The sequence below is a fragment of the Streptomyces sp. NPDC001339 genome, assembly GCF_042895955.1.
Taxonomy (GTDB): domain Bacteria; phylum Actinomycetota; class Actinomycetes; order Streptomycetales; family Streptomycetaceae; genus Streptomyces.
Genome location: NZ_JBIAWT010000001.1, coordinates 175,305 through 290,647 on the forward strand (window position 1 = coordinate 175,305; position 115,343 = coordinate 290,647).

Genomic DNA, 115,343 nt, shown 5'->3' on the forward strand with positions numbered 1-115,343 from the left:
GCTTCTACGAGCTGCGCCTTGTTCACGTCTTCCCCTTCGGAGACATTGCTGGAACGAAAGTTTCCAAGCTTTTTCGCACGTTAGGCAGATATATACCGCAAATCAAACACGAAACGGGCTAATCACCCTTGTGCCGCAACGGACTCGACCTTCACGGAGTTCCGTCGGCGTGCACATCTTCGGGGTATCGACCTTCGTCGAGGTCTTCCATGAAGCCCTCCAGACGCCTTGCCGCGTCTGCAAGATCGTGTTTAGCCGCGGCCGTGATGACGAGCAGCTTCCGGGTCAGCGCCATCCGTACGCCCTCCGGGACTTGCAGTGTCCGCACTCTTGCGTGTGCGGCCTTGAGTCGGTCGGCGACGAAACCGTAGAGCTCGAGTTGGTCGTCGCGTTCCATGCGCTAATTGTGCCATCTGCGGCGAGTTGTCGCTTCACGGGGCCTCAACCAGCGCCCCCAGACACGGATGCGCCCCCTGCCAACTGCACAGGGGGCGCATCGTACGCAATAAGGCTTTGAGCCATAAAACCCGAGGTCAGACCTCGATGGTACGCGGTTTGAACGAAGGCCTGTTCGCCTCGTACGCGGCGATGGCCGACTCCTCCCGAAGGGTGAGGCTGATGTCGTCCAGTCCCTCCATCAGGCGCCAACGGGCGTTCTCGTCCAGTTCGAAGTCCGCGGCCACCTCCGTTCCGTCGGGTCCCTCGGCCCGGACCCGCCGGCCGACCAGGTCGACGGTCACCTCTGCGGTGGGGTCGGCCTCCACCAGCTTCTGCAGCCGGTCCACGGTCTCCTGCGGCAGGACCACCGTCAGCAACCCGTTCTTGAGGGAGTTGCCGCGGAAGATGTCCGCGAACCGCGAGGAGATGACGGCCTGGAAGCCGTAGTTCTGCAGCGCCCAGACGGCGTGCTCACGCGAGGAGCCGGTACCGAAGTCGGGCCCGGCGACCAGCACCGTGGCGCCCTGGTACCGCTCCTGGTTGAGCACGAACTCCGGGTCCTTGCGCCAGGCCTCGAACAGCCCGTCCTCGAAACCGTCCCGGGTGACCTTCTTCAGCCAGTGCGCCGGGATGATCTGGTCGGTGTCGACGTTGCTGCGGCGCAGTGGAACGGCCCGGCCGGTGTGGGTGGTGAAAGCTTCCATGTTTCAGACTCCCGCGGGCGTGGTGACGTCGGACTGGCCGGCCGTTGCGGCCAGGTCGGCGGGTGAGGCCAGATGGCCGAGAACCGCCGTTGCGGCGGCGACCTGCGGCGAGACCAGGTGGGTGCGACCGCCCTTGCCCTGGCGGCCCTCGAAGTTGCGGTTGGAGGTGGACGCGGAGCGCTCACCGGGCGCCAGCTGGTCAGGGTTCATGCCCAGGCACATCGAGCAGCCCGCGTGCCGCCATTCGGCACCCGCCGCGGTGAAGACCTTGTCCAGACCCTCGGCCACCGCCTGCAGCGAGACCCGCACCGAGCCGGGGACGATCAGCATCCGTACGCCGTCGGCGACCTGACGGCCCTGAAGGACCGACGCCGCCGCCCGCAGGTCCTCGATCCGGCCGTTGGTGCACGAACCTACGAAGACGGTGTCCACGGCGATCTCGCGCAGCGGCCGGCCCGCCGTCAACCCCATGTACTCCAGGGCCTTTTCGGCGGCCAGGCGCTCCGAGGCGTCCTCGTACGAAGCCGGGTCGGGGACGTGCGCCGAAAGCGGCGCGCCCTGGCCGGGGTTGGTGCCCCAGGTGACGAACGGCGACAGCGCGGCGGCGTCGATGTGCACCTCGGCGTCGAAGACCGCGTCGTCGTCGGTGCGCAGCGTCTGCCAGTAGGCGACCGCGGCGTCCCAGTCCTCGCCCCGGGGCGCGTGGTCGCGGCCGCGGAGGTAGTCGAAGGTGGTCCGGTCGGGGGCGATCATGCCGGCTCGGGCGCCCGCCTCGATGGACATGTTGCAGATGGTCATCCGGGCTTCCATCGACAGCTTCTCGATGGCCGGGCCGCGGTACTCGATGACGTAGCCCTGGCCGCCGCCGGTGCCGATCCTGGCGATGATCGCCAGGATCAGGTCCTTGGCGGTGACGCCCTCCGGCAGTTCACCGTCCACGGTGATGGCCATGGTCTTGAACGGGGCCAGCGGCAGCGTCTGGGTGGCCAGAACGTGCTCGACCTGGCTGGTGCCGATGCCGAACGCCAGGGCACCGAAAGCCCCGTGGGTGGAGGTGTGGCTGTCGCCGCAGACCACGGTGGTGCCGGGCTGGGTCAGTCCCAACTGCGGTCCCACCACATGGACAACGCCCTGCTCGACATCGCCCAGCGGGTGCAGCCGGACCCCGAACTCGGCGCAGTTCTTGCGCAGCGTCTCCAGCTGGGTGCGCGAGACCGGGTCGGCGATCGGCTTGTCGATGTCGAGGGTCGGGGTGTTGTGGTCCTCGGTGGCGATGGTGAGATCCGTACGGCGCACCCGGCGGCCGGCCTTGCGCAGCCCGTCGAACGCCTGCGGGCTGGTGACCTCGTGCAGCAGATGCAGATCGATGAAGAGCAGGTCGGGCTCGCCTTCCGCGCGCCGGACGACATGGTCGTCCCAGACCTTCTCCGCGAGTGTCCGTCCCATCGCTTTCCCTCCGGCCGGCCGCTTGCCGGCCTTGCTCGTCCATGCGCGGTCGCCTGCAGTCGTGCCCCTGCCGGGCCGTGCGCCGGGCCCCGGTCGAGAGCCCCGTCTACAGACTGACGACTTCCCCGGAAAATTGAACTTGCGTTTCATACTGTGAGACGCGAGTATCGTTGCATGGACAACTCTAGCGGTGTCGGCGTTCTCGACAAGGCGGCTCTGGTTCTGAGCGCCCTGGAGTCCGGTCCGGCCACCCTCGCCGGACTGGTCGCGGCGACCGGGCTCGCACGGCCCACGGCCCACCGGCTGGCCGTGGCCCTGGAACACCACCGGATGGTGGCGAGGGACATGCAGGGCCGGTTCATCCTGGGCCCGCGGCTCGCCGAGCTGGCCGCGGCGGCCGGCGAGGACCGCCTGCTGGCCACGGCGGGACCGGTGCTCACCCACCTGCGCGATGTGACGGGCGAAAGCGCCCAGCTCTATCGCCGCCAGGGCGATATGCGGATCTGCGTGGCGGCGGCGGAACGGCTGTCCGGACTCCGGGACACGGTCCCGGTCGGCTCCACGCTCCCCATGAAGGCCGGCTCGGCCGCCCAGATCCTGATGGCCTGGGAGGAGCCCGAGCGGCTGCACCGCGGCCTCCAGGGCGCGCGCTTCACGGCCACCGCGCTGTCCGGCGTACGGCGCCGCGGCTGGGCCCAGTCGATCGGCGAGCGGGAGCCGGGCGTGGCATCGGTCTCCGCCCCCGTACGCGGCCCCTCCAACCGCGTAGTGGCCGCCGTCTCGGTCTCCGGGCCGATCGAACGGCTGACCCGCCACCCGGGCCGGATGCACGCCCAGGCGGTCGTCGACGCGGCAGCCCGCCTCTCCGAGGGCCTGCGCCGCAACAGCTGACACGGCCCTCGGACACCGAACACGACAGCGCCCGGCCCGCACGGACCCCTCCGTACGGGCCGGGCGCCGCCATGAGCGCTCCCGCAGGCCAGCGGGCTAGGGCCCTTCTGACGGATCTCCGTGGGAGAAGGAGCGGCGTCTGGTGCGTGCTCTCGGCGTGCCGCGCGGAAGTCCGCGTAGCGGCGCTACGTGGGCTTTCGCGCGGTGCGGCGAGAGTGCGTGCCGGGCGTCGTGACGCCGCGGAGATCCGTCAGAAGGGCCCTAGGCGGCCAGCCGCTCCGCCGCCCGCTCTCCGCGCCGGCCGACCGGTACCACTCCCCGGGCCGCCCCCAGTCCGCTCGGCGGCATGTCGACATAGACGTTCTCGTACGCGCCCTCCCGCACCACGAACGTCTCGTGCCAGATCCCGACGCCGCCGCGCCCCTCCCGGGCCCGCCGGTTGAAGGCGGCCCAGGCCGGCCGGTGCGCGCCGCCCTGGTCACTGGCGTAGGCCAGCAGCTTCTCCTTGGACTCCCAGTACTGCAGGACCCCGAAGTTCCGCACCCCCGCCAGGCTCCGGTAGCCGAGCATCCCCCACTCCCGGTTCCGCCCCAGCTCCTTCATCATCGGGACCATCGCCCGGAGCGTCGGCAGCCAACTGCGCACCGCCCACCAGTTGTTGATCCGCATCCCGACGAGGAAGACCACCACCTCCCCCGCACCGTCCGCGGTCATCCGCCCCTGCACCGGCTTGCCCTTCATGACAGCCCCCTTCCTCACGTACGCACATTGGATAGCACCGCTATCCATGATTGGATAGTGTCACTCTCCAACGAAGGGTGCAAGCCGATATGCGACTGGCAGAGCTCAGCGAACGCAGCGGGGTCTCCACCGCCACGATCAAGTACTACCTGCGCGAACAGCTGCTGCCGCCGGGCCGGCGGATCACCGCCACCCGGTCCGAGTACGGGGAGGAGCACCTGCGGCGGCTCCGGCTGGTGCGCGCCCTGATCCAGATCGGCCGGGTACCCGTGAGTACCGCCCGCGAAGTGGTGACCGCCGTCGAGGACGACGCCCGCGACCAGCTCACCCGCCTCGGAACGGCCGTCGAGGCGCTGCCGTACGGCCCGGAGCCCGACGCGCACGACCCGTCGGTGGACGTCGCCCGGCGCACCGCCACCGAGCTGCTGGAGCGTATGGACTGGCGCTTCAGCCTGGAGCGCACGGACTCCCCCCGGGCCTTCGACATGCTCGTCGCCGCCATCGCCGCGCTGCACCGCCTCGGCTACGCGTGCGAACCCGCACATCTGCTCCGGTACGCCCGCCAGGCGTCCGAGCTGGCCGTCGCCGACCTGGATCTCATCGAGGAGTACGGGACGCCGGCGGAGCGGGTGGAGGCGGCGGTGGCCCTGACCGTGCTCTACGAGCCGGTGCTGCTGAGCCTGCGCCGGCTGGCGGAGGCGGAGGAGTCCAACAAGCGCTTCGGAACAGGGAGTTGACCCGCTCCGGAAACAGGCCGGGCGCAGGCCGGAAGAGGACTGGAACAAGCCCAAAAAGGCCGGGCACACCCCGGGAAGAGATCCGGCACGGAACATCACCGAAGGCGATCGTCACAGACCGTCAACTACAGAGAAGGCCCCCCGCGCACTCGCGGAGGGCCTTCTCTTCCGTACCCCCGACCGGATTCGAACCGGCGCTACCGCCTTGAGAGGGCGGCGTGCTAGGCCGCTACACAACGGGGGCAAGTTTTCTTGCAGTTCAGTATGCCACCAGGGACACACTGCGCTGGGCTACCAGGACTCGAACCTAGACTAAATGAACCAGAATCACTCGTGCTGCCAATTACACCATAGCCCATGGTGGTTTAGACCAGTACCCCCGACCGGATTCGAACCGGCGCTACCGCCTTGAGAGGGCGGCGTGCTAGGCCGCTACACAACGGGGGCCCTAGCGATCCTGCGTGAGAGACAGTGGGTGCGACCCGGCTGTCTCCCCGGGAAGGATCTGTACCCCCGACCGGATTCGAACCGGCGCTACTGCCTTGAGAGGGCAGCGTGCTAGGCCGCTACACAACGGGGGCTTTGCAGATGAGCTCTGCGAGCTGGCCTACCTGGACTCGAACCAAGACTAACTGAACCAGAATCAGTCGTGCTGCCAATTACACCATAGGCCATCAAATCGCAACCCCCTGGTGTGGGGGTCTCTCTTTGATCTACGCTTCCCGGCCGGGCCTTTCGGCCCTCTCGGGCGGCGCAGGAAGAACATTACCCGATCGTGGTCGGGGCTCCAAAACCGATAACTCCGTGCAACAGCCCGGGGAGCTCCACCAGGCTCCCGATCCGCCGCACCCCCGCCGGCAGCCCGTCCCTGGCGTCCGCCCGGGCGCCCGCACGATCCAGCCATACGGCCGTCAGACCCGCGTCCCGGGCGCCCAGCCCGTCGATGTCCAGCCGGTCGCCGACGTAGACCACCTCCGCCGGCGGAAGCCCCAGCGCCCCACAGGCCGCCTCGAACGCCTCCGGGGCGGGCTTGGCATGCCCCACCTCGTCGGAGCACAGCACCGCCTCGAAGTAGTCACGGATCCCCAGGGCGCTCAGCTTGCGCTCCTGATTGGCGGTCCCGGAATTGGACAGCACCGCCTGCCGCACCAGCGGCGCCAGCGCCTCCAGGGCCGGCTCGGAGTCCGGGAAGAGCGCCCAGGCCGCTTCGTAATGCGCTACGTACCGCCCGAACCAGGCGTCCGCCTCGTCATCGCTCAGCGCGGCCCCCAGAAACGTCCGGACCCGCTCCCGGCGGTGCTCGTGAAACCCCAGCTCACCGGCGAGGAAGCGGGCGAACGCATCCTCCATGGCCTCCTGCCACCGCGCCAGGGCCACCTCCTCCCCGCCGTACACCGCCATCAGCCCTTCCGCGTCGAGGTGCCGCAGCACCCCGGCCCGGTCCGACCCGGTGTAGTCGAAGAGGGTGTCGTCGATGTCCCAGAGGACGGCGTGGAGGGGCATGAGGATCAGCGCACCCAGTCCTTGAGGGGCTCGGTGTCGAGTTCGATGCCGACCGGGTCGGGGAGGGTCACCGGCTTGCCGAAGGACACGGTCAAGGTCTTCCCGTACCTCTCGCCTTCAGGCTCGGAATAGACGGTGACCTCGCAGGTGTCCCGGTCGATCAGCAGATAGACCGGGATGCCGGTCTGAGCGTAGGCGCGGGGCTTCTCCCGCCGATCACGCCGATCCGTGTCGGAGTCGTACGAGGTGACCTCGACAACCATCAGGACGGCCTCGGGGGCGGCCCACTCCCCCACACCGACAAAGGCATCGCTGGAAGCGAGGGCGCCATCGGACCGCGCACGACCGTCGCGGTACGTCTTGATCTCCAGTCCCTGGTCCGGATGGAGCCAGAGCTCAGGCCTTACCTGCATACAGATGCGCGTCAGCCACTGGATGATCCTGCCGTGGTCCCCGTCCGGCACTGCCTTTACCCCAAGCCTTCCATTGATGAATTCCAGACGCAGCCCCTCGGCGGTGCGGGCAGCGATACGAGCCAGTTCCTCGAATTCGCTCAGCAGCATCTGCGGCCGGTCGGCGAGCGCAGCCATGGTCAGCACCCCTCTTGCCTCTGCTCGTGTCTCTGCCTCTATCACGGTCATTGTCCCCACCTTCCAGGTCGTAGTCCGGTCCTGGATACACCGCGGGCCCGGAAGCCGTATCGGCTTCCGGGCCCGGGTCACTCGTACGAGAATCAGACCGCCAGCTTCGCCAGCGCCGCGTCGATGCGCGCCAGGGTGCGGTCCTTGCCCAGGACCTCCAGGGACTCGAAGAGGGGGAGGCCGACCGTGCGGCCGGTGACGGCCACCCGGACCGGGGCCTGGGCCTTGCCGAGCTTGAGGCCGTGCTCCTCGCCGGCGGCGAGGACGGCGGCCTTGAGGGGCTCGGGGCCGGCGGACCAGTCGGCGGCGTCCAGCTTGGCGCGGGCGGTGGTGAGGAGGGCCACCGGGTCGCCCTTGCCCATGGCCTTGGTCCAGGAGGCCTCGTCCTCGACCGGCTCCTTGAGGAAGAGGAAGTCGACATTGGCGGTGATGTCGGAGAGGACGGTGAGGCGGGTCTGCGCGTGCGGGGCGATGGCCCGCCAGGCGGCCTCGTCGAAGTCCTCGGGGGCCCAGTTGGCGTGCGGGGCCTTCAGCCAGGGCTCACAGGCCCGGATGAAGGCGTCCACGTCCAGCTGCCGGATGTGGTCGGCGTTGATCGCCTCGGCCTTCTTCAGGTCGAAGCGGGCCGGGTTGGCGTTGACGTCCGCGATGTCGAACTTCTCGATCAGTTCGGCGACGGAGAAGATGTCCTGGTCGGCGGAGAAGGACCAGCCGAGCAGGGCCAGGTAGTTGAGCAGGCCCTCGGGGAGGAAGCCGCGGTCGCGGTAGAGGTTGAGGGAGGCCTGCGGGTCGCGCTTGGAGAGCTTCTTGTTGCCCTCGCCCATGACGTAGGGGAGGTGGCCGAACTCGGGGATCGAGGAGGTGACGCCGAGCTCGATCAGGGCCCGGTAGAGCGCGATCTGGCGGGGGGTGGAGGAGAGCAGGTCCTCGCCGCGCAGGACGTGGGTGATGCCCATCAGGGCGTCGTCGACCGGGTTGACCAGGGTGTAGAGGGGTGCCCCGCTGGCGCGGACGATGCCGTAGTCGGGGACGTTCTCCGGGGTGAAGGTCAGCTCGCCGCGGACGAGGTCGGTGAAGGTGATCGGCTCGTCGGGCATCCGGAAGCGGACGATGGAGCTGCGGCCCTCGGCCTCGTACGCCGCGGCCTGCTCGGGCGTCACGGTGCGGCACGTGCCGTCGTAGCCGGAGGGCTTGCCGGCCTTGCGGGCGGCGTCGCGGCGCTCGTCGAGCTCTTCGGTGGTGCAGTAGCAGTGGTACGCGTACCCGGCGGCGAGGAGCTTGTCCGCGATGTCCTTGTAGAGGTCCATCCGCTGGGACTGACGGTAGGGCGCGTGCGGGCCGCCGACCTCGGGGCCCTCGTCCCAGTCGAAGCCGAGCCAGTGGAACGAGTCCAGCAGCTGCTGGTAGGACTCCTCGGAGTCTCGGGCCGCGTCGGTGTCCTCGATGCGGAAGACCAGGGTGCCCTTGTTGTGCCGGGCGTACGCCCAGTTGAACAGGGCGGTACGGATCAGGCCGACATGGGGGTTACCGGTCGGGGAGGGACAGAACCGTACGCGGACGGGGGTCGCGTTAGCCACGCTTGATCACCTTGTTGGTGAGAGTGCCGATGCCTTCGATGGTGACGGCGACCTCGTCGCCGACGTTGAGGGGGCCGACCCCGGCCGGGGTGCCCGTGAGGATGACGTCGCCGGGGAGCAGGGTCATCGCCTCGGTGATGTGGACGATCAGGTCCTCGACGGGGCGGACCATGTCACTCGTGCGGCCGAGCTGGCGCTGTTCGCCGTTGACGGTGCACTGGACGGCGAGGCCCGCGGCGATGTCCTCGGTGCTCAGGCCGGTCTCGACCCAGGGACCGAGCGGGCAGGAGCTGTCGAAGCCCTTGGCCCGGGCCCACTGCTTCTCGCGCTGCTGGACGTCGCGCGCGGTGATGTCGTTGGCGCAGGTGTAGCCGAGGATGACGTCCTTGGCGCGCTCGCGCGGCACCTCACGGCACATCCGGCCGATGACGACGGCGAGCTCCGCCTCGTGGTGCACCTCCTGGGAGAAGGAGGGGTACGCGATGGGGTCGCCGGGGCCGATCACCGAGGTGGACGGCTTGAAGAAGGTGACCGGCACGTCCGGGACGGCGTTGCCCAGCTCGGCGGCGTGCTCGGCGTAGTTGCGGCCGATCGCCACCACCTTGTTGGGCAGGACGGGCGGCAGGAGCCGGACCTTGCCGAGGGGGACCTTCTGGCCCGAGCGCTCGAATTCCGCGAAGGGATGTCCCTTGATGACGTCGAGTTCGTCGCCGTCGAGGACGCCGAAGCCGACGTTGCCGTCGATGGAGAATCTGGCGATGCGCACGGGTTGCCGCTGCCCCTCATTGATCACTGGCCGGGAGTTGACACTCCAGGCTATCGCGGGGGCCCGGCCGCCCTGCCGACCCTTGAGGCGGTGACGTCCGCCGTCTCAGGCGGAGACGTTCTGCTGCGGCTTCTCCGCCGGCTTCTCCATCAGGACGGTGCGGCGGGGGTTGGCCGTCCGGGTGGGCAGTTCGACGGTGTGCTCCGGCGTCTCGGGGGCCTGGGCGCCGAGCTCGTCGGCGTCGGTCAGGTGCGCCAGGGTGGTGCGCCGCGGGTTGGCTATGTTGCGGAACATCATCGTCGTCTTCACTGCTGCATGCCTCGCATGGTCAGGTGTCGAAAGCTGTCGGAAGCCGCGGACGGCAAAAGGCGTTGCCGGTACGACGCCTTGTCGTCACCGGCAACTGTGTAAAGCGTCAGGCTATGCGCGCTATTCCCTGCGAACTCCAAGGAATGTCAACGATCTGCTTGTGAGTTTCCTCACGAGGTGTGTGACAAATGCCGCATTTCTCATGATCGCCCCCCCTGGGCGAATCGGACAATGGCGGATTGAACCGCACGTTCCGCTCCCGATCACCGCAGCTGGGACAGCCCTCGGCAGTGAGGGTTTCGAAGGCAAAAGTCCGTTATCTGCCGTAGCAGTTTGTACAAGTCGTAATGTCGTCCACACATGGAGTCACCCATGTCACAGCAGGGGGATCCGCTCTTGTTGGAGATCCGGCACTGTGCTGGAATTCCACGGACCGCCGCACGTTTCAGCCGGCGCGCAGGGCGCAAAGTGGCGCCGCGCGCGGTGGTGCGGCTCTCTCGGCCAGAGGGGGCGGCCCGCCGGTCACCTAACGACCGCCATGGGGGGAGTTCGCGGTCCCCATACGAACTCGACACCGTCCCGCCGAGGTGGGACGCCTGGTCCAGAGGTTGCGACGCTAGTGCAGGGACGTTTCAAGAGGGAAGGCACCGCTGCGGCGGACCCGGAGCTGCGCGACGGGACCGACCGCGCCGCCTCGACCCAGCGCGACCGGAGCAAGGGTTCCGCCGCGGGTGCGCTGCCCGCCGACGGCGGCAGCCAGGCCCCGGCCGGTGATGCCGCGGACGGCGGTGCCAAGGCGGCGAGCGACGGTGCCACCGGCCCCGGCTCGCGAATAGCGCTGCGCAACTGGCGCATCAGCACCCGCCTGGTCTCCCTGCTCGCGCTCCCCGTCATCGCCGCGACGGCGCTGGGCGGTCTGCGTATCGGGTACGAGCTGGAGAACATCGACCAGCTGGACAAGATGCAGCTGCTCACCGACATGACGCGGAAGGCCACCGAACTGGCCGACGCGCTCCAGGAGGAGCGGGACAAGTCGGCCGGTCCGCTGGCGGGCAGCGGCAACACCAAGGACGACGCCAACGTCGTCGCGCCGCGTGAGGCGACCGACAACGCCAAGCTGAAGTTCAACCAGGCCACGGACGACATCCGGGGCCAGGACACCACCATGTCAGGTGTCCGGGCGACCATCCTGGAGATCACCCGCCAGCTCAACACCCTCAACGAGATCCGCGCCAACGCCTACAAGGACGACAACAACGCCGCGCGGACGATCTCGGCCTACGACCAGCTGATCAACTCCCTGCTGTCGCTCTCCCAGGACATGGCCCAGGCGACCAGCAACCCGGACATGATCCGCTCGACGCGTGCGCTGGCGGCGTTCTCGTCGGCCAAGGAGTACGCGTCGATCCAGCGTGCCCTCGTCAGCGCCGGCCTCGCCCACAACGGCGGCCCCGCGCTGTCCCCCAACGACCGGCAGGCCGGCCGTAACTCCGAGGACAGCGAGAAGGCGGCCCGCGCCCGCTTCCAGCAGATCTACGCCGGCGACGCCAACAAGCTCACCAAGGGCCTGGACGGCAACAACGACGAGATCAAGGCCGCGGTCGCCTTCGCGCACCGCGCCTTCGCCAGCGACACCGGCATCCGCAGCCAGGACTACCGCTACCTCGACTGGTACGACGCGGACACCGTCAAGATCGTCGAGATGTCGCGCATCGAGGCCGCGCTGCTCGACGAGATGGAGCAGGCCTCCCGCGAGCTGCGCAACGACGCCACCCAGGGCGCGATCATCAACGGTGCGGTGATCCTGCTCGTCCTCGGCGTCTCGCTGGTCGGCGCGTTCGTCGTGGCACGGTCCATGGTCCGCTCGCTGCGCCGGCTGCAGGACACCGCGCAGAAGGTCGCCCAGGACCGGCTGCCCGAGCTGGTCAAGCAGCTCTCCGAGTCCGACCCGCAGGACGTGGACACCTCCGTGGAGTCGGTCGGTGTGCACAGCCGGGACGAGATCGGCCGGGTGGCCGCGGCCTTCGACGACGTGCACCGCGAGGCGGTCCGGCTCGCCTCCGAGCAGGCGCTGCTGCGGGGCAACGTCAACGCGATGTTCACCAACCTCTCGCGCCGCAGCCAGGGCCTGATCCAGCGTCAGCTCTCGCTGATCTCCGAACTGGAGTCCCGCGAGGCCGACCCGGACCAGCTGTCCTCGCTCTTCAAGCTCGACCACCTCGCCACCCGTATGCGCCGGAACGGCGAGAACCTCCTCGTCCTCGCGGGCGAGGAGCCCGGACGCCGGTGGACCCGGCCGGTCCCGCTGGTCGACGTGCTCCGTGCCGCCGCCTCCGAGGTGGAGCAGTACGAGCGCATCGAGCTCAACGCGGTGCCGCAGACCGAGGTCGCGGGCCGGGTCGTCAACGACCTGGTGCACCTGCTCGCCGAGCTGCTGGAGAACGCCACCTCGTTCTCCTCGCCGCAGACCAAGGTCAAGGTCACCGGCCACGCCCTGCCCGACGGCCGGGTCCTGGTCGAGATCCACGACACCGGTATCGGCCTGTCCCCCGAGGACCTGGCGGCGATCAACGAGCGGCTGGCCAGCCCGCCGACCGTGGATGTCTCGGTGTCCCGCCGGATGGGTCTGTTCGTGGTCGGCCGGCTGTCCCTGCGGCACGGCATCCGGATCCAGCTGCGGCCCTCCGACTCCGGCGGCACCACCGCACTCGTCATGCTGCCGGTCGACCTCGCCCAGGGCGGCAAGAAGCCGGCGCCCGCCAACGCCAAGGGCGGTGCCGGCGACCGCGGCGGCGCACCGACCAGCCGGCTCGCGGGGCTCCAGCCGCGCGGCCAGGTCGGCTCGGGCCCGGGGACCGGCGCGCGTCCCGCGCTGCCCGGCCGCGGCGGTCCCGACGGTGGCGCAGCCGGTGCGTTCGGCTCCGCGCCGCAGGGCGGGCGTACCGCGCCTCCCGGCGCGAACGCTCCCGGTGCGGGCTCCCCGGCGGCGCCCGCTCCCTCGTCCGGACGTCCCTCGCTGCCCGTCCGCGGTGCGGACAACGGCCCGGCGGGCACGGTGGCTCCGCCCACCGGCGCGCCGCGGCGTGACGAGCCCGCGCAGCTGCCGAAGCGCGGTGCCGCGGGCGAGCTGCCCGGCGGCCCGGCGGCCGGTGGCCCGTCGGCCGGTGGCCAGGACGGCCCCCGTGGCGGTCGTCCGCAGGGCGGTACGAGCTGGGGCGCGCGCCGTGAGCGCGGCGGCTCCGACGACTGGCCGCTGACGCCGCACGAGGCGCAGGACCAGCCGCGTGGCCACGAGGAGCCGGAGAGCAGCAGCACGGGCAGCTTCGAGCGCCCCGCGCCGAGCAACAGCAGCACCGGCAGCTTCGAGCGCCCCTTGCCGGGCGGCGGCCCCGGTGACACCGCGGCGTTCGCCCGTCCCGACTTCAACGGCCCGCCCCCGGGCGCGGACGGTTCCGCGGGGGGCACGGCCGAGGACACCGGCCGGTTCGCCCGTCCGGACCGCGACACCGGGCAGTTCGAGACGGACCGCTTCCCGCGGCCCGCGGCCGACCCGTACCAGACCGGGCAGTTCGAGACCGGGCAGTTCGAGACGGGGCAGTTCGACACCCAGCAGGCTCAGACCGGGCAGGCCGACCCGTACGCGACCGGCCAGCACGACGCCCGCCAGCTGCGGCAGCCGGACGCCGAGCGCGCCCCGTACGCCGAGGACTCCCAGAGCACCGGCCAGTTCCCGGCGCCGCACTCGCAGCAGCACACCCAGCAGCCGCAGCAGCCGCAGGAACACCGCGCGCCGGAGGCCGATGTGCTCGGCGGCGGCGACGCGGGTCCCGGGGACGGCCGTACGCCGATCTTCGACACCGTCGAATCCACCTGGTTCAACACCCCGGCGGCCGCCGCGGCCGGTGTGCCGCCGCAGGACGGCACCGACCAGGCCTCGGCACCGCCGCGGCTGCCGCGCCGCGGATCCGCGCAGAACGCCGCGCAGAACGGCGCCGCGCAGACCGGTGCCGGGCAGACCGGTGCCGGGCAGAACAGCGCCGCGCAGACCGGCGCCGGGCAGAACAGCGCCGCACGCGCCGAGGCCCCGGCCGGCGGTGCGCCCGAGGGCGGCACGCCGGCCGAGACGACCGGGCAGTGGCGCACCTCGCCCAACGACGAGACGTGGCGGCAGGCGGAGCAGGTCCGCCAGCCGGCCTCGGGCGGGGTCACCACCTCCGGGCTGCCCCGCCGGGTCCCGCGTGCGAATCTCGTGGCGGGCACGGCGCAACAGCAGCAGTCCACCCAGAGCGGTCCACAGGTCTCGCGTGCGCCCAGCGATGTGCGCGGGCGGCTGACCAATCTCCGTCGGGGTATCCAGCAGGGCCGGCAGGCCGGTTCGTCGAACACCGGCAACCACGGCATTGTCGATCCCACTCACCAGCAGGAGCGTTAGTTGAGTCCGATGAGCCAGGCGGCGCAGAATCTGAACTGGTTGATCACCAACTTCGTGGACAACACCCCCGGGGTGTCACACACGGTGGTGGTCTCCGCGGACGGTCTCCTCCTCGCCATGTCCGAGGGCTTCCCCCGCGACCGTGCCGACCAGTTGGCGGCGGTGGCCTCCGGGCTGACCTCGCTGACCTCCGGCGCCTCCCGCATCTTCGAGGGCGGGAGCGTCAACCAGACCGTGGTGGAGATGGAGCGCGGCTTCCTCTTCATCATGTCCGTCTCGGACGGATCGTCACTGGCCGTGCTCGCGCACCCGGAGTGCGACATCGGCCTCGTCGGTTACGAGATGGCCCTGCTGGTCGACCGCGCGGGCACGGTACTCACCCCCGACCTGCGCGCCGAACTGCAGGGCAGCCTGCTGAACTGAGGCGCCCGTAGCGCCGCAGCACGAGCAACGGCGGAACCCAGGCGCCCGCAGCGCCGTACGGCTCCGCTCCCGTCCATCCATCCGTCCGCCGCCACCCCCACCGGCACAACCCGACGACAGTGCTTCCTGTCCCGTCCGGAGGACCCATGACCCCGCCACCTGCCACTTCCGGCCCGTACGGTGCCGCCTACGACCAGGCGCCGTACGGGGACGAAGGTGACCAGCCGCTGGTGCGCCCGTACGCCATGACCGGAGGCCGGACCCGGCCGCGCTACCAGCTCGCCATCGAGGCGCTGGTCAGCACGACCGCCGACCCCGCCCAGCTGCCCGGGCTGCTGCCCGAGCACCAGCGGATCTGCCACCTGTGCCGTGAGGTGAAGTCGGTCGCCGAGGTCTCGGCCCTGCTGCACATCCCGCTGGGTGTGGCGCGGATCCTCGTCGCGGACCTGGCGGAAGCCGGAATGGTGGCGATCCACCAGCCCGGCGGCGGTGGCGAGGCCGGCGGCACGCCGGATGTGACCTTGCTGGAGAGGGTGCTCAGTGGACTTCGCAAGCTCTGACAGCGGCCTCGACGAGGCCGGAGCCCGCGCCACGACGTCCGCGAAGATCGTGGTGGCGGGCGGCTTCGGCGTGGGCAAGACCACGTTCGTCGGCGCCGTTTCGGAGATCAATCCGCTGCGTACGGAGGCCGTGATGACCTCCGCGTCGGCGGGGATCGACGACCTCAGCCACGTCCAGGACAAGACCACGACCACCGTGGCGATGGACTTCGGCCGGATCACCCTGGACCAGGACCTGATCCTCTACCTCTTCGGTACGCCCGGCCAGGACCGCTTCTGGTTCATGTGGGACGACCTGGTCCGCGGTGCCATCGGCGCCGTCGTCCTGGTCGACACCCGCCGCCTGGCCGACTGTTTCCCGGCCGTGGACTACTTCGAGAACAGCGGTCTGCCGTTCGTCGTCGCCCTCAACGGCTTCGAAGGGCAGCAGCCCTACACCCCGGACGAGGTCCGGGAGGCGCTCCAGATCGGCCCCGGCACGCCGATCATCACCACCGACGCACGGCACCGCAACGAGGCCAAGAGCGCACTCATCACGCTGGTCGAGCACGCACTGATGGCCCGCCTGCGCTAGACCGTGTCTGCTCCGGTCCCCGCAGATCGGAGCAGACACGGCCCAGTACGACCGGCGGCCCCGCCGGGTCATCTGGCATGGGCCGTACGGAAGTTGGCGCGGCCGTGCGGAAGGTGTCTTCCACGCCCCTGCTCCTGCCCGGGCCCGGTTCCCGTCATGCACAAGTCGATCTGTGTCCTTCGACACGACCACGAATAGGCTTCATAACGTTTCGACGTTGAATCAGCTGAGTTTCACCACGCCGTGCGCATGCCCGGTTTCGCTGTGCGCACGATGCGCCCGTCTTTTGACGCCTCTCGCCCTTAACGCCCCTTTTATCTGAGGCGTTTTCAAGCCTCCTCCCGCTTTCTCCAGTGTTTGGAACGCACCGCCCTGACGTGCTGAAATTCGCTGAACTCCGGAGTAGGAACGCCCAGAAGAAACGGCACAGCGCACAGTGCCGGCGCCGAGAGGTTGTTGGTCGAGTGAGGCGAAGCACGTCGAGCCCCGAGCCGCAGGAACCACCGCGGCGGGGCAACTTCACCCCGCCACCCAAAGGTGGCGTTCCGGCTTCCGACACGTCCGAGAACCCGGTCGCGAAGCCTCCGGTCAGCGGTGGCAAGTTCTCGCCGCGCAACTGGCGGGTGGCCACCCGCCTGAACGCCATTCTGCTGATCCCCGTACTGATCGCCCTGGTCTTCGGCGGCCTGCGGGTGAACAGCTCGCTGGACACCTGGCAGGAGGCGCGGGACGCGGAGAGCACCGCCAAGCTGGTGCGCGCCGCGCTCTCCTACAGCAACGCCCTGATCGACGAGCGGGACCGCACCACCGCACCGCTGCTCCAGGGCAAGAAGGACGACCCGGTCGTCCAGCAGTCACGGGACGCCACCGACGCCGCCGCCGAGAAGTTCCACGAGGCCGCCAAGGCCGTCCCGGACACCCCGGGCCTCAAGCGCCGGCTCGCCGCGTTCGAGAAGTCCGAGCCCAAGCTCCAGGAGCTGCGCCAGGCCGCCTACACCGCCAAGCTGCCCGGGGTGAAGACCGAAGAAGGCTATGTCGAGGTCCAGCACCCGCTGATGGAGTTCGCCAACGAACTCGGCCTGGGCACCGGCAACATCACCTCCTACGGCCGCACCGTCTACGCGATCGCGCTGGCCAAGGCCGCCGAGTCGCTGGAGCGGTCCATCGGCACCCACCTCCTGATCGACCCGGCGTCCCCGCAGGGCGGCAAGGAGCACAAGAAGCAGCTGACCGCCTTCGCCTCGTACCGCTACCTGGAGAGCATCGCCGCCAACGAGTACACCTCCGGCGGCACCCCCGAGGACGTCGAGCGGCTGCGGAAGGACACCGACGGACTCAAGCGGGCCGCCGAGGAGCGGATCGCGCAGGCGAAGCAGCAGGCGGAGGCCGCCGGCCGGACGTTCCGCGCCCCGCCGTCCATGGACCAGATGATCGCCCTGATCGCCAGTGGCGCGGCTCCGGAGACGCTGAGCCCGAAGGGCGTCACCTCCGACAGCTTCTTCACGGCCGCGACCGCCGTGTTCGACATGTACCGGTCCATCGAGAAGGACCTGGCGGACAAGGCCGTGAACGAGGCCGCGCAGATCTCCGACGACGCCCAGCGGTCCGTCTACGTCGACTCCGGCATCGTGGTCGCCGCGCTGATCATCGCGTTCGTGGTGGCCGGCCTGATGGCCCGCCGGATGAGCCGCAACATGCGCCAGCTGCGCAACGCCGCCTTCGACGTGGCCGAGCAGCGGCTGCCGATGCTGGTCGACCAGCTCTCGCGGACCGACCCGGGCCGGGTCGACACCCGGGTGACGCCCATCCCGATCGGCACCACCGACGAGATCGGCGAGGTCGCCCGCGCCTTCGACCAGGTGCACCGCGAAGCCGTCCGGCTCGCCGCCGAGCAGGCACTGCTGCGGGGCAACGTCAACGCGATCTTCACCAACCTCTCCAGCCGCAACCAGGGTCTGATCGAGCGTCAGCTGGAGCTGATCACCGACCTGGAGAACAACGAGGCGGACCCGGACCAGCTGGAGAGCCTCTTCCGGCTCGACCACCTCGCCACGCGTATGCGCCGTAACGGCGAGAACCTCCTCATCCTCGCGGGCGAGGAGCCGGGTCGCCGCTGGAACCAGCCGGTGCCGCTGGTCGACGTCCTGCGCGCGGCGATCAGCGAGGTCGAGTCGTACGAGCGAATAGACCTCTCCGGTGTCCCCGAGAGCGAGATCCACGGCAACGCCGTGACCGACCTCGTGCACCTGCTGTCCGAGCTGCTGGAGAACGCCACCACGTTCTCCTCCCCGCAGACCAAGGTGCGGGTGACGGCGACCCGGCTGCCCGACGGCCGGGTGATGACCGAGATCCACGACAAGGGCATCGGGCTGACCCCCGAGGACTTCGCGGACATCAACCACAAGCTGGCCAATCCGCCGAGTGTGGACGCCGCGATCTCCCAGCGCATGGGCCTGTTCGTGGTCGGCCGGCTGGCCGACCGGCACGGGATCCGGGTGCAGCTGCGCCCCTCCGGCGAGCAGGCGGGCACCACGTCGCTGGTCATGCTGCCCGAGGCGATCACCCACGGCGGTGGCGGCGACGACGAGCAGTTCGACGACGCCTTCACGGTGTCGCGGATCGTCCCCGAGCATCAGCAGGGCGGGCACGAGGACGGTCGGCACACCGCCGCGGAGCTGGGCTTCGACGACAGCCGCTACGGCCGTACGGACGGCGCGGACCTGGACATGATGGGCCGCTCGCTGATGCGCGGGGAGCGCCGGGCCGCCCTGGAGGCCCAGGCGGCGGCCGCCGGTCAGCCCGGCACCGGACCGCACGGCATGGATCAGCACGGCGCGGGTCAGCACGGCGCGGGTCACCACGGCAGCACCGCTCAGCACGAGAACACCGGTCAGCACCTCGCGAATCCGCTCTTCCGGGAGCAGATTCCGGCCACCGACGAGCACCAGGACTTCCCCGCCCAGGACTTCCCAGCACAGGGCTTCCCCGCGCAGGACTTCCCCGCCCCGGGGTACCCGGACAGTGCCGCCCAGGGCTTTCCCGGAAGCCACGCCCAGGCGTATCCGGAAGGCGAACAGCCGCTCTACGACGACCGGTCGCACGGCGGCCGGGCATTCGGAGAACCGCACCCCGCGGAGACCACCGGCCGGCAGCCCTTCGCCCCGCACGAACCGGCACAGACGGGCGAATGGGCCGAACACCCCGCATTCGAGGGCTACTTCGGCACAGAAGCGGAATCTGACCGGAATGCACCTCCCGCTCCCACGGAAGCGTCCGAGCGCGTACCATTCGAGCGTCCGGGCCCCACACCGAGCGACGCTCCCTCGCTGACGGACGCCGGCCTTCCGCGCCGCGGAGGCCGCGACCAGCAGGCACCTCAGGTTCAGCAGCGGGGCACGCCGGAGACCGGCCAGGACGGCTCCGAATGGCGCAGCTCCAACGATGAGCGCTGGGAGCGGGCGGAGCGGGTGCGCCGGCCGTCGGCGGGCGGGGTCACCTCTTCCGGCCTCCCCCGGCGGGTGCCCAAGGCCAACCTGGTCGAGGGCACCGCGGAGCAGACCCCGCAGGGCGGCCCCCAGGTCTCCCGCGCCCCGGAGGACGTCCGCGGCAGGCTGAGCAACTTGCGCCGCGGCGTCCAGCAGGGACGCAGTGTCGGCACGGACCCCTCCGGGGTCCCCCAGAATGACCAACAGGGCTTCGGCCCCGGCAGCACCTACGATCAGGAGCGTTAGTGTGAGCCCGATGAGCCAGGCGGCGCAGAATCTGAACTGGTTGATCACCAACTTCGTGGACAACACCCCCGGGGTGTCCCACACGGTCGTGGTCTCCGCGGACGGTCTCCTCCTCGCCATGTCCGAGGGTTTCCCCCGGGACAGAGCGGACCAGTTGGCGGCGGTGGCCTCCGGGCTGACCTCGCTGACCTCCGGCGCCTCCCGCATCTTCGAGGGCGGGAGCGTCAACCAGACCGTGGTGGAGATGGAGCGCGGCTTCCTCTTCATCATGTCCGTCTCGGACGGATCGTCACTGGCCGTGCTCGCGCACCCGGAGTGCGACATCGGCCTCGTCGGTTACGAGATGGCCCTGCTGGTCGACCGCGCGGGCACGGTACTCACCCCCGACCTGCGCGCCGAACTGCAGGGCAGCCTTCTCAACTAACGTACAGGCAGTGCGTTTCCCGCCACCTGGCCTTAGGGTTCGGTGGCGCGACCGGCGTCAGACAGGCAAGTTGGAGGAGGAGACGTGGCAACGCCCCCGAGCGGATACCCGTACGGTTCCGGGCAGGAGCCCGGACCTGTGGGCGAGACCCATCACAACCGCTTCAACTTCCCGTCTGCGCCGAGCCACCGGCCGCAGCGGCACCTGCCGCCGCAGCCACAGCCCCGGCGGCAGCAACCCCGGCCGTACGGCTCCCAGCCGTACGAGCCGTCGGTGTACGACGAGCCGCAGGCGCCGCGCATCCAGCCGGTGCAGCCGCAGCGGAAGGCCCCCGAGCCCGCACCCGCCGCGCACAACCCGCTCGTCCGCCCGTACGCCATGACCGGGGGCCGGACCCGGCCGCGCTACCAGCTCGCCATCGAGGCGCTGGTCAGCACGACCGCCGACCCGATGAAGCTGCACGGCCAGCTGCCGGAGCACCAGCGCATCTGCCACCTCTGCCGCGAGATCAAGTCCGTTGCCGAGATCTCCGCGCTACTCTCCATCCCCCTCGGCGTCGCCCGGATCCTCGTCGCCGACCTGGCGGAGGCCGGACTCGTCGCCATCCATCAGCCCGGCGGGGACGAGACCGCCGGTGGACAGCCAGATGTGACACTGCTCGAAAGGGTGCTCAGTGGACTTCGCAAGCTCTAGCGGTGCAGCCCGCTCCACCACCTCCGCGAAGATCGTGGTGGCGGGCGGCTTCGGCGTGGGCAAGACCACGTTCGTCGGGGCCGTCTCAGAGATCAATCCGCTGCGTACCGAAGCCGTGATGACCTCCGCGTCGGCGGGCATCGACGACCTCACCCACGCGCCGGACAAGACCACGACCACCGTGGCCATGGACTTCGGCCGGATCACCCTGGACCAGGACCTGATCCTCTACCTCTTCGGTACGCCCGGCCAGGACCGCTTCTGGTTCATGTGGGACGACCTGGTCCGCGGTGCCATCGGCGCCGTCGTCCTGGTCGACACCCGCCGCCTGGCCGACTGTTTCCCGGCGGTCGACTACTTCGAGAACTCCGGCCTCCCGTTCGTCATCGCCCTCAACGGCTTCGACGGACACCAGCCCTACACCCCCGACGAGGTGCGGGAAGCGCTGCAGATCGGCCCCGACGCGCCGATCATCACCACCGACGCACGGCACCGCAGCGAGGCCAAGAGCGCGCTCATCACGCTGGTCGAGCACGCACTGATGGCCCGCCTGCGGTAGCGCCTGACGGCACGGTTCCCCGACAGCGGCGAAGGCCCCCACACACCTGCCAGGTGTGGGGGCCTTCGGCGTGCGGAGCTCTGTGCCCGGCCGTCTCAGCCGTCCACGAAGTGGCCGCCTGACGACTTGCGCCCTCCTGCCGCCGAGCGGACGGCAGGAGGGCGCGTACAGGGCCGGCTACTTACGGGCCGGGCACTCCTTCCACGCGAAGTGGTAGAGGGTGTTGATGCTGCCGTCGGTGGAGTCCATGGCCATGTAGCTGGTGGCCTTGGGGTCCGACGAGCCGCGGTCCACCCTCAGTTCGGTGTTGATGTTGAAGTAGCGCTCCTCGCCGCAGGGTGCGTAGACCAGCGCGTCGAGGTCGGTCTCGTCCGAGGTCTGCCAGTTGCTGTCGTAGGGACCGGTGAACGTGTGGCTCTTGCGGGCCGTCTCCGGCTGGCCCTGGAAGTAGTAGTTCGCCTGTTCCAGGCCCTTGGCGCCCGGGGCCAGCGAGCCGTAACCGCGGTAGTCGGCCCGGGCGATGGCGTAGGTGAAACCCTGCGGGACGTGGACGCTCAGGGCGATCTGACAGTTCTTGCGGGAGTCGGTCGGCTTGCTGCCGCCGCCCGCCTGGGCGAGGTACTCGCTGTACGTGACGGTGAAGGCGGTGTTGTCGGGGGCGACGGCCACGGCGGCACTGCCGGGTCTGCAGCCCGATCCGTTGACCGTGGCGACGGTTATGGTGATCTTGCCGGTGGGCGGGTCGTCACCGAACCGCACGGGTGTGGTGGGGGCTGCCGATCCGAGGAGCAGGGATGCCGCTGCGGCACCAGCACCGAGCGTGCTGAGCATGGGCTCTTCCTTCCGGTCGTCCTGGACCCGCGGCGCGGGCACGCCAGGAGTGGGATGACGAGCGCATGTCAGCACGTGGATCTTGGCTTGAACAGTCCTTCCGCCGCGCTTTGGCCGAACTCCGTCGCATTGGCCGTTTTCCCACGTTTTTGGCATTCCTGGAAAAACGACCGGTGGGGGTGTACGCAAGGGACCACGCGCACGCGCGGACCCCTGACGTACACCCCCACCGAGGGCCGTGGGGAGGTCAGCTGGCGGTCTGCCAGCTGGTCGCCCCGTGGAAGCCCGTCTGGCGCTCCAGGCGCCGCCAGCGGGCGGCGGTCGTGCGCGGGTGGGCAGAGGTGGCGGTGGCCGGGCCGTGGGCGGCGCGGGCCAGGAGGACGGCGGTCAGGGCGGCCAGCTCTTCCTCGCTGGCCTGGCCCTTCTCCACGCGGATGGAGGTGTTGCGCAGGGCGGTGTTCACGGTCACGGTCTCTTGTCTCCGTCTTCGCGGTGGCGTCGGTGCCTGGTGCGGGTGCGGGATGGGGCTACTGGGGCGGGTTGCCGTGCTTGCGGGCCGGCAGGTCCGCGTGCTTGGTGCGCAGCATGTCGAGGGCGCGGATGAGCGTGTGACGGGTTTCGGCGGGGTCGATGACGTCGTCGACCAGGCCGCGCTCGGCCGCGTAGTACGGGTGCATCAGCTCGGACTTGTACTCCTTGACCATGCGGGTGCGCATGGCCTCGGAGTCGTCCGCCTCGGCGATCTGCTTGCGGAAGATGACGTTGGCGGCGCCCTCGGCACCCATCACCGCGATCTCGTTGGTCGGCCAGGCGTAGGTCAGGTCGGCGCCGATGGACTGCGAGTCCATGACGATGTAGGCGCCGCCGTAGGCCTTGCGCAGCACGATGGAGATCCGCGGCACGGTGGCGTTGCAGTAGGCGTAGAGCAGCTTGGCGCCGTGGCGGATGATGCCGCCGTGCTCCTGGTCCACGCCGGGCAGGAAGCCGGGGACGTCGAGGAGGGTGACGAGGGGGATGTTGAAGGCGTCGCACATCTGGACGAAGCGGGCGGCCTTCTCCGAGGCCTCGATGTCCAGGACGCCGGCCAGGGACTGCGGCTGGTTGGCGATGATGCCGACCACCTTGCCGTCGAGGCGGGTCAGCGCGCAGATGATGTTGGTCGCCCAGCGCTCGTGGACCTCCAGGTACTCGCCGTCGTCGACGATCTCCTCGATGACCTTGCGCATGTCGTACGGGCGGTTGCCGTCGGCCGGGACCAGGTCCAGCAGCACGTCACCGGAGCGGTCCGCGGGGTCCTCGCAGGCCACCACCGGCGGGTTCTCCCGGTTGTTGGCCGGCAGCAGCGACAGCAGGTAGCGGACCTCTTCGAGGCAGGTCGCCTCGTCGTCGTAGGCGAAGTGGCACACCCCGGAGGTCTCGGCGTGCACATCGGCGCCGCCCAGGCCGTTCTGGGTGATCTCCTCGCCGGTGACCGCGCGGACCACGTCCGGGCCGGTGATGAACATCTGCGAGGTCTCGCGGACCATGAAGACGAAGTCGGTCAGGGCGGGGCTGTAGGCCGCGCCGCCCGCGCACGGGCCGAGCATGACCGAGATCTGCGGGATGACCCCGCTCGCCTTGGTGTTGCGCTGGAAGATCCCGCCGTAGCCGGCCAGCGCGGAGACGCCCTCCTGGATACGGGCACCGGCGCCGTCGTTGAGCGAGACCAGCGGGGCACCGGCCTGGATGGCCATGTCCATGATCTTGTGGATCTTGGTGGCGTGCGCCTCGCCGAGCGCACCGCCGAAGATCCGGAAGTCGTGTGCGTAGACGAAGACCGTCCGGCCGTGGACGGTGCCCCAGCCGGTGATCACTCCATCGGTGTAGGGCTTCTTGGCCTCCAGGCCGAAGCCCGTCGCCCGGTGCCGCCGCAGCGGCTCGACCTCGTTGAACGAATCCTCGTCCAGCAGCAGCTCGATCCGCTCGCGCGCCGTCAGCTTGCCCTTGGCACGCTGCGCTTCGGTCGCCCGCTCGCTGGGTCCGCGCCGGACCTGCTCGCGGATGGCGTGCAGCTCGGCGACGCGCCCGCGGGCGTCGTTGGCGCCGGCGGGCAGATCTTCGACAGTGGTCATGTATCGACGGTACGTGTGCGGGGCGCCGTGCACCGATGTCGGTTTCGTACAACGTCCCAAGCCATTTCGTGGGCAGGCAGTACAGAACCACCTGGACGGAGCGCCCGCCACGGCGTCCGTTCGGGTGACGGGGCCATGCCCGATCTGTAGGGGGACGACAATCGCCGGGGTGCCGCCGATCATGCCCGACCTGCCCCCGGGGGCGGCATCGGTCCAGGTCAGAGCGGCCGGATCGTACAGCGGTGAGTGGCACAGGTGGTGCCGGGGCGGATCCGGAGCCGCAGCCCCCGGCCGGCGGCCAGCACCTCGATCGCGGGATCGTGGCCGAGCACCGCGCGCACCGGACGCGACCACGTGATCTCCACCATATCCCCGGACCGGTCCGGGGCGGCGACGCACAGTTGTACGGTCCGGCCATGTGCCGCGCCCGGACGGCCGTCCTGCCGTTCGCGCACCAGCACGCTCGCCGGGCCGCTGCTGCACAGCTCGCCCGCACGGCCCGCCCGCCAGAAGTTGGCGGCCGTTACGCCGAGCGGGTGAACCGCGATCGCCTGCCGGCCGGCGTCGTTGGCGAGCACGGTCAGCCAGTGCCGGTCGGCGGCGCGCTCGGCGAGGGCGCCGGCGGTGGCGCCCGGCATCAGGAGGTAGGCGTAGCGGGCACCGTCCGGGTCGGTGCCGTGATCGTGCCACAGGGTGAGGTAGCGGCGGGTGAACTCCTCCGGGGAAGAGCTGGAGTTGATGTCGTGCCAGGAACCGGTACGGGCCTCGCGCCGCACCTTCAGGGCGGCTCCGCCGGGGCATCCGGGGAAGACCCAGCCGCCGTGCCCGGCGAGGTGGGCCCAGCGGGCGCACGGGAAGCAGGTGGTGAGGCCGAGCGTGCCGGGCTGCCGTACGCCGTCGACGGTGAGCGCGGGGGTGCCGTACTCCCCCAGGCAGCGGTTGTCGACGACGGTCTCGGCCGGCACCCCGTCGCGGGCGGTGATGCCGGCGCCCAGGCAGACGACGCAGTCGGCGAGCGCGAACCAGGACTTCCGGGCGGTGAGGGTGGAGGCGAGACCGCGCAGGTGCTGCCCGATCGCGGCGAACTCGCCGTCCGTGGTGCCGCCGACCCAGCGCACGGCGGGCCGGGGCTCGCCCCAGCCGCCGCCCTCGTTGTCCGCGAGCCGTTGGGTGGAGACGGTCGTGCCGGGCAGCCGGTAGGGGTCGACGGTCGGCCAGAAGGCATCCGTGTACTGGTCGCCGCCGAAGTCCGCGCCCCACCAGTAGAGCATTCCGGCCCCGGTGTGCCAGCCGCGCGGGTTCTCGCCGTTGCCGTTCTCGTAGTACGTGATCCGGTCGGAGGCCATGGCGAGCCCGGCGGCCCAGCCGGGGCGCCGGTGCACGGCCCGGTCCATGGCCGGGAAGAGCCGGTGGCCGACGGACTCGGGCGCGGCGGGCACCGGGCCGTCGGCGATCTTCCGCAGCCGGACGAGGTCGGCCACGCCGTACTGCCGGTCGGTGAGCACCGGCAGCGTACGGTCCCGGGCCGTCCAACCCTTGATCATGCCGTGCCAGCGCCTCCGCTCGGCGGGGGCGGCGGCCTCGGCCAGCAGGGCGACGGCGGCGATCAGCGCGTGCCCGTGGTAGTGGTCGCTGCGCAGGATCCGGCGGTCGTCGTGACGGAGGTAACCGCGGCTGATGGCACGCCCGTTGACGCTGTCCATCATCAGCCCGTTGTAGAGCAGCGGGGCGTACGCCCGCTCCACGCTGTCGAAGATGATCTGCCGCGCCGGATCGGTCACCTCCCACGCCGATCCGCCGAGCAGGGTGAACAGCCGCCCCAGGCCGTCCAGCAGGACGAAGCCGTAGGTGCCGGAGTAGGCGACCCGGGTGTGCTGGACGAACGACCCGTCGGCGTAGAGCCCGTCCCCCTGGGCGACGTACGGGAACACCGGCGAGAGGGCGTCCCGGGCGAGCGCGATCTTTCCCGGCGCCCGGCCGAGGATGCCGCGCAGGGCGAGTACACGGCACAGGTCGACGCGGTTGGCACCGGTACTGGTCCCGGTGTAGTCGCCGAGCATCGCCTCCGGGACGAAGTGGTCCACGGCGGCGAGGCAGCGCTCCCGGAGGTCCTCGGGCAGACCGCCGCCCGGCAGCAGCTCGTCGAGGACCGCCATGGTGTCGAGCAGGAGTCTGGGGCTGCCGATCTGCCACTCCCACCAGTTGCCGTAGCGGGTGGCGCCGGCGTGGTAGACGGTGGCCTCCAGATGGCCGAGCCCCGCGCGGAGCGCCTCGGCGAGCCCGGGATCGCCGGTGTGCCCGGTGCCCGGCTGGGCGTAGGCCTGGGCCATGGTCCACAGCCGGCCGTAGCTCTGGGTGATGCCGGACGGCGGATCGTACGGACAGTCCGGCCACAGCGAACGGTCCTCCGGCCGCATGCCCGCCTGGTGACGGCCCGCGAGGTCACCCGTCTCCCGGAGGACGGCGGCGTACGGGGGCGTCTCCGGGTCGAAGCCGGTACCGAGCGCTGACGCGCACCAGCGGGCTCGGAGGGTCCGGTACGGGTCCGCCCCGTCGGCCCGGCGGTCGGCGAGGCGCAGAACGCCTCCGGCGGAGGCCGCGAGAAACCCCCTGCGCGTGTATGGCTGCCCTCCCACGTTTCCGGCCTTCCCGCCGCGACGCCTGGCGGCGAGCTGAGTGCCGCTGCGCGGGGCTGTACGTCACGGGTCCGGCCCTCCGGACTGGCGTCCTGCGGTCCGGCCCCTCCCGTGGATGGTGGGTGATTCCGTCGCTCCTGCCGCCGTCCATGCTGCCGGACCCGCACCGCCGTGGCCAGGCACCATTGCGGCAGAAAAGGACCGGCACCCGGCCGGAGGACAACCACTCGCATCCGCCCCCACCGGCCTGTTCCCCTCCCCCTCACGGGAGGGGCCGCTCCGCAGGACGAAGTCCGGAGGAGCGGACCCGCACCCGACAAACCCACGCCCGCCGCAGGCGCAACGGCGAAACGGAGGTACGGCGCCGCAGCCGACAACGTGGGAAGCCAGCCAAGCGCAGCGGAACGTGGGTGGTCACCCCTGGGGCGTGACTCCGGCCCGCAAGAGGCCATACGCATAGGCGTCGTCCAGCGCCTGCCAGCTCGCCGCGATGACGTTCTCGGCGACGCCGACCGTGGACCATTCGCTGCGGCCGTCGCTGGTGGAGACCAGGACGCGGGTGATCGAGCCGGTGCCCAGGGCGCCTTCGAGGATGCGGACCTTGTAGTCGACCAGCTCCATGGTGGCCAGCTGCGGGTAGATCCGCTCCAGGGCGCTGCGCAGCGCCCGGTCCAGTGCGTTGACCGGGCCGTTGCCCTCGGCGGTGGTGACGATCCGTTCGCCCTTCGCCCACAGCTTCACCGTCGCCTCGTTGGCGTGGGTGCCGTCGGGGCGGTCCTCGACGATCGCCCGCCAGGACTCGACGGTGAAGTAGCGCAGCGGCTCGCCCTGGACCTCCTCGCGCAGCAGGAGTTCGAAGGAGGCGTCGGCGGCTTCGTAGGTGTAGCCCGCGAGTTCGCGTTCCTTGACGCGGTCGACGACCCGGCCGACCAGTTCGCGGTCGCCGCTCAGGTCGAAGCCCAGCTCCTTGCCCTTGAGTTCGATGGAGGCCCGCCCGGCCATGTCGGAGACCAGCATCCGCATGGTGTTGCCGACCAGTGCCGGGTCGATGTGCTGGTAGAGGTCCGGGTCGACCTTGATCGCGGAGGCGTGCAGACCGGCCTTGTGCGCGAAGGCGGAGACGCCCACGTAGGGCTCGTGGGTGGAGGGGGTGAGGTTGACGACCTCGGCGATGGCGTGCGAGATCCGGGTGGTCTCGGCGAGTGTGCCCTCGGGCAGGACCGGACGGCCGTACTTGAGCTCCAGGGCGGCGACGACCGGGAAGAGGTTGGCGTTGCCGACCCGCTCGCCGTAGCCGTTGGCGGTGCACTGGACGTGGGTGGCGCCGCCGTCCACGGCGGCGAGCGTGTTGGCGACGGCGCAGCCGGTGTCGTCCTGGGCGTGGATGCCCAGCCGCGCGCCGGTGTCCGCGAGGACGGTCCGGACGACGGCGGTGATCTGGGCGGGGAGCATCCCGCCGTTGGTGTCGCAGAGGATGACCACGTCCGCGCCGGCCTCGCTCGCGGTGCGGACGACCTGCTTGGCGTAGTCCGGGTCGAGGGCGTAGCCGTCGAAGAAGTGCTCGCAGTCGAGGAAGACCCGGCGGCCCTGGGCGCGGAGGTGGGCGATGGTGTCCGCGATCATCGCGAGGTTCTCGTCGGGGGTGGTGCGCAGCGCCAGCTTCACATGGCCGGTGTGGGACTTGGCGACCAGGGTGATGACCGGGGCCCCCGAGTCCAGCAGGGCGGCGACCTGGGGGTCGTCCTCGACGCGGACACCGGCCTTGCGGGTGGCGCCGAACGCGACCAGCTGGGCGTGCCGGAAGTCGATCTCCTCGCGGGCGCGCTGGAAGAACTCGGTGTCCCGCGGGTTGGCACCGGGCCAGCCGCCCTCGATGAAGCCCACTCCGAAGTCGTCGAGGTGCCGGGCGATGGTCAGCTTGTCGGCGACGGTGAGGTTGATGCCCTCACGCTGGGCGCCGTCGCGGAGGGTGGTGTCGAAGACATGGAAGTCGTCGGACACCGCGCCGGCCGGACGGGCGTCGGAGGGGTCGGTATGGGGTGCGGCCGTCATGCTGGTCTGGCTCCTGTCGGGATCTCGGTCTACCGGAAAACCGGTTCCACCGTCCCTCCATGCTCCCTCGCGCTCCGCTTCCGGCGGGGTGTGGGCCGGGAACGAAAAAACCTCTCGCGGGTGCGAGAGGTCTGCGCGCGGGTCTGGGACGACGGTGGCCACGCCGTACTCGGTTCGTACGGGGTGGTCACTGCGGACCGGCGCGCCTGCTGCCAATAATCATGGCGGACAAGGGCACGGTCCGCAGTCTGCCACAACCTTGGATGGCGGGCGCAACGATCTCACCATACGGTCGGGCCGTCCGCCGGTGACGCCCGGCGGCGGCCCGGCGACGGCGTTCAGTCGGTGACGGGCTCGCGGCCCGGTGCCGGGGCGGCGTCCGGGCGCTCCCCCGCGCCGACCCGGTGCAGATCGATGGTCCGGGTCTCCCGCATGGCGAGGTAGACGATCAGGGAGACCGCGGCGCACCCGGAGACGTACCAGTAGTAGCCGGACTCGGCACCGCTGTTCTTGAACCACAGGGCGACGTACTCCGCGGTACCGCCGAACATCGCGTTGGCGAGGGCGTACGGCAGGGCGACGCCGAGCGCTCGGATGCCGGTGGGGAACAGCTCGGCCTTCACACAGGCGTTGATCGAGGTGTAGCCGGTGACGACGAGCAGCGCGAGGAGGGAGAGGCCGAGAGCCGGCCAGAAGGACCCGGCGTGCTTGAGCAGCGTCATGATCGGCACGGTCAGGAAGGTCGAGCCGATCGCGAACGTGATCAGGAGCGGGCGGCGGCCGATCCGGTCCGAGAGCCGGCCGGCCAGCGGCTGGAGGCACATGAAGAGGAAGAGGGCGCAGAAGCTGACCAGGGAGGCGGTCGGCTTGTCCATCCCCACGCTGCCCGAGAGGTACTTGGTGAGGTAGGTCGTGTACGTGTAGTACGCGACGGTGCCGCCCATGGTGAGCGCGATGACCAGCAGCGCCTCGCGCTTGTGCTTCAGCAGCGCCTTGAGGGTGCCGCGCGCCGGGTCGGCGTGGGCGTCCTCGTCCGCGGCGTAGACCTCGGTCTCCAGCATGGTGCGGCGCAGGTAGAAGACCACCCCGGCGCCCAGCGCACCGACGATGAACGGAATCCGCCAGGCCCAGCTGTGCAGCGTGTCCTCGGAGAGGGTGCGCTGCAGCACGATCTGCAGGCCGAGGCCGAGCAGTTGCCCCGCCGTCATCGACACGTACTGGAAGCTGGAGGCGAAGCCGCGCCGCCCGGGAGCGGATGCCTCGGTGAGGTAGGTGGCGCTGGCCGCGTACTCACCGCCGACCGAGAGCCCTTGCAGCATCCGGGCGAGGAGCAGTACGGCGACACCGCCGTAACCGGCGACGTCGTACGTAGGCGCGATCGCGATCAGGACCGCCGAGGCGGACATCAGGGTGACGGTCAGGGTGAGGGCGGCCTTGCGGCCCTGGCGGTCGCCGACCCGGCCGAGCAGCCAGCCGCCGACCGGGCGCAGGAAGAACCCGACGGCGAAGATTCCCATGGTGTTCATGAGCTTCGCGGTCTCGTTCCCCTCGGGGAAGAAGGAGTCCGCGAAGTAGACCGCGAAGCTGGCGTAGACGAACCAGTCGAACCACTCGACCATGTTGCCGGCGGAACCGACCCAGATCTTCTTCCAGTGCTCTCGTCCCATAGCCGATCACGGTCGCGGACCGGCGGGCGGTCGGCAAGAGCCGGGGCGGCAACGATCGCGCGTACTTTCGTGCGTTGCGGTCGTGCGGGCGGTGCTGCCGGGCGCCGTCGGCTCATGACGATGGCCGCCTCCGGTTCGCGGCCGGGGCGGCCATGGTCATCAGGGGGAGAGCGCCCGGGTCAGCCCAGCGGGTGCATCCAGCCATGGGTGTCCGCGGCGACGCCCCGCTGGATGTCGAGGAGCGCCTCGCGCAGCTTCACCGTGACCGTGCCGGGTTCGCCGTCGGACTGGGTCCACTCGCCGCCCGCGGTCTTGACCGAACCGACCGGGGTGATCACCGCGGCGGTACCGCAGGCGAAGACCTCGGTGAGGGTGCCGTTCTCGGTGTCGGCCTTCCACTGGTCGAGGGAGACCCGGGCCTCCTCCGCCTTGTACCCCAGGTCGCGGGCGACGGACAGCAGGGAGTCACGGGTGACGCCGGCGAGCAGCGAACCGGTGAGGGTCGGCGTGACGATGACCGGCTTCTCGTTGTCCGCACCGCCGTACACGAAGTACAGGTTCATCCCGCCGAGCTCCTCGACCCACTTGTGCTCCACGGCGTCGAGGTAGGCGACCTGGTCGCAGCCCCGCTGGGCGGCCTCGGCCTGGGCGAGCAGCGACGCGGCGTAGTTGCCGCCGGTCTTGGCGTCGCCCATCCCGCCGGGGACGGCGCGGACCCGGTCCTCGGAGATCCAGATGGAGACCGGCTTGACGCCGCCGGGGAAGTACGCGCCGGCGGGCGAGGCGATGACGACGAAGAGGTACTCGTTGGCGGGCTTCACGCCCAAGCCGACCTCCGTCGCGATCATGAAGGGGCGCAGGTAGAGCGACTCCTCGCCGCCGTGCGCGGGCACCCAGTCCTTGTCCTGCCGGACGAGTGCGTCGCACGCCTCGATGAAGGTCTCGACCGGCAGTTCCGGCATGGCCAGCCGGCGGGCGGAGGCCTGGAAGCGGCGGGCGTTGGCGTCGGGGCGGAAGGTGGCGACGGAGCCGTCGGGCCGGCGGTAGGCCTTGAGGCCCTCGAAGATCTCCTGGGCGTAGTGCAGGACATTGGTCGCCGGGTCGAGGGAGAGCGGCCCGTAGGGCACGAGCTGTCCGTCGTGCCAGCCGCGGCCCTCGGTCCACTTGATCGTCACCATGTGGTCGGTGAAGTGGCGGCCGAAGCCGGGAGCCGCCAGGATCCGCTCCCGCTCCGCGTCGGAGAGCGGATGCGGGGAGGGCTTGAGCTCGATCGTGGGCGTCGTCATATATGCGTGTCCTTCACTGCGTGTTCCGATACCTGGGTTACCTCCCAGCCGGCCGCGCTCACCAGGGCTCTTGAACGTACCGGTCGTTACTGGGACGTCCGAGTTTCCGCACCGACGGCGATGCCACGTCCGATTATCGCTCGTGGGTGTGCGCCGCTGGAACCGGTCTGCGCGGTCCGGCTCCGATGGTCGCATCCGGTCGCCGCACGCGACAGCGCCGGGCGAGGACGAGGAGTCCCGGCCCGGCGCTGTCCGTGAGCTGCTGGTCAGCCGCCGATCTCGACTGGCGCGGGCCTCAGCCCGCTACGCGTGCGGCGAGCGCGTCGCCGATCTCGTCCGTGCTGCGGGCGCCGCCGTCGCGGGCCTCCAGGTCGGCCGCGACGGCCTCCTCGATACGGGCGGCCTGCGGTGCGTAGCCGAGGTGGCGCAGGAGCAGGGCGACGGAGAGGATCGTGGCCGTGGGGTCGGCCTTGCCGGTGCCCGCGATGTCCGGGGCGGAGCCGTGCACCGGCTCGAACATCGACGGGAACTCGCCGGTCGGGTTGATGTTCCCGGAGGCGGCCAGGCCGATACCGCCGGTGACGGCCGCGGCGAGGTCGGTGAGGATGTCGCCGAAGAGGTTGTCGGTGACGATCACGTCGAACCGCTCGGGCTGGGTGACGAAGAAGATGGTCGCCGCGTCGACGTGCAGGTAGTCGGTGGTGACCTCGGGGTACTCCGCACCGACCCGGTCGAAGATGTTCTTCCACAGGTGGCCCGCGTAGACCAGGACGTTGTTCTTGTGCACCAGCGTCAGCTTCTTGCGGGGGCGGGCGTCGGCCCGCTCGTACGCGTCCCGGACGACCCGCTCGACACCGTAGGCGGTGTTCACGCTGACCTCGGTGGCGACCTCGGCGGGGGTGCCGGTGCGCAGCGAGCCGCCGTTGCCCGTGTACGGGCCCTCGGTGCCCTCACGGACCACCACGAAGTCGATGTCCGGCCGCCCGGCCAGCGGGGTGGCGGTGTTCGGGAAGAGCTTCGACGGACGCAGGTTGACGAAGTGGTCGAAGGCGAAGCGGAGCTTGAGCAGCAGCCCGCGCTCCAGCACTCCGGACGGTACGGACGGGTCGCCGATCGCGCCGAGCAGGATCGCGTCGTGCCGCTTGAGGGACTCCAGTTCGGCGTCCGGGAGGGTCTCGCCGGTCGCGTGCCAGCGCTTGGCACCAAGGTCGTACTCCTTGGTTTCCAGCTTGACGTCCTGCGGGAGGACCGCGGTCAGGACCTTGAGGCCTTGGGCGACGACCTCCTGGCCGATGCCGTCACCGGGGATCACTGCGAGGCGAATGCTGCGAGACATGCTGGGACCCTACTCGCCGTCCCATTGATTGACACGCAGCGTCCGCCATATGGACATGCGCGGCGATGAGCGATCAGTGACCGGTCGAGCCGCCGTTGTCCCGGCGGTCAAGGGCTCGCTGGAGGGCCGCCGCGGCGTTCCTGCGGTCGGCTTCGCTGGTCGTACGGACGGAGTGACGGGTTCTGCGGACGGCGGTCTCGGCCATGATGCACGTCTCCAATGCCAGAGCCACGGGAACAGACGGGGAGCGTCGGTCAGAAGCGGCCGGAAGGGGCGGGGGCCTCGGCGCGGCAGGGGTCACCTGCCCTCGTGTACCGGGCCGCACCCGCTCTCGCTCGATGGAGCGCTGGGTTCGGCTTCTACAAAGTTAGGACAGCCGCGCCGTGATGTCTGCACAATTACTTGGCCTTCCTACTATCTGAGACGGAAGCTACCCGTGGTCCGGCAACGCCGCCTGCCATGGCGGCGGCCCGGCACCCCGAACGGCGGGGTGCCGGGCCGTCGTCGTCCGCGCGGGCGTCAGCCCGTCCGCGGGTATCAGCCCATGTGCGGGTATCAGCCCATGTGCGGGTAGCGGTAGTCGGTCGGCGGGACCAGGGTCTCCTTGATGGAGCGGGTGGAGGTCCAGCGCATCAGGTTCTGCTTGGCGCCGGCCTTGTCGTTGGTACCGGACGCGCGGCCGCCGCCGAAGGGCTGCTGGCCGACGACGGCACCGGTCGGCTTGTCGTTGATGTAGAAGTTGCCGGCCGCGAAGCGCAGCTTCTCGCAGGTGACGGCGGCCGCCGCGCGGTCCTGGGCGATGACGCAGCCGGTCAGGCCGTAGGCCGAGGCGGACTCCATCTGGGTGAGCATGGCGTCGTAGTCGGCGTCGTCGTAGACGTACACACCCAGGATCGGGCCGAAGTACTCGTCCTTGAAGATCTCGTTCTCCGGGTCGGTGGAGACCAGGACCGTCGGGCGGACGAAGTAGCCCTCGCTGTCGTCGTAGGTGCCGCCGGCCACGACCTCGACGGTCGGGTCGGCCTTGGCGCGGTCGATCGCCGCCTTGTTCTTGGCGAAGGCCCGGTCGTCGATGACGGCACCCATGAAGTTCGCGAGGTCGGTGACGTCACCCATCGTGAGCGACTCGACCTCGGCGGCGAACTCCTCCTTGAAGCCGGAGTTCCAGAGGGAGGCCGGGACGTAGGCGCGGGAGGCCGCGGAACACTTCTGGCCCTGGAACTCGAAGGCGCCACGGGTCATGGCGGTCTTCAGCACGGCGCGGTCGGCCGTGGGGTGGGCGACGATGAAGTCCTTGCCGCCGGTCTCGCCCACCAGCCGCGGGTAGGTCTTGAACTTCTCGATGTTGCTGCCGACGGTCTTCCACAGGTACTGGAAGGTCCTGGTCGAACCGGTGAAGTGGATGCCCGCCAGGTCGGGGTGGTTCAGCGCCACCTCGGAGACGTCCTTGCCGTCACCGGTGACCAGGTTGATCACGCCCTTGGGCAGCCCGGCCTCCTCCAGCAGCTGCATGAGCAGGACCGCGGCGAAGGTCTGGGTCGGCGACGGCTTCCAGACGACCACGTTGCCCATCAGGGCAGGGGCGGTCGGCAGGTTGCCGGCGATCGCGGTGAAGTTGAACGGCGTGATCGCGTAGACGAAGCCCTCCAGCGGGCGGTGGTCCGAGCGGTTCCAGACGCCCGGGGAGTTCACCGGGGGCTGCTCGGCCAGGATCTGGCGCGCGAAGTGCACGTTGAAGCGCCAGAAGTCGATCAGCTCGCAGGGGGTGTCGATCTCCGCCTGCTGGGCGGTCTTGGACTGGCCGAGCATGGTCGCGGCGGCCATCGTCTCCCGCCAGGGACCGGAGAGCAGGTCGGCGGCCTTGAGGATGATCGCGGCGCGGTCGTCGAAGGACAGCGCGCGCCAGGCCGGGGCGGCGGCCAGCGCGGCGTCCACGGCGTCCTGGGCGTCCTGGACGGTCGCGTTGGCGTACGTGCCGAGCCGGGCCGCGTGGTGGTGGGGCTGCACGACGTCGAAGCGCTCGCCGCCACCCATCCGCCGCTCCCCGCCGATGGTCATCGGCAGGTCGATCGGGTTGCCGGCCAGCTCCTTGAGCTTGGCCTCCAGACGGGAACGCTCCGGGCTGCCGGGGGCGTAGGTGTGGACCGGCTCGTTGGCCGGCACGGGGACCTGGGTTACGGCGTCCATCGTGGCCGTCTCCTTCGATCGTCGGTTCGTACGTACAGGGGGCGTTGGGGGCGGGGCCGAAGCCCGAGGCCCGGGGCTCAGGGCAGGAGCCGCTTGCTCATCACTGTCATCCTCGGGTCGCGAGCGACCGCAGGAAGAACCCGAGGTTCGCGGGGCGCTCGGCGAGGCGGCGCATGAAGTATCCGTACCAGTCCGTGCCGTACGGCACGTACACCCGCATGCGCTCGCCCTCGGTGACCAGCCTCTGCTGCTCCACCTCGCGGATGCCGTAGAGCATCTGGAATTCGTAGTCCGCCGCCTTACGGCCGTTGCGGTGGGCCAGGTCCTGGGCGATGGCCACCATCCGCGGGTCGTGCGACCCGACCATGGGGTAGCCCTGCCCGGCCATCAGGATCTTCAGGCAGCGCACATAGGCCTTGTCGACGTCCTGCTTGTCCTGGTACGCGACCGCGGCGGGCTCCTTGTACGCGCCCTTCACCAGTCGCACCCGGGAGCCTGCCCCGGCGAGCGCGTGGCAGTCGTCCTCGGTGCGGAAGAGGTAGGACTGGAGCACCGCGCCCGTCTGGGGGAAGCGCTCGCGCAGCTCGGCCAGGATCGCGAGGGTGGAGTCGACCGTGGTGTGGTCCTCCATGTCGAGGGTCACGGTCGTGCCGGCCTCGGCGGCGGCCTCGACCACCGGGGTGACGTTCTTCAGCGCCAGTTCGTGACCGCCGGACAGCGCCTGGCCGAAGGCGGACAGTTTGACCGACATCTCGGCCCTGGCGCCGAGTCCCTGCGCCTTGAGGGCGTCGGCCAGCTGGAGGTAGGCGTCGCGGTTGCGCAGCGCCTCCGCCGGGTCGGTGATGTCCTCGCCGAGGTGGTCGAGCGTGATCTCCAGGCCTCGCGCGGCCAGGGCCCGCACGGCGGCCATGGCCTCGTCCAGACGCTCACCGGCGACGAACCGGTCCACCACCGGGCGAGTGACCGGAGCGGCCGCGACGATGCGGCGGATGCTGTCGCTGCGCGCTGCGGCGAGAAGCACGGGACCCAGCATGGGGCACCTCCACGTTTCAGGGTGACAAAGGCCTGGGGACGCCGAATGACGCGGATACATCGGCGAGGTTGAGCCACCTGAAATGTAAGGATCTCGCCAGTTCCCGGCCATCGACAGCTGTCACGCCTTCGTGGTCGGGATCTCAGACAGATGTATGAGAATGGTGAGTGAGGGCAACCACTGCGGCAGGAGAGGACGGAGTGACGGATGCGAGGCGACTACCAGCAACTCGTGGACGAGATCTCGGCGGCGCTCGGTGCCCCGGCGACGCTGGAGGACCGGGACTTCGGGCTGATCGCCTTCGGTGCGCACGAAGGTGAGGACGACGAGGTCATGGACCCGGTACGGACCCGTTCGATCCTCCAGCGGCGCTCCTCCGCGGCGGTTCGGGCCTGGTTCGAGGCGTTCGGCATCGCCCGCGCCCGGACGCCGCTGCGCATACCGCCGGATCCGGCGGCCGGAGTCTTCCGCGGCCGGATCTGTCTGCCGGTACGCCATCGGAGCATCGTGCACGGCTACGTCTGGGTGCTGGACGACGGCCGCCTGTCCGACCTGGCGCTGGGCGGCCACGGAGCCCCGCCCGACCCGCGGATCACCCAGGCGATGGAGACCGCCGCCCGGATCGGCGCCCTCCTGGCCGACGAGGCCCGCACCGGCTCCGAACTCGGCGATCTGCTGCACGAGTTGCTGACCTCCGGGCCCTCCGGACGGCCGGCCGCGGCGACCGCGCTGCGCGACGCGCTGCGGGACACCCTGCGCTTCACCCCGGGCGTACCGCTCACCCTGGTCGCGGTGGTGCCCTGGGAGCCCACGGACACCGGCACCGCGCCGCTGCCGAACCTGCCGGGGCTGCTCGCGGCGTGTCCGCTGCGGACCGCCGGCCGGCCGCGCGGCGCGGCGGCCGGGCACGCCCTGGCGGCGCTGGTACGGCTGCGCTCGACCGGTGCGCTCACCCCGGCCCGTACTGTGGCCGAACATCTCCTGCGCTCACCGCGCGCGGGCGCCGCACCGGCCGCCAACGACCACCTCCCGCAGCCTCGCACGGCCATTTCCGGCCACCTCGGGCCGCCCCACCCCGCGGCCGGAATCGGCATCGGCACAAGGGAGTTGACGGATCTGCCGGACACCTGGCGGGAGGCCCTGGACGCGGCCCGCGCGGCCCGCGCCGAACCCCGGCTCGGCCCGGTCGCCCAGTGGGACGCCATCGGCTCGTACCGCCTGCTGACCGCCCTGCCCGCCACCGGCCCGGACCCGGCCATCGGCCCTCTGCTGGCACCCTCTCACGCCGAACTCGCCCGCACCGCCGAGGTGTTCCTCGACTGCGCCGGCCAGGCCGGCCGCACCGCCCAGGAACTGGGCATCCATCGCCAGACCCTCTACTACCGCCTGGGCCGGGTGGAGAAACTGACGGGCCTCGACCTGGACGACGGCGGGCACCGGTTGCTGCTGCATATGGCGCTCAAGGCGGCCCGGCTGCAGGCGCTCCAGGACCCGCGACTTCGTCAGCAATGAAGGTCGTCAGTTCCTGCCTCCACCGGCGGCCCTGCTGCGTGGTCCCTTCCCGCGCAGCCGGCCCGGCGTGTGGGGGCGGTTGTGGCCTACTGATCTGTGACGGACCTGAACTGAAAACCTGTCGCCCGATGCTCGTCGCCGACGTCGTCCCTCATGTAGATCCCGCCACTGTCACCGACATAGCGGTAGTTCAATGAACGCTTCAGCATTCCGAGGACAAATTCCTCGTCTCTCGTGTTCTGTTCTGCGCAGGTGCGGTGGGTGGTGAGTCGGGCGTCGCGGAAGAAGAGGTGGGAGCCGTTGAAGAAGACCCTTGCGGTGAAGTCGTTGCAGCCGAGCTTGCCGGTGACGGTGCCGTCACGATGGAACACAATGGAGGTGTCCTTGGCGGACCGGAACGTTTCGGTGTGGTCGTACTCCATCCACGCGCCCAGTTGGAACTCGGTGTCGAAGAGGCCCGGGGACCTGACCATGGTCAGGGTGGCTACGTCACCGTGCTCGTTCCGCAGTTGCGGCAACGAGCCGGGAGGCCCACCTCCAGGTTGCTGCCGCAGTTTCCGCTCGCCGATCTTCAGTGGGCCTCGGTGGAAGAACTTCTTGACCTTCGCCTCGAAATCCGACAGTTCCGGGCTCTTCTGCTGTGCCGGCTTCGGGCATGTGGTCGTCTCCTCGGGCCAATCAGGCGTCTCCGATGGAGGGGCCGGTGCCGGAACGTCTTCACCCAACGTCAGCGTGGTTGCCTCAAGTTCGGCTTTCGCTCGAAACGGCGTGCAGCCGTAATCCCCTGCAACCGTCCCGTCGTCACGGAACTCGATCCACGGACTGGCTTTCTCGGGCCCGTGCACCTCTTGTCCGTCCACCGTGAGCGTGCTTTCGTCGAAGGTCCAGATCCCATCGAACAGTCTGCCTCCCGGACCCCCCGGCCCCTTCTTCGCGGGGGAAGCGGATGCCGTAGCACCCCCGCTCCGGCCGCCCTCACCGCCTGAGGCCGCCCCGCACGCCGAGACCCCGCCGCACGCCACCGCTATGCCGGCGACGACCCCCGCAACACGTCTTAGAGAGATCCGCATGCCTACCTGAACGTCTTTCACGGAGCTCCAGTTCCACCGCCCGCGGGAGCCAGTGCTGACGAAATCGCGGATCCTACAGGGCCGTGGGGTGCCCGTACCGGCTAGAGCGTGTCCTCAGCGGACTTCTCGCACAGCGCCGAGTCGGGTACCTCGGTCAGCTTCGGGGACTCCAGCTGCGCGTTGGTCACCACCGACGCATGGCGGCCGTCCGGAGTGACCAGGGTCATCGGGACATAGCCGGGCGCGGATGTGCTCTGTCGCTGGGCCTCCTCAACTGCGGTGCGCGGAACGGAACACCCGGAAGGTAAGCGGCGGAGACGGAGGACGGGTGAAATGCTTCTCTCTGGGTCCATGGGCGCACGTGCCCGGGCCCGTCGGCGCACGAGATCTCCGTCGGCCGGCGCCCGTCCGGCACGCCGCACGGCCTCCGGAAACAGCCGGTTCACCTGCGGAGTGCCCAGCGGAAACACCCGCTTCCTAACGTCCGGCCGTGACGAGAGCACCCGGCGCCGAGGAGGCGTGCATGACCGAGGCCGTTGCGGCAGAGGCCGGTACGGAGGAACGGAGCGCCGGGCAGGCGGTCCGGGAGACGACCGAGGACTACACCCTCCGGTTCGCGCCGCGGAGTTACCGGCGCTGGACACCGATGGTCGTGGCGACCACCGCGCTCGGCGGGATCGCGTACATGGCGGACTTCTCGATCGGCGCGGGGATCGGCCTGGCCCACGGCACCGGGAACGCGCTGGCCGCGATCCTCGTCGCGGCCGTGGTCATCTTCGTCACCGGCTTCCCCCTCGCCTACTACGGCGCGCGCTACAACATCGACCTCGACCTGATCACCCGCGGTTCCGGCTTCGGGTACTACGGTTCGGTGCTCACCAGCGTCATCTTCGCCAGCTTCACCTTCATCTTCTTCGCCCTCGAAGGTTCGATCATGGCGCAGGGGCTGCGGCTGGGCCTCGGGCTGCCGTTGTGGCTGGGCTATCTGGTCTCGACGCTGATGGTGATCCCGCTGGTCGTCCACGGGATGAAGGCGCTCAGCAAGCTGCAGGTCTGGACGACCCCGGTGTGGCTGCTGCTGATGGTGGGACCGCTGGTGTATCTGGTCGCCACCGACCCGGGATCGGTGCACCGCTTTGTGTCGTATGCGGGCGGCGACGGCCAGGGCGGGGTGAACGCGGCGTCGGTGCTGCTCGGCGCGGGCGTCTGTCTGTCGCTGATCGCGCAGATCGGGGAGCAGATCGACTATCTGCGCTTCATGCCGCCCAAGACCGAGGCGAACAAGCGCAGTTGGTGGACGGCGGTGGTGATGGCCGGGCCCGGCTGGGTGGTGCTGGGTGCGCTGAAGCAGGCCATCGGCCTCTTCCTGGCCGTCTACGTCCTGGCGGAAGCGGGGCCGGCCGCGGCCACCGAGCCGATCCGGCAGTTCACCGGAGCGTTCGCCGCGATGCTGCCGTCGTGGCTGGTGGTCCCGCTCGCCGTGGTGCTGGTCGTGATCAGCCAGATCAAGATCAACGTCACCAACGCCTACTCCGGTTCGCTGGCGTGGACGAACTCCTTCACCCGGGTCACCAAGCGCTATCCGGGCCGGATGGTGTTCGTGCTGGCCAACCTGGCGTGCGCGCTGGTGCTGATGGAGGCCGACATGTTCAGCTTCCTCAACACGGTCCTGGGCTTCTACTCCAACTGCGCCATCGCCTGGATCGTCACCGTCGCCACCGACATCCTCGTCAACAAGTACCTGCTGAAGCTGTCCCCGCACGCCCCCGAGTTCCGCCGGGGGATGCTGTACGCGGTCAACCCGGTGGGCGTGGTGGCGTTCACCGCCGCCTCCGGGCTGTCCATCGCGATGTACTTCCACGCCTTGGGCGACGCCCTCCAGCCGTACTCACCGGTCGCGGCGGCGCTGATCGCCTTCGTCCTGACACCGCTGACGGCGGTGGCCACCAAGGGCCGGTACTACCTGCGGCGTACCGACGACGGGATCGCGGAGCCGCTGCTGGACGCGGACGGCAACCCCAGCGCGACCGGCTACACCTGCCATGTCTGCCGGCAGGCCTTCGAGCGCCCGGACCTGACCGCCTGCCGGACCCATGACGCGGTGATCTGCTCGCTGTGCCTGAGCACCGACCGGGCCGGTGACCATGTGCTGCCCCCCGCCGCGGAGCCGGTCGGTCCGTCCCCGGGGCCTCGCCCGAGGTGACCCGTCGCAGCGCGGCCGGGCCCGGGCCTTCAGACGGGGCCGGGGGCTCCCGGCCGGAGGATCCCGTAGTGGCGGTAGAGGCGGGTCTCCGCGGAGGGGTCGAGGTGGTCGGGGGTGTCGATCGGCGGGGCGGACCTGATGGCGTGCTTGGTGTACGGGACGTGCAGGGCGTCGCCGGTGCGGCGGGCCCCGGCGAGCGGGACGAAGACCTCCGTCAGCCCGAAGAGCCCGGTGCGCACGGTGATCCACTCGGGGGCGTTGGTGGCGTCGTCCCGGTAGACCTGCTGGACCGTGCCCACCTTCGCGCCGTGCACGTCGACCACCCGCAGGCCGGTCAGGCGCTGCGGGGCGTCGCTCCGGGGTGCGGTCATGGCGTCCGTTCTCCTTACCGCCCGCGCCGGCCGGGCGGGCGCGTGGTGCCCGTTCCCATTGCGCGCCGCCGGGCGGGCGCGCGCAAGCGCGGGGCGGGCGGATGGGCGCGTACGGGCAGCCGGACGCAGCGGGGCCCGGACGCCGCCGAAGCGGGTCCGGGCCCGTTGACCTGCGAAGGACAGCCGTCAGCCGAGGTTCACCGCGCGTACCGAGGTCGCGCCGATCGCGTCGGAGATCTCGTTGAGGACGTTCGCCGGGATGGTGTCGTCGACGGTCAGCACGACCAGTGCCTCGCCGCCGACGTCGGCCCGGGAGACCTGCATTCCGCCGATGTTGATGCCCGCCTCGCCCAGGATCCGGCCGACGGTGCCGACGACACCGGGCCGGTCGGTGTAGCGGAGGAACGCCATGTGGTCGGCGAGCGCGAGGTCGACGGAGTGGTCGCCGACCGCCACGACCTTCTGGACGTTCTTGTGGCCGGCGAGCGTGCCGGAGATCGACACCTCCTCGCCGCCCGCCAGGGTGCCGCGTACGGTCACCACGTTGCGGTGCTCGGGCGACTCGCTGCTGGTCGTCAGCCGCACCTCGACGCCGCGCTCCTGCGCGAAGAGCGGGGCGTTGACGTAGGAGACCGTCTCGGCCACGACGTCCTCGAAGACGCCCTTGAGCGCGGAGAGTTCGAGCACCTTGACATCGTGCTGGGTGATCTCGCCGTACACCTCGACATCGAGGCGGAGGGCGACCTCGCCGGCGAGCGCGGTGAAGATCCGGCCGAGGCGCTCGGCGAGCGGCAGGCCCGGCTTGACGTCCTCGGCGATCACTCCGCCCTGGACGTTGACCGCGTCCGGCACCAGTTCACCGGCGAGCGCGAGACGGACGGACTTGGCGACCGCGATGCCGGCCTTCTCCTGCGCCTCACCGGTCGAGGCGCCCAGGTGCGGGGTGCAGACGACCTGGTCGAACTCGAAGAGCGGGGAGTCGGTGCAGGGTTCGACGGCGTAGACGTCCAGGCCCGCGCCGGCCACCCGGCCCTCCTTGAGCGCGGTGGCCAGCGCGCCCTCGTCCACGATGCCGCCGCGCGCGGCGTTGACGATCCGGACGGTCGGCTTCACCTTGTGCAGCGCCTCGTCGCCGATCAGGCCGACGGTCTCCGGCGTCTTGGGGAGGTGGACGGTGATGAAGTCCGACACCTCCAGCAGCTCGTCCAGGCTCAGCAGCTTGACGCCCATCTGCGCGGCGCGGGCCGGCTGGACGTACGGGTCGTAGGCGACGACCTTCATCCCGAACGCCGACATCCGCTGGGCGACCAGGACGCCGATCCGGCCGAGGCCGACCACGCCGAGGGTCTTCTCGCTGAGCTCGACACCGGTGTACTTGCTGCGCTTCCACTCGCCGTTCTTCAGGGCGGTGTTGGCCTGCGGGATGTTGCGGGCGGTGGCGACCAGCAGACCGCAGGCCAGCTCGGCGGCGGTGACGATGTTGGAGGTCGGGGCGTTGACGACCATCACGCCGGCCTTGGTGGCGGCGGCCACGTCGACGTTGTCCAGGCCCACTCCCGCACGGGCGACGACCTTGAGCTTCTTGGCCGCGGCGATGGCCTCGGCGTCCACCTTCGTCGCGCTGCGCACGAGGATGGCGTCGACGTCGACGATGGCGGACAGCAGCTCGGTGCGGTCCGCGCCGTTGCAGTGCCGGATGTCGAAGTCGGGGCCGAGGGCGTCGACGGTCGCGGGCGACAGCTCTTCGGCGATCAGTACGGCAGGTTTCGAGCTCACGTGGTCTTCAGTCCTCACTAGTCCTTCGCGGACGGCCGTCCCGACGGCCGAAGGCGGTGAAGGGGGAAAGCCGCGTGGAAGACGCACGACATTGTGAGCCTGAACGCGCTTGTGATGGGCAGTGTAGTGGGGGCCGCCGCCGCGTCCTGTGCCGGTGCGGAAGGATCACCCGTGCGGGGTTCTCCGCGGTGGCCAAAGCGCCGCCCGCGGCGTGTCGCCGGGACGGGCGGAGAAGCGTACGGACGAGGGGGCCGCGAGTCGCCCGCGGCCCCCTCGTCCCCCGGCTCACGCCTCGTCGTCCACCCAGCTCATCAGCTTGCGCAGCTTCTTGCCGGTGGTCTCCAGCGTGTGGCCCTCGTCGGCCTTCTTGTACTCGTTGTACTTCGGCAGACCGGCGTTGTACTCGGCCATCCAGTTCTTGGCGAAGGTGCCGTCCTGGATCTCGGCGAGCACCTTCTTCATCTCCGCCTTGGTGGCGTCGGTGACGATACGCGGACCGGTGACGTAGTCGCCCCACTCGGCGGTCTCGGAGACCGACCAGCGCATCTTCTCCAGGCCGCCCTCGTACATGAGGTCCACGATCAGCTTCAGCTCGTGCAGGCACTCGAAGTACGCGATCTCCGGCTGGTAACCGGCCTCGACCAGCGTCTCGAAGCCCGCCTTGACCAGCGCCGAGGCGCCGCCGCACAGCACCGCCTGCTCACCGAACAGGTCGGTCTCGGTCTCCTCGGTGAAGGTGGTCTTGATGACACCGGCGCGGGTGCCGCCGATGGCCTTGGCGTACGAGAGCGCCAGCTCGAAGGCCTTGCCGGACGCGTCCTGCTCGACCGCGGCGATACACGGCACACCGCGGCCCTCCTCGTACTGGCGGCGCACGAGGTGGCCCGGGCCCTTGGGGGCGACCATGCAGACGTCCACACCGGCCGGGGCCTTGATGAAGCCGAAGCGGATGTTGAAGCCGTGGCCGAAGAACAGCGCGTCGCCGTCCTTCAGGTGCGGGGCGATGGACTCCTCGTAGACCTTGCCCTGGATCGGGTCCGGCACCAGGATCATGATGACGTCGGCCTCGGCCGCGGCCTCGGCGGGGGTCACCACGCGCAGGCCCTGCTCCTCGGCCTTCGTCTTCGACTTGGAGCCCTCGTGCAGACCGACGCGCACGTCGACGCCCGAGTCGCGCAGGGACAGCGCATGGGCGTGGCCCTGGCTTCCGTAACCGATGACCGCGACCTTGCGGTGCTGGATGATGGACAGGTCGGCGTCGGCGTCGTAGAACAGCTCGGCCACTTCGGGTATCTCCTTGGTTCTAGCGGGGTGCCCACACAGTACGTCGGGCGTGGGTGGGATGGTCGGTGGGTCTCGCCATACGGTCCGTTCGGTCGCGGCGGGCGCGGTGAACGCGGCGGACCGGCTTGTACGGTGCGGACCCTGCGGGTCAGGCCGTACGGTCCAGGGCACGCAGCGAGCGGTCGGTGATGGACCGGGCGCCACGCCCTATGGCGATACTGCCGGACTGCACCAACTCCTTGATGCCGAACGGCTCCAGCATCTTGAGCATGGCCTCCAGCTTCTCGGTGGATCCGGTGGCCTCGATGGTGACCGCCTCCGGGGAGACGTCCACGGTCTTGGCGCGGAAGAGCTGGACGATCTCGACGATCTGCGAGCGGGTCTCGTTGTCCGCGCGGACTTTGACCAGGACCAGTCGGCGCTGGATCGTGGCGGCCGGCTCCAGCTCGACGATCTTCAGGACGTTGACGAGCTTGTTGAGCTGCTTGGTGACCTGCTCCAGGGGCAGCGACTCCACGCTCACCACGATGGTGATCCGGGAGATCTCGGGGTGCTCGGTGACCCCGACCGCGAGCGAGTCGATGTTGAAGCCGCGGCGGGAGAACAGCGCGGCGATCCGGGCGAGGATGCCGGGGGTGTTCTCCACCAGGACGGAGAGCGTGTGCTTGGACATGGGCGTCGTCTTCTCTCTTCTTCGGTGCGTCCGGGTCGTCCTGGGCTCAGTCGTCTTCGCCGTCGCCGAAGTCGGGACGCACGCCCCGGGCGGCCATGACCTCGTCGTTGGAGGTGCCGGCGGCGACCATCGGCCACACCTGGTGATCCTCGTGGACGATGAAGTCCACCACGACCGGGCGGTCGTTGATGGCGTTGGCCTCCGCGATGACCTTGTCCAGTTCGGACGGGTCCTCGCAGCGCATCGCGACACAGCCCATCGCCTCGGCGAGTTTGACGAAGTCGGGGACGCGGGTGCCCCGGCTCGGGCCCTCGGCGGAGCCGTCGTCGGGCACGGCGCCGGCCGTCTCCGGGCCGGAGTGCAGCACGGTGTTGGAGTAGCGCTGGTTGTAGAAGAGGGTCTGCCACTGGCGGACCATGCCCAGTGCGCCGTTGTTGATGATCGCGACCTTGATCGGGATGTTGTTCAGGGCGCAGGTGACCAGTTCCTGATTGGTCATCTGGAAGCAGCCGTCGCCGTCGATCGCCCAGACCGTACGGTCCGGCATCCCGGCCTTGGCGCCCATCGCGGCGGGCACCGCGTACCCCATCGTGCCGGCGCCGCCGGAGTTCAGCCAGGTGGCGGGCTGTTCGTAGTCGATGAAGTGCGCGGCCCACATCTGGTGCTGGCCGACGCCCGCGGCGTAGATGGTGCCGTCGGGGGCGAGCCGGCCGATCCGCTCGATGACCTGCTGCGGGGAGAGACTGCCGTCGTCCGGGAGTTCGTAGCCCAGCGGGTAGGTCTCCCGCCAGCGGTTGAGGTCCTTCCACCAGGAGCCGTAGTCGCCCTTGTGGCCGGCGTCGTACTCGGCCTGGACGGCCACGATCAGATCGGCGATCACCTCGCGGGCGTCACCGACGATCGGCACGTCGGCGGCACGGTTCTTGCCGATCTCCGCCGGGTCGATGTCGGCGTGCACGACCTTGGCGTACGGGGCGAAGGAGTCCAGCTTGCCGGTGACCCGGTCGTCGAAGCGGGCGCCGAGGGTGATCAGCAGGTCCGCCTTCTGCAGCGCGGTGACGGCGGTGACCGAGCCGTGCATACCGGGCATGCCGACGTGCTGGGGGTGGCTGTCGGGGAAGGCGCCCAGTGCCATCAGGGTGGTGGTGACGGGCGCGCCGGTCAGTTCGGCGAGAACCTTCAGCTCGGCGGTGGCACCGGCCTTGAGGACGCCGCCGCCGACGTAGAGGACGGGGCGCTTGGACTCGACGATCAGCCGGGCGGCCTCGCGGATCTGCTTGGCGTGCGGTTTGGTGACCGGGCGGTAGCCGGGCAGTTCGGTGTGCGGCGGCCAGCTGAACGTGGTCCGCGCCTGGAGGGCGTCCTTGGCGATGTCGACCAGGACCGGGCCGGGGCGGCCGGTGGCGGCGATGTGGAACGCCTCGGCGATCGTCCGGGGGATCTCGGCCGGGTCGGTGACCAGGAAGTTGTGCTTGGTGATCGGCATCGTGATGCCGCAGATGTCCGCCTCCTGGAAGGCGTCCGTGCCGATCGACTTCGACGAGACCTGGCCGGTGATCGCGACCAGCGGGACGGAGTCCATGTGGGCGTCGGCGATCGGGGTGACGAGGTTGGTGGCGCCCGGCCCGGACGTGGCCATGCACACGCCGACCTTGCCGGTGGCCTGGGCGTATCCCGTGGCGGCGTGTCCGGCGCCCTGCTCGTGGCGGACCAGGACGTGCCGGACCTTCGAGGAGTCCATCATCGGGTCGTACGCGGGCAGGATCGCACCGCCGGGGATACCGAACACGGTGTCGGCCCCGACCTCCTCCAGCGCACGGATGAGGGACTGCGCGCCCGTGACGTGCTCAACGGTGGCGGACTGCTGCGGTCCGCCGGCGTTACGGGCCCGCGGCTGCGGATGGTGGGCCCCGGAGGCCTGCTCGGTCATCTGCATCTCTTCTCGAAGCTGAGGGTTTTGGCAGGGTTTGTGAGGTTGCTGTGCAACAAAAAACCCCTCGTGCCGGGAGGCAAGCGAGGGGAGCGCGTCGGTGCGGTCAGCTGGGTTTCTTCGGGGCCCAGCTTCAGCCGACGCGCTTTCCAAGTACGAGAATTCGGGTGCGCATGGCACTGACCCTCCCCCCGTCGTGCACCGAGTGTCAAGTGGGTGGGACGGAGGTCTCACTATTTGAGCGCAATGGCGGATGGACCAGCGCGTCCGGGCCCGCCAGACCGCCGTGCCGGACGGGCAGGCCACTGCCGCTGAGCACCACGGCCCGGCCCTGTCCTGCCAGGTCAGAGACCGGATAGCCGCTGTGTGACAGGGTCCGGCGCAGCCGGTGTTCGTCGAGCGGACCGGAGAACGCCGTCCCCATGGCGTGGGTGCAGCCCATGGCACGCAGCGCGAGCACCTGCTCGGGCAGATCGACCCCGTCCGCGACGGACTGCATGCCCAGATCTCCGGCGATGCGCAGCAGCCCGGCGGTGATCTTGTGCAGCCGTGCGGACTCCACCACCCCGTCGACCAGTCCGCGGTCCAGCCGCAGGACATCGATGGGCAGCCGGCGCAGTGCGCCCATGGAGGCGCATCCGCTGCCGAACCCGTCCAGGGCGATCCGTACGCCGAGCCGGCGCAGCGCTGCCAGCCGGCGCTCCAGGTCGTCCAGCGGGAGCCGGGGGTCGCTTTCGGACAGTTCCAGGACGAGTCCGCGCGAGGGCAGTCCGTGCCGGGTGAGCAGCGATTCGATGCCCTTGGGGGACAGTGCGCGGTCCAGCAGCCGACGGGCGGAGAGCCGGACCGCGACCGGGACCTGATGGCCGGCGCGGTGCCGCGCGGCGGCCTGCTCCACGGCCTCCTCCAGCTGCCAGCGCTCCAGCTCCGCGGCGCGGTCCCCGGCGTCGCTGAACCGGCCGCGGTCGCCCACCCGCAGGAACTCGGAGGGCGTGAAGAGTATGCCCTGGGCGGAGCGCCAGCGGGCGTGCGCCGCGACCGCGGTGACCCGTCCACTGGCCAGTTCCACGACCGGCTGGTGCAGCAGCGCGAATTCGCCGTCCTTCAGGGCCGTCCGCAGCTTGGTGGCGAGCTCGGCGCGGTGCGCCACCTCGTCCTGCATCTGCGGGGCGTACAGCTCCACCCGGCCCTTGCCGGCCTGCTTGGCGCGGTACATCGCGAGGTCGGCGTTGCGCAGCAGACCGGCGGGGCTCACACCGGGCTCGGCGAAGGCGACGCCGATACTGGCCGCCACCCGGACGTCCCGGCCGTCGATGCGGTACGGCTCGGAGAGCCTGATGCGCAGCCGGTCGGCGATCTCGCAGACGCGGAACTCCCGGGCCGCGCGGTCGCGGGTGCCGTCGCCGGTGATCAGCGCGGCGAACTCGTCGCCGCCCAGCCGCGCCGCTATGTCGCCGGAGCGCACCGAGTCGCCCAGCCTGCGGGCGGCCTGCACCAGCAGTTCGTCACCGGCCTGATGGCCGATGGTGTCGTTGACCTGCTTGAACCCGTCGAGGTCGATATAGAGCACGGCGGTGTCGTGGTCGCTGGCCCGGCGGCCCGTGACGGCCTTGGTGACCCGTTCGGTGAACAGGGCGCGGTTGGGCAGGTCGGTGAGCGCGTCATGGGAGGCGTTGTGCTGGAGCTGGGCCTGCAGCCGGACCCGCTCGGTGACGTCGCGGGAGTTGAAGATCAGGCCGCCGTGGTGGCGGTTGACGGTGGATTCGACGTTCAGCCAGCCTCCCCCGCTCCCGGCTTCGCGGGAGCGGGAGGTGCCCCCGCCGCCGGAGCGCCGCGCACCGGCGCGGAAGCGGCACTCGATACGGGTGGTCGGCTCGTCCTGCGGGTCGGCGGCGAGGAACCGGCGGACCTCGTGGACGACCCGCCCCAGGTCCTCGGGGTGGATCAGCGACGCCAGTTCGGAGCCGACCAGTTCCTCGGCGTCCCGCCCGTAGACACCGGCGGCGGCCGGGCTGACGTAGCGCAGCACACCGGACGGCGCGGCGATCATGATGACGTCGCTGGAGCCCTGCACCAGGGAGCGGAAGTGGTTCTCCTTCTGCGCCAGTTCCTGGGTGAGGGTGATGTTGTCGAGCAGCATGATGCCCTGGCGGACGACCAGTGCGAGGACGACCGTGCAGCCGGTGAAGAGCACCACGCGGTCGATCCGCCGCCCGCCCAGGACGTTGGTGAGGATGCCCAGAGTGCACACGGCGGCGGCCAGATACGGGGTGAGCGCGGCGAGCGAACCGGCGATGGGGCGGCTGCCGTGCGGCTGCGGACGGCGGACGGCCGGTCCGGTCTCCGCCGGCTCCTCCTCGCCCGCGCGGCGGGCGACCCAGGGTGCGTACGCCAGCAGTATCGAGCCGGCGAACCACCCCGCGTCCAGGATCTGGCCGGAGCGGTAGTGCTCGCGCAGCAGTGGCGAACTGAACAGGGCATCGCACAGGACCGTCAACGCCAGTGCGGCGACCGCGGTGTTGATGGCGGAGCGGTGCACGGAGGAGCGCCGCAGGTGCAGTGCGAGCACCATGCTCACCAGGACGATGTCCAGCAGCGGATAGGCCAGCGACAGCGCGCTCTGCGCCACGCTGCGGCCCTGGAAGTGGGCGGTGTGCGCGAGCGCCAGGCTCCATGAGAGAGTGAGCAGCGACCCGGCGATCAGCCAGGAGTCCAGGCCGAGGCAGACCCAACCGGCCCTGCTCACCGGCCGCTTGGCGAGCACCAGCAGGCCCACGATGGCCGGCGGCGCGAACAGCAGGAAGCAGAAGTCCGCCGGCGAGGGGCTGGGCACGGCCACGCCCTGGATGACCTCGTACCAGCCCCATACGCCGTTGCCGAGACCGGCCATCCCGGAGGAGACGGCGAACAGCATCCAGGCCGGACGGAACCGGCCGTGGTGCCGGCGCGCGTACAGACCGCAGGACACCGCCGCCACGAACGCCGCGACGCTGAGGCCGAAGTCCCCCATGAACAGCGAGATCCGCTGAGAGCCCCAGCCGAGGGCGGCACCGACGGCATAGCCGCCGCACACCACCGCGAGGGCGATCTGTGGCACCGCGCTCGACGGACCGCCGGCCGGCTTCGGCGGCCTGCTGGAGAGCATCGCCCCGGGGGCGCTCACCGTACTCTCCCGGTGTCCCGTGCCGGGTTCCGTCGCGAGCGGTACGCCCGGCGGTCCCGCCGCAGCCGCGTCCCTGCGGGCGCCCGTGGATCACGCATCTCGCGGATCATCCATCGGCAGTACATCGCCCGTCGCCCCCCCTTGCGTTCCGGATCGTTCACACAGCGCCGTTTTCGCTGGACGCCGCCCCGCCCGTGGACGATACACCAGTTCCGTCACTCAGGGATATAGGGCCTCTACGGAGCGTGATGGGGGGCGTTTTTTGAACACCCCCCGCAGTCGTACGGCCTCGTAGCGCTATCCGCAACCGGCTTGTTCGGCGGTGGCGACCACGTTTCGGAGGGGTTCACCGGCCGCGAAAAGCGTCAACTGGTCCCGCAGCAGCCGCTTCGCACGAGGCAGAAAGGCAGAGCTGGGGCCACCGACGTGTGGAGTGATGAGCACGCCGGGAGCGTGCCACAGCGGATGCCCGGCGGGGAGGGGTTCCGGATCGGTGACATCGAGCGCTGCGCGCAAGCGCCCCGACTCCAGTTCGGCCAGTAGCGCCGCGGTGTCGACCACCGCACCGCGCGCGACGTTCACCAGCAGTGCGCCCTCCTTCATCCGCGCCAGGAAATCGCGTCCGACCAGGTCACGGGTCTCTTCGGTGAGCGGAGTGGCGAGGACGACGACATCCGCCTCGGGCAGGAGGGCGGACAGTTCGGAGATTGGGTGCACAGGACCGCGCACTGCGTCACGCGCGGTGCGAGCGACGCGCACCACCCGCGCACACTCGAAGGCGGTGAGCCGGTCTTCGATGGCACTGCCGATCGAACCATAGCCCACAATGAGCACCGACTTGTCAGCGAGCGCCGGACGGACACCGGGCCGCCACTCCCCCGCGTCCTGGCTCCGTACGAACCCGGGGATGTCCCGCAGCGACGCCAGGATCAGGGTGAGCGCGAGCTCGGCGGTGCTGGCGTCGTGCAGCCCGCGGGCGTTGCACAGCCGGGCACCGGACGGCATCCGCGACAGCCCCGGCAGCATGTCGTCCACGCCGGCGGTGAGGGTCTGCACCACCCGGACCCGGCTCATCCGGGACAGCGGACGCAACGAGGCCTCCGTGCCCTTCATGTACGGCACGGCGTAGAAGACGCACCGGGCCGGGTCGGCCGGGTAGTCGGGGCCGGCGTCCCAGTGGACGTAGCGCAGGCCGCCGGGCAGCCCGTCGATCTCATCGGGCGGAATCGGAAGCCAGACATCGCCCGCGTCACCCGGTACGCCCTCCGCCTCGCTCACGTCGTTCACGTCGCTCACGTGGTTCGCCTCGCCGCCGCGCTGGTCTGTGGTGGTCATGCCCCGAGGCTAGGCGAAGGAGTGTTCTGTTCAGACGTTAGTTTGGTGCAGGGCGCTTCCACGGAGATCCGTCAGGAGCGCCCTGGCCCTTGATCGGGGGCGAGGGGACGGAGGCACAACCAGGTGGAGCGCAGGACGATCGGTGCGGCGGCCCTCGAAGTGGGCGCCATCGGGCTCGGCTGTATGCCGATGAGCTGGGGGTACACCGAGTCACAGCGCAGCGGGGAGGCGTCGCTGCGGGCCGTGCACACCGCGCTGGACCGGGGCTGCAGCCTGCTGGACACCGCTGACATGTACGGGCCGTTCACCAATGAGCTGCTGGTGGGGCGGGTGCTCAGGGAGCGGCGGGCGGAGGCGTTCGTCTCGACCAAGTGCGGACTGCTGGTGGGGGTTCCCCCGCACCCGCAGAGCCCGGGACGGGAGCGGCACATCGTCGCCAACGGGCGGCCCGGCTACGTCAAGCGGGCCTGCGACGCCTCGCTGCGACGCCTGCAGACCGACCACATCGACCTCTACCAGCTCCACCGGGCCGATCCGGAAGTGCCCATCGAGGAGACCTGGGGAGCGATGGCGGATCTGGTGGCGGCCGGGAAGGTGCGGTCGCTGGGCCTGTGCGCGGTGGGCGCCCGGGCCGCCCGCCGGGTACGCGCGCCCCGCACCGCCCCCGCGGGACGGCGGACCGGGGCCGGCCCGCTCCCCCGCACCCACGATGGGACGCTGGCCCAACTGGAGCGTATCCAGCAGGTGTTCCCCGTCAGCAGTGTGCAGGCCGAGCTGTCGGTGTGGTCGCCGGAGGCGCTGGAGGCGCTGCTCCCGTGGTGCGAGTCCCGCGGTGTCGGCTTCCTGGCGGCGATGCCGCTGGGCAACGGCTTCCTGACCGGCACCCTCACCCCCGGCCAGGGCTTCGAACCGGAGGACCTCCGGGCCCGCCATCCGCGCTTCACCGCCGAGATGATGGCCGCGAACCAGCCGGTGGTGGCGGGGCTGCGCCGGGTCGGTGCCCGGCACGGCGCGACGCCGGGGCAAGTGGCACTGGCGTGGGTGCTGGCCCAGGGCCGGCACGTCGTCCCCGTACCGGGCACCAAGAAGGAGCGCTGGGCCGCCCAGAACGCCAAGGCGGCGGGGCTGCGGCTCACCGACGAGGACCTGGCCGAGATCGCGTCGCTGCCGCCGGCCCGCCAGTCCTGGTAGTCCTCGCCGCTCCTGGTGACCATGAATGTGACGGCCTGTCAGTCGGCAGGTCGTCACCTGGCGAATCATCACGCGGCCGAGGACGATTTCCCGGCGCCGCGCCTCCCGATGTGGTCTTCTGGTCCCAGCCCGGAAGACGCGGGACGCACGAGCCCGGAAGACGAGAGGATCCCGCCGTGCAACGCCGTTCCCAGACCGCCGTGTTGGCCGTCGTCGCTTCGCTGCTGCTGGCGGCGGGCTGTTCGGCGGGCGGCGGGCGGCAGCAGCCGGGTGACGGGGTATCCGCCGCCCCGCCGAAGAGCCCCGGCGCCCCGGTCGCCGCCGGCCCGCCGAACGCCACGCCGCCGTCCCCCGCGCCACCCGCCAAGGGCTCGGTGAAAGTGGTCAGGACCCTGGCCACCGGCCTGAAGTCGCCGTGGGGCGTGGCGGCCCTGCCGGGCGGTGATCTGCTGGTTTCCTCCCGTGACACCGGGAAGATCGTCCGGGTCGCGGCGGACAGCGGGAAGACCACCGAGCTGGGCTCGGTACCAGGTGTGGCCCCGGCCGGCGAGGGCGGACTCCTGGGGATCGCGGTTTCCTCGTCCTTCGGCGCGGATCACCAGGTGTACGCGTACTTCACCACCGCGTCCGACAACCGCATCGCCCGGATGAACTACGACGAGAAGCGGCCCCCGGGGGACCAGCTCGGCGCGCCCCACACGATCCTGCGCGGCATCCCCAAGGGCCAGATCCACAACGGCGGCCGGATCGCCTTCGGCCCGGACAAGATGCTCTACGCCGGCACCGGCGAGGCCGGGGACCCCGGCCACTCGCAGGACAAGTCCTCACTGGGCGGCAAGATCCTGCGGATGACGCCGGACGGCGAGCCCACACATGGCAACCCCGAGGCCGATTCGGTGGTGTACGACTACGGGCACCGCAATGTGCAGGGGCTGGCCTGGGACCGCGATCACCGGCTGTGGGCCTCGGAGTTCGGGCAGGACACCTGGGACGAGCTCAACCTCATCGAGCCGGGCCGGAACTACGGCTGGCCCGAGGTCGAAGGCAAGGCCGGGGACGGCCGGGGCCGCTCCGGATTCGTCGACCCGGTCGAGCAGTGGCGGACCGCGGACGCCTCGCCCAGCGGTATCGCGTACGCCAAAGGCTCGGTGTGGATGGCGTCGCTGCGCGGCGAGCGGCTGTGGCGGATCCCGCTGAACGGGACGAAGCCGGTGGCGGCGCCGCAGGCCTTCCTGAAGGGCACCTACGGACGGCTGCGGACCATCGTGGCGACCGACGACGGCGGGCTGTGGCTGGTCACCGGCAACACGGACGGCCGGGGCCGGCCGCACCCGGGCGACGACCGGATTCTCCGCCTCCAGGTGACCTGATCCCTCTGCTCCGGCTCATCCGCCTGGTCCCTCTGGTCCCTTTTCGCCGCTCCTGCCCGTACCTGCCTACACTCGTATGCCAGGGGACGGGTGCACGTCATACCGACGAGGGGGCAAGGCACCGTGTTCAACATCGTGGAAGAGCTGTTCGCGCCGGGCCGTAAGCACACCGACGAGGAACGGCAGAAGATGACGCTGGTCGTCGACGACATAGGCAACGGCGACCCCGCCAAGGGTCCGATAGACCTCTCCTCGGGAGCCGTCGTCATCAAGGCACCCCGGCGGGAGGGTCCGGGGGCGCCGTAGCGCCTACGGGTATCAGCCCCGGCCCAGGGATCCAGGGATATCAGCCCCGGGCCGACGGATATCAGCCCTGGCCGGAAGCCGGCTCGTCGAAGAGGCGGAGGCGGTGGGCCAGGGCACCGGCCTCGCCACGGCCGGAGACGCCCAGTTTGGCGAGGATGTTGGAGACGTGGACGCTGGCGGTCTTCGGCGAGATGAACAGGGCATCGGCTATCTGGCGGTTGCTGCGGCCCTCGGCGACCAGGCGCAGCACATCCCGTTCGCGCGGGGTCAGGCCGAGGGATTCGACGGCCGGGTAGTCGGTGCCCGGGCCAGGGCCGGTTCCGGCGCCGATGCCTGTGCCCGTGCCTGTGCCTGTGCCTGTGCCTGTGCCTGTGCCTGTGCCTGTGCCTGTGCCTGTGCCTGAGGGTGAACCGCCCCCGGCGGCCCCGCCCGTTATCAGGCCGGGCAGGGGAATACGGGCCCGCTGGGCGAGCTGGGTGAGTTCGTCGGCGAGCGGCCGGGCACCCATCTCCGCGGCGGCGGTGTGCGCCCGGGTGAGCAGCAGTACGGCGGCCTCGCGCGGGGTGCGGCCGTTCAGCCCGGCGGCGGGCCGTTCGCCCCGGTCACCCCGTTCGCCGCCGTGGAGCAGCGATTCGGCCCAGCGGTAGCAGGCCCGGGCGAGCTCGTAGGGGCGCTCCAGCGACTCGAAGGCGGCGACCGTCTCGGCCCAGCGATCGGGGCTCTCGCGCCCCTCCGCACGGCGGAGTTCCGCGTCGACCGCGCGGCCGTACGCCTCCCACACCGGGGAGAGCCGGGGCAGCTTCTTCGCCGCCTCCCGGACGCGGACGAGGACCGCGGCCCGGCCCGGCCCGGCGGCCGGGAGCCCGCGGGCGTCGGACTCGGCAGCGGTGGCCCACCACAGCAGCGGCCAGGCGTAGCGCTGGGTGCCGGGCGGGAAGCCGGTGTCCAGGACCTGGCCCAGGATCGCCCGGGCGTCGAGGATCCGGCCCTGGCGGGCGGCGATCCGCAGAGCGTGCCGGGCGAGCGGAAGGGCCTGCTGCGGCTGGGGGTCGTGGGTGCCGTAGTGCTCCCGGGCGACGGCCAGTTCGCGCTCGGCGGCGGCGAGGTCGCCGGTGTCCAGGGCGAGGTCGGTGAGGCGGCTGGCCGCCAGGGCGAGTGACCGGGCGCTCTGGGCGAGCCGCCGGCAGTCGGCGGCGGCCCGGCCCGCCTCCTCCCAGCGGCCGAGTGACTGGAGGGATTCGGAGCGGTTGGCCATCACCCAGCTGGCATCGTTCTTGAGGCCGTAATGGGTGGTGAGTTCGAGGCCCTGCCCGGTGACGGCAACGGCTTCACGTGAGCGGCCGACGCCCTCCAGGTAGTGCGGAAGGTTGACGTGCCCGCGCCCGATGACGGCGAAGTAGCCGTGCTCGACGGCCCGGTCGACGGCCTCGCGGAGGTCGGCCAGGCCCTCGTCGACCGCACCGGAGTCGATCCGCAGCCCCGCGAGGGTCAGCCGGGAGTTCAGCTCGGCCTCCGCGTCGCCCACCAACCTGGCCAGTTCCACGGCCCGTTCGGCGGTGACGTAGGTGTCCGGACCCGGTTCGTGCCGCACCGCCCAGGTGGCGACGGCGGTCATCACCTCGGCGTGCACGGAGGACGGCGGCAGACCGCGCATCAGCTCCTGGGCCCTGCCGAGGTCCTCCCAGCCGTCGCCGCGACCGGTGCGCTGGCAGAGCCGGGAGCGCTGGACCAGGAACCAGGCGGTGCGCAGGGGGTCGTTCTCCTGGCGCAGGAACCGCAGGGCGCGCCTGGTGATCTGGAAGGCCCGCTCGCTGTCGCCGGACAGCCGGGCGGCCACCGCGATCTCGGCGAGCAGGTCGAGGAAGCGGAGGGCGTCGTCGTCACAGCCGCAGGCCGGGTAGCTCTCCGCGTAGTCGGCCGGGCGCACGCTCTGGCGGACCTCCGGGGGCGCGTCGTCCCACACCTCCAGCGCGCGGTCCAGCAGCCGCAGTTGCTCGGCGTACGCATGCCGCCGACGGGCCTGGACCGATGCGGCGAGCACCGCGGGCAGCGCCTTGGCCGCGTCATGGGCCTTGTACCAGTAGCTGGCCAGCCGGGCGGCGCAGGCGTCGGCGCGGACCAGCAAAGGATCGGCCTCCAGCGCCTCGGCGAAGCGCCGGTTGAGGCGGGTGCGCTCGCCGGGGAGCAGGTCGTCGACGACCGCCTCACGCACCAGGGCGTGCCGGAAGCGGTAGCCCGTACCGTCCTGGGTGGGCAGGAGGGTGTTGCTGCCGACGGCGGCCCGCAGCGCCGCGATGAGGTCGTCCTCGGGCATCCCGCAGACGGCGGAGAGGAGTTCGTGTTCGACGGTGGAGCCGCCCTGCGAGGCCGTCCGCACCACCCGTTGAGCGTCCTCGGGCAGCGCCTCGACGCGCACCAGCAGCAGATCGCGCAGCGGGTCGCTGAGGCCGCCGTGCAGACAGCCGTCGGCGAGGCCGCGGGCCAGCTCCTCGACGAAGAAGGCGTTGCCCTCGGACCGTTGGAAGACCCGGTCGACGGTGCCCTCTTCGGGCTCGCTGCCGTTGATCCCGGCCAGTTGGGAGCGGACCTCTTCGCGCGTGAAGCGGGCCAGCTCGATCCTCCGGACCGTGCGCATCCGGTCGATCTCGGCGAGGAAGGGCCGCAGCGGGTGGCGGCGGTGGATGTCGTCGGAGCGGTACGTCGCCACGAGCAGGACGTTGGCGTCGTGCAGGGCGCGCAGGAGGTAGGCGAGCAGTTCACGGGTGGAGCGGTCGGCCCAGTGGAGGTCCTCGACGACGATGACGAGGGTACGGTCGGCGGCGAGCCGCTCCAGGAGGCGGGCGGTCAGCTCGAAGAGGCGGGCCCGGCCGATCTCCTCGTCATGCGCTTCGACGGGCGTTTCGCCCAGTTCGGGCAGGATGCGGGAGAGTTCGCCCTCCTGGCCGGCGACGGCGGCGGCGAGCTCGTCGCGCAGACGCCAGTTGAGGGTGTGCAGGATCGCGGAGAACGGGGCGAAGGGCAGGCCCTCGGAGCCGATCTCGATGCAGCCGCCGAGCGCGACCAGCGCGCCCCTCGCGCGAGCGGCCTCGCCGAACTCCTCGATGAGGCGGGTCTTGCCGACCCCGGCCTCGCCGCCGATGAGCAGGGCCTGGGGCCCACCGGACGCCGCGATCGCGGCGAGCGCCTCACCCAGCGCGGCGAGCTCCGCGGCGCGGCCGACGAACACGGGACTGACGGACCTGGTCTCCACGCTGCCGAGCATCGCACAAGGGGCTGACAGCGGCGGCGCGCAGGGCCTCGGTCGCCTCGCGCACCAGGCGCTGCTCGTCGGCCTCGCGGCGCAGCTCCTCGTAATGGACGAGCATCTCCAACTCGGAGTGGAACACAGCGGCTCTCCCCTGATGACGTGGGCTCATGGCCCCGATGACGTGGGCTTGTTGTCGGGTTCAAGCCTCGTCACCCAGGGGGCCGGCCACATCGGGAGAGTTCCCGATCTTTACGTACGGGCGGTGCTTAGAAAGCACAGGCGGTGCTTAGGAAGCACGGGCGGTTCCGGAGAAGCACGGCGGCGTGCTCGCCTACTCCGCCGGATATCCGCCCGTTTGCCCGCCTGTTCGCCCGCCCGTACGCACCTCGGATGCCCTCATGTGCCTTAGGCGCCGCCTCCGATGCCCTTAGGGATGGCCGGCATGCTCGCGAACAGATCGAAGTACATGCCCGCGGAGACCAGCAGGCCCAGCACTCCGAGCACCAGCCCGCCCCAGGCGACGGCCCGCACCCAGGTGGCCCGCGGCCAGGCCAGCACCACGGCGGCGGCCAGCACCGCGAGCAGCGCGAAGACGCCGTTGACGAGGGCGGTGGTGTGCCAGGGGGTGCCGTACATGGCGGCGATCTGGTCGGTGGCCTTCCCCGACTGGAGCTTGATCTGGCCCATGAGCGTCTGCCGCTCGCCCATCAGCCGGCCGACGTAGGTGCCGGTGACGGACGCGAGGCCGAGCCCCGCGGCGACGACGGCACCGGCGCCGCCGAAGATCCCGGCCCCGGAGCGGCGCTCGGAGACGGCGGCGTCCTCGCCGCTCTCGTCACCGTCCTCCGCGCCCTTCTCCATACCGTTCCCGGTACCGCTCTCGCTCTCGCTCTCGGTGCCGCTCTTGGCGTCCTGCCCGGCAGCCTGCTCAGCTGCGGCTTCCTTCTCCGTCGCCGCCGCGGCCTTGTCCGCCGCCTTCGCGCTCTTCTCTTCCTCCGTGGCGGCGGCCTGGGCCGGCACGGTCTCGTCGTCGGTTCGCTTCTCGCTCGTCCTGGTCGTACCCATGGGCGCGACCGTAGGCGCCGCTTCTGAGAACCAGATGAGAACGGCGACATCCCGGGCGACTCATGTGGCATATGGCACGCACGGGGACAGCCTGCCCGGGACAGGCCCTGTACGCCCCATACGCCCTATACACGTACCAGGCCATACGCCCTATACGCGTACCAGCGGCCGTTCCCCGCCCGCATCCGGCGCGGCATCGTCCGGCCCCGGGCCCGGGCCCGGCACCTGCCCCGGCGTCGCGCCGCCCGTCTCCGGCGGCGGTTCGATGCTGATCCGGGGCAGCCGGCGGTCCAGCCAGGAGGGCAGCCACCAGTTGGCACCGCCCAGCAGGTGCATCAGAGCCGGGACCAGCAGCGTACGGAGGACGAAGGCGTCCAGGGCGACGGCGGAGGCCAGGCCGATGCCGAACATCGCGATGATCCGGTCGCCGCTGAGGATGAAGGCGGCGAACACCGCGATCATGATGACCGCCGCCGAGTTGATGACGCGGCTGGTCTCGGCGAGCCCGACCCGTACCGCCCGGCAGTTGTCCCGGGTCAGCCGCCACTCCTCGTACATCCGCGAGACCAGGAACACCTGGTAATCCATGGACAGCCCGAAGAGCACCGACACCATGATGACCGGCAGGAACGGTTCTATCGGGCCGGCGCTGCCCAGGCCCAGCAGCTCGCTGCCCCACCCCCACTGGAAGATCGCGACCACGATCCCGAAGGACGAGGCGACGGCCGCGATGTTCATCAGCGCGGCCTTGAGGGGTATGCCGATGCTGCGGAAGGCGAGCAGCAGCAGGAGCGAGCCGAGCGCGATGACCACGCCGATGAAGAGCGGCAGCTTGCCGACGATGACGGCCGCGAAGTCGTCATAGCTCGCGGTGACACCGCCGACCCGCACCCGCATCGTGGTCCCGTCGGCGGCCGCCGGCAGGACGTCCGTACGCAGCCGTTGTACGAGGTCGGAGGTCTGCTGGGACTGCGGGGAGCTGTCCGGTACGACGGTGATCACCCCGGTGCCGCGGCCGCCGTCGAATTCGGGGCCGCTGACCTGGGCGACGCCGGGCACCGTCCGCAGCCGCCGCGGCAGCTCGTCGAAGGCGCTCCGGTCCCCCGGGCCGTCGAGGGCGCCGACCAGGGTCAGCGGACCGTTGAACCCGGGGCCGAAGCCGGACCTCTGCCCGGACCCCTGCCCGGACTCCCGGCCGGCCCCCTGCCCTGACCCCTGTCCGGACCCCTGCACGTCTCCGGAGTGGGATCCCGCGCCGCCCTTGCCTCCCTCTCCGGCCAGCAGGTCGTACGCCTTGCGGGTGGTCGAGGCGGCCGGATTGCTGCCCTGGTCGGAGGTGCCCAGGTGCAGACCGAACGTCGGCAGGGCGAGGACGAGCATCACGGCCGCTGCCGTCACGCCCAGCAGTCTGGGGTGCCGCTCGACGAAGCCCGACCACCGGGCGGCGATACCGGCGGGCCGCTCGGGCCGCGGTCCGTGCTCGGCGAGCCTGCGCCGCTCACGGCGGCCCAGCGCCCGCGTCCCGATCATCCCGAGCAGCGCCGGCAGCAGGGTGACCGAGGCCGCCACGGTCAGGACGACGGTGAGCGAGGCGGCGAGGGCGACCCCGTTGAGGAAGTTCAGCCGGAGGATCAGCATGCCGAGCAGCGCGATACAGACGGTGGCCCCGGCGAAGACGACCGCGCGCCCGGATACCGCCACCGCGCGCTCGGCGGCCTCCTGGACCGACAGGCCCGCCCGGAGGCCGTTGCGGTGCCGGGTGACGATGAACAGCGCATAGTCGATGCCCACGCCGAGGCCGATCAGCATGCCGAGCATCGGCGCGAAGTCGGCGACCAGGATGGTGTGGCTGAGCAGGGTGATACCGGCCGAGGCGGTGCCGACGGCGGCCACCGCGGTGACGATCGGCAGGAAGGTCGCGGCGAGCGACCCGAAGGCGAGGAAGAGCACCACGGCCGCCGCGCCGAGCCCGATCAGCTCCGCCAGCTGGGCGCGCGGCGCCTCGGTCAGCGCGATCCCGGCGCCGCCCAGTTCGACCTGGAGGCCGTCACCGGACGCGGCCCTCGCGGTGTCCACGGCCTTCCGGACCTGCCGTACGTCCAGGTCGTCGGTCTCCCGGTCGAAGACGAGGGAGGCGTAGGCGGTACGCCCGTCCGCGCTGATCTGCCGCCCGCCGTCCGCGCCGTCGCCGCCCCGCGCATGGTCGCCACCCCGCGCCTCGTGGTCATACGGTCCGCGCACCTCGGAGACGCCGGGCAGCTCGGCGACCTCCGTCAGCGTGCGCCGCATGGTCGTCTCGACCGCGCCGGAGCGCACCGTTCCGTGCTCCGTGTGCCACACGATGGTGTTGACGTCCCCGGACCGGCCCGGAAAGGCCTTGGCCATCAGGGCGCTCGCCTGCCCGGATTCGGTCCCGGGCATCGCGTAGTCGTTGGAGTACGCGGCTCCGGTCACCCCGGCCGCGACGGCGACCCCCGCAAAGGCGGCGAACCAGAGGACGATCACCACGAGGCGGCGCCTGAGACACCACCGAGCCAGAGCGGTCACGGATCGACTGCTTCCCGGGTTGTGCGTCGATATCTCCCGGGTCGCGGGTGGTGCCGAGCGCGTATGTACGAGGACGAGGACAGCAGGGTGTCAGGCAGAAAAGATCCTTTGTCCCCTTTGTGGACTTCCCCACACAGCGACACCCCTCCAGCTGATCCATTTCAGGGGCGGAACTCGCACCACACGATCTTCCCGGGCACCCGCCCACCGACACCCCAGCGCATGCCGCCACTGTCACACCCCGTGATTACGCTGAGCCACAGAGTCATGTCGTACGGATCCGATGTACGGCTTCCGGCCGCGTCGACGGCCACGGGGCAAGGGCGTGTTGGCGGTCGCGGTATCCACGATCCCCGAACGCGAGAAGCTTCCCGCGTTCGTACATCTGCGGAAGCGTGCCGAACTACCCTTCCTGGGGCTCCAGATCATGCCGACCTCGCGAGCCGCCCACGCCATCCACATCCGCGACTCCAAGGACACCGGCGGCCCGGCGCTCAGCGTCAGCGCCGGCGCCTGGGCCGCCTTCCTCGCGGAGGTCACCGCCTAGCCGGTCACCCAGCCGTCCGATCAGTCGGCCAGCAACGCCGGGGCCAGCTCGCGGAGTTGGCCGAGGCCCAGGCCTCGGTCGGCGGCGAGGGGCTGGATGGCGACGTGGTCGGCGCCCGCCTGGTGGTGTTCCCGGATCCTCCGGCGGATCGCCTCCGCATCGCCCCACGCGACGATCGCGTCCACCAGCCGGTCGCTGCCGCCGTCCTTGAAGTCCTCTTCCTCGAAGCCGAGCCGGCGCAGGCTGTTCACGTAGTTGGGCAGGGCGAGGTAGAAGCCCACATGGTGTTCGCGGGCCAGCGCGCGAGCCGCCGACGGGTCGGTCTCCAGCAGGACGGCCTGTTCGGGGGCGAGCAGGGGGCCAGTGCCGAGGATCTCGCGGGCGCGTGCGGTGTGTTCGGGTGTGACGAAGTACGTGTGCGCGCCGGCCGCCCGTGTCCCGGCAAGCTCGACCATCTTGGGCCCGAGGGCGGCCAGCACCCACGGTGCCGCCCCGCCGTCCGGCAACGGCGCCCCGTACTCCGCCGCGTCCATGCCGTCGAGGTACGCCCGCATGGCGGCCAGCGGCTTGGCGTACGTATGGCCGCGCCGGCCTACCTGGGGTGCGTGGCTGGCCCCCAGGCCCAGCACGAAGCGGCCCGGGTACGCCTCGGCGAGCGTGTTGGCCGCGGCGTTCATCGCGGTCGCGTCCCGGGCCCATATGTTGGCGATGCCGGTAGCGACGGTCATCCGCTCGGTGGCGGCCAGCAGCAGCCCGGCGTGGCTGAACGCCTCCTTGGTGGGCTGGGCCTCACCGAACCACAGCGCCCCGTAGCCCAACGTCTCGATCTCCGCGGCGAACTGCCGTCCCACGGCGGCCGACGCCAGGCCCAGCCCGGCGTGCCAGACGCCGACCCGGCCGAGCCGCGCGGCGACCGCTCGCGGATCCTGTGCGGGGGTTTCCAGCCGTGCCATTGCTCATTCCTCACTGTCCGACGGGCGCCTGTCCGGCGGGGGTCCGTCCGGGGGCGTCGATCCGTGATCCTCTTGCGTCGACAGCGCTGCGGGCGAGCACGGTATTCCGCCTGTTCCCCCTGGAGACACCACCGGCCCTCCCTGGCGCGAGAACGTGACGAGAACGTGAGACGGCATCGTGGCCGCGGTCTCCCCGCCAGTGAGCAGGCCGAGGTGGCTCCTGGGGTGCGGTCAGGCCGTCAGAAGAGTTCGCGCAGTAGCTGGGGGACGAGGCCGAGATCGGCTTCGCTCTCCAAGTTGTGGGTGCTCTGGTCGCGACGGTCGCGGTTGCTCTGAGGTTCGCTGCGCTGGTTTTGCTGTTCGCTGCGCTGCTCCTGGGGTTCGCTGCGGCGGTCCTGGGGCGGGCCGAGCCTCACAGACGCTGATACCGACGCGGATGTCGGTCGCGGCTGGGGGTCGTTGTCAGTGGCGGAGGCGGTCCCGGCCCCCATCATGATGGCGCTGCCGGTCAGCAGGGCGGCAGCGGTGCTCAGTGCGGCGTGGTGCGTGACGGGCTTTCGCATGGCGTGTCCTCCTTCATGACGGGGCAGCCGGTGCTGTCCTCGTGTTCAGAGGTATCCCGCCGCTGTGCCGGGCGCGCGCCGCACGGTCCGGCCGGGTGAAGTCCAGTCATGGTCGGGCGCGTCGCACAAAGCCGTGGTGACCGCCCCTCGCTGAGGGACGGTCACCACGGACAGGGTGGAACAGCTGCGTCAGCCCTCGACGCCCAGCTTCTCCAGGATGAGTTCCCGGACCCGGGCCGCGTCGGCCTGGCCGCGCGTCGCCTTCATGACGGCGCCGACCAGGGCGCCGGCCGCGGCCACCTTGCCACCGCGGATCTTGTCGGCGATGGCGGCGTTGGCGGCGATCGCCTCGTCGACGGCGGTGCCCAGGGCGCCCTCGTCGGAGACGATCTTCAGGCCGCGCTGCTCGACGACCGTGTCCGGGTCGCCCTCGCCGGCCAGCACGCCCTCGATGACCTGGCGGGCCAGCTTGTCATTGAGGGAGCCCTCCTTGACGAGGGCGCAGACGCGGGCGACCTGGGCCGGGCCGATGGCGAGGGCCGAGAGCTCGACGCCGTCCTCGTTGGCGCTGCGGGCCAGGGAGCCCATCCACCACTTACGGGCCGCGGCGGCGTCCGCTCCGGCCTCGACCGTGGCGACGATCAGGTCGACGGCGCCCGCGTTGAGGATCGACTGCATGTCGTGCTCGGAGATGCCCCACTCCTCGCGCAGCCGGTTGCGGCGGACGCGCGGCAGCTCGGGCAGGGTGCCCCGGAGCTCCTCGACCCACTCGCGGCTCGGGGCCACCGGGACCAGGTCCGGCTCGGGGAAGTAGCGGTAGTCCTCCGCCTCTTCCTTGATCCGGCCGGACGTCGTGGAGCCGTCCTCCTCGTGGAAGTGGCGGGTCTCCTGGACGATCTTCCCGCCGCCGTTCAGCACGGCGGCATGCCGCATGATCTCGTAGCGGGTGGCCCGCTCCACGCTCCGCAGCGAGTTGACGTTCTTCGTCTCGGAGCGGGTGCCGAACTTCTCGGTGCCGGCCGGGCGCAGCGACAGGTTCACGTCGCAGCGCATCTGGCCCATCTCCATCCGGGCCTCGGAGACGCCCAGTGCCTTGATGAGCTCGCGCAGTTCGGCGACGTACGCCTTGGCGACCTCGGGGGCCTTGTCACCCGCGCCGACGATCGGCTTGGTGACGATCTCGATGAGCGGGATGCCGGCCCGGTTGTAGTCGAGGAGGGAGTGGGTGGCGCCGAGGATACGGCCCGTCGCGCCGCCCACGTGGGTGGACTTGCCGGTGTCCTCCTCCATGTGGGCGCGCTCGATCTCCACGCGGAAGATCTCGCCATCCTCGAGCTGGACGTCCAGATAGCCGTTGAAGGCGATCGGCTCGTCGTACTGGGAGGTCTGGAAGTTCTTCGGCATGTCCGGATAGAAGTAGTTCTTCCGGGCGAAGCGGCACCACTCGGCGATCTCGCAGTTCAGCGCGAGGCCGATGCGGATCGCGGACTCGACTCCGGTGGCGTTCATCACCGGGAGGGAGCCGGGCAGGCCGAGACAGGTGGGGCAGGTCTGCGTGTTGGGCTCGGCGCCCAGCGCCGTGGAGCACCCGCAGAACATCTTGGTCTTGGTGCCGAGTTCGACGTGCACCTCGAGACCCATGACGGGCTCGTAGGTGGCCAACGCGTCCTCGTACGACACCAGTTCAGTGACGGTCACGGAAAATTACCTCTCAGTCCGCTCAGTCGGCTCAGGGCGCGAGGACGTCGTCGTTGCCGAGCCGCTTGATCTCGCGGACCAGCAGGGCGACGGTGGTGACGACTGCGGCGGCGGAGACGAGCGCGTCGACGAGCTGGAGCTTGTCCTGCTCGGCGCGGGCCTCCTTGATCTGCTTGACGGCGCTGATGGCGCCGAAGGCGGAGCCACCGATGGACAGGTACAGGCCGGGCTTCGACTTCTTGAAGTTCTTGGCCTTCTTCAGGGTGCTCACAGCGACGGTGCCTCCTCGAGCAGCGGGTGGCCCCAGCGCTCGGTGAACGCGGCCTCGACCGCGGCACCGACCTTGTAGAGCCGGTCGTCCTTCATGGCGGGGGCGACGATCTGCAGACCGACCGGCAGACCGTCCTCGGGGGCCAGGCCGCAGGGCAGCGACATGGCGGCGTTGCCCGCCAGGTTGACGGGGAGCGTGCACACATCGGCGAGGTACATCGCCATCGGGTCGTCCACGCGCTCGCCGATCGGGAAGGCGGTGGTCGGCGTGGTCGGCGAGACGATGACGTCGACCTGCTCGAAGGCCTTCTCGAAGTCGCGGGTGATCAGCGTCCGCACCTTCTGGGCGGAGCCGTAGTACGCGTCGTAGTAGCCGGACGACAGGGCGTACGTCCCGAGCATGATGCGGCGCTTGACCTCGGGGCCGAAGCCGGCCTCGCGGGTCAGGGCGGTGACGTCCTCGGCGGACTTCGTGCCGTCGTCGCCGACCCGCAGGCCGTAGCGCATGGCGTCGAAGCGGGCCAGGTTGGACGAGCACTCGGACGGCGCGATCAGGTAGTACGCGGCGAGCGCCAGATCGAAGGACGGGCAGTCCAGCTCGACGATCTCCGCGCCCAGCTCCTTGAGCAGCGCCACCGACTCGTCGAAGCGCTGGACGACGCCGGCCTGGTAGCCCTCACCGCGGAACTGCTTGACGACGCCGACCCGCATGCCCTCGACGCTGCCGTTGCGGGCCGCCTCGACGACCGGCGGGACGGGGGCGTCGATGGAGGTGGAGTCCAGCGGGTCGTGTCCGGCGATCGCCTCGTGGAGCAGCGCCGCGTCCAGGACCGTACGGGCGCACGGGCCGCCCTGGTCCAGGGAGGACGAGAAGGCGACCATGCCGTAGCGGGAGACGCCGCCGTAGGTGGGCTTGACGCCGACGGTGCCGGTGACGGCGGCGGGCTGGCGGATGGAGCCGCCGGTGTCCGTGCCCATGGCCAGCGGGGCCTGGAAGGAGGCCAGCGCGGCGGAGGAGCCGCCGCCGGAGCCGCCGGGGATCTTGGTCAGGTCCCAGGGGTTGCCGGTCGGGCCGTAGGCGCTGTTCTCGGTGGAGGACCCCATGGCGAACTCGTCCATGTTGGTCTTGCCGAGGATGACGACGTCGGCGGCCTTGAGCTTCTTGGTGACGGTCGCGTCGTACGGCGGCAGCCAGCCTTCGAGGATCTTGGAGCCGACGGTGGTGGGCACGCCCTCGGTCGTGAAGATGTCCTTGAGCGCGATCGGGACTCCGGCCAGCGGGCCGAGCTTCTCGCCGCGGGCACGCTTCTCGTCGACGGCGCGGGCCTGGGCGAGCGCACCCTCGCGGTCGACGTGCAGGAAGGCGTTGACCTTCTCGTCGACGGCTTCGATGCGGGCCAGGTGGGCCTCGGTCACCGCCACGGCGGTGAGGTCGCCGGCCGCGATCTTCTCGGCGATCTCGGCGGCGGTGAGCTTGGTCAGGTCTGCCATGTCGGTCACTCCTCCCCCAGGATCTGCGGCACCTTGAAACGCTGCTGCTCCTGGGCCGGGGCGCCGGAGAGCGCCTGCTCGGGGGAGAGCGACGGACGGACCTCGTCCGGCCGCATGACGTTGGTCAGGGGCAGCGGGTGGGAGGTCGGCGGGACGTCTTGGTCGGCGACCTCGGAGACGCGGGCGACCGCGCCGATGATGTCGTCGAGCTGTCCGGCGAAGTGGTCGAGCTCTTCGTCCTTCAGCTCCAGACGTGCCAGCCGGGCGAGGTGAGCGACCTCCTCGCGCGTGATGCCAGGCATGCAGAGATCCTCTGGTCTTCTTGGCGGAGTGTTCTTGACGTTCTTGGCGGAGTGTTTCTGGGAACTTTCCGGCCCAATCCTATGGCGTACGGGTGAGCGGCCGCGAAACCCTTTCGCCGGGCGGCGGCGGCTGCGACCGGCGGGACCGGCGGATACGTCCTGTCGCGGCGCTCCGGGGCGGGCCTGGGGCGGGCCCGGGGGGCGGGCCTGGGGGCGGACGAGGGCCCGCGGAACGGATCGGAGCCGCTCCCGGCCGGGCGCAACATTTTCGCCGCGTTCGTCGTTATTTCCATTGTTGGCGGCGGTGCGGCCGGTCCGGCCGGGCTCGTCGCTCTCGCCGGGCTGGTCGGGCTAGTCGCTCAGGTCGGACTCGTCGGGGTCGTCCTTCTGGTCACCCTGATCGATCTTGTCGCTGTTGTCACTGTTGTCGCTGTCGTCGCTCTGGTGGTGATCGCTGTCGTGGGACGCTTCACTCTCGCCGGCATCGCCGGTCGCGACGTTCTTGCCGTGCGGGGCGTGCTTGCCGTGCGGGGCGTTCTCGGAGCGGGGACACGGGACGGCCGGTGGCCGGGTCAGTTCAAGACCTGTCCCGAAGGGCGCTCAGCAGCCTTCTCCGCCGCCAGGGCGGCCGTCTCCGACTCGCGGTGCCATCCCTGCTCACCGCGGGCCCTCAGCCAGGCCGTGGTTTCGTCCGGTGGCATGGCGGCTGCCACCAGCCAGCCCTGTACGGCGTCACAGCCGAGGTCGCGCAGCCGCTCCCAGGTCTCGTCGTCCTCGACGCCCTCCGCGACGACCAGGAGGCCGAGGGAGTGCGCCAGGTCGAGGGTGCAGCGGACGATCTCGGCGTCCTCGGTGTCCACCGCGAGCCGGCCGACGAAGGAGCGGTCGATCTTCAGCTCGCTGACCGGGAGGCGCCGAAGGTGCACCAGGGAGGAGTAGCCGGTGCCGAAGTCGTCGAGGGACATCTTCACGCCGTGGGCGGTGAGCCCGGCGAGGGTGTCGGCGGCCCGCTGCGGGTCCTCCAGCAGGACGTGCTCGGTTATCTCCAGTTGGAGCGCGCCGGGTGGGACGCGATGTCGGGCGAGGCGGGCGGCGACGGCGCCGGCGAAGCCCGGGGAGTGCACATCGCGCGGCGAGACGTTCACCGCGACCGGCACCTCCAGGCCCATCGCACGCCAGCGGGCCACCTGGGCGAGCGCGGTCTCGAGGACGTACTCCGTCAGCCGGGGCATCAGACCGGAGGACTCGGCGATGGCGATGAACTCGTCCGGTGGCACCCGGCCGCGGTCCGGGTGCACCCAGCGGACCAGGGCCTCCAGTCCGGCGACGTGTCCGTCGAAGCCGACCTTGGGCTGGTAGTGCAGTTCGACCTCGCCGGCGTCGAGGGCGCGCCGCAGATCGCCCAACAGGCCGAGCCGGTCAGGGGTGTTGCCGTCCCGCTTGGCCTCGTAGAGCTCGACACCGCTGCGGTCCCGTTTGGCCTGGTACATCGCCACATCGGCGCGGCGCAGCAGCCCTTCGGCGTCCAGGGCGTGGTCGGGGAAGACGGCGACTCCGGCGCTGGCTTCGAGGACGAGGGTGAGCCCGTCGAGGTCGAGCGGGGAGCTGAGGGCCGCGACGAGGTTGCGGGTGACCCGCTGGGCGCTGGTGAGGGAGTCGGTGCTGGGCAGCAGGACGGCGAATTCGTCGCCGCCGAGCCGGGCCGCTTCGGCGCCGCGCGGCAGGGCGTGCCGCAGCCGGTCGGCGATCTGGAGCAGCAGGCGGTCGCCGGCGAGGTGACCGAGGGTGTCGTTGACGGAGCGGAAGCGGTCCATGTCGATGAGGACCAGGGCCGCCCGGACGCCGCCCCGTTCGGCCTCGTCCAGTGCGGTCCAGGTGCGTTCCAGCAGCCACTGGCGGTTGGGCAGGCCGGTGAGCGGGTCACGCAGTTGCTCCTCGGCGCGGGCGCGGGCTATCCAGAGGGTGGAGTCCAGCGCGATGAGCGGGACCGCGAACAGCGGGAGCAGCAGGGGGGCGTGGACGGCGCAGACCGCGATCAGCGGGGAGATGCCGAGCAGGGCGATGCCGACAAGTGCCTGGCGTACCACGGCTGTTCGGGGGATGGCGGGGAGTGCGCCGGTGCGCGGGGTGAGGCTGAGCCACAGCAGGCCGCGGCTGACGAGCAGGTAGCCGGCGGCCGTGACCAGGACCTGGGGCAGGACGGACAGATCCCAGGCCGGCGGGGTCCAGGGGTGGCGGATGCCCGGGACCACTCCGAACGCGGCGAGGCCGAGCGCCGCGGCGCCGATGCCGAGGACGTCCACGGCGCCGTGCACCACGGCCTGTCGCCAGCGGTTGCGGCGGGCGGCGCCGACCAGCACGACGACGGAGAGGCTGACGAGGGTGGCCGGCAGCCAGCCGTAGAGCAGCAGGACGGCGAGGGCGAGGGCGGCACCGGAGCCCGTACCGCCCCACCAGCGGTCCCTGCCCAGGGCGACCAGATGGCCGACGATCACGCCGGTGAGGATCGCCAGCGACCAGCCGACAGGCCCTCCGGGGAAGAGCCCGTCACCGTCGCCGAGGGTGCGGATCACGCCCGTGGCGAGCGCGAGGCCCGCCACGGTGACGATGGTCGCGGGCAGCGCGGGCACGACGAGCCGCCGGAGCCGCGACGCCGGAGCGGCGCTGTCGGTCGGTTTCATTCCGATCCCTCTCACAGCCGGCTGTGCCCGCGCCACGGCAGGCGCACTCCTCAACAGTAGGCCGCGGAAGGCTGCCGCGGGCAGCGATCGCCGACGGTTGCCCGAATGCGATCCGGCGTACGGGATCAATCTGGTATGCGCCGATGGGGTGACACCTCACTCCTCCTCAGGCGGAGTGACGGCCACCGCTCGTGCCGCCTCGGGGCCCTGTTCCAGCAGCACCGCGAAGCCGTCATCGTCCAATACCGGGACCTTCAACTGCATGGCTTTGTCGTACTTCGAACCAGGGTTGTCGCCTACCACTACGAAACCGGTCTTCTTCGAAACGGAACCGGTCACCTTCGCTCCAAGCTTCTGGAGGGCCTCTTTCGCGCCATCTCTGGTGTGTGAGTGAAGTGTGCCCGTTACGACGACGGTGACGCCTTCCAGGGGGCGCGGCCCCTCGTCACCCGTTTGCTCCTCCTCCATGCGGACACCGGCGGCCCGCCACTTCTCGATGATCTCCTGATGCCACTCCTCGGCGAACCACTGCTTCAACGAGGCGGCGATGGTGGGCCCGACACCGTCCACGGCGGCCAGCTCGGCCTCCTCCGCGTCCCGGATGCGGTCGATGGAGCGGAACTCCCGCGCCAGCGCCTCGGCCGCCACCGGGCCCACGTGCCGGATCGACAGGCCGGTCAGGATCCGGGCCAGCGGGCGCTCCTTGGCGGCCTGGATGTTCTCCAGCATGGCCAGGGTGTTCTTCTTCGGCTCGCCCTTCTGGTTGGCGAAGAAGGTGACGATCTTCTCCCGGCCGGTCTTCGGATCGCGCTTGGGCAGGCCGGAGTCGGGGTCGAGGACGTGGGACTTGATGGGCAGCAACTGCTCGACGGAGAGCCCGAACAGGTCGCCCTCGTCCTTCAGCGGCGGTTCCGCGGGCTCCAGCGGCTGGCTCAGCGCCGTGGCCGCGACATAGCCGAAGTTCTCGATGTCCAGGCACTTGCGGCCGGCCAGGTAGAACAGCCGCTCGCGGATCTGGGCGGGGCAGGAGCGGGTGTTGGGGCAGCGCAGGTCGATATCGCCTTCCTTGGCGGGCTGCAGCGCCGTCCCGCACTCGGGGCACTCGGCGGGCATCACGAACTCCCGCTCACCGCCGTCCCGCAGGTCGACGACCGGCCCGAGGATCTCCGGAATGACATCGCCGGCCTTGCGGATCACGACGGTGTCCCCGATCAGCACCCCCTTGGCCTTGACCACGTCCTGGTTGTGCAGCGTCGCGAACTCCACCTCGGACCCGGCCACCGTCACCGGCTCGACCACCGCGTACGGCGTGACCCGGCCCGTACGGCCGACGCCGACCCGGATGTCGACCAGCTTGGTGTTGACCTCCTCCGGCGGGTACTTCCAGGCGATCGCCCAGCGCGGCGCGCGGGACGTCGACCCCAGCCGTCCCTGTAGCGGGATCTCGTCCAGCTTGACGACCACACCGTCGATCTCGTGCTCGACGGCCGTACTGCGGGTGTCGGGGTCGCCGTAGTGCGCGATGAAGTCGCGCACCTCCTGCAAGGAGGCGACGACCCTGTTGTGTGTGGCCGTCGGCAGGCCCCACTCCTTGAGCAGGTCGTACGCCTCGGACAGCCGGTCGATCGCCAGGCCGTCGCGGGCGCCCAGGCCGTGGACGACCATGTGCAGCGGCCGGCCGGCCGTGACCTTGGGGTCCTTCTGGCGCAGCGAACCGGCGGCGGCGTTACGGGGGTTGGCGAACGGGGGCTTGCCGTCGGCCACCAGGCGCTCGTTCAGCTCGAGGAACTTCTCCATCGGGAAGTAGACCTCACCGCGCACCTCGACCAGGTCCGGGATCCGGTCGCCCTTGAGGCGGTGCGGGATCTCGCCGATCGTCCGGACGTTGGGGGTGATGTCCTCGCCCGTGCGGCCGTCGCCACGGGTGGCGGCGCGGGTCAACCGGCCGTGCTCGTAGGTGAGGTTGACGGCGAGACCGTCAACCTTCAGTTCGCACAGGAAGTGGTAGCCGGCGCTCTTGGCGTCACCACCCAGTTCGCCGGCAATGCGCTCGGCCCAGGCCGCCAACTCCTCGTCGTCGAAGGCGTTGTCGAGCGACAGCATCCGCTCGCGGTGCGCGACCTCGGTGAACTCCGTGGCGTACGCGCCGGCGACCTTCTGGGTCGGGGAATCCGGAGTGCGCAGCTCCGGGTGCTCGTCCTCAAGGGCCTCCAGGGAGCGCAGCAGCCGGTCGAACTCCGCGTCGCTGATGACCGGGGCGTCCTTCACGTAATACCGGAAGCGGTGCTCCTCGATCTGCTCAGCGAGCTGCGCGTGCTTCTCCCGCGCCGCCGCGGGCACCGTCGACTCCGCTGCGTGCTGTTCGCCAGCCACTGTCCTGTCCTCCCGTGGTCCTCGAGTGCGGTCACTCAGGGTTGTCTGCGAGTGATCTCGCCGCCCGGACGCAGTGGGCGAGCACCGAGCGGGCATATGCGGGCGAAGCGCCCGCCAGTCCGCACGACGGGGTGATCACCACGGACTCGCTCAGAGTCCCCGGTGCCAGCCCCAGCCTGCGCCACAGCGTCCTGACACCCATGACGCTACCGGCAGGGTCTGACAATCGGCCGTCCACGCCGGGCACCACGCCCGCGAACAGCGTGGTACCGCCCTCGACGGCTTCTCCGACCGCCTCCTCCTCACGCTCGGTGAGCAGGGAGAAATCGAACGAGACGCCCGTGACGCCGGCCCGCCGCAGCAGCCCGAACGGCACCTCGGGCGCACACGAGTGGACGATCACCGGCCCGCCGTCCGTCACTCCGACGAGATCGCGCAGCGCGTCCTCGACGACCGCGCGGTCCACGGCCCGATGGGTCCGGTAGCCGCTCGCGGTCTTCACCCGCCCCTGGAGCACCGAGGTCAGCGACGGCTCGTCGAGCTGCAGCACCACTCGCGCGCCCGGCACCCGGCGCCGTACGTCGGCGAGATGGCCGCGCAGCCCCTCGGCCAGCGACGCGGCGAGGTCCCGGCAGGCCCCGGGGTCGCCGAGGGCGGCCTCGCCGTTGCGCAGCTCCAGTGCGGTGGCCAGCGTCCACGGGCCGACCGCGGAGACCTTCAGCGGCCCCTCGTACCCCTGGGTGAACTCCTCCAGCGCGTCGAGATCCTCACCGAGCCAGGAGTGCGCGCGCCGGGTGTCGCGGCCCGGCCGGTCGCTGATCCGCCACCCGCTGGGCTCCACATGCCCGTAGACCTCGACGAGCATCCCGAGCGTCCGCCCGATCATGTCCGCGCCGGGCCCCCGGGCCGGAAGCTCGGGCAGGTACGGAAAGTCCTCCAGCGCCCCGGTGACGGTCCTGGCCGCCTCGCGCGCGTCACCACCCGGCATCGACCCGATCCCGGTCGCCGCACCCGCGGCCCACTTCTGCGTGCTGTTCTCACTGACCGTGCTGTTCTCGCTCACGCAGGAAGGGTATGCGGCCGGGCGGGGGCTGCGGCGCCGGGCGGGAGCGCCGGGCCCGGAGCACCGGGCCGGATGGGCCGCGTCCGTCACCCCCGGCCGCGCAGGGCTCAGTCGCCCCGCCCCAGCGCCTTCAAGAGGTCATCGCGCAACGCGGCGCGCTCCTCGTGCGAGAGGTGGTCGAGCGGCGAAGCGATCCCCATCCGCCGCAGCAGATCCAGCCGCAACTCCCGCCCCGCCTCGGTCAGTACGAGCTGCTTGGCGCGCCCGTCCAGCGGATGCGGCTGACGTACGACTATGCCCTGCTTCTCCAGCTTGGAGATGACATAGGTGACGTTCGGCGGCTCGCAGCACAGCACCGCTGCCAGTTCGCGCGCCGTCTTCGGCTCACCGAGCTCCTCCAACGCCTTGGCCTGTGTCGGCGTCAGATCCAGCTCGGCGATCCGGCTGCGCTGATGAGCGTCCAGCCGGCGGCTCAACTCCGTCACCAGCCCCCGGATCTCCCGGAACCCGCATCCGGCCGCCGCGGTCGGCTTCGCTTCAGTGCTCACTCCTGCAGCGTACGTCGCCGCGGCGGACCGCCGCGAAGAGAAGACTTGGGGGCTCAGCGCCCGGGCCGCACCGACACATCATTGATCTCGGCGTCCCGCGGCAGATCGATGGCCGTGAGGATCGTCGTCGCCACCGACTCCGGGTCGATCCACCGGGACGGGTCGTACTCCTTGCCCTCCTGCTGGTGGGTGCTCTGCTGCATCGGCGTGGCCGTGCGCCCCGGATAGACCGAGGTGACCCGCACACCGTTGGCGTGCTCCTCCGCCCGCAGCGCGTCGGCCAGGGCCTTCAGCCCGTGCTTGCTCGCGGCGTACGCACTCCAGTTGGCGTGCGCGTTCAGCCCGGCACCGGAGTTGACGAAGACGACGTGCCCCTTGGCGACCCGTACCAGCGGCAGCAGCAGCCGGGTGAGCTCGGCGGGCGCGACGAGGTTGGCAGCGAGCTGCCGCTGCCAGGCCTTGGCCGGCAGATCGCCGACCGCGCCCAGCTCGATGACGCCCGCGATGTGCTGGAGCGAGTCGATCCGCTCCGGCAGCGGCTGCTGGCCGAGGGCCCAGGACAGCTTCTCGGGGTTGCCCAGGTCGCCCACCAGCATGCGGGCGCCGGGGAACTGCTCGGCCAGCTCCTTCGCCCGGACCGCGTTGCGCGCCAGCAGCCACAGGTCCTCCCCGCGTTCCGCCAGCCGTCGCGCGACCGCCGCTCCGATGCCCGACCCTGCGCCCGTGATCAAATGCGTACCCATGGGGACGATCCTAACGAGCGAGCCAGGAACGGCCCTGAAGGGCGGCCGGCCCGGGAGAAAGCCACCCCTGGACGGCTCCGGCCCTGTCCGACGCCGGCCCTGGACGGCTCCACTCCCGGACGGCGCTAGCCCCGGGAGACGGCCCGCTCCTCCAGGTACGCGAGCGCGGCGGCGCCGTCCTCGGCGAAGAAGACCAGCTCGGCCAGCGGAAGCGGCAGGAACCCCTCGGACTCCATGCGCGCGAACTGCGTCTTCAGCCCGTCGTAGAAACCAGCGGTGTTCAGCAGCACCACCGGCTTGCTGTGCAGCCCGTGCTTGCGCAGCTCCAGTATCTCCGTGGCCTCGTCCAGCGTGCCCATGCCGCCGACCATGATCACAACGGCGTCGGCACGCGCCAGCATCTGCGCCTTCCGCTCGGCGAGGTCCTTGGCGACGATCATCTCGTCGACGCCCTGGCGCGCCTTGTGCACCAGGAACTCCACCGAGACGCCGATCAGCTTCCCGCCCGCCTCCTGCACCCCGTCGGCCATGACCTTCATCAGCCCGGTGTCCGAGCCGCCCCAGACCAGGGCATGCCCGCCCTTGCCGATCAGTTCGGCGAACTGTCGGGCCGGGGTGAGATAGCGGTCATCGAGGTCGGCGGCGGAACAGAAGCAGCAGATGTTCATGCGCTTCACGTTACGGGCCGAGGAGGCAACCGACCCCCTCGGCCCCAGTGGTCACCCGGCCGTCACCCCGCCGTCGCCCCAGTCGCCACCGCAGCCGTCTCCCGAGTCGCCACCACTGCCGTCTCCCCGGTCGCCGCCGCAGCCGCCACCGCACCTGCCTTCTCGCCCTGCGGCCGTCCCCCGGTGGCGCGCTCCATCTCCGCCTTGACCATCTTCTCCATCGGGTCGGCGCAGCTGCCCCCCGCGATGAACATCGCCAGCAGCACGGCCACCGCCGTCAGCACCGGGCCCAGCCAGACCATCGTGTGCACCGGCAGGGTGTAGGCGCCGATGACCTTCAGCACGCACTCGGTCAGCAGCGCACTCCCCCACATCGCGGAGAACCTCCGCTCAGCCCGGCGGAACCGCTCACAGCCGGCTATCAGCCGGTCCCAGGCCTCATGGCCGGCCGTGCTGCCCTTCGTGACCCACGGCTTGAGCCCCGCGGTCATCAGCGGACGCCGCGTGCGCAGGGAGAGCAGGATCGTCAGACCCACGACGCTGCTGACGGCGCTGTCCTTGGCCATCATCAGCCGCGCGTCGCCGGCCACCGCACTCATCGCCAGGCCGACGCCGTTGACGATCAGCATCAGCAGCGCCAGGCCGTTGACTCCCCGGCTCCTGACCAGGTCCCACACCGTCCGCAGGGCCGGAACCACACTGCTCCAGCCCAGCGCGGCCACGGTGCTCAACCCGAAGCCTTCGCTGAGGACGTAGAACGAGGCGATCGGAATTCCCGCGTCCACGATGAGCGGCGCAAAGCTCTGCATCAGCGCACGGGCCTGGTTCTGACTGTTCTGACTGTTCCGGCTGTTCTGACTCATGGCGAATTCCCCCGAGTTGAGCTGTAAAGGAAGCTGCTGGCGTCGCCGTTCTCACGACACCAGCAGCTTCCTTTACAGCCCCGCCCCGCCGACAGTTTCACCTGTCCTGGTTTCGGCATGACATTTGTCAGTACGGCGGTATCGCCGCCGTCGGTACCGCCTCGCTCAGGCGCCTGCGGCCACCCGTCGTTCCGTGGTGGCGATGGTTGCCGAGCCGACCACACGGGTGCCGTCGTAGAGGACGATCGCCTGGCCCGGGGCCACGCCGCGGACCGGCTCGGTGAAGACCACCCGGAGTTCGGTGTCGTCGATCAGCTCGGCGGTGACCTCGGTCTCCCCGCCGTGGGCCCGGAGCTGGGCGGTGTACGTGCCCGGTCCGGCGGTCGGCGGGCGGCCGCACCAGCGCGGACGGATGGCGGTGAGCGCCGTGACGTCGAGGGACTCGGCGGGGCCGACGGTGACGGTGTTGTCGACCGGGGAGATGTCGAGGACGTAGCGCGGCTTGCCGTCGGGCGCCGGGTGGCCGATGCGCAAGCCCTTGCGCTGGCCGATGGTGAAGCCGTACGCGCCATCGTGCGTGCCGAGGCGGTTGCCGGTCTCGTCGACGATGTCGCCCGTGGCCGTGCCGAGCCGCTTGGCCAGGAAGCCCTGGGTGTCGCCGTCGGCGATGAAGCAGATGTCGTGGCTGTCCGGCTTCTTGGCGACGAACAGGCCGCGGCGGGCGGCCTCTTCGCGGATCTCGGACTTGGTGGTGCGGGTGTCGCCGAGCGGGAACAGGGCGTGCGCCAGCTGGCGGTCGTCCAGGACGCCGAGGACGTAGGACTGGTCCTTGGCCATGTCGGAGGCCCGGTGGAGCTCGCGGGTACCGTCCGGGTTCGTCACCACCGTTGCGTAATGGCCCGTGCACACCGCGTCGAAGCCCAGCGCCAGGGCCTTGTCCAGGAGCGCGGCGAACTTGATCTTCTCGTTGCAGCGCAGGCAGGGGTTCGGGGTGCGCCCGGCCTCGTACTCGGCGATGAAGTCGTCGACGACGTCGGCACGGAAGCGTTCGGCGAGGTCCCAGACGTAGAAGGGGATGCCGATGACGTCCGCGGCGCGCCGGGCGTCGTGCGAATCCTCGATCGTGCAGCAGCCGCGGGCGCCCGTACGGAACGATTTCGGGTTCTCGGAGAGCGCGAGGTGCACACCGGTCACGTCATGGCCCGCCTCGGCGGCGCGGGCCGCGGCGACGGCGGAGTCGACGCCGCCGGACATGGCGGCGAGTACGCGGAGGCGGCGGGGGGCGTCATCAGTCATAACCAGTCCAGAGTAGACGGAACCTCTGACAGGGCGGAAAGCGTTATGCAGCGCATGGGACAGCGGGCCGGGGAGACGAGCGTCGAGAGCGGAGTGGGGAACGGAGCCGGGAGCGGGGTCGCGAGCGGAGTCGAGAGCGGAGAGGTCGGTGCGGACGGGGCGGGCGACTCGGGAGGTGCGGGTGGCTCGGGAGGTGCGGGCGACTCGGGAGGTGCGGGTGGCTCGGGAGGTGCGGGCGGGCTGACCGCGGCGGGCGCGGGATCCGCAGGCGTCACGCGGCGGCGGGCGCTGTGGGCCGGGGTCGGCGGGCTGCTGGTCACGGGGGCCGCGGCCTTCGTGGCGCGGGACGAGCTGCGGCGATGGTGGTGGCGGCTGCCGGGGAACGACCGGCCGCGGAAGCCGGGCGCGGTCGACCATCCGGGTGCGCGGTGGGTGCCGGCGTCCTCATGGAACTTCCGGCGCGCGGACCGGCCGGCGGACTACGACATCGACCGGGTGGTGATCCATGTCGTCCAGGGCAGCTTCGCCACCGCGCTGAATGTGTTCCAGGACCCGTTCCACAAGGCCGCCGCCCACTATGTCGTCCGTAAGGACGGGCACGTCGCCCAGACGGTGCGGGAGCTGGATGTGGCCTTCCACGCCGGGAACCGCGGCTACAACGAACGCAGCGTGGGGATCGAGCACGAGGGGTATGTCGGCCGGCCGGAGTCGTTCACGGATGCCATGTACGCGTCGTCCGCCCGGCTGACGGCCGGGATCTGCCGGCGGTACGGCTTCCCGGCCGACCGGGAGCACATCGTGGGACATGTGGAGGTGCCGGGGACCGACCACACCGACCCCGGGCGGCACTGGGACTGGGACCGCTATCTCCGGCTCGTCCGCGCCGAGCTGCGCAGGCCGGCGGGCATGGACTGAGGCATGGACTGAGCTGCGCGGGCCGGGTCCTCCAGCCCGAGGGCGGTCGGCCTGAGGACGGTCGGCCTGAGGACGGTCGGCCTGAGGACGGTCGGCCTGAGGACGGTCGGCCTGAGGGCGCCGCGCGCCCCGGCTCAGCTCAGGCCCGCGCTGCGCGCCCGCTCCACCACCGGGCCGATGGCCTGTGCCAGCGCCGCGACATCCGCCGCGGTGGAGGTGTGCCCCAGCGAGAAGCGCAGCGTGCCGCGGGCGAGGTCCGGCGACATACCGGTCGCCAGCAGAACATGGCTGGGCTGGGCGACACCCGCGGTACAGGCGGAGCCCGTGGAGCAGGCGATGCCCTGGGCGTCCAGGAGGAGGAGCAGCGAATCCCCCTCGCATCCGGGGAAGGCGAAGTGCGCGTTGGCGGGAAGACGGCCGACGGGATCCGGGTCGCCGCCGAGGACGGCGTCCGGGGCGGCGGCCCGTACCGCCTTGACCAGGTCGTCGCGCAGGGCACCGATGTCACGGGCGAAGTCGGCGCGGTGCGCGGCGGCGTAGCGGCCGGCGGCGGCGAAGGCGGCGATGGCGGGGGTGTCCAGGGTCCCGGAACGCACCTGCCGCTCCTGGCCGCCACCGTGCAGCACGGGCACCGGGGCGTACTCGCGGCCCAGCACCAGCGCACCGATGCCGTACGGGCCGCCGATCTTGTGGCCGGAGACGGTCATCGCGGCGAGCCCGGAGGCGGCGAAGTCGACCTCCAGCTGGCCGAACGCCTGCACCGCGTCCGCGTGCAGCGGGATCCCGAACTCCCGGGCCACCTCCGCGAGTTCCCGGACCGGCTGGATGGTGCCGATCTCGTTGTTGGCCCACATGACGGTGGCGAGCGCGACATCCGCGGGGTTGCGGGCGATGGCGTCGCGCAGCGCGTCGGCGTGCACCCGCCCGTAGGTGTCGACCGGCAGCCACTCGACCCGGGCGCCCTCCTGCTCGGCGAGCCACTCCACGGCGTCGAGGACGGCGTGGTGCTCGACCGGACTGGCGAGCACCCTGGTGCGGGCCGGGTCGGCCGCCCGGCGGGCCCAGTACAGGCCCTTGACCGCGAGGTTGTCGGACTCGGTCCCGCCCGAGGTGAAGACGATCTCGCTCGGACGCGCGCCGAGCGAGGCGGCGAGGGACTCCCGCGCCTCCTCGACGGTGCGCCGGGCCCGCCGGCCGTCGGCGTGCAGCGAGGACGCGTTCCCGGTGACGGTCAGCTGGGCAGTCATCGCCTGCACCGCCTCCGGGAGCATCGGGGTGGTGGCGGCGTGGTCGAGGTAAACCATGGTGCGCACGATTCTACGAGGCGGGTGAGGGGCGCACAGCAGGCGCCGTGGGTCACGGGGTGAGGCGCTGGCTGAGTCCGCGGACCGCGGTGACCGCTTCGGCGGCGCCGGAGGCCGGTAGCGGCAGGGCCTCGGAGGAGGTGACCGATTCCAGGGCGTTGCGCAGGCGGGCGAGGTCGGCGGCGCGCGGGAGGCGGCCAGAGTGCTCGAAGTCGGCCATGCGGCGGACGAGTTCGGCCTCGATGACTTCAAGGGCTTCGAGGGATTCGAGAGGTTCGAGGGAGCGGAAGGGGGCCCGTTCAGTGTCCGGAACCCGCCGGTCGGCTTCCGGCGCCCGATCGGCCTCCGGATCCCGTTTGCGTGTGGCTTCCGGGTCCCGGGCAATCTCCGGATCCCGATCGGTTGCCGGATCCCGATCGGTTGCCGGGTCCCGGTCGGCGTCTTGGAGGCGGAGCTGGTCGACGAGGGTGCGGACGGCCGCGGTCAGGTCGCGCAGCGCGGTGCCCGCGCTCGCCGCGTCCGCGGTGCGCGATACGGGCGTTCGGCGCGCGCCATCGGGCGACGGCCCGGACGGCGCGGACAGTCCGGACGGCTTCTCCTTCAGCAGCTTGCGGACGTCGCCGGCCTCCGGCGCGTCGAACGCCTCGTAGACGGCGAGCGCCTCGCGCCAGTGCCCCTGGGCGCTCTGCTTGTGGCCCTGGGCGGACTCGGCGCGTCCGCACGCGGTCATCGCATCGGCCCACCAGCGCTCACCGCCCGGCACCAGCAGCCGCTTGGCCGCGTCCTTGGCGGCGGCCCCCGCGGCATGGCCCCGGACCAGCGCGACCATAGCCTCGGCCATCCGGCAGCGGGTACGGCCCGCCCACAGGCGTTGGTGGTCCGCCTCGAAGAGCGTGAGCGCCTGGGAGAGTTCCCGCAGCGCATCGGTGTACCGGTCGGCCGCGGAGAGCGCCTCGCCCAGCGCGTACAGGCCGTGCGCCAGCCTCGGGGTGCCGCGGCCGGACCGCTGGTATATCCGTACGCTCCGCTCGGCGAACAGCACGGCTTCGCCGCTGCCGGCCTGTGCCCATACCCGGGCCAGCGCGGCGAGTACGGCAGCCTCGTCCAGCTTGTCGTCGCGGCGCTTGCAGCGCTTCCAGGTGGTGGTGAGGTACCGCTCGGCGGCGTCGTACCGGCGCTGGTGAAGTGCGGCGATACCGGAGGCGAAGGGAGCGCGGAAGAGCGTCACGGGGTCGCGCGCGGTCTCCGCGAGCCGGGCGGCGGCCTCGGCCTCCCGGCCGGCCTCGGCGCACCTCCCTATGGCGAGGTACGCGTCGGCGAGCGCGGCCCGGGCCCGGCCCTCGGCACGCGCGTCACCCTCCCGGGCAGCCCTCGCCGCCACTGCCCGCGCGGCCGGTTCGAACGCGGCGGCCGGCGCACCAGAGTCCGCGGTCAGCTGAGCGAGCAGGAGGAGATCGGCGGCCCGTCGGACGAAGCCCCGGTCCGTGATCGCGCCCATGGTCGCCGTCTGCCGAACCAGCGCCAGCGCCTGCGGGGTCTCGTCCGCCCAGCGGGCCAGGGCCTCGTCGGCGTCCTTGAGGGGTGGGAGGGCGGCCGATGGGACCCGTACCAGGTCGGCGAGCATCCGCTCCCCCGGGTAGCGGATCTCGTGCACCCGCCTGCCCAGGGCCGTGTACCAGTCCAGCAGGCGGGACAGCGCCGCGATCCGGTCCACCGCGGACAGCTCCCGTACGGCGATCCGGGATACGGGCGGCCAGGAGTCGTCGGCGAGGCTGACGGAGTCGGCATCGGTGGAGTGATCGGTGGAGCGGGAGAGGAAGTTGATGCGGCGGGAGCCGGCGCCCGTGGTTCGTGCAGCGGTGGGGTCTTCGCGGGAGTCGGAGGGACGGGAGTTGAGGCGGCGGTAGCGGTCGCGGGCCGTCGATTCCAGGAGGCCCGCTTCCGTCAGCTCGTTCAGGCGCACCCGGCACTGCCCTGGTGGTGCGTCGAGGAGGGCGGCCGCGGCGCCGAGCGCGAAGTCGGCGGCCTCCGGCACGGCGAGGAGGCAGAAGTCGCGGCGCTGGGACCGAGTGAGCCACACGCCGAAGCGGTCGAACAGCTCACCGTCCAGCTCGTCCTCCGGTTCCCGCTGCGGCCCGGACGGATCGCCTGTCGGTTCGCTCGGCGCCGCACCACCCGTGAGCTCGCTCGGTGCCGCACCGCCCATCCGCTCCAGCACCGGGCTCGCCAGCACCGCGAAGGCCCGGGCGGAGGCGTCCAGTCGCAGCTCGCCCGCCTCGTCGCCCATCAGGACGGGGAAGTCCGGCAGCCGCCCCATGTGCGGCTCCAGGGAGCGGCCGACCGCCTCGACGACGTCCACGGCCTGTTCGGTACCGAGCCCGCTGAACAGCAACTCCCGTACGCCGGGCCGGAAGTCGTAGACCGGCTCGGCCGGCCGGCCCGGCGCCGTGCCCAGCGCACGGTCCAGTGTCCGCGCGGCTGCCGCGTCCGGCATCCGGTCGGTGCGCTCCAGCAGGCCGCCGAGCAGGATCTCCGCGACATGGGTGGATCCCGCGTCGCGCATCGTGGCGGTACGCACCAGCTGCATCAGCGGCGTGGTGAGCGGGCGGATCGCGGAGAGCCGGACGGCAAGCCGGTAGGCCTCGGGTGAGAACGCGCCCCGGAAGTGGGTCAGCAGTTCCTCGGCGGTGCCGTTCGGCCGGGGCGGCGGGGCGGGCGACGGTTCCTCGTCCAGCAGCGCCGTGTCGATCAGGTGCGGCACGCCGGGGCGGGTGAGCAGCCCGGCCCACTGCTCCAGTGCGGACGCGGTGGGGTGCAGCACGGGCAGCGCGAGCAGGCCCTCCGCCTCGGGATCGCGCTCGCAGCTCAGCGGGTCGCACACGACCAGCCGTCCGACCGGGTCGAACCCGCCCGGTGCGGCGAGGAGCCGGGGCCGGGCATCCATGGCGGTACCGCGCCACAGTCGCCGGGGCAGCGGATTGAGTACGGCCGTGGGGCCGCCGCGACTCCACGCGGTCAGCGCCCGCACGGCCCGCGGGTCACGCCATCCCGGGCTCGTGCCGTCGGTGAGCAGGAACGTCACCGAGGTGCCGGTGGCCTGCTGACCTGGCACCGGGCCGCTCGGGTCCCGGGGATCCACCGGGTGGACCCGGACGGAACGGAACGCCGTACTCCGGACGAGCAGCGCGCGCAGCTCGGCGGCGAGCGGCCCCCACACCTGCATGGCCGGCGAACAGTCCACCAGCAGCACGGCCGACCAGCTCCGCTCCCAGTCCGGGCGGGAGACCACGTCGAGGAAGCCGGTCTCGGCGGCGAGCCGGACGGTGGCGTCGATGTCGGTGACGGTGCGGTGCGGGTGGTCCCGGTACCGGCGGAGCGGGCGCAGCGCGCGGCCCAGCTGCTGGGCGTCGGGCAGCGCGCGTCCGGCGGGCGCCCGCGCGGGGCGGGCCCGCTCGGCACCCGGCCGTCCTCCCTGGCTACCCATGGCATAGAGGGCGCGGCGGGGTGGCCCGCCGGGGTCGTCGAGCTCGGCGGGGGTGGTGGGGGTGGCGGGGGTGGTGGAAGCAGCGGAAGTGGCGGGGGCTGAGGCTGGAGGCTCACCGGTGCCGGCGCCGGCCGGGTCAGCGGTACGGGCGGACCGGCCGGACGACGGCGCGGGCTCAACGGCCGGATCCCTGTGAGCCCTCGACTCCCCTTGTTCCCCCAGTTCCTCCTGTTCCCCCAGTTCCGCCGGGTCCCCCGGATCCCCGTGAACCCCCGGCTTCCCCGACTCCCCCGGATCCGCCGACTCCTCCGGATCCGCTGACTCCCCCGGATCCGCCGACTCCCCCACGTCGCCCGGCAGTCCGGGAGCCGCCGTGCGTCCCTCCATCGCCTGTGCCAGCCACAGCACATCGAGGAGTTCCGTGGCTGCCAGGTCGTACCCGGCGGCCGACATCGCCTGTCGTAGTCGGTCGATCATGGCGACAGGGGTTCGTCGAGGCGGTGCAGTACGGCGGCGAGGAGCTCTTCCTTGGTGAGGTCGGCGCCGCTGATGCGCAGATGGACGGCGGCCAGCAGTTGGTCGGTGGCCAGGGTCTGGGTCTTCGCGCGCTGCTGGAAGACCTCGATGAGGTCCTCGGCGGCGGCCACCGCCTGCTCGCCCAAGTTGTGTTCGATGATCCTCCGGAGCCGGTCCCCGGTCGGTTCCGGCAGGTCGAGCCGTACGCAGCGGCGCAGGAACGCGGGCGGGAAGTCCCGTTCGCCGTTGCTGGTCATGATGACGATCGGGAAGTGGGCACAGCGCACCACCCCGCGGTGCACCGTGACCCGTTCACGGCTTCCGCTCAGCAGGACCTGCACCTCCTGCTGGTGTTCCGGCAGCCGGGCCAGCTCCGGGATCTCGAACTCGCCCTCCTCCAGGACCACCAGCAGGTCGTTGGGCAGGTCGATGTCGGCCTTGTCCAGTTCGTCGACGAGGAGGACCCGGGGGCGGTCAGCGGCCAGTGCGCTACCCAGTGGGCCCAGGCGGAGGTACTGGCCGATGTCGCCCGCCGTGCCGCCGCGGCGCACCCGGGGGCGGCGCGCGGAGCCGCGGGACGCCTCCCGCTCACGGCGCAGCGAGGCCTCCCGCAGCCGGCCCACGGCGTCGTAGCGGTAGAGGGCGTCCTGGAGCGTGGAGCGGCTGTTGACCGACCAGCGCAGGACGTCGCCGAGATCCAGCTCCTCGGCGATGGCTCGGGCCAGGGAGCTCTTGCCGGCGCCGGGGCGGCCGGTGACCAGCAGGGGGCGGTGCAGATGCAGGGCGGCGTTGATGACCGAGATCTCGTTGCGCTCCAGGAGGTACGGCGCCGGGGTGGCCGTACCCCGGGTGGCCGGAAAGCGTCGCCAGGGCGGCGGGGCGGGCAGGTCCGACGGGCCGCGGAAGACCCACCAGTCCTCCGGCACCGGCCCCGGCACCGTCTCCGCCCCTGATCCCCGCCCCGGCTCCCGCTCCGACTCCGACCCGTCGTGTGCGCCTGCTGCGCGCTGTCCGGTCACCGCTGCGTTCTCCTCGTTCCGCGCGGCGTCCGCACGGAGGCGTTGTTGTTGCTGGTCACGGTGCTGCTGCTGATCACGGTGCTGCTGCTGGTCGCGGTCGTTCATGGTTGTGTCAATACCCAGGCGTCGGGGGCGAGTTGCGGGGGCCGATGGTCCGGCGCGTCGTAGAGCAGGGACAGGCGGCGGCCGTGGTGGGCGGTGCTCTCGGGCTCGGCCATGGCCTTGGCCCGCTCCAGGCGCACCACTTCGGGGACCTCCGTGTGGTCCGCGACGTCCACCAGGGCGAGCAGGTCCTGGACGAGCTGCTCGCCGTGGTCGGCGCGGTGCCACAGCACGGTGTGCACCCCCGCCTGGACGCACTGGCGCAGCAGCGCGCCGTGGTGGTCCGGTGCGCAGCACACGATCACCGTACTGGCGTCGCGGTGCACTTCCAGCTGCGCGCGGGCCACTTTGCGGTCGGTGTGGCGGTGGTCGAGGACGATGCGCTTGGCGTGCGGCAGAGCGGCGGTGCGCTGTTTCCAGCCGGCGTAACTCTCCCTGGAGCGTTCGGTGGTGCGCACCACCACCCGGCGGGTGATGCCCGGCGCGAACGGCCCGTCCTCGTCGCTGTCGGGCGATTCCCAGGCGTCGACGTCGAGACCGAGCCAGGCGCACGGCAGGAAGTACTCCACCAGGGCCGTCTCCGGATCCTCCCGGACCTCGGTGCGCAGCACTCGGCGGATGTCGTCCACCACTTGCTCGCTGCCCGCCTCCGTGTCCCGGACCAGCGCGAGACGGTGCGCCTGGTCGTCGGCGAAGGTCCAGATCTGGTACGTGAAGCGGCGGCCGGTGGGGGTGGGCAGCAGCTCCACCTGGACACGCGGGGCGACGGCGGAGGTGCGGGCGGCACCGGCCGGGGCGGCGGATGCGGGGGTGCGGACCGGTGCCGCGGCGGCCTCGGCATCGGCGCGGAACTGGCTCACCGCCGCCTCGTCCACCCCCGAGCGGGCGGCCACCCGCTCGACCCAGGCGTCCAGGTCGTCGGCCGGGTACGCCTCGCCGGCCGCCCGCTCCTCGATGCTGATCCGCACCACCCCTTGGAGCAGCGGCGGCACCGGTGCGGCATCACCGGTCGTGGCGCCGAAGCCCTCCAGCGCGTCCACCGCGTCGGCCAGGCCCGCGACAGCGGGCAGCTCGGGGGCGTGCGGCAGGACACGTTCCAGGAGGGTGCGGGCGTCCGTACGGGTGCAGTGGGCCAACAGCCCTGCGAGATCGCGTCGTTGACTCATCGTCAGGTACTCGCCGGGGCGGACCGTACGGGCGGCTCGGCGCAGGCGCTCCCAGCCGTCGCGTGTCCAGTCCTCGCGAGCGCCGTAGCGGCCGGGGCGGGCATGCAGGTCGTACGGGTCGGCGAGGGTGGTCGGTTCGTACTCCCGTACCAGGTCGAGGAGTTCGGGGATGCCGCGGCGGACGCCGACCGCGAGGCCGACCAGCCGTTCGAGGTCGGCGGCCGGGCCGGCCGAGGGCCTGCCGAGCCGGGCCGCGAGCCGTTCCTCGCAGGCCAGCACCGCCGCACGGCCTTTGAGGACCCGTTCCAGGGCGGTGAGCAGCTGCTGTACGCCGCGCCGGGCGGTGGGCACCGCCGAGGGCGGGAGCGTGGGGAGTTCGGCCTCGATGGCGGGCACGCTGATGGCGTACATCGTCGCCGGCTGCCCGCCCGGGGCGGCGGCCCCGAAGGCCGCCGGACCAGGGGTGGCCGGCCTTGGACCGGCCAGTCCTGGAGCGGCCGACCCATGAGCGGCGACACCGGGGGCGCGGTGCACGGCGGCGACCAGACCGACCACGGCCTGCCGGTCCCGGTCCCACAAGGGCCCGCCGCTGAAGCCCTCCGTCACCTGAGCCCCGCCGAGCACGTCCAGGGCGATCCAGGGCGGCGCGGAGACCCGGGGCACGGCACGGACCGTGGGCAGCGGATTGCCGCTGGCCCATAAGGCGATGGTCTCGCCCGCGTAGCCGTGCTGGAGGAACGGCGCCGGTTCGGCGCCCTCGGGCGGCGCGGCCGTCAGCTCCAGTACGGCGAGATCGCCGTGGTACGGCACCTGCCCGGGCTCGACCGGGTCACGCCCTGCGGCCCGGGCCCGCGGCGGCACCCACATCTCCCGTACGACCCGCGCCGCGAGGTCCGTACCGGCCGCGACATGGGGCAGCCGGAGGGTGACCGTGTCGTTCCGGCCGGGGGTGTCCTGGTCGTAACGGCCCCTTCCCAGCGCGCTGTTGACGACATGGGCGCAGGTCAGTACGTACCGATCGGTGACCAACACCCCTCCGCCGACCGGCCGTTCGCCGTCCCGTACGGAGGCGAAGGCCAGGTGGAGCGGGGCGTCCGGACCGGCGCCCGCGATCACGGCGCGGCCCCGCCCGGCTCACCCGGGCCGATGCCTCCGCCCGGCTCGCCCGGGCCGATCCCTCCGCCCGGTTCACCCGCGCCCGCGTCCCCGCCCAACTCTCCCGTACTGCCGGCCCCGCCCGGCTCTCCCGTACTGCCGGCCCCGCCCGGCTCTCCTCTGCCGTTGCCGAGGTGCCAGGTGGCGGAGACCGTGAAGCTCGCCTCACCGCTGCCGGAGAACACCCCCAGGCTCAGGTCCGAACCGAGCGTGACCCCGAACTCCACGGTGACCTCGTCCGGGCGGTGGCTTCCGCTCGACAGCGAACGGTGGATCTGGCCGAGGACTCCGCCGAGCGGGCGCAGGGCCTCCTCCAGGACCTCCCCACCGCGGGTCAGCGCACGGCCCATCCGGCTGTCCACCCGGCTGTCCACCCGGGTGTCCACGCTGACCGGCTGGGCGGCGCCGAATGCGTCCGGCAGCTCCAACTCACCGTCCCCGCCGTCCTCGCCATGCCCACCGCCCTTGCCGTGCTCGCCACCCCTGCCGTGCTCGCTGTCAACGGCAGGGGGTGGAATCCGGCCGGTGTCCGGTCGGCCGCCTGCCGGCCCGTCGGCTCTCAGCCATACGACGGTGCCGTCTTCCAATGTCAGTGCCACGTCCCCCATGTCGATCAGTCTGGCACGAGGCACAACGCCGTCGCGCGCACTTTTGCGTCACACTCCGCCCTCCCGCACCCCCTCCCCCACCGGGGGCCACCTGCAAAAAGGACCCTCCTCCGGGACACGTACGACACCTGGGGGCAAATGACCGGTCCGGGTGGATCCGGACGGGTCGGACACCCCGTACGCACCGGTGGCACAAGCCCGTCCCGCCGGTGGCGCGATCCTTTCCCTGCCGATGGCGCGATGTTCACCACGGCACCCGGAATGCCTCCCTCCAGGGCCTGCGATGATGACGCCATGCTTCATGTGCTCTACCTGGTCGGCATCTCGGCCTTCGCCGCGAGCGGCGTGCTGGCCGCCTACCGGGCCAATATGGACCCGTTCGGCGGCCTGGTGCTCGCCTTCGCCGCGTCGATCTCCGGTGGCACGCTGCGGGACACCCTTCTCGGCCGGCACCCGCTGTACTGGACGCACGACTGGGTCCTGCTGACGGTGATCATCGGCGTCGGCGTCGGCACCATGCTCTATCTGCGGTTCTGGCAGCTGCCGCACAAGTCGCTGCTCGTGGTGGACGCGCTCGGACTGGCCGTGGTCACCGTGATCGGCGCCCGCGCGGGCATCGAGGCGGGCGTCACACCGCTGGCCGTGATCATTCTGGCGGTGCTGACCGGGGTCGCCGGCGAGGTGATCCGCGATGTGCTGTGCGGGGAGTTCCCGCCTCTGCTGCTGCGCGAGGACGTCTACGCCATCGCGGCGCTGGCGGGCGCCAGCTGCTACCTGGCACTGCACCACTTCGGCGTGGGGGCCACCCCCGCCGCGGTGGTCTCGGCGGGGGTGGTGTTCGCACTGCGGATGGGAGCGGTGTACTTCGGGGTCCATCTGCCGCGGCCGCACCGGGCCGGCGGCGGCCAGGACCGGACCGGCTGAGTCCCGGCTCAGTCGGCAGGGCCGCCCTGCTCCGCCCCCTCCGCCTGCTCCACCGGCGCGTTCTCCGGGTGATGGCAGGCCACCTGATGCCCCACGTGCGCTGCCACCAGCGGCGGTTCGGTCGTGGTGCACACCTCGGTCGCCTTCCAGCAGCGGGTGCGGAACCGGCAGCCGGAGGGCGGGTCGACCGGTGAGGGCACCTCGCCCTTGAGCAGGATCCGGTCCCGCTGGGTACGCCGCTTCGGATCGGGCACCGGCACCGCGGACAGCAGCGCCCGCGTGTACGGATGCATCGGCGTCTCGTAGAGGCCCGTGCGGTCGGCCAGCTCCACGATCTTGCCGAGGTACATCACCGCGATCCGGTCCGAGACATGCCGGATCACCGACAGATCGTGGGCGATGATGACATACGTCAGCCCCAGCTCCTGCTGGAGGTCGTCCATGAGGTTGACGACCTGCGCCTGGATCGACACGTCCAGCGCGGAGACCGGCTCGTCGGCGACCACCAGCTTGGGTTTGAGCGCCAGCGCGCGGGCGATGCCGATGCGCTGCCGCTGACCGCCGGAGAACTCGTGCGGATAGCGGTTGTAGTGCTCCGGGCTCAGGCCCACCAGCTCCAGCAGCCGCTGCACCTCCTTCTTCACCCCGCCCTCGGGCTCGACGCCCTGGAGGCGGAAGGGGGTGGAGACGATCCCGCCGATGGTGTGCCGCGGGTTCAGCGAACCGTACGGGTCCTGAAAGATCATCTGGACGTCGCGCCGCATCGGCCGCAGCCGGCCCGGCGACAGATGGGTGATGTCCCGGCCCTGGAACTCGATGGCGCCGCCGGTCGGCTCGTCGAGCCGGGTGATCAGCCGACCCATCGTCGACTTGCCGCAGCCGGACTCGCCGACGACGCCGAGCGTCTCCCCGGGCCGTACGTCGAAGTCGATGCCGTCGACCGCCTGCACCGCCCCGACCTGCCGCTTGAGCAGGCCTTTGGTGATCGGGAAGTGCCGGACCAGGCCGCGCACCTTGAGGAGCGGCTCGTCCTGCGCCGTTTCGTCGTTCGTCGCTACGTCGTTCGTCGTTACGTCGTTCGTCGTTACGTCGTTCGTCGTTACGTCGTTCGTCGCGGTCACAACATCCGTCCCGGTCACAGCTTCTCTGGCGCTCACAGCTTCCGTCCCGGTCACAGCTTCGGCGCGATCTCTTCGGTCCAGATACGCTCCCGCTCCTCCGGCGCCAGATGGCAGGCGGAGAAGTGTCTACCGCCGGCGTCGCGCAGCTCGGGGCGGACCGTACGGGTGAGGCCGTCCCCGGGCATGTCCGCGTACGGGCAGCGGGGGTTGAAGGCGCAGCCGGACGGGACGTTGATCAGGCTGGGCGGGGAGCCCTTGACCGGGATCAGCCGCTCGGTCTGCGGGCGGTCGATGCGCGGCATGGAGCCCAGCAGGCCCCAGGTGTAGGGGTGCTGAGGCCGGTGGAAGACCTTCTCGGCCGGGCCACGTTCGACGCACCGGCCGCCGTACATCACCAGCAGGTCGTCGGCGAGCTCGGCGACCACCCCGAGGTCGTGGGTGATGAGGATGACCGCGGAGCCGAACTCCTCCTGGAGGTCGCGGATCAGGTCCAGGATCTGTGCCTGGACGGTGACATCGAGGGCGGTGGTCGGCTCGTCCGCGATCAGCAGCTCGGGGTTGTTGACCAGCGCCATCGCGATCATCGCGCGCTGGCGCATCCCGCCGGAGAACTGGTGCGGAAAGTCGTCCACCCGTTTGTCCGGCTGCGGGATGCCGACCCGGCCGAGCATCTCGACGGCCCGCTTGCGCGCGGCCTTCCGGTCCACGTCGTGGTGGACGCGATAGGCCTCCACGATCTGGTTGCCGACCGAGTAGTACGGGTGCAGTGCCGACAGCGGGTCCTGGAAGATCATCGCCATCTCCCGGCCGCGCAGGCGGCGCACCTCGTCCGGGTCGGCACCGACCAGCTCCTTGCCGTCCAGCCAGATCTCCCCGGACATCCGCACCTTGCCACGCTGCCGGCGCGAGGCGCGGTGCAGGCCCATCACGGCGAGCGAGGTCACGGACTTGCCGGAGCCGGACTCGCCGACAATGCCGAGCGTCCGGCCCTTCTCCAGGCTGAACGTCAGCCCGTCGACGGACCTGACCAGGCCGTCGTCGGTGGGGAAGTGCACCTTCAGGTCCCGCACTTCGAGGAAGGCGGACGGCGCCCGGTCGGCGGTATCGGCGGCGGGCCGGGCCACCCCGGCCGTGGTCCTGCCCTCAGCGGAGTCCGTGGAGGCGGTGGAGTCCGTGGAGTCGGTGGAATCCGTGGAGCCGGTGGAATCCGTGGAGTCGGTGGAGTCCGTGGAGCTAGTGGAGCCGGTGGAGTCGGTCACGAGAGCCTCACCCGCGGGTCGACGGCGGCGTACAGAACGTCCACCACCAAGTTGCACAGGACGATGAAGAACGCGGCGAGCAGGGTGACGCCGAGAATGTCCGGCAGGTCGTTGGCCTTGATCGCCTCGATGGCGAAGGAGCCGACGCCCTTGAGCGAGAAGACCGTTTCGGTGATCATCGCCCCGCCGAGCAGCAGGCCCAGGTCCATGCCGAACACCGTGATGAGCGGGGTGAGCGCGGCGCGCAGACCGTGCCGTACGACCACTTTCCGCTCCCGCAGGCCCTTGGCGCGGGCGGTGCGGATGTAGTCCTCGCCCAGCGTCTCCAGCATGCCGGCCCGGGTGAGCCGGGCGTAGAGCGCGGAGTAGAGGAAGGCCAGGGTGACCCAGGGCAGGACGAGGGTGCGGGCCCACAGGAAGGGGTCCTCCAGCAGCGGTACGTAGTCGCTGCGCTCGAACACCGGCCACTGGTAGGTGAACAGGGCCAGCGCCACGGCACCGGTGAAGAACATCGGGAGGGAGACACCGGCCAGGGCCACCCCCATCGCCATCCGGTCGAAGACCGAGCCGGGGCGCAGCGCGGAGAGCACACCGGTGGCGACACCGGAGACGATCCACAGCACGGCCGCGCCGGCGGCCAGCGAGAGCGTCACCGGGAGTCGGGACTGGATCTCCGGCCAGACCTCGATATGGGTCTTGAAGGAGTATCCGAAGCACGGCACATGGCAAGTGGCCGCGTCGGGGCCGAACTTGTAGTCGACGCCGGCGAAAATTCCCTTGAGGAAGTCCCCGTACTGCTCGTATACGGGCTTGTCCAGGCCGAGGTTCTTCTTCACCGCGGCGATGTCCGCGGCCGTGGGGGCCTTTCCGATGTACTGCTGGGCCAGCTGGTCGGTGGTCTGCCCGGCCAGCTTCGGCAGCAGGAAGAAGATGCCGAAGGTGACCGCGCTGACGATCAGCAGCAGGATCACCGCGCTGATCAGCCTGCGGATGAGGTACGAGAACACGGGGATGCGGCGTCGGAGCCGCGGGCCGGCCGGAACCGGCCCGCGGACACCAATGCCTTCACCTGCCTTCCGGGGCCGCTGCTTCTGCTTCTGCTTCTGCTACTTCTTGGCTTCTACTTCTTGACGCCGATGTTGAGGTAGTCGTACTGACCGCTCCAGGCCGAGGAGGACACCAGGTTGGTGGCCTTCGGCGAGCGGTAGTTCAGGACCTTGAAGTAGGCGAGCGGAACGATCACCGCCTGCTTCATCGCCTCCTTGTCGATCTCGGCGTAGGCCTTCTCGCGGGCCGCCTGGTCGGTGTTGGCGATGGCGCTGTCGAGCAGCTGGTTGATCTTCGGGTCGTCCAGCTCCGACAGGTTGGCGTTACCGGACTTGCTGATCGCCTTGCCGTGCAGGATCTGCTGGAGGTAGCCGTAGCCGGTCGGGAAGTCCGCGCCCCACTGCATCATCATCAGGCCGACGTTGTTCTTCTTGTTGAACTCCGGCACCCCGGCGTAGTCCGAGAAGTACTTGCCGGTCGGGTACTGCTGGGGCTTGACGGTGATACCGATCTTCTTCAGCGAGTCGATGATCGAGGTGGCCGCGTCGACCTCCTCCTGGTTGTCGTTGCGGGCCAGGATGGTCGTGGTGACCTTGCCGGCGCCGCACGCGGCCCAGTGCTTCTTCGCCTCGGTCAGGTCCAGCTCGTCACCCTTGTACTTCTGCGGGTACAGGTCGTACTTCTGGTAGCCGGCGATATCGCTCGGCAGGACCGTGGAGGCCACCTCGCCGCGGGGCGGGCCGCCGCGCGCGGTCTGCACGGCCTTCTTGTCGATCGCGTACTGGACGGCCTTACGGCACTCGATGTTGTCGAACGGCTTCACCTTGGTGTTGATCGCCGTGTAGACGAGACGCTGGCCGAGCGCGTTGTCGGTGTGGGCCCGCTCCGTGGGGTCGGTCAGGAGCTCGGCCTGGGTCTGGGCTTCGACCCCGCGGCCGGCCAGGTCGACCAGGGTGCTGCCGGACCGGAGGTCCTTGTCGATCGTCGACTGGGCGACCTTCATGTTCAGCACGATCTTCTCGGGCAGCTGCTTGCGCAGCTCATCGTTCGACCACTGCGGGTTGCGGACCAGGACGAGCTTCTTGCCCTCCTGATAGCTCTCGAACTTGTACGAGCCGGTGGAGACCACGGACCGGGTGTAGTCCGCGCCCTTGTCCTTGGCCTGCGGGACCGGGGCCGTCTGCGGGGCGCTGACCAGGTAGTCGAACTCGGCGAACGGCCGCTTCAGATGGAAGCGGATGGTGCGCTCGTCGGGCGTCTCGATGGACTTCAGCCCGTCTCTGCTCTTGCCCTCGTCCTTGCCCTTGCCCTCGTCCTTGCCCTCGTCCTTGTACGGGCCCTGGTAGCCGCCCTCGTTGTCCTGGAGGAACTGCTGGAAGTAGTTCGGGCCCAGCGAGAGGACGTCCCGGGCGAAGTTGGAGCGCTCGACGGCGTACTTGACGTCCCGCGCGGTGACAGGGGTGCCGTCCTCGAACTTCACCCCCTTGCGGATCTTGTACGTCCAGGTCCGGCCGCCGTCGCTGGGCTTGCCCATCGCCTCGGCCAGGTCCGGAACCAGTTCGTTGCCCTTGGGGCCGGGGGCCGGCTTGAAGGTGGTGAGCGGGCGGGCGTAGAGCCGGCTGAAGTTGTAGAGGAAGGCGTAGTAGGTGTTGCCCGGGTCGAAGGACTCGGGGGCGTCGCTGATCGCGTAGGTGACCGTGCCGCCCTTCTCGTCCGAGGCGTTCACGATGCCCTTGGTGGCGGCGTTGGCCTCGGTCGAGCCGTTCGAGGAGCCTTTGCCCCCACTGCAGCCGGCCAGCAACAGGCCCGCGCTGGTGATGGCCGCTATCGCCGCGACCGGAACTGACCTTCGCATGTGGTCGGTGTCCCCTTCGTGTGTCGAAAAACCTCGGGAGGATCGAGAGAACTTCAGAGAGCTTCAGAAATCTTCGGGACCGGGAAGCTTCGGGAAATGTCGAATGCCGGTGAGGGGCAGGGAAGTCGGCGCCGGTACGGGTCAGCGGCCGCGGGGGTCCAGCGCGTCCCTCAGACCGTCACCGAGCAGGTTGAAGGCGAGCACGGTGACGAAGATCGCGAGGCCGGGCACGAGCATGTACTGGGGGTCGACCTCGTAGTACTTGACCGCCTGATTGAGCATGCCGCCCCAGGACGCCTGGGGCGGCTGGATACCGACGCCCAGGAAGCTCAGCGCCGCCTCGAAGAGGATGTTGGAGGGGATCAGCAGCGTCGAGTAGACGATGACGGGCCCCACCAGGTTGGGCAGCAGCTCCCGGAAGAGGATGAACGGCCCGCGCGCGCCCATTCCCCGGGCGGCGTCGATGAATTCGCGTTCCCGCAGCGAGAGGGTCTGGGAGCGCACGATCCGCCCCATGTACGGCCAGTTGAAGAAGCCGATCACGAAGATCAGGACCGAGATGTGCAGCGGCAGGCCGTCCAGGCCGAAGGCACCGCCCTGCAGCGAGGCGGAGATCGCGATGGCGAACAGCAGCAGCGGGAAGGCCAGGAAGACGTCCATCATCCGGCTGATGACGGCGTCCACCCGGCCGCGGTGGAAACCGGCGATCACTCCGAGGACGGTGCCGATGGCGACCGACAGCAGCGTCGCACCGAACGCCACGATCAGCGACACCCACGAGCCCTCCAGGACCCGGGCGAGCAGATCGCGGCCGAACTTCGGGTCCACGCCCAGCGGGTGGTCCCCGCTCATCCCGCCGAAGTCCCCTTTGGGCAGCGTGGTGCCGGGGTCGACCAGCGACTGGTGGGGGCTGTTCGGGTCCAGGCCCAGCAGGGCCTGGAGGGGGCGGGAGAGCGCGGCGACGACGATGAGCAGGGTGACGACGACGGCACCGGCCACCGCGGCCTTGTCCCGCCGGAAGCGCAGCCATGCGATCCGGCCGAGCGAGCGCCCTTCGATGCGCTTGCCCTCCACGCCCTCCAGCACCGCTTCCGGCTGCGCCTCGGCAGCCGCCCCGGTGGTGTTGATCGGTGCGGTCACAGTGCCCTTGCCCCCCTCGGCCGACGGTGGACGGGGGTCCCCGCCGGCCTGTGCCCGCCGCGATAGCGGCCCCGTTTCAGATCACTGGTGCGATGTGGTGCTCACTACTGGTGCCTGGTGCGGAGTGGTGCTCGCTGGTGCGGTGTGGTGCTCGCCGGCGCATGTGGCGCGATGTGGTGCGTGACGCTACCTGGTGCGATTCCCGCAAGTCCCTTGGACGTCAGGGTGGTTCGTCTCGCGGACGTCAGGAGCTTCACGCGACGCGATACGGGATGCGGCACGCGACGCGATACGGGATGCGGTACGGGATGACGCTCGTACAAAGGGCCGGGCCCTGTTGCCCCCGGAGTCTTCATCCCCTGCGCGATCAGTCACCAGCCCCGGCAGGGAAAGGATGCGCAACTGTGATGTGCTCCACGGTGCTCCGTCATACGGACATCAGTCCGGCCATACGGGCATCAGTCCGACATGAGCGTAGGACTCGGCGGCCGGGAGGCCGGGCCGGGCGCCGGGCGCAGGGCGCCGGGCAGAGCAGAACCGGCCGTCAGTAGGGCCGCGGGTAGCCGTAGCCGTACGAGGGCGCGGGGGCCTGCGGGGGCTCCTGGGGCTGGGCATAGCCGTCGCGGTCGAAGAAGGGCCGCGCGCAGGCCCGCATCCACATCCCGACCGGGTCGTACTCGTCGTTCATCGCGACCGTGGAGACCGGCAGGCCGTCCGGCACCGCGCCGAGGGACTGCTGGATCATCAACCGGGCCGATTCCACGGCCGGTTGGCCGGTGTCGTACAGCTCCAGTCCGATCGCCAGATACGGGGCGCCCAGCGCGGGCTGCACCCAGGCCCGGCGCAACGACCGTACGGCGGGCGTGCGGTGGGCGTTCTGGGCGAGCAGGGCGTAGAACTGCGGAATGTCGATGACCGGTTCCGAGATCCGCAGCGGGCCGGCGGGCAGCCGGTCCAGACCGCCGGCGATCCGGCGGAGATCCAGCCAGGGAATGCCGACGCCGCCGCCGGGAGCGTGCGGATTCAGCCACAGGCCCCACCGGTCGGGGAAGAGCGAGCCGGCGATCTCCAGGCCGCCGACGACTTCGTGGTCGCGGTTCCAGCCGGAGGCGGCGAGCTCGGCCGCGGAGGTCACACAGGGCGCGTAGCCGAGCCCGTCGACCTCCATGTTCCCGTACTGCGCGTCGGCCGACCCCGCCCGGCCCTGCCACAGAAGCATCCAGACCTGGCCCGTGGCGAGTGCGTGCAGCAGCGCCTCGTAGGCGTCGTATCGGCCGGGCGAGACCTGCCGCAGCAGCTGCTCCAGCTGTCCGGCCGCCGGCCCCTGGTGCGCACCCGCGCTCACGTGGTCCGTCCCTTCTCTCCGCAGGCACGTGATGGGGTGCGCCCGCCCGTCGTCCAACAAGCTCTCGTCGTCCAACAAGCTTACGAGTGGTCCCGGGAGTAGAAGGGCCGCACGCGCTCCAGCATCCAGTCGGCGACCGGGTCGCCCTGGGCGATATCGAGCAGCACCAGCTGGACGGGCCAGGGCACCGGTACCGCGCCGAGTGCACGTCCGAGGGCTGTCAGGACCGTCTCGCGGGCGGTGCCGTCCTGCAGCGCGGCGGGGCTCGCGGCCAGCTGCACACCGACGAACAGCGCGGGCGTGTCGCCCTCGACGCTGGCCAGGGCACGCCGGGCACTCAGGACAATTCCGACACTGGAGAACTCCAGCCCGGCGGCGGCCAGAAAGTCCACCGGCTCGTCCTGCCAGTCCGGCTCGAAGAGCCGCACCCGGCCACCGCTCGGCAGGTTCTCCGCCTCCTGGCGCCCGGCCCGGCACAGTTCGGCCACCGCGGGTGGCGGCAGCGGGACGCCGACCGTACCGTCCGGGTTGACCGCGATGCCCATCTTCGGCGGCAGGCCGCGGGCGAACTCCTGGGCGGGCGCGACGGTGAAGGACATATGCGCGCCGACGACCCTCAGGAACTCCTGCTCGGAGCTGTAGACGGGGACGTAGGCCGCGCCGCCGATGTCGACGGTGGGCAGGTCCAGGCCACGGGCGCCGAAGCCCGCGCTGTCCGGGCCGCCACCGTTGGGCAGCGGCACCCACAGCCGGCTGCGCCCCAGCACCTCGACGATCCGGCCGCCGGCGCCCGGCTGCCCGACCGACGCGGCCAGCACCTCTTCCAGCTCGTTCGCCGGCCACGCCAGTTGCGGTATCCCCTGCTCCGGAAAGTTCATCTGTACCCACCCGTTCCCAACCGCGCTCTTCGGCCCACGACCCTAGACGAGAGACACGACACCGCGGAGGCCGGGCGCAGGGGAACGGTCAGTGGACGACGTTCAGCGGACGACCCTCACACGGGAACGCTCCATGGACGACGCCCAGTGGACGACACCCGCACGGCAACGCTCAGTGGTCGACACCCGCACGGGAACGCTCCATGGACGGCACTCAGCGGAATGCGCTCAGTGGACGCTGACCGCGATCCGCTCAGTGGAAGCTGACCGCGCGCAGCGCGCTCGCCGCCCGCCGGTCCAGCAGCACCGCCGAACCGAACCCCTTCGGCAGTCCGGCCGACTCCGCCGCGCCGACCAGCCGGCCCACCGCCCCGCGGTGCCGCGCGAAGGCGTACGCCGACACCCCGCGCCCGCGCGCCTCCTGGCCCGAGCGCGCCGTCTCCGGCGGCACGTCGAGCAGCACCAGATGCAGCCCGCGGCCGCCGTGCCGGGCCGACCGGGCGAGCCAGCGGCGGACCCACGTCTGCGTCCCGCAGTCGTGCACCACCAGACTGTCGCCGGAGCGCAATGCACGGCCCAGCGCCAGGTAGTGGGCCGTCCGTACCAGCGGCCGGTACAGGACGTACGGCAGCCGGCGCAGTCTGCCGCGTTCCCAGCGCTCGCGTACGTCCTGCGAGTCGATGCGCCGCACCACGCCGCCGCGCCCGTCCAGCGGCGGCACCACACGGCGCATCAGGGTGCTCTTGCCGCTGCCCGGCAGGCCGGAGACCACGACCAGGTCGCCCGCCGGGAACCGCAGCTCGCCGGTGCCGGCCTCGGACCGCCCACCGCGCAGGTCCACGACCCGTGCGCGGCGACCCGGCCGGACGACGGACCGCGCCGGGCGGCGGGGCCGGGGCCGGGGCCGGGCGACGACGGGGACCACCGCCGCGGCGTCCGGAGGCACGACCCCTGAAGTGGCCGCGAAGGCCGCGTCCCTGCGCATCGTGATCGCCTCACCCCTCCGGTTCCGGTCCGGCCCGAGTCCGTCCCCTACCCGCACAGTGTCAAGAAAAGGTAATGGCCTTCAAGAGGACCGTCCTGATCCCCGGGATTGCCCTGATCTTGGAGACGATCCTTGTCTCCGGGATTGCCCTGATACCGGAGAAGGCCCTCGCCTCCGTGATTGTCCTGATACCGGAGCAGGCCCTCGCCTCCGTGATTGTCCTGGTCCCCGGAACAGTCCGGTTCCGCCCACGTCGGGAACGGACCCTCGGCCAGGGCTCCTCGAACGGGCGATCCCGTGCAATGATGTGCCCGCCACGTGCGGCGCGCAGTTCACGTGTGCGCCGCCAACTGCATACCGGCCGCTTGAATCCGCGCGGGAGAGTCCCCGTCCGCCACGGCGGGGCGCCGAAGGAGCAAGTTCTCCCTTGAATCTCTCAGGCCCCGATACCGCGCGGGCGAGGCAGATCTGAAAAGCGAGCCACTGCCTGGCTGGGGCGGCTCCACCGAAGGTGCAAACCGGGTCCGTTCGCGGGATCCCGGTGAACCTCTCAGGTTCCGATGACAGATGGGGAGAACGTCTTGTCACCCATGCCTGGGAGCCAGAACCATGACCGATGCCCCCCGCCGGACGGCGCTGGACGCCACTCATCGCGCGCTCGGCGCGACCATGACCGACTTCGCCGGCTGGGACATGCCGCTGCGGTACAGCAGTGAACGCGAGGAGCATCTCGCCGTCCGCACCCGCGCCGGCCTCTTCGACCTCTCCCACATGGGTGAGATCACCGTCACCGGACCGCAGGCCGCCGACCTCCTCGACTACGCGCTGGTCGGCAACATCGGCGGGGTCGCTACCGGCCGGGCCCGCTACACGATGATCTGCGACGCCGAGGGCGGCATCCTCGACGACCTGATCGTCTACCGCCTGGCGGACCAGGAGTACATGGTCGTCGCCAACGCCTCCAACGCCCAGGTGGTGCTGGACGCGCTGACCGCCCGGGCCGGCGGCTTCGACGCCGCGATCCGCGACGACCGGGACGCCTACGCGCTGATCGCGGTGCAGGGACCGGAGTCGCCCGGCATCCTCGCCAAGCTCACGGACGCCGATCTGGACGGGCTGAAGTACTACGCGGGCCTGCCCGGCACGGTCGCCGGCGCCGAGGCGCTGATCGCCCGTACGGGATACACCGGTGAGGACGGTTTCGAGCTGTTCGTCCGGCCGGCGGACGCGGTCGCCCTCTGGGAGGCGCTCACCGCGGCCGGCCAGGACGCCGGCCTGGTCCCCTGCGGCCTGTCCTGCCGCGACACGCTGCGTCTGGAAGCGGGTATGCCGCTGTACGGGCATGAGCTGACCACCGCGACCACGCCGTTCGACGCGGGCCTGGGCCGGGTCGTGAAGTTCGAGAAGACCAGCAACGACGGCGACTTCGTGGGCCGGGCCGCGCTGGCGGCGGCCGCCGAGCGGGCGGCGGCGAACCCGCCGCGCAAGCTGGTCGGCCTGATCGCCGAGGGCCGCCGGGTGCCGCGGGCCGGGTACCAGGTCACCACCGCCGACGGCACGGTCATCGGCGAGGTCACCTCCGGAGCGCCCTCCCCCACCCTCGGCAAGCCGATCGCCATCGCGTACGTCGACGCGGCCTACGCCACACCGGGCACCGAGGGTGTCCGCGTGGACATCCGTGGAACCCATGAGCCGTACGAGGTCGTCGCACTGCCCTTCTACAAGCGGCAGAAGTAACGATTCATCGGCGGCAGCCCCGGCAGTTCACCGACGGCGGATCCGGCAGTGGCGCGGAGCGACGGGCCCCGCGCGTCTCACTGTGCAAGACCCTTTTCACGACCACACCCTCGCGTACAGGAGAATCGAGCCATGAACAACCCCCAGCAGCTGCGCTACAGCAAGGAGCACGAGTGGCTGTCGGCCGCCGAGGCCGGCGTCTCGACGGTCGGTATCACGGAGCACGCGGCCAACGCCCTCGGCGACGTCGTCTTCGTGCAGCTCCCTGAGGTCGGCGCCACGATCACGGCGGGCGAGTCCTGCGGTGAACTGGAGTCGACCAAGTCGGTCAGCGACCTCTACTCACCGGTCAGTGGCGAGGTCACCGCGGTCAATGAGGACGTCGTCAACGACCCCTCGCTGGTGAACACCGCCCCGTTCGAGGGCGGTTGGCTGTTCAAGGTGAAGGTGAGCGGCGAGCCGGACGACCTGCTGTCGGCCGACGAGTACACCGCCTTCTCCGCCGGCTGAGCCCGGGCCAGAACCCCCTCCTCCAGGAAGACTCATGTCGATTCTCAACAGCTCCCTGCACGAGCTCGACCCCGATGTCGCCGCCGCCGTCGACGCCGAGCTGCACCGCCAGCAGTCCACCCTCGAAATGATCGCGTCGGAGAACTTCGCACCCGTCGCCGTCATGGAGGCCCAGGGCTCCGTCCTGACCAACAAGTACGCCGAGGGCTACCCCGGCCGCCGCTACTACGGCGGCTGCGAGCACGTCGATGTCGTCGAGCAGATCGCCATCGACCGCATCAAGGCGCTCTTCGGCGCCGAGGCCGCCAACGTCCAGCCGCACTCCGGCGCCCAGGCCAACGCCGCCGCCATGTTCGCGCTGCTCAAGCCGGGCGACACGATCATGGGTCTGAACCTGGCCCACGGCGGTCACCTGACCCACGGCATGAAGATCAACTTCAGCGGCAAGCTCTACAACGTGGTGCCCTACCACGTCGGCGAGGACGGCCTGGTCGACATGGACGAGGTCGAGCGCCTCGCCAAGGAGAGCCGGCCCAAGCTGATCGTCGCCGGCTGGTCCGCCTACCCCCGCCAGCTGGACTTCGCCGCCTTCCGCCGGATCGCCGACGAGGTCGGCGCGTACCTCATGGTCGACATGGCGCACTTCGCCGGTCTGGTGGCGGCGGGCCTGCACCCGAACCCGGTGCCGCACGCCCACGTCGTGACCACCACCACGCACAAGACCCTGGGCGGTCCCCGCGGCGGTGTGATCCTGTCCACCCAGGAGCTCGCCAAGAAGATCAACTCCGCGGTCTTCCCCGGTCAGCAGGGCGGTCCGCTGGAGCATGTGATCGCGGCCAAGGCGGTCTCCTTCAAGGTCGCGGCGAGCGAGGACTTCAAGGAGCGCCAGCAGCGCACCCTGGAGGGCGCCAGGATCCTCGCCGAGCGCCTGATGCGCGACGACGCCAAGGCGGTGGGCGTGGACGTGCTCACCGGCGGCACCGATGTCCACCTGGTCCTGGTCGACCTCCGCAACAGCGAGCTGGACGGCCAGCAGGCCGAGGACCGCCTCCACGAGGTCGGCATCACCGTCAACCGCAACGCCATCCCGAACGACCCCCGGCCCCCGATGGTCACCTCGGGCCTGCGGATCGGCACCCCCGCCCTGGCCACCCGCGGCTTCCAGGCGGAGGACTTCCGCGAGGTCGCGGACATCATCGCCGAGGCCCTGAAGCCGGCGTACGACGCCACGGCCCTCAAGGCCCGGGTCACGGCGCTGGCGGAGAAGTTCCCGCTGTACCCGTCGCTGTAGGCGGCAAGGCGACCGACCCGTCGTCGTGGACGAGGCGATCCGTCCGTGTGACGCCGCACCCGCCTCCGCGGCGGTGCGCCCGTCGCTGTGACGCGTCTCATGTTGGGAGGCCTCCGGCCGGCCGGTGATCGGCGGGCCGGAGGCCGAACGGGCCGTGGGCCCGGGGCCGTTGGTCCCGGGCCCACGGTCTGCGGGGCCCCGGGCCCCTCCTCGTCGCCCGGCGACCGGGCGAAACCTACCTCCGGGCCGGAAATAAGCTGGTCGGCGGCAATCACAGCGGCCCTCAACAGTGAGGGGGCGAGCGGCAACGGCAGGACGGACGACTTCATGGACATGAGCGCGGGCAGCCGCAAAGGGCTCAGCCTCTTCGCCCTGATCATGATCGGCATCGGCTCGATCTTCGGCTCGGGCTGGCTCTTCGGCGCCGGTTCCGCCGCGCAGGTGGCGGGCCCCGCGGCGCTGGTCGCCTGGGTGATCGGCGCCGTCTTCATCGGCATGATCGCGATGTCCTACGCGGAGGTCGGCGCGGCCTACCCGATCCCGGGCGGTATGGCCCGCTACGGCCACCTCTCGCACGGCCCGGCCCTCGGCTTCCTGACCGGCTGGGCGGTGTGGATCGCGATCGCCTCGCTCATCCCGATCGAGTCGATCGCCGCCACCCAGTACATGACGTCCTGGAGCTTCGACTGGGCGAAGGGCCTGGTCGACGCCGACCACCAGCTGACCGTGTCCGGCATGGGCGTGGCGCTGCTGCTGACCGTCGCCCTCTGGCTGACCTGCTACTGGTCCGTCCAGCTGCTGGCCCGCGCCAACACCATCCTCACCCTGGTCAAGTTCGCCATCCCGGTACTCGCCGTCCTCGCGCTGATCGCCTCCGGGTTCCACACCTCGAACTTCACCTCGCAGGGCGGCTTCGCCCCGTACGGCTGGTCGGCCGTGCTCACCGCGGTCACCACCTCCGGCGTGATCTTCGCGTTCAACGGGTTCCAGGCCGTGGTCAACCTCGGCGGCGCCGCCAGGAACCCGGGCCGGGCCATCCCGATCGCCCTGGTCGGCGCGCTCACACTGGGCCTGCTGATCTATCTGGCGCTGCAGACCGCGTTCCTGGGGGCCGTACCGCCCGAGGAGCTGGCCCGGGCCGGCGGCTGGCAGGGCGTGAACTTCAGCTCGCCGTTCGCCGACCTCGCCAAGCTGCTGATGCTGCACTGGGTGGTCACCCTGCTGCAGTTCGGAGCCTTCATCTCGCCGGCCGGCTCCAACATCGCCAATGTCGCCTCGGCCGCGTACATGGTCACCAACCTCGCCGAGACCGGCTTCTTCCCCAAGAAGCTGGCGGCCGTGCACCCGCGCTACGGCACCGCGCGCCCCGCGATGTGGCTCAACCTCGGCTTCTCCGTCGTGCTGCTGCTCACCGTCGGCCGCAGCTGGCAGGCGCTGGCCGGGGTGGTCTCGGCGGCCATGGTCATCTCGTACCTGATCGGCCCGATCGCGGTGGGTGTGCTGCGGAAGACCGCGCCGGACCTGCCCCGTCCGTTCCGGCTCCCCGCCGCCGGGATCCTGTGCCCGATCACCTTCGCCTTCGCCGCCTGCGCCCTGTACTGGTCGAAGTGGCCGGACACCGGCAAGGTCACCCTGCTGACGCTGGTGTCCGTGCCGGCCATCGCGCTGGTGCTGCGGCGCAAGGGCGCGCGGGGGGCCGGACTGCTGCGGCAGTTCGCGCCGGCCTGGTGGATGGTCCTCTTCCTGATCTGGATGGCGACGCTGTCGGCGCTGGGCAGCCCGGACTTCGGCGGCCATGGCGTCATCCCCGGCGGCCTGGACATCGCCCTGGTCGCGCTGACCGCTCCGGCCTTCTACTTCTGGGCCGTACGCGCCGGCGTCAACGCCCGTGCGGCAGGCCTGACCGGCACACCGGACGACAAGGCAGCCGTTCCGGCACCCGCTGTTCCCACCGACGACGGGCGCCCGATGGCTTCCGTCTGACGCTCCGCGGCGGGTCCGCGTTACGCTCGACAATCGGCACTCTCGACAATCGACGCAGAAAACCACCTCCCGCCCCATAGCCCCCGCCTTCCCCCCATAGCTCCACACCCCATCCCCCTCACTCCACCGCCGGCTTCCCCCCTCCGCCTCCACCGCCGGCTCCCCCCAGCTCCACCGTCCACCACGAGCAGACAAAGGAGTCCGCCCCCGTGGCCATCTCCGTCTTCGACCTCTTCTCCATCGGCATCGGCCCCTCCAGCTCCCACACCGTCGGCCCGATGCGCGCCGCCCGGATGTTCGTCGGACGCCTCAAGAAGGACGGTCTGCTCGCTCAGACGGTCTCCGTACGCGCCGAGCTGTTCGGCTCCCTGGGCGCCACCGGCCACGGCCACGGCACGCCCAAGGCGGTCCTGCTCGGCCTGGAAGGCCACTCCCCCCGCACCGTGGACGTGGAGACGGCCGACGACGAGGTCGAGCGCATCCGCCGGACCGGCCGGCTGCGGCTGCTGGGCGCCGAGATAGGCACCGCCCACGAGATCGACTTCGACGAGCCGAACCAGCTGATCCTGCACCGCCGCCGCTCGCTGCCGTACCACGCCAACGGCATGACGCTCTTCGCGTACGACGCGGCGGGTGCCCCGCTCCTGGAGAAGACGTACTACTCGGTCGGCGGCGGCTTCGTCGTCGACGAGGACGCGGTCGGCGAGGACCGCATCAAGCTGGACGACACCGTCCTCAAGCACCCCTTCCGCACCGGCGACGAACTGCTGCGCCTGTCGAAGGAGACCGGCCTGTCGATCTCCGCGCTGATGCTGGAGAACGAGAAGGCCTGGCGCACGGAGACGGAGATCCGCGAGGGCCTGCTGGAGATCTGGCAGGTCATGCAGGGGTGTGTGTCCCGCGGCATGGCCCGCGAGGGCATCCTCCCCGGCGGCCTGAAGGTCCGCCGCCGCGCCGCCAACGCCGCCCGCGCCCTGCGCTCCGAGGGCGACCCGGCGGCCCGCGCCATGGAGTGGGTGACCCTGTACGCGATGGCGGTCAACGAGGAGAACGCGGCCGGCGGCCGGGTCGTCACCGCCCCCACCAACGGCGCCGCCGGCATCATCCCCGCCGTCCTCCACTACTACGTCAACTTCGTCCCCGGCGCCGACGAGGACGGTGTGGTCCGCTTCCTCCTCGCCGCCAGTGCCATCGGCATGCTCTTCAAGGAGAACGCCTCCATCTCCGGTGCCGAGGTCGGCTGCCAGGGCGAGGTCGGCTCGGCCTGCTCCATGGCCGCCGGCGGTCTGGCCGAGGTGCTGGGCGGCTCCCCCGAGCAGGTCGAGAACGCCGCCGAGATCGGCATGGAGCACAACCTGGGCCTGACCTGCGACCCCGTCGGCGGCCTGGTCCAGATCCCGTGCATCGAACGGAACGGCATGGCCGCCGTCAAGGCGGTCACCGCCGCCCGCATGGCGCTGCGCGGCGACGGCCGCCACCACGTCTCCCTCGACAAGGTCATCAAGACCATGAAGGACACCGGCGCCGACATGAGCGTCAAGTACAAGGAGACGGCCCGCGGCGGCCTCGCGGTCAACATCATCGAGTGCTGAGGCGCTACCGTCTGCCGCGGACGGCCGGGACCTGGCTTGCGAGGGCGAGGAGGGTGGTGGCCAGCAGCCAGCCGGCCAGGACGTCGCCGGGCCAGTGGACGCCCAGGTAGACGCGGGTGAGGCCGACGCCGACGGCCCAGAGGGCGAGCGCTGCGCGGCAGACGGGCTGCGCTGTCCGCCACGCCTGGGCGGCGCGGGTCCCGGCAGCGCCGCGGGTGTGCCGGGTGATGCCCCAGGCGAGGATTCCGGCGGCCAGCGCCGAGGTGGTGGCGTGGCCGGAGGGGAAGGAGTAGCTGGAGGCGTGTACGGCCCAGTCGGCGGCCGGCGGGCGGGGTCGGGTGAGCAGCAGCATCAGGCCGTAGCGGAGCAACTGGCACGCGGCGAGGAAAGCCACCGTGCCGAGCACCGTACGGAGCCGCCGGGCGAACGTCCCGCGCCCGGCCAGCAGTCCGGCGAGGACGGCCATCAGGTACGGGACCACACCGGTTCCGGTGTCCGTCAGCGCGCGGGCCATCGACAGCAACGGCTCCCCGCGGTGGGCAACGGCCCAGTGGTGGACGGCCTGTTCGGGGGCGAGCGGGGTGCCGTCCCGTACGGATACGGTGACGGCCGCGGCGGTCAGCAGCCCGGCACAGACGGCGGCCAGGGCGAACCGCCTCAACCAGGGAGACGCAAGGGCTCCGGCCATGTCGGCGGCCTCCCACACCGGTTCGCGGGACGGTCGGCCGGACCGGCCCGTCGCCTGGCGGCAGCAGTCATCTGAGCGTCAGCTGACTGCTTCTCAGCATACCTGTGGAACAAGGAACTTCCCGCTCTCGATCCAGCCCTGTGGTACGCGGAACTTCCTGCCCTCGATCTGGCGTCCCCGGTAGCGAGCGTGCTGAACTCGGGCATGCGGAACCGCTGGCACGCATCGGAACGGGACAGCGGGACAACGGGACAACGGGACAACAGCACACGGAACAGCAGCACACGGGGCGTCCGTACCGCGCGGAACACCGGCACCGTACGGAACAACGGAACATCCGAGGGACACGGCGCCGGACGACGCCCCGGGAAACACCTCGCAACGCGATTGACCGCTAGCGCAGTTGATGCTTCGAATCCGCAGACCGACCGGCAGGAGGGCCGCTCATGCTGCATGGTGTCGATGTCAGCTCCAACAACTCGTCGTACTCCGCCAAGAACCAGGACTTCGTTTTCGTCAAGGCCACCGAAGGCCGCTCGTACATCAACCCGTACCAGAACGCACAGGCGGCGAAGGCCCGCGAAGCGGGATGCGTCGTGGGTTTCTACCACTTTCTGTGGCCCGGGAATATCGCCGCCCAGGCACGGTATTTCGTCGAGAAGTGCGCCTCGGTCCAGGGCGACGTCCTGATCTGCGACTGGGAGCGCACCCGCGAGGGGACCTACGCCACCAATGCGCAGAAGGACCAGTTCCTGGTCGAGGTGAGCAAGCTGCGCCCCACGGCGCACCGGATCGTCCTCTACTGCAACCGGGATTTCTGGCTCCACCACGACACCACGTCCTACGCCGCCGACGGCCTCTGGATCGCCGACTACGTCACCGCCGGGAAACCGCGGATCAAGGCGAAGTGGCTCTTCCACCAGTACACCGACCAGCCGCTGGACACGAATGTGGCGAACTTCTCCAACAAGGCCGCGCTGAAGAAGTGGGCGCACGCGGCATAAGGTTTCCCACCGGCATGCGTTTTCGCGTATCCATGAACCGTGAAGCGTGCGTAGGGCCGTAAACCCGTAGGGCTGTAGGGCCGTACGGCAAATACGCACTCTGCGTACGCGGTACGGGGACAGCGTGTGACGCATGCCAGGCGGCAGCCGCCGTCCGTACCGCACTCGCGGCGAGAACCACGCGGCGAGAGACAGAGAGACAGAAGAAGGGGAGCAGCCGTGACCGACCCGGCGTCCAAGGCCTTGCAGCAGGAGATCGCCCGGGATCTCCAGGTGACCGCGTCCTTCGACGCCGAGCGGGAGATCGAGCGCCGGGTGGCGTTTCTCACAGCACGGCTGACCTCCACCGGCCTGCGCTCGCTGGTCCTGGGGATCAGCGGCGGCGTCGACTCGACGACCACCGGCCGGCTCTGCCAGCTCGCCGTGGAGCGGGCCCGGGCCGCCGGCCACGAGGCGACGTTCTACGCGATGCGGCTGCCTTACGACGTCCAGGCGGACGAGAAGGACGCCCAGCGGGCGCTGGAGTTCATCCGGGCCGACCGGGAGCTGACCGTCGACATCCGCCCGGCGAGCGATGCGGCGCTCGAAGCCGCGGTGGACGGCGGACTCTCCTTCCGCGACGCCCACCACCAGGACTTCGTGCACGGCAACATCAAGGCACGGCAGCGCATGATCGCGCAGTACGCGGTCGCCGGGGCCCATGACGGCCTGGTCGTGGGCACCGACCACGCGGCCGAGGCGGTCTCCGGTTTCTTCACCAAGTTCGGCGACGGTGCGGCCGATGTCGTCCCGCTCACCGGTCTCACCAAGCGCCGGGTGCGAGCCGTCGCGGCGGCGCTGGGCGCCCCGGAGGAGCTGGTCACGAAGGTGCCGACGGCCGATCTGGAGACGCTCGACCCGGGCAAGCCCGACGAGGACGCGCTCGGGGTGACGTACGACCAGATCGACGACTTCCTGGAGGGCGAGCCGGTCGCCCCGGAGGCGTTCCGGGCGATCACCCGCCGCTACCGGCTCACCGAGCACAAGCGGGCGCTGCCGATCGCGCCGTGACGGCGGCGGGGACGTGACCGAGGCCGGGCCGTGGCCTCGGCCCTACCCCGCTCAGCCCCGCCCTGCCCTCCGTCCCCTTGCTTGTCATGGTCCAGTAAGGGGATGGTCACCATTACGGTGCTCAATCGCGCGGCTGAACGGGCATGCATCTGCCCATGGGTAGTTGCGAAGTGCGATCGGAAGATCGACTGTCAGTGGGTCCGCCTACGCTCGGCGACATGGGTTACGCACAGCTGCGCGAACTCCAGTCCGCGCTGACCACCGCATCCGACCTTGCCACCGCCCTGCAGTCCGCGCCGACCCGGCAGGGCGCGGACGAGCTCGTCGACGTACTGCGCCAGGCGCTGACCACGGCCAGCGCCCTGGGCGCGGAGACCGGTCCGACCGGCTGCGCGCTCCATCCGCACGGCGCGGTCGACCCGCTGTACGGCGACCCGGAGGATCCTCTTCCGCCGGGCTACGGCAAGTGCCTGCTCTGCAACGACCGCCGGCGCCGGGCCGACGCCCACCCCGCGCACATACGGCCACTCGCCCGTACGCACGCACACCGGCGGCGCCGGCTCAGCGCCTAGCCAGGCGCTTCCGGAGCCCAGGCACTTCCGGAGAGGAGCGCCGGCGGGGGCAGCTGCCCGCCCCCGCCGCGCGGCTACTTCTCCGGTGGCTCGGCCGACCGGTCCGCGGGCTGCTCCGCCGGCGGCCCGGTCGGCTGCTCCGCCGACTGCTTCTCCGGCGGCTCGGCCGGCTGCTGCTCCCGCTGCCGCTTCTCCCCGCGGAGGGCGATCCTGGCCAGCACTCCCGCGACGGCCAGTGCGGCCACCGCGAGCAGCACCGAGTCCGGGATGGCGTTCCCGACCCGGGCCAGCCACTCCTCGATCCGCGATTCGCTGTCCCTGTCGAGGAACTCGGGCAGCGCACTGGTCCCGTTGAAGCGCAGGAAGAGCACGCCGATGCCGATGAAGAACACCCCGGACAGCAGCGAGGTGGTGTGCAGCCGCAGCTTCCCGAGGGTGAGTTCACGGCCCCGGAGCCACCCCCGGGTGCCGAGCCGGAAGCGGTCCCACAGGAGCGCGAGGACGAACAGCGGCAGCGCCATGCCCAGCGCGTACACGGCGAGCATCGAGGCACCGTAGACGGCATTGCCGCTGAGCGCCGAGACCATCAGCACCGAGCCGAGGATCGGCCCCGCGCAGAAGCCGGCCAGCCCGTAGACACAGCCGAGGAGGAAGGTGGAGACGGCCGAGCGCGGGGTGATTCTGGCGGCCGCCTGCTGGGCGCGCCGGGACGCGAAGCCCAGCCCGAGGATCTGTGCCAGGCCCATCGCGATGACGACCCAGCCGCCGATCGTGATCAGCAGGTCGCGGTGCCCGATGAACAGCTGGCTGGTCAGCGTGCTGGCCGCGCCGAGCGGTACCAGCGTCGTGGCCAGCCCCAGATAGAACACTCCGGTGCGGGCCAGCAGCCGGCCGGGGGTGCCGAGGGAGTACGCGAAGAACGCCGGCAGCAGCAGCGCACTGCACGGGCTGATCAGGGCGAGCACACCGCCCAGGAACGCCGCGAGGTAGCCGATGTCGGTCGTCACTTCCCGGCCCCCGTCTCCGTCCCCTTCGCCTTCGCCTTGGCCGCGGCGTCCTCGATGGCCTGGGTGAAGACCCCGGTGGCCTGCGCCCCCATCACCGGGCGGCCGTTGACCAGGAAGGACGGCGTGGACTGCACACCGAGCTGGTAGCCCTCCTCCTGGTCCTTCTTCAGTGCCTGCTCGGCATCCGCGCTCTTCAGGTCCGTACGGAACTTCTCGATGTCCGGAACCCCGCTCGCCCGGGCCATCTCCACGAGCTTGTCCTCGGCCAGCGCGTCACCCTTGCGGGTCTCGGCGTACAGCGTGGCGTGCATCTCCCAGAACTTGCCCTGTCGGCCGGCGGCCCAGGAGGCGCGGGCGGCCCGCTCGGAGGGGGCACCGAAGACGGGGAAGTTACGGAACTCGATGCGCAGGGTGCCCGCGTCGACATACTTCTTGACCAGCTCGGGCTGGGTCTCGCGGGTGAACTTCCCGCAGTACGAGCACTGGTAGTCGGCGTACTCGACGAGCACCACCGGGGCGTCCTTCTTGCCGACGGCCAGCGGGTCACCGTCCTGGCGCCGGCTGGTCTGCCGGGCGAGGTCGTCGAACATCTTCTGCTGTGCGGATTCGTCCTTCGACTCGACGGAGGCGGCGGCCTCGGGCGCGTCGGTGCCGCTGTCGCGGCTGCCTTCGACGGCCTTGCCGACGGCGACGGCGACCGCGATCACCGCCACGACGAGGGCGATGACCGCGCCGATGGCGGCCAGTTTGCGGGTGGGAGAGGCGGAAGTGGGCATGCGGAAGCTCCATACGTGCGGAGGGAAGGGTCAGGCCGGGTAGCTCGGGGTGGCCTAGATCCGCAGTACGGGCAGGAGGGAAGGGTGGTCGGCGCGGTGCTCCGCGTCAGTGGGCGGCCGGGCGAGCGCGTGCTGGGCCGGCAGGTCGACGGCGAGCGGGCCGGGACCGGTGGTGGCGGGGGCCAGGGGCTCGGCACGGTGCGGGGTGGGCAGCGGGGCGGACTCGTCGGGCGCGGGTGCCTGCCGGCCCTGGCAGCGCTTGGGCGCGTGGGCCTCGGCGTCAGGCCCACTGTCGGCGGCGGCGAGCTGCGGGGAGCCGTAGAGCTTCGGGTCTCCGAAGGGCTTCGGGTCACCGAAAGGCTTCGAGGCACCGGAAAGCTTCGGCGTGTCCTGCACCGGGACCGGGACCGGGCTCATCGCCGTGGCCGTGGCCGTGGGCGTCGCCGTCCAGGCCTGGTCGCCCCCGGTGCGGCAGAGCAGCGGCCCGAGGGCGACGGCGAGGAGGAGCAGCAGCGTCAGCGCGGCCGACCGGCGCACGGAATACATGGTCCTCCTCTCCGTATCAGCCGCAGTCACGAACAGCCCATCTTACGGATCGCCTCCCCGCAACCGCCTCCCCGGCCGTCGGCCGACGACGCCCGGCGGCCCGGCTGCCCGGCGGTGCAGCGGTGCGGGTCGCTCCTCCCGGCGTACGGCCGGACCCGTACGGGCGTCAGCAGCCCCGTACGGGCGTCAGCAGTCGGGGACCCTCATCTCGATCCACGTCGTCTTGCCGCGCGGCAGCAGGTCCACACCCCAGCGGTCGGAGAGCTTGTCGACGAGGAAGAGGCCACGGCCGCTGACGTCCATACCCTGGACAGGCATGAGACAGGGCAGGCCACGGGAGGGGTCGCGCACCTCGATACGGATCCAGCCACGGCGGCGGAGCATCCGCAGCCCGAACGTCCGGGCGCCGGTGTGGCGTACGGCGTTGCCGACCAGCTCGGAGACGAGCAGCACGGCGTGCTCGGCGAGCTGGGGCGTCAGGGACCACTGTTTGAGGAGCACCGCCGCGGTCAGCCGGCGGGCGATCCCGGCGGACTGGGGACGGGAGGGTAGCCGGACCTCGCCGATGGTCGGCTCGCCGACCAGATCGAGTGCCGCGGGCACCGGGCCGCAGGGAGCCGGAACCGGCATCCCGTCCGTGCCGGGGACGCCCCACCGTGCTGCGGACGGATCGCTCTCCGGCCGCGGCTGCTCCATTCCTTCGAGGCCCGCCATGCCCCCCATCATGGCTGCTACTTGGCGGTCGCGGGGGCGGAACCGGCGGAATCCCTTGCCCGGAATTGCCGGTTCCAGCGCCCCGCGACGTCATATGCCAACAGCATTTAAGGTTCCGGGAAAACCTGGCTGACCTGCGGCGACACCGGGCATATGAATGATCGACGCGAGGTGTCAACAAGGCGGCCTTAAGGCGTGGTTAAGTTCCCCGCAATTCCCCCACACGAGGCATCGGGTCCCGGCCAAACCTCACACGCCCCAAAAACCCCAGCCGCTTCAGCGGAACCTGGCCTTACCGGGGCCGTCCTCGACGAAGCTGCGCATCCCGGTCTCCCGGTCCTCGGTCGCGAACAGCCCGGCGAACCAGTTCCGTTCGACCGTCAGCCCGGTGTCGATGTCCGTCTCCAGGCCCGCGTCGACGGACTCCTTCGCGGCGCGCAGGGCCAGCGCGGGGCCGGCCGCGAGCCGGGCCGCCCAGGCGTGCGCCTGCTCGTAGACCTCGGCGGCCGGTACCACCCGGTCCACCAGGCCGAGGGCGAGCGCCTCGTCGGCCTTCACCTGACGGCCGGTGAAGATCAGGTCCTTGGCCTTCGAGGGACCCACCAGCCGTGCCAGCCGCTGGGTGCCGCCGGCGCCCGGGATCAGGCCCAGCAGGATCTCCGGCTGGCCGAGCTTGGCGTTGTCGGCCGCGATCCGGAAGTCGGCGCAGAGCGCCAACTCGCAGCCGCCGCCGAGCGCGTAGCCGGTGACCGCGGCGACCACCGGCTTGGGGATCCGGGCGACGGCGGTGAACGCGTCCTGGAGGGCCCGCGAGCGGACGACCATGGCCGCGTGGTCCATGTCCTGCATTTCCTTGATGTCCGCGCCGGCCGCGAAGACCTTCTCGCCGCCCCAGACGACGACCGCGCGCACCTCGTCGCGGCGGGTGACCTCTTCGGCCAGCTCGCGCAGCCGGTCCTGGGTGGCGATGTCCAGGGCGTTCATCGGCGGGCGGTCCAGGCGGATGGTTCCGACGCCGTCAACAACCTCGAGATTCACAGTCATGCCGGAAGGTTAGGGCCTGCCTTCGGTGCGTGGGGCTGAGGGTTCCGGCAGGACGCGGCACCCGCCCGGCCCGCGCCCCGTCGGCGCAGCGCAGCACGGAGCCGCCCCACCGCCGCGGTCAGCGCAGCGCGACACGCACCGCCCCGCACCGCCCCGCCCCCGCGGTCAGCGCAGCGCCGAGCCGGCCCGCCACTCGTCCCACGGCACGTTCCAGCCGCCGAGGCCGTTGTCCGGCGCGACCGTGCGTTCCGGGGAGTTCTGCACCACCACGGTGTCGCCGACGATCGACCGGCCGAAGAGCCAGCCGGCCGGGGTGTCCGGGGCGCCGCCCTTGACGTCCCTGAGCCCCACGCAGCCGTGGCTGGTGTTGACGCCCCCGAAGACCTCGGGCCGCGCCCAGTAGTTGCCGTGCAGAAAGGTGCCGGACCGGGTCAGACGCATGGCGTGCGGGACGTCCGCGATGTCGTACTCGCCGCCGAAGCCGACGGTCCGGCCGTCCATCCGCGTCACCGACTGCCGCTCCAGGATCACCATCCGTCCGTTGTACGTGGGGTGCGCGGCGTCGCCCGCGGTGACCGGCAGCACCGCCACCACCCGGCCGGCCCGGCGCACCGTCAGGGTGTGCCGGGCGGCGTCGATGAAGCTGATCTGGTCCCGGGCCACCCGGTAGCGCACGGTCCGGTCCTGTGTCCCGTAGGTGTCCGGCCCGGTCCGCACCCCGCGCAGCCGCAGCCGCACGGTGATCTCGGTGCCCGGCCGCCACCGGTCGCGGGGCCGGAAGTCCAGCCGTCGGCTGCCGAACCAGTGGCCGGCGACCTCGACGCCCGGCCGGGCCGTGACCTTGACGGCGCGTTCGACGGCCGCGCGGTCGGCGACCGGCCGGTCGAAGGCCATCGAGAAGATCAGGCCGGTGCCGACCATGGTGTCGCTCTGGGGCGAGAAGTGGCCGGTGACCCGGCGGGCGGGCAGGGCGGTGGTGAAGGTGGCGTGCCGGGCCGAGCGGTGGCCCGCGGCGTCCCGTGCGACCACGTCGACGGTGTAGGTCGCGCCGGGCTGGAGGGGGCCGGGGGCCGGCCGCCAGACCAGGCCGTCCGGTGCGATCCGGCCCGCGACGGGCCATCGGCCGGCGTTTCCGGTACGGCTCACCACGACCCGCTCCAGCCGCCCGTCCGGCACCCGGATCTCGAACCGCGCGTCGGCCCGTACGCCGTGCGCCCCGTTGTGAGGGACGATCCGGATGACCGGCTCCTGGGTGCGCGGCACGTTCCCGTCGTCGAACGCGGCCGAGCCCGCACAGCCGGTGAGCGCCGCCGCCCCGGCGAGCCCGGCCACGGCGGCGCGGGCCAGGCGGCCGCGCCCCGCGCGGCGCCGGGTCCGGTCCCGGCTCCGGTCCCGGCCCTGGTCCCGGCCCCCTGCTCGTTCCTGCTGATGGGCAGTCATATTTAGGATTGTGACGGATGATGCCGGAATCAGGAGGTATGCCGCGTACCGCCTGTCAAGGACACGCCATTCGGTCACGTCATTCGGCCACGTCATTCAGTCACGTCATCCGGTCGATGCCCGTGACGGACCCTCCCCCGCCCCACCCGAAGCGTGAGGCGACACCCGGTTGCGGGCAGAACAACGGGGAGGGCGGAGCCGCATCCGCGGCCGGGACGCCGCGCGGTCCCGCCCGACCGAGCCATGAGCCGCAGGAGGCCGGTACGTGTCGAGCGCACCCGAGCAGGAGGCGGTGGAGGGCGGACCACTCACCTCACCCGCGGACATCCGCCCCGGCAGCCCGACGCCCCTGGGGGCCCGCTGCCGGACCGGGCCCGACGGCGTCGCGGGCACCAACTTCGCCCTGTGGGCGGGCGGCGCCGAGGCCGTGGAGCTGTGTCTCTTCGACGAGGCGGAGCACGAGACCCGCCATCCGCTCACCGAGCTCACCCACGAGATCTGGCACGGCTTCCTGCCCGGCATCCGGCCCGGTCAGCGCTACGGCTACCGGGTGCACGGCCGCTGGGACCCCTGGACCGGCGCCCGCTGGAACCCGGCGAAGCTGCTGCTCGACCCGTACGCCAGGGCCGTGGACGGCGACTTCGGTACGTCCACCGAGCCGGCCGGCGCCGGGTACGCGCTGCCCGCCCCGCTCTACGGGCACGTCCGCGACTGGCCGGAGCAGCACGTCGCCGACACCGTCCGCGACGACCGGGACTCGGCACCGTACGTCCCCAAGGGCGTGGTGGTCGGCGACGCCACCACGGACGAGGGCGGCGAGGACGAATGGCGCGACGACCGCCGGCCCAAGACGCCCTGGCCGGACACCGTCCTCTACGAGCTGCACGTACGCGGCTTCACCATGCGTCATCCGGGCGTACCCGAGCGGCTGCGCGGCACCTACGCGGGCCTGGCCCACCCCGCCGCGCTGGAGCACCTCGTCCGGCTCGGGGTCACCGCCGTCGAACTCCTGCCGGTCCACCAGTTCGCGCACGAGGACCATCTGATCCGCCGCGGCCTGCGCAACTACTGGGGCTACAACTCCATCGGCTACTTCGCGCCGCACGCCGGCTACGCCGCGACCGGTACCCGCGGCCAGCAGGTCGGCGAGTTCAAGCGGATGGTGCGGGCGCTGCA

The 115,343-nt window shown here is 71.1% G+C and carries 94 protein-coding genes, 5 tRNA genes and 1 riboswitch (2 of these 100 cut by a window edge); of the genes, 27 read left to right on the forward strand and 72 right to left on the reverse strand.

The window, feature by feature from the left end:
• The 4 genes from ACFY12_RS00735 to leuC form a co-directional block, all read right to left on the reverse strand.
• Positions 1 to 26: the beginning of an HU family DNA-binding protein gene (locus ACFY12_RS00735; RefSeq protein WP_390713528.1), read on the reverse strand. 655 nt of this gene lie to the left of the window's left edge; the window shows 26 of its 681 coding nt (coding positions 1–26); the start codon lies at positions 24 to 26; its stop codon lies off the left edge, out of view.
• Positions 27 to 151: 125 nt separating this feature from the next.
• The gene (locus tag ACFY12_RS00740; protein ID WP_390713529.1) at positions 152 to 397 is read right to left on the reverse strand and encodes a hypothetical protein; all 246 of its coding nucleotides are present in this window, start codon (positions 395 to 397) and stop codon (positions 152 to 154) included.
• 136 nt (positions 398 to 533) lie between these two features.
• A complete protein-coding gene (gene leuD / locus ACFY12_RS00745) occupies positions 534 to 1,142 on the reverse strand; it encodes a 3-isopropylmalate dehydratase small subunit (RefSeq protein ID WP_390713530.1) in 609 nt (202 codons plus the stop codon).
• Between the two features lie 3 nt (positions 1,143 to 1,145).
• Complete coding sequence (gene leuC / locus ACFY12_RS00750) at positions 1,146 to 2,588, reverse strand: 3-isopropylmalate dehydratase large subunit (RefSeq protein WP_390713531.1); 1,443 nt, start codon at positions 2,586 to 2,588, stop codon at positions 1,146 to 1,148.
• 174 nt (positions 2,589 to 2,762) lie between these two features.
• Here leuC and ndgR point away from each other — a divergent pair, with 174 nt between their 5' ends.
• Positions 2,763 to 3,479, forward strand: a complete 717-nt coding sequence (ndgR, locus tag ACFY12_RS00755) for an IclR family transcriptional regulator NdgR (protein WP_066926977.1) — start codon at positions 2,763 to 2,765, stop codon at positions 3,477 to 3,479.
• Between the two features lie 261 nt (positions 3,480 to 3,740).
• On the opposite strand, the gene ACFY12_RS00760 is transcribed toward ndgR, so the two are convergent.
• Entirely contained in the window at positions 3,741 to 4,220 is a 480-nt protein-coding gene (locus ACFY12_RS00760) for a DUF4188 domain-containing protein (RefSeq protein ID WP_390713532.1), read from the reverse strand.
• A gap of 89 nt (positions 4,221 to 4,309) precedes the next feature.
• On the opposite strand from ACFY12_RS00760, the gene ACFY12_RS00765 reads away from it, so the two are divergent.
• A complete protein-coding gene (locus ACFY12_RS00765; protein ID WP_390713533.1) occupies positions 4,310 to 4,957 on the forward strand; it encodes a MerR family transcriptional regulator in 648 nt (215 codons plus the stop codon).
• A 171-nt stretch (positions 4,958 to 5,128) separates the two neighbouring features.
• Here the strand turns inward: ACFY12_RS00765 and ACFY12_RS00770 are convergent.
• From ACFY12_RS00770 to ACFY12_RS00815, 10 genes are all read right to left on the reverse strand, one after another.
• Positions 5,129 to 5,201 (reverse strand) — tRNA-Glu (locus ACFY12_RS00770).
• Between the two features lie 42 nt (positions 5,202 to 5,243).
• Positions 5,244 to 5,315: transfer RNA gene (locus tag ACFY12_RS00775), tRNA-Gln, on the reverse strand.
• 16 nt (positions 5,316 to 5,331) lie between these two features.
• Positions 5,332 to 5,404: transfer RNA gene (locus ACFY12_RS00780), tRNA-Glu, on the reverse strand.
• A 61-nt stretch (positions 5,405 to 5,465) separates the two neighbouring features.
• Positions 5,466 to 5,538 (reverse strand) — tRNA-Glu (locus tag ACFY12_RS00785).
• A gap of 21 nt (positions 5,539 to 5,559) precedes the next feature.
• A tRNA-Gln gene (locus ACFY12_RS00790) sits at positions 5,560 to 5,631 on the reverse strand.
• Positions 5,632 to 5,722: 91 nt separating this feature from the next.
• Entirely contained in the window at positions 5,723 to 6,460 is a 738-nt protein-coding gene (locus ACFY12_RS00795) for an HAD family hydrolase (RefSeq protein WP_390713534.1), read from the reverse strand.
• Positions 6,461 to 6,465: 5 nt separating this feature from the next.
• Positions 6,466 to 7,050, reverse strand: a complete 585-nt coding sequence (locus tag ACFY12_RS00800) for a Uma2 family endonuclease (RefSeq protein ID WP_390714327.1) — start codon at positions 7,048 to 7,050, stop codon at positions 6,466 to 6,468.
• Positions 7,051 to 7,193: 143 nt separating this feature from the next.
• On the reverse strand, positions 7,194 to 8,678 hold the full coding sequence (gltX, locus tag ACFY12_RS00805; protein WP_390713535.1) for a glutamate--tRNA ligase: 1,485 nt from the start codon (positions 8,676 to 8,678) through the stop codon (positions 7,194 to 7,196).
• A complete protein-coding gene (locus ACFY12_RS00810; RefSeq protein ID WP_390713536.1) occupies positions 8,671 to 9,444 on the reverse strand; it encodes a fumarylacetoacetate hydrolase family protein in 774 nt (257 codons plus the stop codon). Before ACFY12_RS00810 ends, gltX begins: the two co-directional genes overlap by 8 nt.
• Before the next feature lie 105 nt (positions 9,445 to 9,549).
• The gene (locus ACFY12_RS00815) at positions 9,550 to 9,753 is read right to left on the reverse strand and encodes a hypothetical protein (protein WP_390713537.1); all 204 of its coding nucleotides are present in this window, start codon (positions 9,751 to 9,753) and stop codon (positions 9,550 to 9,552) included.
• A 619-nt stretch (positions 9,754 to 10,372) separates the two neighbouring features.
• On the opposite strand from ACFY12_RS00815, the gene ACFY12_RS00820 reads away from it, so the two are divergent.
• From ACFY12_RS00820 to ACFY12_RS00855, 8 genes are all read left to right on the forward strand, one after another.
• Positions 10,373 to 14,185 (forward strand): nitrate- and nitrite sensing domain-containing protein, encoded by a 3,813-nt coding sequence (locus ACFY12_RS00820; RefSeq protein WP_390713538.1) that lies wholly within the window; start codon positions 10,373 to 10,375, stop codon positions 14,183 to 14,185.
• A gap of 9 nt (positions 14,186 to 14,194) precedes the next feature.
• Positions 14,195 to 14,608 (forward strand): roadblock/LC7 domain-containing protein, encoded by a 414-nt coding sequence (locus tag ACFY12_RS00825; RefSeq protein ID WP_018087204.1) that lies wholly within the window; start codon positions 14,195 to 14,197, stop codon positions 14,606 to 14,608.
• 146 nt (positions 14,609 to 14,754) lie between these two features.
• Positions 14,755 to 15,168, forward strand: coding sequence for a DUF742 domain-containing protein (locus ACFY12_RS00830; RefSeq protein ID WP_066926961.1), 414 nt, complete (start codon positions 14,755 to 14,757; stop codon positions 15,166 to 15,168).
• The gene (locus tag ACFY12_RS00835; protein WP_390713539.1) at positions 15,149 to 15,742 is read left to right on the forward strand and encodes an ATP/GTP-binding protein; all 594 of its coding nucleotides are present in this window, start codon (positions 15,149 to 15,151) and stop codon (positions 15,740 to 15,742) included. The genes ACFY12_RS00830 and ACFY12_RS00835 overlap by 20 nt, the downstream gene beginning before the upstream one ends.
• 464 nt (positions 15,743 to 16,206) lie before the next feature.
• Complete coding sequence (locus ACFY12_RS00840; RefSeq protein WP_390713540.1) at positions 16,207 to 19,473, forward strand: nitrate- and nitrite sensing domain-containing protein; 3,267 nt, start codon at positions 16,207 to 16,209, stop codon at positions 19,471 to 19,473.
• A gap of 10 nt (positions 19,474 to 19,483) precedes the next feature.
• Positions 19,484 to 19,897: a roadblock/LC7 domain-containing protein gene (locus ACFY12_RS00845; RefSeq protein ID WP_018087204.1), complete on the forward strand. Its 414-nt coding sequence runs from the start codon at positions 19,484 to 19,486 to the stop codon at positions 19,895 to 19,897.
• A gap of 84 nt (positions 19,898 to 19,981) precedes the next feature.
• The gene (locus tag ACFY12_RS00850) at positions 19,982 to 20,590 is read left to right on the forward strand and encodes a DUF742 domain-containing protein (protein ID WP_390713541.1); all 609 of its coding nucleotides are present in this window, start codon (positions 19,982 to 19,984) and stop codon (positions 20,588 to 20,590) included.
• Entirely contained in the window at positions 20,571 to 21,149 is a 579-nt protein-coding gene (locus ACFY12_RS00855) for an ATP/GTP-binding protein (protein WP_073447656.1), read from the forward strand. Before ACFY12_RS00850 ends, ACFY12_RS00855 begins: the two co-directional genes overlap by 20 nt.
• Positions 21,150 to 21,326: 177 nt before the next feature.
• Here the strand turns inward: ACFY12_RS00855 and ACFY12_RS00860 are convergent, their stop codons facing one another.
• The 11 genes from ACFY12_RS00860 to ACFY12_RS00910 form a co-directional block, all read right to left on the reverse strand.
• Complete coding sequence (locus tag ACFY12_RS00860; RefSeq protein WP_390713542.1) at positions 21,327 to 21,980, reverse strand: DUF4360 domain-containing protein; 654 nt, start codon at positions 21,978 to 21,980, stop codon at positions 21,327 to 21,329.
• 247 nt (positions 21,981 to 22,227) lie between these two features.
• On the reverse strand, positions 22,228 to 22,443 hold the full coding sequence (locus tag ACFY12_RS00865; RefSeq protein ID WP_390714328.1) for an acyl-CoA carboxylase epsilon subunit: 216 nt from the start codon (positions 22,441 to 22,443) through the stop codon (positions 22,228 to 22,230).
• A 64-nt stretch (positions 22,444 to 22,507) separates the two neighbouring features.
• Positions 22,508 to 24,091, reverse strand: a complete 1,584-nt coding sequence (locus ACFY12_RS00870; RefSeq protein WP_390713543.1) for an acyl-CoA carboxylase subunit beta — start codon at positions 24,089 to 24,091, stop codon at positions 22,508 to 22,510.
• A gap of 218 nt (positions 24,092 to 24,309) precedes the next feature.
• Positions 24,310 to 26,727, reverse strand: a complete 2,418-nt coding sequence (locus tag ACFY12_RS00875) for a polysaccharide lyase 8 family protein (RefSeq protein ID WP_390713544.1) — start codon at positions 26,725 to 26,727, stop codon at positions 24,310 to 24,312.
• A gap of 414 nt (positions 26,728 to 27,141) precedes the next feature.
• Positions 27,142 to 28,779, reverse strand: coding sequence for a citramalate synthase (gene cimA, locus ACFY12_RS00880; protein ID WP_390713545.1), 1,638 nt, complete (start codon positions 28,777 to 28,779; stop codon positions 27,142 to 27,144).
• A gap of 338 nt (positions 28,780 to 29,117) precedes the next feature.
• Positions 29,118 to 30,446 carry an MFS transporter gene (locus ACFY12_RS00885; RefSeq protein ID WP_390713546.1) on the reverse strand — a complete coding sequence of 443 codons (1,329 nt, stop codon included), beginning with the start codon at positions 30,444 to 30,446 and terminating at the stop codon, positions 29,118 to 29,120.
• A 179-nt stretch (positions 30,447 to 30,625) separates the two neighbouring features.
• Positions 30,626 to 31,732, reverse strand: a complete 1,107-nt coding sequence (locus ACFY12_RS00890) for a branched-chain amino acid aminotransferase (protein WP_390713547.1) — start codon at positions 31,730 to 31,732, stop codon at positions 30,626 to 30,628.
• Positions 31,733 to 32,027: 295 nt separating this feature from the next.
• Positions 32,028 to 33,068, reverse strand: coding sequence for a 3-isopropylmalate dehydrogenase (locus tag ACFY12_RS00895; protein WP_390713548.1), 1,041 nt, complete (start codon positions 33,066 to 33,068; stop codon positions 32,028 to 32,030).
• Between the two features lie 73 nt (positions 33,069 to 33,141).
• Positions 33,142 to 33,273: a hypothetical protein gene (locus ACFY12_RS00900; protein ID WP_327154627.1), complete on the reverse strand. Its 132-nt coding sequence runs from the start codon at positions 33,271 to 33,273 to the stop codon at positions 33,142 to 33,144.
• Positions 33,274 to 33,623: 350 nt separating this feature from the next.
• Positions 33,624 to 35,255, reverse strand: a complete 1,632-nt coding sequence (gene pruA, locus ACFY12_RS00905) for an L-glutamate gamma-semialdehyde dehydrogenase (RefSeq protein WP_390713549.1) — start codon at positions 35,253 to 35,255, stop codon at positions 33,624 to 33,626.
• Positions 35,256 to 35,361: 106 nt separating this feature from the next.
• Positions 35,362 to 36,288 (reverse strand): proline dehydrogenase family protein, encoded by a 927-nt coding sequence (locus tag ACFY12_RS00910; RefSeq protein ID WP_390713550.1) that lies wholly within the window; start codon positions 36,286 to 36,288, stop codon positions 35,362 to 35,364.
• Positions 36,289 to 36,495: 207 nt separating this feature from the next.
• Here ACFY12_RS00910 and ACFY12_RS00915 point away from each other — a divergent pair, with 207 nt between their 5' ends.
• Complete coding sequence (locus ACFY12_RS00915; RefSeq protein WP_390713551.1) at positions 36,496 to 37,800, forward strand: PucR family transcriptional regulator; 1,305 nt, start codon at positions 36,496 to 36,498, stop codon at positions 37,798 to 37,800.
• Between the two features lie 86 nt (positions 37,801 to 37,886).
• Here the strand turns inward: ACFY12_RS00915 and ACFY12_RS00920 are convergent, their stop codons facing one another.
• Both ACFY12_RS00920 and ACFY12_RS00925 read right to left on the reverse strand, forming a co-directional pair.
• A complete protein-coding gene (locus ACFY12_RS00920) occupies positions 37,887 to 38,891 on the reverse strand; it encodes an META domain-containing protein (protein WP_390713552.1) in 1,005 nt (334 codons plus the stop codon).
• An 80-nt stretch (positions 38,892 to 38,971) separates the two neighbouring features.
• Positions 38,972 to 39,097: a hypothetical protein gene (locus ACFY12_RS00925; RefSeq protein WP_390713553.1), complete on the reverse strand. Its 126-nt coding sequence runs from the start codon at positions 39,095 to 39,097 to the stop codon at positions 38,972 to 38,974.
• Between the two features lie 296 nt (positions 39,098 to 39,393).
• Between ACFY12_RS00925 and ACFY12_RS00930 the strand changes: the two genes are divergently transcribed.
• On the forward strand, positions 39,394 to 41,073 hold the full coding sequence (locus tag ACFY12_RS00930) for a purine-cytosine permease family protein (RefSeq protein ID WP_390714329.1): 1,680 nt from the start codon (positions 39,394 to 39,396) through the stop codon (positions 41,071 to 41,073).
• Positions 41,074 to 41,102: 29 nt separating this feature from the next.
• On the opposite strand, the gene ACFY12_RS00935 is transcribed toward ACFY12_RS00930, so the two are convergent.
• The 7 genes from ACFY12_RS00935 to ACFY12_RS00965 all read right to left on the reverse strand — a co-directional run bounded on the left by ACFY12_RS00935 (position 41,103) and on the right by ACFY12_RS00965 (position 51,605).
• Complete coding sequence (locus ACFY12_RS00935; protein WP_390713554.1) at positions 41,103 to 41,444, reverse strand: PRC-barrel domain-containing protein; 342 nt, start codon at positions 41,442 to 41,444, stop codon at positions 41,103 to 41,105.
• A 186-nt stretch (positions 41,445 to 41,630) separates the two neighbouring features.
• Complete coding sequence (gene serA / locus ACFY12_RS00940) at positions 41,631 to 43,220, reverse strand: phosphoglycerate dehydrogenase (protein WP_390713555.1); 1,590 nt, start codon at positions 43,218 to 43,220, stop codon at positions 41,631 to 41,633.
• 285 nt (positions 43,221 to 43,505) lie between these two features.
• Positions 43,506 to 44,504 (reverse strand): ketol-acid reductoisomerase, encoded by a 999-nt coding sequence (ilvC, locus tag ACFY12_RS00945; RefSeq protein WP_390713556.1) that lies wholly within the window; start codon positions 44,502 to 44,504, stop codon positions 43,506 to 43,508.
• 148 nt (positions 44,505 to 44,652) lie between these two features.
• Entirely contained in the window at positions 44,653 to 45,177 is a 525-nt protein-coding gene (ilvN, locus tag ACFY12_RS00950) for an acetolactate synthase small subunit (RefSeq protein WP_390713557.1), read from the reverse strand.
• A 46-nt stretch (positions 45,178 to 45,223) separates the two neighbouring features.
• Positions 45,224 to 47,107 carry an acetolactate synthase large subunit gene (locus ACFY12_RS00955; protein ID WP_390713558.1) on the reverse strand — a complete coding sequence of 628 codons (1,884 nt, stop codon included), beginning with the start codon at positions 47,105 to 47,107 and terminating at the stop codon, positions 45,224 to 45,226.
• A gap of 208 nt (positions 47,108 to 47,315) precedes the next feature.
• Positions 47,316 to 50,270, reverse strand: a complete 2,955-nt coding sequence (locus ACFY12_RS00960; RefSeq protein ID WP_390713559.1) for a putative bifunctional diguanylate cyclase/phosphodiesterase — start codon at positions 50,268 to 50,270, stop codon at positions 47,316 to 47,318.
• Positions 50,271 to 50,567: 297 nt separating this feature from the next.
• Positions 50,568 to 51,605: a 2-hydroxyacid dehydrogenase gene (locus ACFY12_RS00965; RefSeq protein ID WP_390713560.1), complete on the reverse strand. Its 1,038-nt coding sequence runs from the start codon at positions 51,603 to 51,605 to the stop codon at positions 50,568 to 50,570.
• 123 nt (positions 51,606 to 51,728) lie between these two features.
• Between ACFY12_RS00965 and ACFY12_RS00970 the strand changes: the two genes are divergently transcribed.
• The 3 genes from ACFY12_RS00970 (at position 51,729) to ACFY12_RS00980 (ending at position 54,472) form a co-directional block, all read left to right on the forward strand.
• Positions 51,729 to 52,796 carry an aldo/keto reductase gene (locus ACFY12_RS00970; RefSeq protein ID WP_390713561.1) on the forward strand — a complete coding sequence of 356 codons (1,068 nt, stop codon included), beginning with the start codon at positions 51,729 to 51,731 and terminating at the stop codon, positions 52,794 to 52,796.
• 176 nt (positions 52,797 to 52,972) lie between these two features.
• On the forward strand, positions 52,973 to 54,166 hold the full coding sequence (locus tag ACFY12_RS00975) for a PQQ-dependent sugar dehydrogenase (protein WP_390713562.1): 1,194 nt from the start codon (positions 52,973 to 52,975) through the stop codon (positions 54,164 to 54,166).
• A gap of 123 nt (positions 54,167 to 54,289) precedes the next feature.
• Positions 54,290 to 54,472: a DUF6191 domain-containing protein gene (locus ACFY12_RS00980; protein ID WP_390713563.1), complete on the forward strand. Its 183-nt coding sequence runs from the start codon at positions 54,290 to 54,292 to the stop codon at positions 54,470 to 54,472.
• 61 nt (positions 54,473 to 54,533) lie between these two features.
• Here the strand turns inward: ACFY12_RS00980 and ACFY12_RS00985 are convergent, their stop codons facing one another.
• The 3 genes from ACFY12_RS00985 to ACFY12_RS00995 all read right to left on the reverse strand — a co-directional run bounded on the left by ACFY12_RS00985 (position 54,534) and on the right by ACFY12_RS00995 (position 61,331).
• Positions 54,534 to 57,734: an AAA family ATPase gene (locus tag ACFY12_RS00985; protein ID WP_390713564.1), complete on the reverse strand. Its 3,201-nt coding sequence runs from the start codon at positions 57,732 to 57,734 to the stop codon at positions 54,534 to 54,536.
• A gap of 390 nt (positions 57,735 to 58,124) precedes the next feature.
• Positions 58,125 to 58,784: a hypothetical protein gene (locus ACFY12_RS00990; protein ID WP_390713565.1), complete on the reverse strand. Its 660-nt coding sequence runs from the start codon at positions 58,782 to 58,784 to the stop codon at positions 58,125 to 58,127.
• Positions 58,785 to 58,934: 150 nt separating this feature from the next.
• Positions 58,935 to 61,331 carry an MMPL family transporter gene (locus tag ACFY12_RS00995; RefSeq protein ID WP_390713566.1) on the reverse strand — a complete coding sequence of 799 codons (2,397 nt, stop codon included), beginning with the start codon at positions 61,329 to 61,331 and terminating at the stop codon, positions 58,935 to 58,937.
• Between the two features lie 328 nt (positions 61,332 to 61,659).
• Here ACFY12_RS00995 and ACFY12_RS01000 point away from each other — a divergent pair, with 328 nt between their 5' ends.
• A complete protein-coding gene (locus tag ACFY12_RS01000; protein WP_390713567.1) occupies positions 61,660 to 61,878 on the forward strand; it encodes a DUF397 domain-containing protein in 219 nt (72 codons plus the stop codon).
• Between the two features lie 20 nt (positions 61,879 to 61,898).
• Here the strand turns inward: ACFY12_RS01000 and ACFY12_RS01005 are convergent, their stop codons facing one another.
• The 14 genes from ACFY12_RS01005 to mnmA all read right to left on the reverse strand — a co-directional run bounded on the left by ACFY12_RS01005 (position 61,899) and on the right by mnmA (position 77,390).
• Positions 61,899 to 62,831, reverse strand: coding sequence for an LLM class F420-dependent oxidoreductase (locus ACFY12_RS01005; RefSeq protein ID WP_390713568.1), 933 nt, complete (start codon positions 62,829 to 62,831; stop codon positions 61,899 to 61,901).
• A 239-nt stretch (positions 62,832 to 63,070) separates the two neighbouring features.
• Entirely contained in the window at positions 63,071 to 63,394 is a 324-nt protein-coding gene (locus tag ACFY12_RS01010; RefSeq protein WP_390713569.1) for a hypothetical protein, read from the reverse strand.
• A 189-nt stretch (positions 63,395 to 63,583) separates the two neighbouring features.
• Entirely contained in the window at positions 63,584 to 65,092 is a 1,509-nt protein-coding gene (gene gatB, locus ACFY12_RS01015) for an Asp-tRNA(Asn)/Glu-tRNA(Gln) amidotransferase subunit GatB (protein WP_390713570.1), read from the reverse strand.
• Positions 65,093 to 65,123: 31 nt separating this feature from the next.
• Positions 65,124 to 65,363, reverse strand: coding sequence for a hypothetical protein (locus ACFY12_RS01020; protein WP_390713571.1), 240 nt, complete (start codon positions 65,361 to 65,363; stop codon positions 65,124 to 65,126).
• Positions 65,360 to 66,853, reverse strand: coding sequence for an Asp-tRNA(Asn)/Glu-tRNA(Gln) amidotransferase subunit GatA (gene gatA, locus ACFY12_RS01025; RefSeq protein WP_390713572.1), 1,494 nt, complete (start codon positions 66,851 to 66,853; stop codon positions 65,360 to 65,362). Before gatA ends, ACFY12_RS01020 begins: the two co-directional genes overlap by 4 nt.
• A gap of 5 nt (positions 66,854 to 66,858) precedes the next feature.
• Positions 66,859 to 67,155: an Asp-tRNA(Asn)/Glu-tRNA(Gln) amidotransferase subunit GatC gene (gene gatC / locus ACFY12_RS01030; RefSeq protein WP_066926902.1), complete on the reverse strand. Its 297-nt coding sequence runs from the start codon at positions 67,153 to 67,155 to the stop codon at positions 66,859 to 66,861.
• Positions 67,156 to 67,727: 572 nt separating this feature from the next.
• Entirely contained in the window at positions 67,728 to 69,836 is a 2,109-nt protein-coding gene (locus ACFY12_RS01035; protein ID WP_390713573.1) for a putative bifunctional diguanylate cyclase/phosphodiesterase, read from the reverse strand.
• Positions 69,837 to 69,992: 156 nt separating this feature from the next.
• Entirely contained in the window at positions 69,993 to 72,209 is a 2,217-nt protein-coding gene (gene ligA / locus ACFY12_RS01040; RefSeq protein WP_390713574.1) for an NAD-dependent DNA ligase LigA, read from the reverse strand.
• 31 nt (positions 72,210 to 72,240) lie between these two features.
• Complete coding sequence (locus ACFY12_RS01045; RefSeq protein ID WP_390714330.1) at positions 72,241 to 73,197, reverse strand: methionine synthase; 957 nt, start codon at positions 73,195 to 73,197, stop codon at positions 72,241 to 72,243.
• A gap of 182 nt (positions 73,198 to 73,379) precedes the next feature.
• Positions 73,380 to 73,757, reverse strand: a complete 378-nt coding sequence (locus tag ACFY12_RS01050; protein ID WP_390714331.1) for a MarR family winged helix-turn-helix transcriptional regulator — start codon at positions 73,755 to 73,757, stop codon at positions 73,380 to 73,382.
• Positions 73,758 to 73,873: 116 nt separating this feature from the next.
• Entirely contained in the window at positions 73,874 to 74,563 is a 690-nt protein-coding gene (locus tag ACFY12_RS01055; RefSeq protein WP_390713575.1) for an SDR family oxidoreductase, read from the reverse strand.
• 125 nt (positions 74,564 to 74,688) lie between these two features.
• The gene (locus ACFY12_RS01060) at positions 74,689 to 75,231 is read right to left on the reverse strand and encodes a TIGR00730 family Rossman fold protein (protein WP_390713576.1); all 543 of its coding nucleotides are present in this window, start codon (positions 75,229 to 75,231) and stop codon (positions 74,689 to 74,691) included.
• A gap of 62 nt (positions 75,232 to 75,293) precedes the next feature.
• Complete coding sequence (locus ACFY12_RS01065) at positions 75,294 to 76,094, reverse strand: VC0807 family protein (RefSeq protein ID WP_390713577.1); 801 nt, start codon at positions 76,092 to 76,094, stop codon at positions 75,294 to 75,296.
• Positions 76,095 to 76,259: 165 nt separating this feature from the next.
• Positions 76,260 to 77,390 carry a tRNA 2-thiouridine(34) synthase MnmA gene (mnmA, locus tag ACFY12_RS01070; protein ID WP_390713578.1) on the reverse strand — a complete coding sequence of 377 codons (1,131 nt, stop codon included), beginning with the start codon at positions 77,388 to 77,390 and terminating at the stop codon, positions 76,260 to 76,262.
• A 240-nt stretch (positions 77,391 to 77,630) separates the two neighbouring features.
• On the opposite strand from mnmA, the gene ACFY12_RS01075 reads away from it, so the two are divergent.
• Positions 77,631 to 78,305, forward strand: coding sequence for an N-acetylmuramoyl-L-alanine amidase (locus ACFY12_RS01075; RefSeq protein ID WP_390714332.1), 675 nt, complete (start codon positions 77,631 to 77,633; stop codon positions 78,303 to 78,305).
• A 134-nt stretch (positions 78,306 to 78,439) separates the two neighbouring features.
• Here ACFY12_RS01075 and ACFY12_RS01080 read toward each other — a convergent pair whose 3' ends face one another.
• The 5 genes from ACFY12_RS01080 to ACFY12_RS01100 form a co-directional block, all read right to left on the reverse strand.
• Positions 78,440 to 79,609, reverse strand: a complete 1,170-nt coding sequence (locus ACFY12_RS01080) for a cysteine desulfurase family protein (protein ID WP_390714333.1) — start codon at positions 79,607 to 79,609, stop codon at positions 78,440 to 78,442.
• A gap of 52 nt (positions 79,610 to 79,661) precedes the next feature.
• Complete coding sequence (locus ACFY12_RS01085) at positions 79,662 to 83,570, reverse strand: SAV_2336 N-terminal domain-related protein (RefSeq protein WP_390713579.1); 3,909 nt, start codon at positions 83,568 to 83,570, stop codon at positions 79,662 to 79,664.
• On the reverse strand, positions 83,567 to 84,628 hold the full coding sequence (locus ACFY12_RS01090) for an AAA family ATPase (protein WP_390714334.1): 1,062 nt from the start codon (positions 84,626 to 84,628) through the stop codon (positions 83,567 to 83,569). The genes ACFY12_RS01085 and ACFY12_RS01090 overlap by 4 nt, the downstream gene beginning before the upstream one ends.
• A 101-nt stretch (positions 84,629 to 84,729) precedes the next feature.
• Positions 84,730 to 87,012 carry a trypsin-like peptidase domain-containing protein gene (locus tag ACFY12_RS01095; RefSeq protein WP_390713580.1) on the reverse strand — a complete coding sequence of 761 codons (2,283 nt, stop codon included), beginning with the start codon at positions 87,010 to 87,012 and terminating at the stop codon, positions 84,730 to 84,732.
• A complete protein-coding gene (locus ACFY12_RS01100) occupies positions 87,009 to 87,659 on the reverse strand; it encodes a CU044_2847 family protein (RefSeq protein WP_390713581.1) in 651 nt (216 codons plus the stop codon). Before ACFY12_RS01100 ends, ACFY12_RS01095 begins: the two co-directional genes overlap by 4 nt.
• A 294-nt stretch (positions 87,660 to 87,953) precedes the next feature.
• On the opposite strand from ACFY12_RS01100, the gene ACFY12_RS01105 reads away from it, so the two are divergent.
• Complete coding sequence (locus tag ACFY12_RS01105) at positions 87,954 to 88,583, forward strand: trimeric intracellular cation channel family protein (RefSeq protein WP_390713582.1); 630 nt, start codon at positions 87,954 to 87,956, stop codon at positions 88,581 to 88,583.
• An 8-nt stretch (positions 88,584 to 88,591) separates the two neighbouring features.
• Here the strand turns inward: ACFY12_RS01105 and ACFY12_RS01110 are convergent, their stop codons facing one another.
• From ACFY12_RS01110 to ACFY12_RS01145, 8 genes are all read right to left on the reverse strand, one after another.
• On the reverse strand, positions 88,592 to 89,704 hold the full coding sequence (locus ACFY12_RS01110; protein WP_390713583.1) for an ABC transporter ATP-binding protein: 1,113 nt from the start codon (positions 89,702 to 89,704) through the stop codon (positions 88,592 to 88,594).
• Between the two features lie 50 nt (positions 89,705 to 89,754).
• Entirely contained in the window at positions 89,755 to 90,828 is a 1,074-nt protein-coding gene (locus ACFY12_RS01115; RefSeq protein WP_390714335.1) for an ABC transporter ATP-binding protein, read from the reverse strand.
• A 131-nt stretch (positions 90,829 to 90,959) separates the two neighbouring features.
• Positions 90,960 to 91,970, reverse strand: a complete 1,011-nt coding sequence (locus ACFY12_RS01120) for an ABC transporter permease (protein WP_390713584.1) — start codon at positions 91,968 to 91,970, stop codon at positions 90,960 to 90,962.
• Between the two features lie 113 nt (positions 91,971 to 92,083).
• Positions 92,084 to 93,865: an ABC transporter substrate-binding protein gene (locus ACFY12_RS01125; protein WP_390713585.1), complete on the reverse strand. Its 1,782-nt coding sequence runs from the start codon at positions 93,863 to 93,865 to the stop codon at positions 92,084 to 92,086.
• A 141-nt stretch (positions 93,866 to 94,006) separates the two neighbouring features.
• Positions 94,007 to 95,005 carry an ABC transporter permease gene (locus ACFY12_RS01130; RefSeq protein WP_390713586.1) on the reverse strand — a complete coding sequence of 333 codons (999 nt, stop codon included), beginning with the start codon at positions 95,003 to 95,005 and terminating at the stop codon, positions 94,007 to 94,009.
• 544 nt (positions 95,006 to 95,549) lie between these two features.
• A complete protein-coding gene (locus ACFY12_RS01135) occupies positions 95,550 to 96,350 on the reverse strand; it encodes an enhanced serine sensitivity protein SseB C-terminal domain-containing protein (RefSeq protein WP_390713587.1) in 801 nt (266 codons plus the stop codon).
• A gap of 80 nt (positions 96,351 to 96,430) precedes the next feature.
• A complete protein-coding gene (locus ACFY12_RS01140; RefSeq protein WP_390713588.1) occupies positions 96,431 to 97,228 on the reverse strand; it encodes an enhanced serine sensitivity protein SseB in 798 nt (265 codons plus the stop codon).
• A 253-nt stretch (positions 97,229 to 97,481) separates the two neighbouring features.
• Positions 97,482 to 98,213 (reverse strand): AAA family ATPase, encoded by a 732-nt coding sequence (locus ACFY12_RS01145; protein ID WP_390713589.1) that lies wholly within the window; start codon positions 98,211 to 98,213, stop codon positions 97,482 to 97,484.
• Between the two features lie 366 nt (positions 98,214 to 98,579).
• A riboswitch (glycine riboswitch) is annotated at positions 98,580 to 98,675 on the forward strand.
• 147 nt (positions 98,676 to 98,822) lie between these two features.
• On the opposite strand from ACFY12_RS01145, the gene gcvT reads away from it, so the two are divergent.
• From gcvT to ACFY12_RS01170, 5 genes are all read left to right on the forward strand, one after another.
• Positions 98,823 to 99,950 carry a glycine cleavage system aminomethyltransferase GcvT gene (gcvT, locus tag ACFY12_RS01150; RefSeq protein ID WP_390713590.1) on the forward strand — a complete coding sequence of 376 codons (1,128 nt, stop codon included), beginning with the start codon at positions 98,823 to 98,825 and terminating at the stop codon, positions 99,948 to 99,950.
• A 132-nt stretch (positions 99,951 to 100,082) separates the two neighbouring features.
• Positions 100,083 to 100,460, forward strand: a complete 378-nt coding sequence (gene gcvH / locus ACFY12_RS01155) for a glycine cleavage system protein GcvH (RefSeq protein ID WP_390713591.1) — start codon at positions 100,083 to 100,085, stop codon at positions 100,458 to 100,460.
• A 34-nt stretch (positions 100,461 to 100,494) separates the two neighbouring features.
• Complete coding sequence (gene glyA, locus ACFY12_RS01160; RefSeq protein WP_390713592.1) at positions 100,495 to 101,751, forward strand: serine hydroxymethyltransferase; 1,257 nt, start codon at positions 100,495 to 100,497, stop codon at positions 101,749 to 101,751.
• Positions 101,752 to 102,078: 327 nt separating this feature from the next.
• Entirely contained in the window at positions 102,079 to 103,734 is a 1,656-nt protein-coding gene (locus tag ACFY12_RS01165; RefSeq protein WP_390713593.1) for an APC family permease, read from the forward strand.
• A 209-nt stretch (positions 103,735 to 103,943) separates the two neighbouring features.
• Positions 103,944 to 105,326, forward strand: coding sequence for an L-serine ammonia-lyase (locus tag ACFY12_RS01170; protein ID WP_390713594.1), 1,383 nt, complete (start codon positions 103,944 to 103,946; stop codon positions 105,324 to 105,326).
• 4 nt (positions 105,327 to 105,330) lie between these two features.
• Here the strand turns inward: ACFY12_RS01170 and ACFY12_RS01175 are convergent, their stop codons facing one another.
• On the reverse strand, positions 105,331 to 105,987 hold the full coding sequence (locus ACFY12_RS01175) for a phosphatase PAP2 family protein (protein WP_390713595.1): 657 nt from the start codon (positions 105,985 to 105,987) through the stop codon (positions 105,331 to 105,333).
• 473 nt (positions 105,988 to 106,460) lie between these two features.
• Here ACFY12_RS01175 and ACFY12_RS01180 point away from each other — a divergent pair, with 473 nt between their 5' ends.
• From ACFY12_RS01180 to ACFY12_RS01190, 3 genes are all read left to right on the forward strand, one after another.
• The gene (locus ACFY12_RS01180) at positions 106,461 to 107,018 is read left to right on the forward strand and encodes a GH25 family lysozyme (RefSeq protein ID WP_390713596.1); all 558 of its coding nucleotides are present in this window, start codon (positions 106,461 to 106,463) and stop codon (positions 107,016 to 107,018) included.
• A 219-nt stretch (positions 107,019 to 107,237) separates the two neighbouring features.
• The gene (nadE, locus tag ACFY12_RS01185; protein ID WP_390713597.1) at positions 107,238 to 108,068 is read left to right on the forward strand and encodes an ammonia-dependent NAD(+) synthetase; all 831 of its coding nucleotides are present in this window, start codon (positions 107,238 to 107,240) and stop codon (positions 108,066 to 108,068) included.
• Between the two features lie 218 nt (positions 108,069 to 108,286).
• Positions 108,287 to 108,640 carry a hypothetical protein gene (locus tag ACFY12_RS01190; RefSeq protein ID WP_390713598.1) on the forward strand — a complete coding sequence of 118 codons (354 nt, stop codon included), beginning with the start codon at positions 108,287 to 108,289 and terminating at the stop codon, positions 108,638 to 108,640.
• Positions 108,641 to 108,714: 74 nt separating this feature from the next.
• Here the strand turns inward: ACFY12_RS01190 and ACFY12_RS01195 are convergent, their stop codons facing one another.
• The 6 genes from ACFY12_RS01195 to ACFY12_RS01220 all read right to left on the reverse strand — a co-directional run bounded on the left by ACFY12_RS01195 (position 108,715) and on the right by ACFY12_RS01220 (position 114,167).
• Positions 108,715 to 109,647 (reverse strand): cytochrome c biogenesis CcdA family protein, encoded by a 933-nt coding sequence (locus ACFY12_RS01195; RefSeq protein ID WP_390713599.1) that lies wholly within the window; start codon positions 109,645 to 109,647, stop codon positions 108,715 to 108,717.
• Positions 109,644 to 110,423: a DsbA family protein gene (locus ACFY12_RS01200; RefSeq protein WP_390713600.1), complete on the reverse strand. Its 780-nt coding sequence runs from the start codon at positions 110,421 to 110,423 to the stop codon at positions 109,644 to 109,646. The genes ACFY12_RS01195 and ACFY12_RS01200 overlap by 4 nt, the downstream gene beginning before the upstream one ends.
• Positions 110,424 to 110,477: 54 nt before the next feature.
• Positions 110,478 to 110,969, reverse strand: coding sequence for a hypothetical protein (locus tag ACFY12_RS01205; protein ID WP_390713601.1), 492 nt, complete (start codon positions 110,967 to 110,969; stop codon positions 110,478 to 110,480).
• Positions 110,970 to 111,155: 186 nt separating this feature from the next.
• Positions 111,156 to 111,695 (reverse strand): ATP-binding protein, encoded by a 540-nt coding sequence (locus ACFY12_RS01210; protein WP_390713602.1) that lies wholly within the window; start codon positions 111,693 to 111,695, stop codon positions 111,156 to 111,158.
• A gap of 264 nt (positions 111,696 to 111,959) precedes the next feature.
• Positions 111,960 to 112,727: an enoyl-CoA hydratase/isomerase family protein gene (locus tag ACFY12_RS01215; protein ID WP_390713603.1), complete on the reverse strand. Its 768-nt coding sequence runs from the start codon at positions 112,725 to 112,727 to the stop codon at positions 111,960 to 111,962.
• A 165-nt stretch (positions 112,728 to 112,892) separates the two neighbouring features.
• The gene (locus ACFY12_RS01220; RefSeq protein ID WP_390713604.1) at positions 112,893 to 114,167 is read right to left on the reverse strand and encodes an Ig-like domain-containing protein; all 1,275 of its coding nucleotides are present in this window, start codon (positions 114,165 to 114,167) and stop codon (positions 112,893 to 112,895) included.
• A 265-nt stretch (positions 114,168 to 114,432) separates the two neighbouring features.
• Here ACFY12_RS01220 and glgX point away from each other — a divergent pair, with 265 nt between their 5' ends.
• Positions 114,433 to 115,343 carry the start of a glycogen debranching protein GlgX gene (gene glgX, locus ACFY12_RS01225; RefSeq protein WP_390713605.1) on the forward strand. It continues 1,342 nt past the right edge of the window, so the window shows 911 of its 2,253 coding nt (coding positions 1–911); its start codon is at positions 114,433 to 114,435; its stop codon lies beyond the right edge, outside the window.

Excerpts from the sequence above, each read along its gene's own strand:
- ACFY12_RS00740 (WP_390713529.1), bottom strand. The coding sequence starts at position 397 with ATGGAACGCGACGACCAACTCGAGCTCTACGGTTTCGTCGCCGACCGA.
- leuD (WP_390713530.1), bottom strand. The coding sequence starts at position 1,142 with ATGGAAGCTTTCACCACCCACACCGGCCGGGCCGTTCCACTGCGCCGC.
- leuC (WP_390713531.1), bottom strand. The coding sequence starts at position 2,588 with ATGGGACGGACACTCGCGGAGAAGGTCTGGGACGACCATGTCGTCCGG.
- ndgR (WP_066926977.1), top strand. The coding sequence starts at position 2,763 with ATGGACAACTCTAGCGGTGTCGGCGTTCTCGACAAGGCGGCTCTGGTT.
- ACFY12_RS00760 (WP_390713532.1), bottom strand. The coding sequence starts at position 4,220 with ATGAAGGGCAAGCCGGTGCAGGGGCGGATGACCGCGGACGGTGCGGGG.
- ACFY12_RS00765 (WP_390713533.1), top strand. The coding sequence starts at position 4,310 with ATGCGACTGGCAGAGCTCAGCGAACGCAGCGGGGTCTCCACCGCCACG.
- ACFY12_RS00795 (WP_390713534.1), bottom strand. The coding sequence starts at position 6,460 with ATGCCCCTCCACGCCGTCCTCTGGGACATCGACGACACCCTCTTCGAC.
- ACFY12_RS00800 (WP_390714327.1), bottom strand. The coding sequence starts at position 7,050 with ATGGCTGCGCTCGCCGACCGGCCGCAGATGCTGCTGAGCGAATTCGAG.
- ACFY12_RS00825 (WP_018087204.1), top strand. The coding sequence starts at position 14,195 with ATGAGCCAGGCGGCGCAGAATCTGAACTGGTTGATCACCAACTTCGTG.
- ACFY12_RS00830 (WP_066926961.1), top strand. The coding sequence starts at position 14,755 with ATGACCCCGCCACCTGCCACTTCCGGCCCGTACGGTGCCGCCTACGAC.
- ACFY12_RS00845 (WP_018087204.1), top strand. The coding sequence starts at position 19,484 with ATGAGCCAGGCGGCGCAGAATCTGAACTGGTTGATCACCAACTTCGTG.
- ACFY12_RS00860 (WP_390713542.1), bottom strand. The coding sequence starts at position 21,980 with ATGCTCAGCACGCTCGGTGCTGGTGCCGCAGCGGCATCCCTGCTCCTC.
- ACFY12_RS00870 (WP_390713543.1), bottom strand. The coding sequence starts at position 24,091 with ATGACCACTGTCGAAGATCTGCCCGCCGGCGCCAACGACGCCCGCGGG.
- cimA (WP_390713545.1), bottom strand. The coding sequence starts at position 28,779 with ATGACGGCCGCACCCCATACCGACCCCTCCGACGCCCGTCCGGCCGGC.
- ACFY12_RS00885 (WP_390713546.1), bottom strand. The coding sequence starts at position 30,446 with ATGGGACGAGAGCACTGGAAGAAGATCTGGGTCGGTTCCGCCGGCAAC.
- ACFY12_RS00890 (WP_390713547.1), bottom strand. The coding sequence starts at position 31,732 with ATGACGACGCCCACGATCGAGCTCAAGCCCTCCCCGCATCCGCTCTCC.
- ACFY12_RS00895 (WP_390713548.1), bottom strand. The coding sequence starts at position 33,068 with ATGTCTCGCAGCATTCGCCTCGCAGTGATCCCCGGTGACGGCATCGGC.
- ACFY12_RS00900 (WP_327154627.1), bottom strand. The coding sequence starts at position 33,273 with ATGGCCGAGACCGCCGTCCGCAGAACCCGTCACTCCGTCCGTACGACC.
- pruA (WP_390713549.1), bottom strand. The coding sequence starts at position 35,255 with ATGGACGCCGTAACCCAGGTCCCCGTGCCGGCCAACGAGCCGGTCCAC.
- ACFY12_RS00910 (WP_390713550.1), bottom strand. The coding sequence starts at position 36,288 with ATGCTGGGTCCCGTGCTTCTCGCCGCAGCGCGCAGCGACAGCATCCGC.
- ACFY12_RS00915 (WP_390713551.1), top strand. The coding sequence starts at position 36,496 with ATGCGAGGCGACTACCAGCAACTCGTGGACGAGATCTCGGCGGCGCTC.
- ACFY12_RS00925 (WP_390713553.1), bottom strand. The coding sequence starts at position 39,097 with ATGACCCTGGTCACTCCGGACGGCCGCCATGCGTCGGTGGTGACCAAC.
- ACFY12_RS00930 (WP_390714329.1), top strand. The coding sequence starts at position 39,394 with ATGACCGAGGCCGTTGCGGCAGAGGCCGGTACGGAGGAACGGAGCGCC.
- ACFY12_RS00935 (WP_390713554.1), bottom strand. The coding sequence starts at position 41,444 with ATGACCGCACCCCGGAGCGACGCCCCGCAGCGCCTGACCGGCCTGCGG.
- ilvN (WP_390713557.1), bottom strand. The coding sequence starts at position 45,177 with ATGTCCAAGCACACGCTCTCCGTCCTGGTGGAGAACACCCCCGGCATC.
- ACFY12_RS00955 (WP_390713558.1), bottom strand. The coding sequence starts at position 47,107 with ATGACCGAGCAGGCCTCCGGGGCCCACCATCCGCAGCCGCGGGCCCGT.
- ACFY12_RS00965 (WP_390713560.1), bottom strand. The coding sequence starts at position 51,605 with ATGACCACCACAGACCAGCGCGGCGGCGAGGCGAACCACGTGAGCGAC.
- ACFY12_RS00985 (WP_390713564.1), bottom strand. The coding sequence starts at position 57,734 with ATGCTCGGCAGCGTGGAGACCAGGTCCGTCAGTCCCGTGTTCGTCGGC.
- ACFY12_RS00990 (WP_390713565.1), bottom strand. The coding sequence starts at position 58,784 with ATGGGTACGACCAGGACGAGCGAGAAGCGAACCGACGACGAGACCGTG.
- ACFY12_RS01005 (WP_390713568.1), bottom strand. The coding sequence starts at position 62,831 with ATGGCACGGCTGGAAACCCCCGCACAGGATCCGCGAGCGGTCGCCGCG.
- ACFY12_RS01010 (WP_390713569.1), bottom strand. The coding sequence starts at position 63,394 with ATGCGAAAGCCCGTCACGCACCACGCCGCACTGAGCACCGCTGCCGCC.
- gatA (WP_390713572.1), bottom strand. The coding sequence starts at position 66,853 with ATGGCAGACCTGACCAAGCTCACCGCCGCCGAGATCGCCGAGAAGATC.
- gatC (WP_066926902.1), bottom strand. The coding sequence starts at position 67,155 with ATGCCTGGCATCACGCGCGAGGAGGTCGCTCACCTCGCCCGGCTGGCA.
- ACFY12_RS01035 (WP_390713573.1), bottom strand. The coding sequence starts at position 69,836 with ATGAAACCGACCGACAGCGCCGCTCCGGCGTCGCGGCTCCGGCGGCTC.
- ACFY12_RS01045 (WP_390714330.1), bottom strand. The coding sequence starts at position 73,197 with ATGCCGGGTGGTGACGCGCGCGAGGCGGCCAGGACCGTCACCGGGGCG.
- ACFY12_RS01055 (WP_390713575.1), bottom strand. The coding sequence starts at position 74,563 with ATGGGTACGCATTTGATCACGGGCGCAGGGTCGGGCATCGGAGCGGCG.
- ACFY12_RS01060 (WP_390713576.1), bottom strand. The coding sequence starts at position 75,231 with ATGAACATCTGCTGCTTCTGTTCCGCCGCCGACCTCGATGACCGCTAT.
- ACFY12_RS01065 (WP_390713577.1), bottom strand. The coding sequence starts at position 76,094 with ATGAGTCAGAACAGCCGGAACAGTCAGAACAGTCAGAACCAGGCCCGT.
- mnmA (WP_390713578.1), bottom strand. The coding sequence starts at position 77,390 with ATGACTGATGACGCCCCCCGCCGCCTCCGCGTACTCGCCGCCATGTCC.
- ACFY12_RS01080 (WP_390714333.1), bottom strand. The coding sequence starts at position 79,609 with ATGGTTTACCTCGACCACGCCGCCACCACCCCGATGCTCCCGGAGGCG.
- ACFY12_RS01085 (WP_390713579.1), bottom strand. The coding sequence starts at position 83,570 with ATGATCGACCGACTACGACAGGCGATGTCGGCCGCCGGGTACGACCTG.
- ACFY12_RS01100 (WP_390713581.1), bottom strand. The coding sequence starts at position 87,659 with ATGGGGGACGTGGCACTGACATTGGAAGACGGCACCGTCGTATGGCTG.
- ACFY12_RS01105 (WP_390713582.1), top strand. The coding sequence starts at position 87,954 with ATGCTTCATGTGCTCTACCTGGTCGGCATCTCGGCCTTCGCCGCGAGC.
- ACFY12_RS01125 (WP_390713585.1), bottom strand. The coding sequence starts at position 93,865 with ATGCGAAGGTCAGTTCCGGTCGCGGCGATAGCGGCCATCACCAGCGCG.
- ACFY12_RS01140 (WP_390713588.1), bottom strand. The coding sequence starts at position 97,228 with ATGAACTTTCCGGAGCAGGGGATACCGCAACTGGCGTGGCCGGCGAAC.
- ACFY12_RS01145 (WP_390713589.1), bottom strand. The coding sequence starts at position 98,213 with ATGCGCAGGGACGCGGCCTTCGCGGCCACTTCAGGGGTCGTGCCTCCG.
- gcvT (WP_390713590.1), top strand. The coding sequence starts at position 98,823 with ATGACCGATGCCCCCCGCCGGACGGCGCTGGACGCCACTCATCGCGCG.
- gcvH (WP_390713591.1), top strand. The coding sequence starts at position 100,083 with ATGAACAACCCCCAGCAGCTGCGCTACAGCAAGGAGCACGAGTGGCTG.
- glyA (WP_390713592.1), top strand. The coding sequence starts at position 100,495 with ATGTCGATTCTCAACAGCTCCCTGCACGAGCTCGACCCCGATGTCGCC.
- ACFY12_RS01165 (WP_390713593.1), top strand. The coding sequence starts at position 102,079 with ATGGACATGAGCGCGGGCAGCCGCAAAGGGCTCAGCCTCTTCGCCCTG.
- ACFY12_RS01180 (WP_390713596.1), top strand. The coding sequence starts at position 106,461 with ATGCTGCATGGTGTCGATGTCAGCTCCAACAACTCGTCGTACTCCGCC.
- ACFY12_RS01190 (WP_390713598.1), top strand. The coding sequence starts at position 108,287 with ATGGGTTACGCACAGCTGCGCGAACTCCAGTCCGCGCTGACCACCGCA.
- ACFY12_RS01200 (WP_390713600.1), bottom strand. The coding sequence starts at position 110,423 with ATGCCCACTTCCGCCTCTCCCACCCGCAAACTGGCCGCCATCGGCGCG.
- ACFY12_RS01205 (WP_390713601.1), bottom strand. The coding sequence starts at position 110,969 with ATGTATTCCGTGCGCCGGTCGGCCGCGCTGACGCTGCTGCTCCTCCTC.
- ACFY12_RS01210 (WP_390713602.1), bottom strand. The coding sequence starts at position 111,695 with ATGATGGGGGGCATGGCGGGCCTCGAAGGAATGGAGCAGCCGCGGCCG.
- ACFY12_RS01215 (WP_390713603.1), bottom strand. The coding sequence starts at position 112,727 with ATGACTGTGAATCTCGAGGTTGTTGACGGCGTCGGAACCATCCGCCTG.
- ACFY12_RS01220 (WP_390713604.1), bottom strand. The coding sequence starts at position 114,167 with ATGACTGCCCATCAGCAGGAACGAGCAGGGGGCCGGGACCAGGGCCGG.